Source organism: Pseudomonas sp., from assembly GCF_035554175.1.
Lineage (GTDB): Bacteria > Pseudomonadota > Gammaproteobacteria > Pseudomonadales > Pseudomonadaceae > Aquipseudomonas.
Genome location: NZ_DATMIV010000021.1, coordinates 56,021 through 141,086, shown reverse-complemented (window position 1 = coordinate 141,086; position 85,066 = coordinate 56,021). Strand labels below are relative to the sequence as shown.

Below are 85,066 nucleotides of genomic sequence, written 5' to 3'. Positions count from 1 at the left end.
AGCTGCGGCACGCTGCGATCTTTTGATCTTCAAAATCAAGATCAAAAGATCGCAGCGTGCCGCAGCTCCTACAGGAGTGTTGCGTGATGCTTAAGACAGCTTTTCGAACTTCAGATCCCACACGCCATGGCCGAGGCGTTCGCCGCGGCGTTCGAACTTGGTGATCGGACGTTCGGCCGGACGTGGGACGCATTTGCCGTCTTCGGCGAGGTTGCGGTAGCCCGGGGCGACGTTCATCACTTCCAGCATGTATTCGGCATACGGCTCCCAGTCGGTGGCCATGTGCAGAATGCCGCCGACCTTCAACTTGCTGCGCACCAGTTCGGCAAACGAGGCCTGCACGATGCGACGCTTGTGGTGACGACTCTTGTGCCATGGGTCGGGGAAGAACAGCATCAGGCGATCGAGGCTGTTGTCGGCGATGCACCGGTTGAGCACTTCGATCGCATCGCAATCGTAGACCCGCAGATTGGTCAGGCCCTGCGTCAGCACGCCATTGAGCAACGCGCCGACACCCGGACGATGCACTTCTACACCGATGAAATCCTGCTCCGGGGCCGCAGCGGCCATTTCCAGCAGCGAGTGGCCCATGCCGAAACCGATTTCCAGCGAGCGCGGTGCCGAGCGGCCGAACACCTGGTCGTAATCGACGGGCGCATCGGCCAGCGGCAGCACGTAAAGCGGTGCGCCCTGATCGAGGCCGCGTTGCTGGCCTTCGGTCATGCGCCCGGCGCGCATCACAAAACTCTTGATGCGGCGGTGTTGGCGCTCGTCGCCTTCGTCCGTCTGGACAGGGATGTCGTTCGATTCAGTCATCAATGGCTCTTACTTGATCAGACCATCCAGCGGCGAAGAGGCGCTGGCGTAGAGTTTTTTCTGCATACGGCCGGCGAGGTAGGCCAGGCGGCCGGCGACGATGGCATGGCGCATGGCTTGCGCCATCATTACCGGCTGCTGAGCGTGGGCGATCGCCGAGTTCATCAGCACGGCGTCGCAACCCAGTTCCATGGCGATGGTCGCGTCGGACGCGGTACCGACACCGGCATCCACCAGCACCGGGATTTTGGCTTCTTCGAGGATGATCTGCAGGTTGTATGGATTGCAGATGCCCAGACCGGAGCCGATCAGACCGGCCAGGGGCATCACCGCGATGCAGCCGATTTCCGCCAACTGGCGAGCGATGATCGGGTCATCGCTGGTGTAGACCATCACGTCGAAGCCTTCCTTGACCAGCGTTTCGGCGGCCTTGAGGGTTTCGATCACGTTGGGAAACAGGGTTTTCTGGTCAGCCAGCACTTCCAGCTTCACCAGATTGTGGCCGTCGAGCAGCTCACGCGCCAGGCGGCAGGTGCGCACCGCTTCGATGGCGTCGTAGCAGCCGGCGGTGTTTGGCAGGAAGGTGTAGCGATCCGGCGACAGCACTTCGAGCAGGTTCGGCTCGCCTTCGATCTGGCCCAGGTTGGTTCGGCGCACGGCGAAGGTGACGATCTCGGCACCCGAGGCTTCGATGGCCTGGCGGGTTTCTTCCATGTCACGGTACTTGCCGGTACCGACCAGCAAACGCGACTGGTAAGTACGACCGGCCAGCACAAAAGGCTTGTCGCTACGAACGATGCTCATGGGGAATCCTCTTGAGGGGTGAGGGTCTTGCAAATGCTGCGCGCAGCTGATGAATCAACCGCCGCCGATGGCATGGACCACTTCGACGCTGTCGCCGTCATTCAGTGTGGTATCGGCATGCTGGCTGCGCGGAACGATGTCCAGATTGAGCTCGACCGCCAACCGGCGTCCGGTCAGCTCCAGACGGTTGATCAGGTCCGCAACGGTTTCACCGTCGGGCAATTCAAAGGACTCACCGTTCAACTGAATGCGCATGCACAACGCCGCCATCATTTTTAGGGGCTGGCATTCTAGCCCGATCAGTCAGGCTGACCCAAGCCATTCGTCTTGAAACACGTTCCGTGTAGGAGCTGCCGAAGGCTGCGATCTTTTGATCTTGAAAAACAAAATCAAAAGATCGCAGCCTTCGGCAGCTCCTACAGGAGGGAGCGTCAGATTCAGGATAGGCGCCAGGCGGCGAGGCCGAGGCAAACCCAACCGATGAGAAACGCGAGGCCACCAAACGGGGTAATGATGCCGAGCTTGCTGATGCCAGTGGTGGTCAGGAGATAGAGACTGCCGGAGAACAGCAGGATGCCGACGGTGAAGCAAACACCGGCCCAAGTGATCAGCCGCCCTTGCATTTGCGTGGCCAGCAACGCCACCCCGAACAGCGCAAGAGTGTGCACCAATTGATAGGTGACGCCGGTGTGGAAAATTGTCAGGTATTCGGGCGTCAGACGATTTTTCAGACCGTGGGCAGCAAAAGCGCCCAGCGCAACACCGGTGAATCCGAAAAAAGCGGCCAGCATCAAAAAGCCACGCAGCATGGGGAACTCCAGTCAGACGCGATCGGCAGGGTCTGTATAATGGCCCGCTCCACGGGTTCGGCCAAGCCATCTCTATGCTGCGTTCAATTTTCCGTCGTCTCACGAAGGCCCTGCTCTGGTTCGCTGCAGGCAGTGTGTTGCTGGTGCTGGTGTTTCGCTTCGTGCCGCCGCCGGGTACGGCGCTGATGGTCGAGCGCAAGGTTGAATCATGGATCGATGGCGAGCCGATCGACCTGCAACGCACGTGGAAGCCGTGGGATCAGATCTCCGACGATCTCAAGGTGGCGGTCATGGCGGGTGAAGATCAGAAGTTTCCCGAGCATTGGGGCTTTGATTTCAGCGCTATCCAGGCAGCGTTGGCGCATAACGAACTCGGCGGCTCGATTCGCGGTGCCAGCACCTTGAGCCAGCAAGTCTCGAAAAACCTGTTTCTATGGGCAGGTCGCAGCTATCTGCGCAAAGGCCTGGAGGCCTGGTTCACGACGCTGATCGAGGTGTTCTGGCCCAAGCAGCGGATTCTTGAGGTGTACCTGAACAGTGTCGAGTGGGATGACGGCGTATTTGGTGCCGAGGCCGCAGCCCGCCATCACTTTGGCGTGAGCGCGAAGTCATTGTCGCGCCAGCAGGCGAGTTATCTGGCGGCGGTACTGCCCAATCCGCGGGTGTGGAGTGCGAGTCATCCGACTGGCTATGTATCACGTCGGGCCGGGTGGATTCGGCAGCAGATGAGTCAGTTGGGTGGGACGAGTTATCTGACGGGGCTTAATGATTCGCGACGGGCGCCTTGGGCGGAATGAATCAAAAGCAAAGATCGCAGCCTTCGGCAGCTCCTACAGGTGGAGTGCGATCCCATGTAGGAGCTGCCGAAGGCTGCGATCTTTTGATCTTCCAATCAAAAACGCCCCGATCATCGCTGATCGGGGCGTTTTTTATTGCGGATTCACCGGTTAGGCGGCAATCGACAACTTGAGCTTGTTCATCGCGCTCTTTTCAAGCTGACGGATACGCTCGGCCGACACGTTGTACTTCTGCGCCAGGTCGTGCAGCGTGGCTTTTTCTTCCGCCAGCCAGCGCTGGTAGAGGATGTCACGGCTGCGCTCGTCCAGCACTTCCAGTGCTTCGTGCAGGTTGGTGTTGGAGTTGTCGCTCCAGTCGGCATCTTCCAGCTGACGCGCCGGGTCGTACCGGTGGTCTTCCAGGTAGTTGGCCGGCGACTGGAAAGCGCTGTCGTCGTCGGCTTCGGCAGCCGGGTCGAAGGCCATGTCATGGCCGGTCAGGCGACTTTCCATCTCGCGCACTTCCCGCGGCTCGACGCCGAGGCTTTCCGCCACGCGGTGCACTTCCTCGTTGTTCAACCACGCCAGACGTTTCTTCTGGCTGCGCAGATTGAAGAACAGCTTGCGCTGGGCCTTGGTGGTCGCGACTTTCACAATGCGCCAGTTGCGCAGGATGAACTCGTGGATTTCCGCCTTGATCCAGTGCACGGCGAACGACACCAGACGCACACCCATTTCCGGGTTGAAGCGCTTGACGGCCTTCATCAGGCCGACGTTGCCTTCCTGGATCAGGTCAGCCTGAGCCAGACCGTAGCCGGAATAACTACGGGCAATGTGTACGACAAAACGCAGGTGGGCGAGCACCATCTGCCGAGCCGCCCCCAAATCCTGCTCATAGTAGAGACTCTCGGCCAGTTCACGCTCCTGCTCCGGCGTCAGCAAGGGAATGCTGTTGACGGTGTGCACGTAGGCTTCCAGGTTCGCACCCGGAACCAACGCATACGCAGGTTGCAAAGAATTGGTCATACGAAAAAACCTCCCACTCACATACTCGTGCCTCTCGGCACTGCGAAAAATTGACCGGGAACTCAAGTACAAGTTCCCATAAAAACCGCAAGGTCAATCACGCGCAAAAAAGATTCTACTTCGGCGCCAGCTCCCTGAGATGACGTGCGACTGCAATCCATGCACCGATATAACCCAACAGCACCGCGCCAAGCAAGAGCGACAGACCGTCGGCCACTGGCACGCCGGCCAGGGCGAAATCACTGCCGTACAAGCCGGCCAGTCCAACCACCGCATCGTTCAGCCAGTTCAGGCCGAACGCCAACACACCCCAGGACAACAGCCCCGCACCGAAGCCATACAACGCGCCCATATAAAGGAAAGGGCGGCGCACATAACTGTCAGTGCCGCCGACGAGTTTAATCACTTCTATCTCGGTGCGGCGGTTTTCAATATGAAGACGAATGGTATTGCCTATCACCAAAAGTAATGCAGACACCAACAACACCGTCAGACCGAAGACAAAGCGGTCGCCCAGCTTGAGGATGGCGGCCAGACGCTCGACCCAGACTAGATCAAGTTGCGCCTGTTGTACCTTGGGCAACTCGGAAAGTTTTTGTCTTAATGCTTCGAGTGTCGGCTTGTCGACTTCGTTCGGTGTAACCAAAACCACACCGGGCAACGGGTTCTCGGGCAACTCACGCAGGGCTTCACCCAGACCGGACTGCTGCTGGAACTCCTCCAGCGCCTGATCGCGGCCGACATATTCGGCATCCGCTACGCCGGGCATGCCTTTGATTTGCTCACGCAGCGACTCGCCCTGCTCCGGGCTGGCGTCGAGCTGCAGGTACAGCGAAATCTGCGCCGCGCGCTGCCAGGAACCGCCGAGGCGTTCGACGTTATTGAGCAACAGCGAAAGACCCATCGGCAGGCTCAACGCCACCGCCATCACCATGCAGGTGAAGAAGCTGCCGATCGGCTGTTTGCCGAGACGGCGCAGGCTGTCGAGCAGGCTGGCGCGATGGCTTTCGATCCAGGCACGGAACAGCGTGGCGAAGTCCGGGCCATCATCATCGTCATGTTTTTTCTTCTTCTGCGGTTGCGGGTCGGCGGCCTTCGGGGCCACGCGCTCGGAAACCTTCGGACTACGCGTAGCGCTCATACCCCGGCCTCCCCGTCGCCGATCAATCGACCGCGTTGCAGGGTCAGCATGCGATGACGCATGCGGGCGATCAGCGCCAGGTCGTGGCTGGCGATCAGCACACTGGTGCCCAGACGGTTGATGTCTTCGAACACGCCCATGATTTCGGCGGCCAGACGCGGGTCGAGGTTGCCGGTCGGTTCGTCCGCCAACAACAGCGCCGGGCGATGGACAATGGCGCGGGCGATGCCGACGCGTTGTTGCTGACCGGTGGACAGGTCGCCTGGGTACAGATCGGATTTATCCGACAGCGCCACGCGCTCAAGCGCCGAATCGACGCGTTTGGCGATTTCGACCTTGGACAAACCAAGAATCTGCAGCGGCAACGCGACGTTGTTGAACACCGTGCGATCGAACAGCAACTGGTGATTCTGGAACACCACACCGATCTGTCGGCGCAGAAACGGAATCTGCGCGTTGCTGATGGTGCTCAGGTCCTGCCCGGCGAGCAGCAGTTTGCCGCTGGTCGGGCGCTCCATCGCCAGCAACAGGCGCAACAGCGTGGATTTACCGGCACCGGAGTGGCCGGTGACAAACAAGAATTCGCCACGACGGACTCGAAAGCTCAGCTCATGCAAGCCGACGTGACCGTTCGGGTAGCGTTTACCGACCTGTTCGAAACGAATCATGAACGCTCCCGCTCGGCAAACAGTGCCTGGACAAAGGGTTCGGCTTCAAAGGTACGCAAATCGTCGATGCCCTCTCCGACACCGATGTAGCGGATCGGCAGGCCGAACTGCTTGGCCAGGGCGAAAATCACCCCGCCCTTGGCAGTGCCGTCGAGCTTGGTCAGCGCCAGGCCGGTCAGTTCGACGGTCTGGTTGAACTGCTTGGCCTGGTTGATGGCGTTCTGGCCAGTGCCGGCGTCGAGCACCAGCAGCACTTCGTGCGGCGCATCAGCATCAAGCTTGCCAATCACCCGGCGAACCTTCTTCAGCTCCTCCATCAGATTGTCTTTGGTGTGCAGGCGCCCGGCGGTATCAGCGATCAACACGTCGATGCCCCGGGCCTTGGCGGCCTGCACGGCATCGAAGATCACCGAAGCCGAATCGGCACCGGTGTGCTGGGCGATCACCGGGATCTTGTTGCGCTCACCCCAGACCTGCAATTGCTCCACCGCAGCGGCGCGGAAGGTGTCGCCGGCGGCCAGCATGACTTTCTTGCCTTCCAGCTGCAGCTTCTTCGCCAGTTTGCCGATGGTGGTGGTCTTGCCAGCGCCGTTGACGCCTACCACCAGAATCACGAACGGCTTGTTCTGCGAGGCGATCTTCAGCGGTTGCTCGACCGGCTTGAGCATCGCTGCCAGCTCGGCCTGCAGGGATTTGTACAGCGCGTCGGCGTCGGCCAGCTCCTTGCGCGCAACCTTCTGGGTCAGGCGCTGGATGATCTGGGTGGTGGCTTCGACACCAACGTCAGCGGTGAGCAGACGGGTTTCGAGGTCGTCGAGCAGGTCATCGTCGATAGTCTTGCGGCCGAGGAACAGGCTGGCCATGCCTTCGCCGATGCTGGCGCTGGTCTTCGACAGGCCCTGCTTGAGGCGGGCGAAGAAACCGGCTTTGGTTTCTTCGGTGCGCGGGGTTTCGACTGGCGTTTCTACAGGCGCTTGGACCGGCACGATCGGAGCGACAACTGGCGCAGCGGCAATCGGTGCAGGCTCCGAGGGCGGGACAACCGGGGCGGCGGGTTCAGAAATGACCGGAGCTGGCTCGACAACCGGCTCAGGCACAGGCTGCGCAGCCACCTCGACAACCGGCGCAGGAATCACTGGCGTCACATGTGGCGCCGCTTCTTCAACCAGCGCGACAGGTTCTTCTGCCACCGGCAAGGCCAGCCACGGCTCGGCGGCGGGCGTCAGCGGCAGTTCGGGAGCGGCGGGCACTTGCAGCTCGGCTTCAGCCTCCGGTTGCAGCACCGGTTCGGCGATCGGCAGCACAATCGGCACCGGCTCTTCTTCTATTGCAGGTGCCGGCGCGGGGGCCGGCTCGGGAACCGCGGGCGGCTGTTCGATGACGGGCTCCTGCGGTTTCTTCCGCAGCCATCCGAACAGGCTTTTCTTCTCGCCAGCCGCAGCTGGGCTCTTCTTGTCGTCGTTGGAACCAAACATGGAGGACGGCTATCTCACGGTAGCGACGCGCCAACAGGGCGCCCCGGCAAATAAATATTCGATGCAGAACAGACTGTGTTTCATCCAGCTTGTTCACGGGCAACATTTTGTCGAGGCGCCGCAGGCACCTCAAGGATCGTTTTAACGAAGGGTTAAACCGGTAAAAATCGGCGAAAAAGCGCAGTCTAGTCGATAAACCGCATCATTCTGCCATGAACCCATACAGTCCAATCAGCGTTCGGAGCCTGATAGACGTGGTCGCCGGTAAAACGGATCAGTATCCTAGCACCTCCTCGCCCGCCTAGGCTAAGACCAGGCAGGCAGCCCAACAGGTTGAAAAACGAATGAATGCTCTAGCCCGCCGCGCTGCTGGCCTGCTGCTCAGCGCAGTCTGCCTGCCCCTTTCGGCCCTGGCGGCCGACCCGCAACCGACCCATGAATTCACCCTCGACAACGGCCTCAAGGTCGTTGTGCGCGAAGACCATCGTGCACCTGTCGTTGTTTCGCAGATCTGGTACAAGGTCGGCTCCAGCTACGAAACCCCGGGCCAGACCGGTTTGTCCCACGCGCTCGAACACATGATGTTCAAGGGCAGCGAAAAAGTCGGCCCCGGCGAAGCCTCGCTGATCCTGCGCGACCTCGGCGCCGAAGAGAACGCCTTCACCAGCGATGATTTCACCGCTTATTACCAGGTCCTGGCCCGCGACCGCCTCGGCGTTGCCTTTGAGCTGGAAGCCGATCGCATGGCCAACCTGCGCCTGCCGGCCGACGAGTTCGCCAAGGAAATCGAAGTCATCAAGGAAGAACGCCGCTTGCGCACCGATGACAAGCCGATGTCCAAGGCCTATGAGCGCTACAAGGCCATGGCCTACCCGGCCAGCGGCTACCACACGCCGACCATCGGCTGGATGGCCGACCTGGAACGCATGAAGGTCGAGGAGCTGCGCCACTGGTATCAATCCTGGTATGCGCCGAACAACGCCACGCTGGTGGTAGTCGGTGACGTGACCCCGGACGAAGTGAAAACCCTCGCCCAACGCTATTTCGGCCCGATCGCCAAACGCGACGTGCCACCGGCGAAAAAACCGCTGGAACTGGCCGAGCCCGGCGAACGCCAGATCACCCTGCGCGTGCAGACCCAACTGCCCAGCCTGATGCTCGGTTTCAACGTGCCGAGCATTGCCACGGCCGAGGACAAACGCTCGGTCAATGCCCTGCGCCTGATCTCGGCCCTGCTCGACGGCGGCTACAGCGGGCGCATCCCGACGCAACTTGAGCGCGGCGAAGAACTGGTCTCCGGCGGTTCGTCGGACTATGACGCCTACAGCCGTGGCGACAGCCTGTTTACCCTGTCGGCCACGCCGAACACGCAAAAGAAAAAGACCATCGCTCAGGCTGAAGCCGGGCTGTGGAAACTGCTCGAGCAGCTGAAAACCACCGCACCGTCCACCGAAGAACTGCAGCGCGTGCGCGCACAGGTCATTGCCGGTCTGGTCTACGAGCGTGACTCGATCACCAGTCAGGCCACCACCATCGGGCAACTGGAGACGGTCGGTCTGTCGTGGAAACTGATGGACACCGAACTGGCCGATCTGGAAAGCGTAACCCCGCAAGATATCCAGAACGCCGCGAAAAAGTATTTCACCCGCGAACGTCTCAGCGTCGCCCACGTCCTGCCAATGGAGACGACTCATGAGTGAGCGCAAAACCCCACGCCTGTTGCTGCTCGGCCTGATTGCTGTCGCGGTGATCGGCTCGGCAGTGGTGTATCTGTCGCCAAGCGCTGACAGCAAGGCCAGCGAAGCACTGGATAACGCCAAAACCAGCCAAAAGTTGCAATCGCTGGCCGAACTCGACGGCAAGGCCCCGGCCAGCCGCAAGCTCGACGTGCAGACCTGGAACACCGCCGAAGGCGCCAAAGTGCTGTTTGTCGAAGCCCATGAGCTGCCGATGTTCGACATGCGCCTGATCTTCGCCGCCGGCAGCAGCCAGGACGGCAACGCGCCCGGCCTCGCCGTGCTGACCAACGCCATGCTCAACGAAGGTATTGCCGGCAAAGACGTTGGCGCCATTGCTCAGGGCTTTGAAGGCCTCGGTGCCGATTTCGGCAACGGTGCGTTCAAGGACATGGCGCTGGCCTCGCTGCGCAGCCTGAGCGCACCCGAGCAGCGTGAACCGGCGCTGAAGCTGTTCGCCGAAGTGGTCGGCAAACCAACCTTCCCCGCCGATTCCTTCGCGCGCATCAAGAATCAGTTGCTCGCCGGTTTCGAATACCAGAAACAGAACCCCGGCAAACTCGCCAGCCTCGAGCTGATGAAGCGTCTGTACGGCGATCACCCGTACGCGCATTCCAGCGATGGCACTGCGCAGAGCGTGCCGCAGATCACCCTCGCGCAGTTGCGTGAATTCCACGCCAAAGCCTACGCGGCGGGTAACGCTGTGATTGCGCTGGTCGGTGATTTGTCCCGCGCCGAGGCCGAGGCGATCGCCAACCAGGTTTCCTCTGCCCTGCCCAAAGGCCCGGCACTGGCGAAGATCGCGCCGCCGCAGGAACCGAAAGCCAGCGTAAACCACATCGAGTTCCCATCGAAACAGACCAACCTGATGCTCGCGCAACTGGGCATCGATCGCGACGATCCGGATTACGCCGCGCTGTCGATGGGCAACCAGATCCTCGGTGGCGGTGGTTTCGGTACGCGCCTGATGAGCGAAGTGCGCGAGAAGCGTGGCCTCACGTACGGCGTGTATTCGGCGTTCAGCCCGATGCAGGCCCGCGGCCCGTTCATGATCAACCTGCAGACCCGCGCCGAAATGAGCGAAGGCACCCTGAAACTGGTCCAGGACGTGCTCGCCGACTACCTGAAAACCGGGCCGACGCAGAAAGAGCTCGACGATGCCAAGCGCGAACTGGCCGGCAGCTTCCCGCTGTCTACCGCGAGCAACGCCGACATCGTTGGCCAACTCGGCGCGATGGGCTTCTATAATCTGCCGCTGAGCTATCTGGACGACTTCATGCGTCAGTCGCAGAGCCTGACCGTCGAACAGGTTCGCGAGGCGTTGAACAAACACCTGAGCACGGAGAAGATGGTCATCGTCACCGCTGGCCCGACCGTGCCGCAAAAGCCGTTACCGGCCCCATCTGATAAACCTGCCGAGCAACCGCTCGGGGTTCCGGAGCATTAATGGCGACTCGAGCACCGAAGAAACCTGCGCAGAACGTGCACAACGGCGTGAACCAGCTGCGCATCATTGGTGGCCAGTGGCGCAGCCGCAAGCTGAGCTTCCCTGATGCCCCGGGCTTGCGTCCGACGCCGGATCGCGTGCGTGAAACTCTGTTCAACTGGCTCGCGCCATACGTCGAAGGGGCGAAAGTGCTGGACCCGTTCGCCGGCAGCGGCGCGCTGTTCCTCGAAGCGTTGTCCCGTGGCGCGGCCACCGCTCAGGCACTGGACGCCAGCCACGTTGCGGTTTCCAGTCTGAAGAAACACCTCGGCACCCTGCGCTGCAGCAACGGTCAGGTACAGACCGCCGACGCACTGCGCTATCTGGAAACCCAGACCGCGACCCCCTTCGATCTGGTGTTTCTCGACCCACCGTTCAACCAGAACCTGTTGCCGTCGGTGTGCGCACTGCTGGAGGAACGGCAGTGGCTGGCGCCCGATTCGTGGATCTACACCGAGAGCGAAACGGCGCCATCGACGCTGGGCCTGCCGGGTAACTGGCGCCTGCACCGTGAACAGAAATCCGGTCGCGTGTTTTACGCGTTGTGGCAACGCAGCGCCTGAGTCGTTTGCAGTGCGGTAGATAGTTACCGCACCCTTCTGCCCGAAGTCCGCCACAGTGGTTGTCGCAACCTGCGTTAACCACTGAGGACTTTTCGCGTATGGATACGCTCTGCAGCCGGATGCTGCTTTTTCTTGGCCTGGCGCCGTTCATGACGCTGGCCGCCACGCCACCGCCCACTCATCAATTCACCCTGGACAACGGTCTGCAAGTGTTGATCCGCGAGGATCACCGTGCGCCACTGGTCACCTCGCACCTCTGGTTCAAGGTCGGCTCGGCCGACGAAGCACCTGGGCAGACCGGGCTATCGCACGTTCTTGAACACATGCTTTACAAAGGCAGCGGCAAGACCTGTGCCGATGAGGCCTCACGCATTCTCGAATCGATTGGCGCCGAGGAAAACGCCTTCACCACGCAAGACGTCACCGGATACCACCAGACCCTGGCGCCGCGCTATCTGGGTGTAGTCTTCGAACTGATGGCCGACCTGATGTCGACAGCACGTTTGCATGCCGATGACCTGGCCAGAGAAATAGCGGTGATCCGCGAAGAACGTATTCTGCGCACCGACGACAACGTCGACGCTGCCGCGCTGGAGCACTTCACCGCACTGGCCCACTTCGCCAATAGCTATCGCACTCCCACCATCGGCTGGATGCACGATCTGCAGCGCGTCGACGCCGGCGAGCTACGCCACTGGTATGAAAGCCGTTATGCACCGGGCAATGCCGTGCTGGTGATCGTTGGCGATGTCACGCTTGCGCAGGTCCAGCCGCTGGCCGAGCGCTATTTCGGCGTACTCCAGAAGCGTCCGGTTCCGCGCCTGCTGCGCCCCGTCGAACTGCAACTGCCCGGCGAGCGCCACCTGACCTTGCACCGCGACGTCGCCACACCGCAATTGCTCATGGCTTTCAATCTGCCGGGCCTGGCCACGGCAAAAGATCCGCACACCGTACACGCCCTGCGCCTGCTCAACGCCCTGCTCGGCGGCGCCGACAGTGCGCGCCTGCCGAAGAAACTGGAACTGACCGAGCGCGTACTCAATCACGTCGAAACCCGCTACGACGAGCGGACCCGCGGCGACAGCCTTCTGCTGTTGTCCGCCGAACTGACCGATCCGCCCCAGGCGGATCTCGATGAGGTGCAAGCACGAATCTGGCAGGAAATAGAAGCGTTGCGCAGCACGCCGCCATCGCTGGACGAACTTGAGCGGGCACGTACCCGGCTGATCGCACAGCAGGTGTACGCCCGGGATTCGATTGCAAAGCAGGCCCGCGAGCTCGCCACGTTTCAGACCATCGGCCTGCCTTGGCGCCTGCTCGACGAAGACGCCCGGGCCCTGGCAAAAGTGACTCCACAAGACATTCGCGAGGCGGCATCCACCTGGCTGACCCGCGAGCGGCTGAGCGTCGTTCATGTCCAGAAGGGAGGTGGCCGATGACCCGATTTTCGCGCTTCGTGGGGTTCCTGTTGATGACGGGGCTGACAGCTGCAGCAGCGTGCGCTGATGGTCAGCCCGCGCAAGGACCCGGCTCACGCCTGCAATCACTCGGTGAAGTCGCAGCGGTTGAACTCAAACCGCGCCCATTGCAGATCAAAGGCTGGAAGACCCACTCCGGCACCAAAGTGCTGTTCGTGCGCACGACCGATCTGCCGATGTTCGATATCCACGTCAGCTTTGCCGCGGGCAGCGCCCGGGACGGTCTTCTGCCGGGCCTGGCGGCCACGACCATGTCCCTGCTTAGCGAGGGCATCCCCGGCAAGGACTTGCCCGCCATTACCGAAACGCTGGACGGGCTGGGCGCGCAATTGGAGTTCGACATTGATCATGATCGGGCCTGTTTCTCGTTGCGCAGCCTCAGCGATCCGGCAAAACGTCTGCCGGCTCTGGATCTGCTGACAAGGATTTTAAGCGAGCCGTTGCTCAGCGAAGATCGCCTGCCGCCAGTCAAAGACGAACTGCGCGCCGCCCTCGTCGACCAGCAAGGCGATGCCGGCGATCTGGCCTTGCAGCAAGTCAAGGCACTGCTCGCGCCTGACAACCCTTACAGCCTTCCGGTTTACGGTACAGAGCAGGGTCTGAGCGCGGTGACACGCTCCGCTGTACAAGACTTTCACCGCCGCTACTATGCCGCCCGGCATGCGCAAATCACGCTCGTGGGCGATCTTTCCCTGGAGCAGGCGCAAGCGATGAGTCTGCAAATCAGCAACGCCTTGCCCACGCCACGCGACGGCTACATGGCTTCAGCAACAGCGACCCCTGGAGACGTGCAGACGCGCCACCTCGAATTTGCGCAACAGCAAACCCATATTGTGTTTGCCCAACCCAGCGTACCGCGCCGACACGCCGATCACGCCGCCCTGTATGCCGCCAGCCAGATCCTCGGCGGTGGCAGCAACAGCCGACTGATGAAAGAGCTGCGGCACAAGCGCGGCCTGGTGTACGACGCCTACAGCGCCAACGACAACTGGGCCGGCGGCGCCGGGTTGCTGACCATTGCCCTGCAGGTCGGCAGCCCGCTGCGCGACGCCACCCTCGCGCTGGTGCGCTCCATGCTCGATGACTTTCTCCGGGACGGGCCGACCGCCATGGAGCTCGACCACCTCAAGCGCCGACTGGCCCACCGAAACGTACTGAACAGCGCAAGCAACCGGCAGATACTGGCCAGACTGGTGGAGATCAACCGCTACGATCTGCCACTGGATCTGGATTATGCAATGCAACAGATCCAGCGGTTGACGGTGGAGGACATCAAACACGCCTTGAGTCGTCACTTGTCCGCAGACCGATGGCTGTCGGTCGCGGTCGGCGCCAGTGTCGAGCAGCAGCCACTGCCTGAACCGGTAACGCCGCCGACCGGACAGACCGAGCAGAGCACTTGTCGCGCCGACCCGAGCTTTGTGGCAAGTTAGGTGCTTTCGTTGAAAGCGGCGGACGCCCTGTGCTCCTGCCGCTTTACGCAAGCCCTGTCGAGATTTGCCGTGCAACCACCGTCCCCGCTTCCTGCCTCGCGTTTCACTCCGGCCTTCGGCCTCGGCAATCCGCATCTGCAAACCTTGTGGGGACCGCTGTGGCGCAAGACCGTGCATATTGAACGTGAGCGAGAACGCCTTTGGCTCGAAGACGGTGACTTCCTCGACCTCGACTGGCACGGCCCGCACAGCGCCGAGGCGCCCCTGGTGTTGGTTTTGCACGGTTTGACCGGTTCTTCCAATTCGCCGTACGTGGCGGGGATCCAAAAGGCCCTGGCCGATCGGGGCTGGGCCAGCGTCGCGCTGAACTGGCGCGGCTGCTCCGGCGAGCCGAACCTGCTGCCACGCAGCTACCATTCCGGTGCCAGTGAGGATCTTGTCGAAGCCATCCGACACCTGCGCGCCAAACGCCCGCTGGCGCCGCTGTATGCGGTCGGCTATTCGCTGGGTGGCAATGTGCTGCTCAAACACCTTGGCGAAACCGGCAGCAACAGCGGCGTGCTCGGCGCGGTGGCAGTGTCGGTACCGTTTCGGCTCGACCAGTGTGCCGATCGCATCGGCCAAGGCTTCTCGCGGGTGTATCAGGCGCATTTCATGCGCGAAATGGTCGCCTACATCAAGAACAAGCAACGCCAGTTCCAGCACGACGGACGCGAGGACGGGCTGGCAAAACTGGCGGCGCTCGGCTCGCTGGAAAACATGCGCACGTTCTGGGATTTCGACGGCCGGGTGACTGCGCCACTGCACGGCTTCAACGATGCCGAGGATTACTACCGCCGCGCCTCGAGCCGCTATTATCTCGGCGCGATCCGCACACCGACGCTGATCATTCAGGCAGCGGACGATCCTTTCGTGTTCCCGCACAGCCTGCCGCAAGCCGACGAGTTGTCGGCCAGCACGCAGTTCGAGCTGCAGGCGCGGGGCGGGCATGTCGGTTTCGTCGATGGCTCGGTTCGTCGGCCAGGGTATTACCTGGAGCGGCGCATTCCGCAATGGCTGGCCGCCACCGGTCTGTGAACGCCGCATATCCCGTGCAGGAGCGAGCCTGCTCGCGATGGCGGTGTGTCAGTCTGGAAATTCACTGCCTGACAGGGCGCCTTCGCGAGCAAGCTCGCTCCCACAGGGGGTCTGCGCTTTGATCAAATTTTGCGATGTAATAAAAGACTTTGTGGGAGCGAGCCTGCTCGCGAAGGCGGTGTGTCAGTCAGCATTGAAATCACAGACATATCGCTATCGCGAGCAGGCTCACTCCCACAGGGGGATTTGCGGGGATTATTCGCCGGTGGCAATGCCCCGCGACGGCTCATTGATCCACTCACTCCACGATCCGGCATAAAGCGCCCCCAGCGGATAGCCCGCCAGGCACAGCGCAAACAGGTTGTGGCATGCCGTCACTCCGGAGCCGCAATAGGCGACCAGTTCCGACGGCGAGCGATCGCCCAGTTTCGCGGCAAAGCGCTGCTTGAGCTGCTCCGCCGGCAGAAAGCGCCCGTCACTGCCAAGGTTGTCGGTGAACGCCGCGCATTGCGCTCCGGGAATGTGTCCGGCCACCGGATCGATCGGCTCCACCTCGCCCCTGAAGCGCGGCAAGGCCCGGGCGTCGATCAGGGTCAGCGTTGGCTGGCCGAGACGTTGCTGCAATTGCTCGGCGCTGAGCAGCAGGCTCATGTCCGGCTGACCGTTGAAGTCGCCCGGCGTCACGCTCGGAGGATCCAGGCTCAGCGGCAGACCGGCCGCGTGCCAGGCCTTGAGCCCGCCATCGAGAATGAACACGCCGTCGCGCTTGCCCAGCCATGCAAGCAACCACCACGCCCGCGCCGCATAGGCGCCCGGGCCGTCGTCATACAGAACCACTTCGCTGTCATTGCTGATGCCCCAGGCTTGCAGGCGCTCGATCAATGCCGCCGGCTCGGGCAACGGGTGACGCCCGGTCACGCCCTTCACGACGTTGCCGCTCAGATCACGCTCCAGGTCGGCAAAACTCGCCCCGGCGATGTGCCCTTCGGCGTAGCTGCGCTGGCCATAGTCCGGGTCTTCGAGGGCGAAACGACAATCGAGGATCACCAGCCCCGGCTGCTCTTTGCGAGCGTCCAGTGCCGGTGGGCTGATCAACTGCGCAATCGACATAACGGGCTCCTGTGGATTTCGGCAGAACGGTTTAATTCACGTCTTCGAGGGCCTGGGCCAGCGGTACATAGAATTCGTCGAACAGCGCGTTGACTTCATCCCGCGCCTGATCGGTGACAAATCCCGCCTCCAGTACCAGCACCTGGTAGACCCCACGCTTCACGGCCTGCTCGCTGAGGTGATTGGAATTTTCCCGCGTGGTGCACAGAAACCGTACCCACGAAGTCAGGATGATCCACGCGTTGAGGGTCAGCGATTCGATCTGCACGCGATCCATTTTCAGGATGCCGGCGGCGACAAAACCTTCGTAGATCGCGGCGCCCTGGATCACACAACGCTGGGAAAAACGCCGGTAGCGCGCAGCCAGTTCCGCATCGCTGTCGAGCAGATGTTCGAGGTCGCGGTGCAGAAAACGGTAGCGCCACATGGCCGAGAGCAGTTCCTTCAAATAGAAACGCTTGTCTTCGACGGTCGCCGGGCGTCCCTGGGGCGGGCGCAAAAAGCTGTCCACCAAGGCTTCGTACTCACTGAACAACACGGCGATGATCGCCTGCTTGTTGGGGAAGTGGTAGTACAGGTTGCCCGGAGAAATCTCCATGTGCGCGGCGATGTGGTTGGTGCTGACGCTGCGCTCGCCCTGCTGATTGAACAGCTCCAGGCTGTTCTGAACGATGCGCTCGCTGGTTTTTATTCGTGGGGCCATGGCTTGAGCTTTAATTCAGAGTGCGTTGACGGCGCATCTTACGACCTAACCGGAAATGGATAAAACACTGCCGTGCACGGAAGTCGTTTGACTTTCTAGAGCACGGACTCTAAAAAGTCCTCATTACAATAAAATCCGGAGCCTGCGATGACCGCCGACATTGCCTACCTGAAAACGCTGCAACAGCCACTCGAAACCCTCGATCGGCAGTTCCAGGCACAACGTGCTGCGTATGCCGCCAACCCGATGCCGCCCGCCGCGCAACGTCGCCAGTGGCTCATGGCTTTGCGCGATTTGCTCAGTAATGAGCGCCAGGCATTGATCGATGCGATCAGCGCCGACTTCAGTCACCGCAGCGCCGACGAAACCCTGCTCGCCGAATTGATGCCGAGCCTGCACGGCATCCACTACGCCAGCCGCCACCTGAAAAACTGGATGAAGCCCTCGCGTCGCAAGGTTGGCATGGCGTTCCAGCCCGCCTCGGCGAAAGTGGTCTATCAGCCGCTGGGCGTGGTGGGCGTGATCGTGCCGTGGAACTACCCGCTGTACCTGGCCGTAGGCCCGATGGTCGGCGCCCTGGCAGCGGGCAATCGGGGGATGCTTAAGCTCAGCGAATCGACCCCGGCCACCGGACTGCTGCTCAAGGAACTGTTCTCACGGATCTTTCCCCAAGACCTGGTCTGCGTAGTGCTCGGCGAGGCCGATGTCGGCGTGGCCTTCTCGCGCCTGCCCTTCGATCACCTGCTGTTCACCGGTTCCACCAGCGTCGGCAAACACGTCATGCGCGCTGCGGCAGAGAACCTCACGCCCGTCACGCTGGAGCTGGGCGGCAAGTCGCCGGCCATCGTTTCCAGGGACGTGCCGCTCAAGGACGCCGCCGAACGCATCGCCTTCGGCAAAACCCTTAACGCCGGGCAGACCTGCGTCGCGCCCGACTATGTGCTGGTGCCGGAAAACCGCGTCGGCGCCTTCGTCGAAGCCTATCGCCAGGCCGTGCAGGGCTTTTATCCGAGCCTGGTCGACAATGCTGATTACACCGCCATCATCAACGAGCGCCAATTGGCGCGGCTCAACGGTTACATCAGCGACGCGACCAGCAAAGGCGCGCTGCTGATCCGGTTGTTCGAGCAAGGCCAGGGCCGGCGCATGCCGCACAGCGTGCTGCTCAATGTCAGCGATGAGATGACCGTGATGCAGGACGAAATCTTCGGCCCGCTGTTGCCGATCGTGCCGTATCGCGACCTGGAACAGGCATTTGCCTACATCAATCAGCGGCCACGTCCTCTGGCTCTCTACTACTTCGGCTACGACAAACGCGAACAGAATCGCGTGCTGCACGAGACCCATTCCGGCGGCGTGTGCCTCAACGACACTCTGCTGCACGTCGCCCAGGACGATATGCCGTTCGGTGGCATCGGCCCCTCGGGCATGGGCCATTACCACGGCCACGAAGGTTTCCTGACCTTCAGCAAAGCCAAAGGCGTGCTGAGCAAACAACGCTTCAACGCCGCCCGGCTGATCTACCCGCCGTACGGCACGTCGATTCAGAAACTGATCCAGAAACTGTTCATTCGCTAAACGTTCGTCGACACCGGGTAATAAAAACAATGCACCCAAGCCTGACCGAAACACCCGCCCTCTCGCGCCGCAGCCTGCTGAAATTCAGCCTCGGCGCTACGGCATTTCTCGCCACCGCCGGCCTTGGCGCCTGCCTCACTGGCTGCTCGTCGAGCGTCGCGGCCAGCGGCTTCGCCAGCCTGCGCGACGGCGATCTGCTGTTCCTGCGCGCGCTGATCCCGGTGATGCTCGAAGGTGCCGTGGCCACGGAGAAAATGCCCGCAGCGGTGGACGCTACGCTGAAATCGCTGGACTACAGCCTCAATCACCTGTCGCCGGAAATGCTCAAGCTCACCCGACAACTGTTCGACGTACTCGGCATGGCGGTGACCCGTGGGCCGCTCACCGGTATCTGGGGCAGTTGGGAAAACGCCAGCGCCGAAGCAATGCGGCATTTCCTCGAGCGCTGGGAAAACAGTTCCCTGAACCTGCTGCGCATGGGCCACAGCTCGTTGCAGCAGATGGTGCTGATGGCCTGGTACACCCGCGCCGAATCCTGGGCGCATTGCGGTTATCCCGGCCCGCCGAAAGTCTGATGACCGCGTCGCGCCGTTCGCGAGCAGGCTCGCTCCCACAGGAAAAATGCATTTCAGAATGTGGGAGCGAGCCTGCTCGCGAAGAGGTCATCACGAACAACAAGAACAAGAGAACCTGATCGATGCCCGTACCCGACCCCTTCCGCGAAGGCCTCGCCCGAGGCTGGAAAACCTACAACGGCGCGCAGTTGAGCGACGACCTTACGCTCAAGGCCGATGTCGCCATCATCGGCAGCGGCGCCGGCGGCGGCACCACGGCGGAAATCCTCAGCGCGGCGGGCTACAAGGTTTTGCTGATCGAAGAAGGCCCGCTGAAAACCAGTTCGGACTTCAAGCTGCTCGAAGACGAGGCCTACAGCAGTCTCTATCAGGAAGGCATCGGCCGCATGAGCAAGGATGGCGCGATCACCATCCTGCAGGGTCGCGCGGTGGGCGGCACAACGTTGATCAACTGGACCTCGAGCTTTCGCACGCCCGAGCCAACCCTGGAACACTGGGCCAGCGAACACAACGTCAAAGGCCACAGCCCGGTGGAAATGGCGCCGTGGTTCGCAAAAATGGAGCAGCGCCTCGGTGTAGCCCCATGGATGGTACCGCCCAACGCCAACAACGAGGTGATCCGCAAAGGTTGCGAACAGCTCGGCTACAGCTGGCATGTGATCCCGCGCAATGTGCGAGGCTGCTGGAACCTCGGCTATTGCGGCATGGGCTGCCCGAGCAATGCCAAGCAATCGATGATGGTTACGACGATTCCGGCGACTCTGGAAAAGGGCGGCGAGCTGCTGTACCTGGCGCGAGTGGAAAAGCTGCTGATCACTGGCGACAAAGTAGCGGGTCTGCACTGCGTGGCAATGGACGAACGTTGCGTCGAACCCACCGGGCGCCGCATCACGGTCAAGGCGCGTCACTACGTGCTGGCCGGCGGCGGCATCAACAGCCCGGCGCTGTTGCTGCGTTCCGATGCGCCGGATCCCCATGCCTGTCTGGGCAAGCGCACCTTTCTGCACCCGGTGAACATGTCCGCCGCGCGCTTTGCCGAGGTGGTCAATCCGTTCTACGGCGCGCCGCAATCGATTTACTCCGACCATTTCCAATGGAAGGACGGCATCACCGGGCCGATGGCGTTCAAACTCGAAGTGCCACCGCTGCATCCGGCGCTGGCGGCCACGCTGCTCGGCGGTTTCGGCGAGGAGAGCGCGCGACACATGGCCGACCTGCCGCACACCCACGCGATGCTGGCGCTGCTGCGCGACGGCTTCCATCCGGACAGCAGCGGCGGCTCGGTGGAACTGCGCGGGGACGGTTCGCCGGTACTCGACTATCAAGTCTCGCAGTACGCCTGGGACGGTTTGCGCCGGGCGTTTCACGTCATGGCTGAAATTCAGTTCGCCGGCGGCGCGCAATCGGTGATGCCGATGCATGCCGACGGGCGATATGTGAACACACTGGCTAAAGCGCGCTCGCTGATCGACGGTTTGAGCATGGAGTTATATCGCACTCGTCTGGGCAGCGCGCATGTGATGGGTGGCTGCGCGATGGGGGAGGATCCGAAAAGCGCGGTCGCCGACAGCCTCGGTCGCCATCACCAGTTGAGTAATCTGTCGATTCACGATGGCTCGCTGTTTCCCACCAGCATCGGCGCCAACCCGCAGCTGTCGGTGTATGGCCTGACCGCGCAACTGGCGACGGCGCTCGCCGAGCGGCTGAAAAACCCATGAAAAAGCCGCATATTCCTATCGTCTATAGTGCTTTCTTACCCAACAGGCGACTTGGCCGACCGGGAAGGCTGCGATACCATCCGACTCCCCAACGGACTCCCGCCAGGACGACGCGATGAACCGAGTGTTGTACCCAGGTACCTTCGACCCTATTACCAAGGGCCATGGCGATCTGGTCGAGCGCGCCTCGCGCCTGTTCGATCACGTGATCATTGCGGTCGCCGCCAGCCCGAAAAAGAACCCGCTGTTTGCGCTGGAGCAACGGGTCGAACTGGCTCGCGAGGTCACCAGGCACCTGCCGAACGTGGAAGTGGTCGGTTTTTCGACGCTGCTTGCGCATTTCGCCAAAGAGCAGAACGCCAATGTGTTCCTGCGTGGCCTGCGCGCGGTGTCGGACTTCGAATACGAATTCCAGTTGGCCAACATGAACCGCCAACTGGCGCCGGATGTGGAGAGCCTGTTTCTCACTCCATCCGAGCGCTATTCGTTCATTTCGTCGACATTGGTGCGGGAAATTGCCGCGCTGGGCGGCGATATCAGCAAGTTCGTCCACCCGGCCGTGGCCGACGCGCTGACCCTGCGCTTCAAAAAGTAGGAGCTGCCGAAGGCTGCGATCTTTTCGTTCTCGGATCGCAGCCCACAGTGCCCTTGATCGCCCCCGCGTGCACTGCGCTCGCCAATGCGGCACAATTGCGCGCATTGATTTATAGCGCCCGGGCCTGCCGCCCCGGCTGGAGTTAGCATGTCCCTGATCATCACCGACGATTGCATCAACTGCGACGTCTGCGAACCCGAGTGCCCGAACGCCGCCATTTCCCAAGGCGAAGAGATCTACGTGATCGACCCCAACCTGTGCACTCAGTGCGTCGGCCATTACGACGAGCCGCAGTGCCAGCAGGTTTGCCCGGTGGATTGCATTCCGCTGGACGAAGCCCATCCTGAGACTGAAGAACAGTTGATGGAGAAGTACCGCAAGATCACCGGCAAGGCCTGATTCGCTAAAAAGATCGCAGCCTTCGGCAGCTCCTACATGGATCGCATTCCTCTGTAGGAGCTGCCGAAGGCTGCGATCTTTTGATCTTGCCTTTCACTCGCGCTGCTCAAACCCTTCCCCTATACACCCCAGACACCGCACAAACGCCGCTTTCGCCGGATCGACCACCAGCGCCTGTCCCGCATCGCCCACGTTGCCGCCCAACGCGGTGAACGGCAACGACACCACAAACGCCCCCGCACCGATTACCGTTGCCACCACCAGCAAGGGCCGGGCAATCAGCAGGTCGCCGAGCATGGCGTACGCCGGGGGATTCTGGAGGGTGTAACGCGGATCACCGCTGCCGTTTTCCGAGGCCTGAACAACCGGACTGGAGCACAGCAGCAGGGTGACGAAGAAAACTTGCAGGACTTTCATGGCACGATCCTTCGGGCTGCACAGTGAGACTTCTCACTATAGACCGCAGGTTTTTTTCAGGTCTGGCAGCGTGGACAAAACACGCTGGCGCGTTGTCCCAGCTTCACTTCGCGCAGGCCGGTGCCGCAGATCTTGCAGTGCTGACCGCCTCGCCCGTAGACAAACAATTCCTGCTGGAAATACCCAGGCTGGCCATCGCCACCTATGAAATCGCGCAACGTGGTACCGCCACGCTCGATGGCTGCCGCAAGGATGCGTTTGATCTCGATCGCCAGTGTCAGATAGCGGTTTCTGGAAATGCCCCCGGCTGCGCGACGCGGATCGATGCCGGCGGCGAACAGCGCTTCCGTCGCATAAATATTGCCGACCCCGACCACCACGGCGTTGTCCATGATGAACGGCTTGACCGCCATCGCACGCCCGCGTGACAGCTGGAACAAGCGTTCGCCATCGAACAGATCGGTCAGCGGCTCCGGCCCGAGGCGAATCAGCAGCTCGTGGTTGAGCGGGTCGTTGCTCCACAGCATCGCACCGAAGCGTCGTGGATCGGTGTAGCGCAGGGCCAGTCCCGATTCCAGTTCTATATCGACGTGCTCGTGCTTGAGCGCGGGTAACCCGGCCTCGACCAGACGCAGGTTGCCCGACATGCCCAGATGGCTGATCAGCGTCCCGGCCTCGGCGTTGATCAACAGGTACTTGGCACGCCGCTCGACCAGCACGATGCGCTGTCCGGACAGGCGCACATCGAGGTCTTCCGGGATCGGCCAGCGCAGGCGCCGGTCGCGGACGATGACCCGGCTGACGCGCTGGCCTTCCAGGTGCGGGGCAATCCCGCGACGGGTGGTTTCGACTTCCGGCAGTTCAGGCATGGTGTCCTCGGATCAATGCGCGCCGAGGTCGCGGATCGTTTGTTTGAGCGTTTCGAAGTCGTAATCCGACAGGCCGACGTAATCGAGCACCAACGGCCCGACCGCATTCCACTCGAAATCTTCGGTCTGGTTGCCCAGCACCCGGTAGGAGGCGCAGATGTGCTCGGCCATTTTCAGGATCGCCAGCAGATTCTTCAGTTGGCTGTTCTTCGACGATTCGTCGCTGAAAATGGCCAGCGCATTGTGGTGATTGGCGATCGCGGCACTGACATGCTCCGGCAGGCGCCAGGACTTGGCGGTGTAGTAACCGACCACCGCATGGTTGGTGTTGAAGACACGGTTTTCCGTGTCGACCACACGGCAGTCCGGGCTGGCGCTGGCATAAGCCTCTTCCAGCACAGTCATGTAATCGGGAAAGCGCTGCAGCATCAACGGCACGCCACAATCGTGAAACAGGCCCAGGGCATAGGCTTCGTCACCCGCCTGGGTGCCGACGCGCTTGGCCAGAGTCAGGCAGGTCATCGCCACGTCCTGGGCGGTGTCCCAGAAACGGTTGAGAGTGACAATGGTGTCGTCGTTCATCTCGCCCTTGATCGACTGTGCGTTGATCAGGTTGATGATCGAACGGCTGCCCAGCAGGTTTACCGCACGCTGGATCGAGGTGATCTTGTTGCTCAGGCCGTAATACGGCGAGTTGACGATCTTCAGCAGCGCGCCGGACAGGCCGGGATCCTGGGAGATCAGCCTGGCGATCACCTCCAGATCCGGATCGGGCATGTACTGCTCCATTTGCAGATCCACCATGATCTGCGGTTGCGCCGGCACACTGATGCCTTGCAGCGATTGTTGAATCTGTTCGGTGGTCAGCTCTTGGGACATAAGTACACACTCCGGGGCAGGCGGCGATTCTAACCGCTGAAACAGCGCGACGACACACCGACGGGCACATCGTCGGAACTTTCATCCGGGCGCAGGCTTCGGACTCTGTAGGGCGCACTGGACCGCAGCGATCCAGTGCGAAGGCAAAATCTCCACAGACTCAGGAGCTTACCGATGGCAACTTCCCTCAATGGCAAACGCGTCGCTATTTTGGTTACCGATGGTTTCGAACAGGTCGAGCTGACAGGTCCCAAGGATGCCCTGGAACAGGCCGGCGTGCAGGTCGATATTCTTTCGGCCGAGGCCGGCACGGTCAAAGGCTGGAACCATGACAAACCGGCGGACGATTTTCCCGTCGCCAACACCTTCCAGGCTGTGAGCATCGACCAATATGACGCCGTGCTGCTGCCAGGCGGCGTACAGAACTCGGACACGATTCGCATCGATCAGGACGCTCAACATCTGGTCAAGACCGCCGCCTCGGCGGGCAAGCCGATCGCCGTGATCTGCCACGGCAGCTGGCTGCTGATCTCGGCAGGTCTGGTCAACGGCAAAACCATGACCAGCTACAAAACGGTCAAGGACGATCTGGTCAACGCCGGGGTCAACTGGGTCGATCAGGAAGTGGTCAAGGACGGCAACCTGATCAGCAGCCGCCAGCCGGATGATGTGCCGGCGTTCAGTCAGGCGCTGATTGACGCCCTGGCGGCGTAACCTTCGCATCACTTTCGCGAGCAGGCTCGCTCCCACACTTGAAATGCATTCCCAATGTGGGAGCGAGCCTGCTCGCGAAGGGGCCATCCGCTTTTCATCGCATCCTCAGCCCGGCGCAAACCGCAACACGCTATACTCCCGCTCTTTTTTCCGGAGCGACGTCATGTCCCTGCCTAGCCTGCGCCTCAAAGCCAACGCCGACCGTCGCCTGCGCAACGGCCATTTGTGGGTCTACAGCAACGAAATCGACGTGGCCGCCACGCCTCTGCACGGCTTCAAGGCCGGCGATCAGGCGGTGCTCGAAGCCGCCGGCGGCAAGCCGTTGGGCATCGTCGCCATGAGCCCGAACAACCTGATTTGCGCCCGCCTGCTGTCGCGCGACATCAAACTGGCCCTCGACAAGTCGCTACTGGTGCATCGCCTGAATGTGGCCCTGTCGCTGCGCGAGCGTCTCTTCGACAAGCCGTTCTACCGTCTGGTCTATGGCGACTCCGATCTGCTGCCGGGCCTGGTGGTCGACCGCTTCGGCGACATTCTCGTGGTACAGATCGCCTCCGCAACCATGGAAGCGCATAAAGATGACGTGGTCGCCGCGTTGACCCAAGTGCTCAAGCCAAGCGGCATTCTGTTCAAGAATGACTCCGCCGCCCGCGACGCCGAAGGCCTGAACCGCTATGTCGAAACCGTGTTCGGTCTGGTGCCGGAATGGGTTGCGCTGGAAGAGAACGGTGTGAAGTTCGAAGCGCCGGTCATTCAAGGTCAGAAAACCGGCTGGTTCTACGATCACCGCATGAACCGCGCACGTCTGGCACCCTACGCCAAAGGCAAACGCGTGCTCGACCTGTATAGCTACATCGGTGGCTGGGGCGTGCAGGCCGCTGCGTTCGGCGCCAGCGAAGTGTTTTGCGTCGATGCGTCCGCGTTCGCCCTCGACGGTGTCGAGCGCAACGCCGCATTGAACGGTTTCGCTGAGAAGATGACCTGCATCGAAGGCGATGTGTTCGAAGCGTTGAAGGAACTGAAAGCCAGCGAAGAACGCTTCGATGTGATCGTTGCCGATCCGCCAGCTTTCATCAAACGCAAGAAAGACATGAAAAACGGTGAAGGCGCTTACCGTCGCCTGAACGAGCAGGCCATGCGCCTGCTGACCAAGGACGGCATTCTGGTCAGCGCTTCGTGCTCCATGCATCTACCGGAAGACGACCTGCAAAACATCCTGCTGACCAGCGCCCGTCATCTGGATCGCAACATCCAGATGCTTGAGCGCGGTGGCCAGGGCCCGGATCATCCGGTGCATCCGGCCATCGGCGAAACCCGCTACATCAAGAGCATTACCTGCCGTCTGCTGCCTAACAGCTGACTCCGGCGGAACACGGGGGAGCCTGCCGGCTCCCCTTTTTTTGCGGCACTCTTCCCCGCTTCTTCTCACTCGACATGAGTGTTTTCCCAACCTTCCTACAACAACTTTCCTTCTACCTTGAAGGACGTTTCTCCGCGCACGTTAATTATGGAAAATTAACCTACACATTAAAGACTCGACACAAGATCACTCCGACAAAATTACTGGAATATTCCTACTTAATATCCACTTGCCAATATTCGATTACAAACTATTATGAAGTTGTCGCCACGAAGCGACTTCAACTTTCAATGAACAAGGAGTTCACACCATGAAAATCATTTATCTGGAAACAAACAAAATCGCCAACCTGGCCTTCCTGGTTGCAGCCAAAGCCCGCTAAGTAAGTCAGGACGCCGGAGAGTGCCGGCACTCCGGCGTCCTTTAGACTTTCCCTGAGTGACCTGAATAAATGTATATCAATCCATTTCTATTTATATTGCCGCGCCCACCCGGACAAGTTGTCTGGAACTACAAGGATCATACTCAGCATGAGCTTGACCTTGACTACTCAAATCGCCTCGCCCAACTTATAAGCAACCCGGACCTGTTTGACCCGCACAACATAATAGACATACAACTTCTGGACGCAGGCATTCTAACCATTGCAAAAATAGACAGCCCGGATTGGGGCTGGGATGAACTGTCGAAAATCTATCACATCGGCACACAAAACATTCCTTGCGAATATATGCCGCAGGATATTCACGAGTGGTCAAGGCGATATCTGGCGCATTGCAGCGAGGTGCTGGCAAAGCCGGAACCCGCCACAGGGAGAAAGCTGCAGTCGGTGGAGACGCTGATCTCCCTGCCTGCGCCTGGCGCCATGAATGATGACAGTCTGAGTCAGGCCCTGCTGAAGCGAAAAACCTGCCGATCCTACACCGGTGCAGCGGTGACACTGGAGGAAGCAGGCACACTGCTGTACTTCACGCTCGGCTATCTTCCGCCGCGCGCGAATGCGCACGAAGACCCTGTCGCGCCAGGCCTTCATGCCCGTCGAAGCAGCCCGTCTGGCGGTGGCCTGAACGCGTGTGAAGGCTTTCTTATGGCGCAGAACGTTGTCGGGCTCGAGCCCGGCATCTACGCCTACCACCCCGCCAGACACGCTTTGAGCCGCATCAATCCGTTGCCCGAACCGGCACTGGGCCAACTGCTCGCCGGCCAGCACTTCATCAATAACCTGCCGCTGGGCATCTTCATCACCGCAAGGTTCGATCGACTCTGGTGGAAGTACGAACACTCGCGTGCCTACCGCATGGCGTTCATCGAGGCGGGTCATCTCTCGCAAACCTTCCAACTGGTCGCGACAACGCTGGGACTCAACACCTGGCTGACCGGCGCGTTTGCCGACAGACAGGTGGAAACCCTGCTCGGCCTCGAAGGCAGTGCCGAGCAACCGTTGTTTTTTGTCGGTTGCGGCAAAAGCGATGGCCAGGCGATGTGCCAGGAAATGCGGGATCTGCTGTGCGGGGTGTCGTCATGATTCCCAACAGGATGGATGAGAGCGAGGCCCCGGTGTCATGGTCGCTCAAATTTACCCTTCCCGAGTGGGAAAGCCGCGCCTCGGTACGCAGTAGCACCCATGACTATCGGTTGCCGGGCGATGTCGAGCAGCAGCTGCAGACCCGCTACTGGTTTCCACCGGCCTTTCTGCCCTATCTCGAGCATCCCGCCATTCAGGCCAAGGGGCGCGGAACACTGCACCGCCTCACGGCCAATCATCTGGTGTATTTCCTCGACTACACCACCTTGCTTGAACATCGCATCGTCAACCGCGCAGTGGAAGTCATCGTGCATCGGGAGCTGCCCATCTACATACCTTTGCCGATGAAGCATGCTGCGCTGCAGCTGTACACCGACGAGGGCTATCACGCGCTGTTCTCCAATCAGATTGCCGAGCAGATCGCCGCGCACTACAACATCACCCGACGCCCGGTCATCCCCAGGCGTATCACCCGCATGAACGCCCTGATCGCGCGCACACCGGAGAAGAACCGCGCACTCGCCTGGTTCCTGCTTGGATTTGTCTCGGAAACCATCATTGCCCGTGAGTTGCTGGAGGTATGCCGCGACACGCTGGTTTCCAGCGTGAACGACATGCTGCGCGATCACCTCGCCGACGAAGCTCGGCACAGTCGGTATTTCGCCGAAGCGTTCCATTACTTCTGGATCGCAATGAACAGTCGTCAGCGCCTGTTCGTCAGCAGGACGCTGGTGGAGATCATTTCGATTTTCTTTGAGGCCGACGAGAGCTGGCTGCAACAAAGCCTGCGTTCAGCCGGTATTGCTGACAGCGATGTGATGGAGATTGTCGGCACCATGGTGACGGTGCAGGCCAACCGCGCCCGTGCCCGCGCCGGCTCCAGACCCACCGTGGAGGCCCTGCGCAAGGCCGGTTTTTTTGCGCTGCCTCATAACCAGACACTTTTCGCCAAAGCAGGATTGCTCGATGGATAAACACAGCCGTGTCGTCACCCGCCGCCAACAGCGTGGTGCCGTCAGCCTGTTGCTGGCAATGATCCTGCTTGGCGTGTTCCCGCTGGATGTATTGCTGCCCTCCTTCCCGGCGCTGGCAGCTCACTTTGCTCGATCCCCGAACGACATTGCCCTCTCGATCAGTCTGTTCGCCGTGGGCATTGCGTTTGCGCAGTTATTGATCGGGCCGCTGTCCGATGTGATCGGCCGCAAGGGCCTGCTACTGGCCGGCATGAGCGTGTCGCTGCTCGGCGCGCTTGGCTGTGCGCTCAGCAATGACTTCACGTTGTTCCTGATTTTCCGGGTGATACAGGCGCTCGGATGCGGTTGCTTCGTGCTGTCCCAGGCGCTGGTACAGGATCTGTTCGAAGGCAACGAGCGTGATCGACTGCGGATCCTGATGGTCACCGCGACAGGCATTTTCATTTCGGTGTCACCGCTGGCGGGTACTTTTCTTCAGGCAACGCTTGGCTGGCGCGGAAATTTCTGGGTATTCATTGGCCTGACCGCCGTGGTGCTGATCAAGACCTGGCGATTGCTCGACAACAGCCGTCCCGCTCAAGGCACTGCACACCGGGGCTTCGTACAGTCCTACCGACGGGTGCTGGGCCATTTCGAATTTGTCGGCTACTGGCTGATTTCCGCGTTTGCCTTTGCCTGCCACTTTTCGTTCATCGTCATTTCGCCATTGATCTTCATGGATAAGCTGCAACTGGAGCCCTATGATTTCGCGCTGGTCCTGCTGATCTACGGTGTCGCCTATATCTTCGGCGGCATCCTCGCCAGCGTACTGAACCGGCACATCAGTCCGGGCGGGCAAATATTCACCGGCTTAGGCCTGATTCTGCTTTCGGGGCTGGTCATGTTGTATCTGGCCGCCACTCATGAGTTGTCCTCGGCCACGGTTCTGATTCCGATGCTGATCTGCACGGCCGGCACGACCATCGCTCGGCCGATCGCCAACTCAAGGGCCATGGTCCTGTTCCCCGAACACGCCGGCACATCGGCTTCAGCCGGCAGTACGATCATCTTCATCTGCGGCGGACTGATCAGCGCCCTGGTCAGCCTGAGCCCGGCCAACCTGCAAGTGACACTGGGCTACGGTTTCGTGGTATTGAGCGGCATCGCCCTGGCAATCAACGGCATCATTGGCCGACGCGCGCGAAGTCTGCAGGCCCCCGCGGTAACTCAGTCAGGGGATGGCTGACCCTGCCAGTCGTCATCCCACGCGCTTCATCGGCACGAGAACAACGCTGCGCCATTCCCTCGCGACGCCAGCGGTGTAGAATCGCCTCATTCATCGCCATTCATCCCCGGCGGGTTTATGAGCTCAGGCTGAGACCAGCGGCGATCCCGCAACGTCATCGGCAACTTCCGGACACACGGCCATTTTTCGGGTGTTTCAGAGGTCAATAGAAGCTCACTCCCCTTTTGTATGTGATTAGCCGCCCGGAGTGCTCCATGCCAGATTACCGCTCGAAAACATCCACCCACGGCCGCAACATGGCCGGCGCCCGCGCACTGTGGCGCGCCACCGGGATGAAAGATGACGACTTCAAGAAGCCGATCATCGCCATCGCCAACTCGTTCACCCAGTTCGTCCCGGGGCATGTGCACCTCAAGGACCTGGGTCAACTGGTCGCCCGCGAGATCGAACGTGCCGGTGGAGTGGCCAAGGAATTCAACACCATCGCCGTCGATGACGGCATCGCCATGGGCCACGACGGCATGCTGTATTCGCTGCCAAGCCGCGAGATCATCGCCGACTCCGTCGAGTACATGGTCAACGCCCACTGCGCCGACGCCATCGTCTGCATTTCCAACTGCGACAAGATCACCCCGGGCATGCTGATGGCTGCACTGCGCCTGAACATCCCGGTGATCTTCGTTTCCGGCGGTCCGATGGAAGCCGGCAAGACCAAACTCGCCTCCCACGGTCTCGACCTCGTCGACGCCATGGTGATCGCCGCCGACTCCAGCGCTTCTGACGAGAAAGTCGCCGAGTACGAGCGCAGCGCCTGCCCGACCTGCGGTTCGTGCTCCGGCATGTTCACCGCCAACTCGATGAACTGCCTGACCGAAGCACTGGGTCTGGCCTTGCCGGGCAATGGTTCGACCCTGGCCACCCACAGCGACCGCGAACAGCTGTTCCTCCAGGCCGGCCGCACCATTGTAGAGCTGTGCAAACGCTATTACGGTGAAAACGACGAATCGGTGCTGCCGCGCAATATTGCCAACTTCAAGGCGTTCGAGAACGCGATGATGCTCGACATCGCCATGGGCGGTTCGACCAATACCATCCTGCATTTGCTCGCAGCGGCCCAGGAGGCCGAGATCGACTTCGACCTGCGCGACATCGACCGTCTCTCGCGCAGCGTGCCGCAGCTGTGCAAAGTCGCACCGAACATCCAGAAGTACCACATGGAAGACGTGCACCGCGCTGGCGGCATTTTCAGCATCCTCGGTTCACTGGCCCGTGGCGGCCTGCTGCACACCGACCTGCCGACCGTGCACAGCCGCAGCATGGAAGAAGCCATCGCCAAGTGGGATATCACCCAGACCAGCGACGAAGCCGTGCACCACTTCTTCAAGGCAGGTCCGGCAGGCATCCCGACGCAAACTGCGTTCAGCCAGTCGACCCGTTGGGAAACCCTGGACGACGACCGTGAAAACGGCTGCATTCGCAGCTTCGAGCATGCCTATTCGAAAGAAGGTGGATTGGCCGTGCTGTACGGCAACATCGCGCTGGATGGCTGCGTGGTGAAAACCGCCGGTGTCGATGAGTCCATCCACGTCTTCGAAGGCAACGCGAAAATCTTCGAAAGCCAGGACAGTGCCGTGCGCGGCATCCTCGCCGACGAAGTGAAAGAAGGCGACATCGTCATCATTCGCTACGAAGGCCCGAAAGGCGGCCCGGGCATGCAGGAAATGCTCTACCCGACTTCCTACCTGAAATCCAAAGGCCTGGGCAAAGCCTGTGCGCTGCTCACCGACGGTCGTTTTTCCGGCGGCACTTCCGGCCTGTCGATCGGCCACGCTTCGCCAGAAGCTGCAGCCGGCGGCGCGATCGGTCTGGTGCAGGATGGCGACAAGGTGCTGATCGATATTCCAAACCGCTCGATCAACCTGTTGGTCAGCGACGAAGAACTGGCAGCACGCCGGGTCGAACAGGACAGGAAAGGCTGGAAACCGGTTGAACAGCGTCCGCGTAAAGTGACCACTGCGCTGAAGGCCTACGCCCTGCTCGCGACCAGCGCAGACAAGGGTGCGGTGCGTAACAAAGCGATGCTTGACGGCCTGTAAGCGTCAATCGCCGAAACAAAATGCCCCGCCAAGTGCGGGGCATTTTTTTGTCTGGCAGAAAATTCGAAGTCTCTGAATATCAAACTGTGGGAGCGAGCCTGCTCGCGAATACGGTATGTCAGAAACAGAGATGGCGACTGACACTACGCTTTCGCGAGCAGGCTCGCTCCCACACTGGCCCTGTGTGGGTTACTGAATGTCTTCAGGCTTGACGATCACCCAGTTCTTGTCCGCCGTCACCGGCAACCCTTCTTCAGCCTGCGCCGCTGCATGCCTGGCCATCATGCCGTTGATCTGAGCCATGTACTTGTCCTTGCGGTTGATCCACAAGTGCATCCCGCCCTTGGCCACGTCCACATCATGGAACAGCATGTAACCGTCGCTGCTCGGAGTATCGCCACCGACCAGCACCGGTTTTTTCCACTCATCGATGTAGGTCAGGATTGCTGCGTGCTTGCCGGCCATCCACGTTGCCGGGGTCCACAGGTACGGTGTCAGTTCGAGACCGAGGTTGGCTTTCTCGTCATATTTACCGGCAGTAATCTGTTTGCGCGCGGTGGTCAGCTCGCCAGTCTTGCGATCCTTGAGCAGCAGAGAAACGCCGATGACGTTCTGCGGTTTGACGTTGTAGCCATACTTCGGATCCGCCGCGACCATGCGCACCAGTTCCTCTGAAGCGGCAGTCATCACGTAGACCTCGATGCCGTTCTCCATGAGCTTGTTGTACAGCTCCTGTTGGCCAGTGAAGATTTTCGGCGGCTGAACCTCGAGCGTCTTCACCACATCACCCTCGTAATAAGTCGCCGGCACCGGTTTGCCCGAGGCCATCAGCTCATCGACGTAGCCCTTGAGTTCCTTGAGGGTGAAACCGGAGAACACCTGCGCCACCCACGGGTAGCAGACCATGTCGTCGACTTCGCAGAGGCGGTAGTAATAACTGAACAGGCTCTCCTTGTGCTCGGCGGTGTCCTTGAACGGCATCAGTTTCAGCGAGGGATCGAGTTTTTCGCGGGTGATCAGGCCCTTGTTTTCCATGAATGGCAGCAAGGATTCTTCGAGATCGTAGCGGTAACTGGTGTTGTCCATGTCGAACACCGCGTAATTACCCTTGTTGGCATTGGCCGCGATCATTGCGTCCAGCGCCTTGGCCTGATCTGCCGGCCAGTGCTTGAGGTCAGTGGCAAAGGCCTGACCGGCGAGGCCCGCCGCCAGTGCAACAGCCAACAATGTGCGTGCAATTTTCATCCGCGCTACTCCCCGATCGAAAAGAGTTCGACGCTAACAAATAAGTGTGACAACCCTCGCCTGTCAGCGACCGCATACGTCCCCTGCGCGCCAGCTGCGTTGCCGACAGCGACACGCGCTTATTCCAAAAACGACGGACACCCTGCGATTTCGGTATTAATTCATTGCAAATCAAACTGTTAGGCTTGCCGGTTCGCAGCAGCCCCGGATGGCTGTTGGCAAAGTCTTTTCTGGAGTCCTCATGAATCTACCGCTGATTCTCAACCTGCTGGTGTTCCTCGCCCTGCTCTTGGGTCTGGCGCAAACTCGTCACACCTCGTGGAGCCTGGCGAAAAAAGTCCTGCTCGCACTCGTCCTCGGCGTCGCGTTCGGCGTCGCGCTGCACACGATTTACGGCGCCGGCAACCCGGTGCTGAAAGCCTCGATCGGCTGGTTCGATCTGGTCGGCAATGGTTATGTGCAATTGCTGCAAATGATCGTGATTCCATTGGTGTTCGCGTCGATCCTCAGTGCCGTGGCGCGTCTGCACAATGCCTCGTCGCTGGGCAAGATCAGTTTCCTGACCATCGGCACGCTGCTGTTCACCACCGCCATCGCGGCGTTGATCGGCATCGGCCTGACCAACCTGTTCGGCCTCACCGCTGAAGGCCTGGTCGCCGGCACTCAGGAAATGGCCCGTCTGCAAACCATTCAGAACGACTATGCCGGCAAGGTCGCCGACCTGAATGTGCCGCAACTGCTGCTGTCATTCATCCCGCAGAACCCGTTCGCCGACCTGGCGCGGGCCAAGCCGACTTCGATCATCAGCGTGGTGATTTTTGCGGCATTCCTCGGGGTCGCTGCGTTGCAACTGCTCAAGGACGACGTGGAAAAAGGTCAGAAAGTGATCAACGCCATCGACACCCTGCAGGCCTGGGTGATGCGTCTGGTACGTTTGGTGATGAAGCTGACCCCCTACGGGGTGTTGGCGCTGATGACCAAAGTGGTCGCCGGCTCCAATCTGCAGGACATCATCAAACTCGGCAGTTTCGTAGTGGTGTCGTACATCGGCCTGGGCCTGATGTTTGTGGTGCACGGCGTTCTGGTCTCCGCCGCCGGCATCAACCCTCTGCGTTTCTTCCGCAAGATCTGGCCGGTGTTGACGTTCGCCTTCACCAGCCGCTCCAGCGCAGCGACCATCCCGCTGAGCATCGAGGCGCAGACCCGACGTCTGGGCATTCCGTCGTCGGTCGCCAGTTTCGCCGCGTCGTTCGGTGCGACCATCGGCCAGAACGGTTGCGCCGGCCTGTACCCGGCGATGCTGGCGGTGATGGTCGCGCCAACGGTCGGCATCAACCCGCTGGATCCGCTGTGGATCGCGACGCTGGTGGCGATTGTCACGTTGAGTTCGGCAGGTGTGGCCGGAGTCGGTGGCGGCGCGACGTTTGCCGCACTGATCGTGCTGCCGGCAATGGGCTTGCCGGTGTCACTGGTGGCGTTGCTGATTTCGGTCGAGCCGCTGATCGACATGGGCCGCACGGCATTGAACGTGAGTGGCTCGATCACCGCGGGGGCGATTACCAGTCAGGTGATGCAGCAGACTGATAAAGCGCTGCTGGATGCGGATGAGCATGCAGAGTTGGCGCAGGCTTGATGTAGAGCAAAATCAAAAGATCGCAGGCTTCGCCGGCTCCTACAGGGGGGCATGCGCACACCCTGTAGGAGCTGCCGAAGGCTGCGATCTTTCAGGCTTTTTCCCAGACTTCGAAGTTGTACGCGGGCTTGTCGCCCTCTGCCGGATTCGGCACATCCGACACCAGTTTCCACTGGTTCAGATCAAACTCCGGAAACCACGCATCCCCCTCCGGGCTCAGCGCTACGCGGGTCAGGTACAGACGATCGGCCTGCGCCAGTCCTTGCGCATACAACTGCGCGCCGCCAATCAGCATCAACTCATCGACGCCTTGGGCTTTCGCCCACTCCTCGGCGCGAACCACCGCCGTTTCCAGCGACGGATAGACCTCGGCTCCTTCCAGTATCAGATCAGGCTGACGGCTGACCACGATGTTCAAGCGCCCCGGTAATGGCCGCCCGAGCGAATCCCAGGTCTTGCGGCCCATGATGATCGGCTTGCCGAGGGTGGTTGCCTTGAAGTATTTGAAGTCCCCCGGCAGGTGCCAGGGCATGCTGTTATCGACGCCGATCACGCGGTTTTCACCGAGAGCTGCGATCAGGCTTAAAGGGAGTGATTTAGTCATGCCGGCGAGGATACCAGAGCCGCGCTTACCCCGATAAGCGCCACAGCGGTTATGCTCAGCGCTCGATCAAACGACGGGACGCCGCGTGACTGAATTGACTCCACTGCAAAACCTCTGGCTCACCGAAACCATCCGCCTGCGCGAAGAACACGCAGGTCCCCTGGAGGATCTGGAAGCCAATCGGCTGGCCCGCAGCGCTGGCGGCGATTTGCCGAGCCGCGTTCAGCGCCGGGCGTTATGGCTGTCCGAGCGTGACGGGCTGACGGCCGCTCTCAAGCACTGGCTGCAAGGCGCGCGTCTGGCGCTGATGCTGTTGATGATCTTCGCGGTATTGAGCGGCGCCGGTCTGGCGTTTGCCGCATTGGGGCAGACGCCGGTCAATGTGTTCTGGGCGCTGGGCAGTCTGCTCGGGATCAATCTGCTTCTGCTGTTGAGCTGGGTGCTGGGATTGCTCTTCGCGGGCGAACACGGTGCAACACTGGGGCGCTTATGGCTGTGGCTCAGCGAAAAACTCGCGCGCGATGCCCAGGCCGCACAACTGGCGCCGGCGTTGCTGCTGATGCTGCAGCGCAGGAAACTCAATCGCTGGGCGCTCGGTGCACTGGTCAACGGCCTGTGGCTACTGGCGATGCTCAGCGCGCTGATTCTGCTGCTGACGCTGATGGCCACACGGCGTTACGGCTTTGTCTGGGAAACCACGATCCTTGGCGCCGACACCTTTATCCATGTCACCCAAGCGCTCGGTTATCTGCCTTCACTGCTCGGCTTCAACGTGCCCACTCAAGAGATGATCCGCGCCAGCGGCGACGGTGCTCTCCACATCGAAAGCGCCCGTCAGGCCTGGGCAAGCTGGCTGGTCGGCGTGTTGGTGGTTTACGGCGTGCTGCCGCGGCTGTTGCTGGCGCTGCTGTGTCTGTGGCGCTGGAACGTCGGCAAAGTTGCGCTACGCCTGGACTTGAACCTGCCCGGCTACGCGCAACTGCGTGAACGGCTGATGCCGACCAGCGAACGCCTCGGCGTCAGTGACCCGGAGCCGGCGCAACTGCATCGCGTCGAAAGCAACGTTGGCGAACTTGCCAGTGAAGGCGCGCTGCTGGTGGCCATCGAACTCGACGAACAACGCCCGTGGCCGCCGGCATTGCCGAAAAACGTCAGCAATGCCGGCGTCCTCGACAGCCGCGAATCGCGGCACAAACTGCTCGAACAACTCAGTCGCTTCCCGCCGGCACGCCTGGCCATCGCTTGCGACCCACGGCGCTCGCCGGATCGCGGCAGCCTCGCGCTGATCGCCGAACTGGCGCGCAATGCCGGCGCCACCCGGATCTGGCTGCTGCAAGCACCGCCCGGCGAAGCGCTGGATGGCGAACGCTTGGGCGACTGGCACGTGGCGTTGCAGCAACTGCAATTGCCGTTCGCCGATTGCGCGCCGATGAACTGGCTGGAGAGCGGTCATGACTGATCCACACAAGGCGCCGCTGAAACTCGCAGTGGTCGGCCACACCAACGTCGGCAAGACCTCGCTGCTGCGCACGCTGACCCGCGATGTCGGCTTCGGCGAAGTCTCCCATCGGCCGAGCACCACCCGACATGTCGAAGGCGCGCGCTTGTCGGTGGACGGTGAGCCGTTGCTCGAACTCTACGACACGCCGGGGCTGGAAGATGCCATCGCCCTGCTGGATTTTCTTGAACGTCTGGAACGCCCCGGCGAACGCCTCGACGGTCCGGCGCGGCTGGCAAGGTTTCTCGACGGCAGCGAGGCGCGCCAGCGTTTCGAACAGGAGGCCAAAGTGCTGCGGCAACTGCTCGCCTCAGACGCGGGACTGTATGTGATCGACGCCCGCGAACCGGTGCTGGCCAAATATCGCGACGAACTGCAAGTGCTGGCCAGCTGTGGCAAGCCGCTGCTGCCGGTGCTGAACTTCGTCAGCTGCGCCCACCATCGCGAGCCGGATTGGCGCGAAGCGCTGGCGCGGCTAGGGCTGCATGCACTGGTGCGTTTCGACAGCGTCGCGCCGCCCGAGGATGGCGAGCGCCGCTTGTACGAAAGCCTCGCGCTGCTGCTGGAAAATGCCCGTGCGCAACTGGAGCGATTGATCGCCGATCAACAGGCTCAGCGCCTGGCGCGACAGCACAGTGCGGCGCGTTTGATTGCCGAATTGCTGATTGACTGTGCTGCGTGCCGGCGCAGTGTGGTCAGCGAGGCGGCGCAGGAACAGCAAGCGATCAGCGAGTTGCGCAAAGCCGTGCGTCAGCGCGAACAAAAGTGCGTGGAAGCGTTGCTCAAGCTCTACGCGTTCCGCCCGCAGGATGCAGCGGCGAGTGATTTGCCATTGCTGGACGGGCGTTGGGGCGATGACCTGTTCAACCCGGAAACCTTGAAGCAACTGGGCGTGCGCGTGGGCGGCGGTATTGCTGCCGGTGCGGCGGCCGGGGCTGGCGTGGATCTGCTGGTCGGCGGGATTACCCTCGGCGCGGCGGCGCTGGCGGGGGCGATCGCCGGTGGCGTGCTGCAAACGGCGCGCAGTTATGGCAGTCGCCTGCTCGGCAAAATCAAGGGCCAGCGGGAATTGACAGTCGATGATGGAGTGCTGCGCCTGTTGGCGTTGCGCCAGCGTCAGTTGTTGCTGGCGCTCGACCAGCGTGGGCATGCGGCGATGGAGAGCATTCAGGTGGCCACGCCTGTGGACAAGACCTGGCGCGAAGGCAAGTTGCCCGAAGCCTTGAGCAAGGCCCGCGCCCATCCGCAGTGGTCGTCGCTCAATCCGCATGCGAAGTTGAATCAGGCAGAGCGGCAGGAGCAGATTGAGGCGTTGGCTGAAGATTTGTAGCGCCTGGCCCATTCGCGAGCAGGCTCGCTCCCACATTGGAATGCGGATCCCTGTGGGAGCGAGCCTGCTCGCGAATGCAGCACCTCGGTGCGCAGTCCTAAGCAGCAAGCAGTCGCGCCGCTTTCTCTTTCAATACAGCCAAATCCATCACCGGCACCGCCCGCTCCTTCGCCAACTCATCCCAGCGCCGTATGCGCAGACTCAGCGCACACAACGGATCTGCCGCAAACGCATCTGCCTCAGCCTCGCTCATCACCCCGCCCTGATATTCCAGCGTGCGCCGACTCGCCTCACTCAACTGCGCGTGATACCCCGGCTCACGCAACGTCAGATAACGCTTGGCCTGCACGTGATACTCCACCAGCCGCGCCAGCCGCTCGCTGAAACCCGCCTCACGCAAATAATCCGCGCCCAGCCGCTCATGGCTGACCGCGCCGTATCCGCCCAAGTCGTCCGCGCCCTCGGCACAGAAATGGCCGATGTCATGGAAAAACGCCGCGAGCACCACTTCATCATCACAGCCTTCGGCCATCGCCAGCTCGGCCGTCTGGGACATGTGCTCGATCTGCGATACCGGTTCACCGATGTAATCGCTGGCGCCGAAGCGTTCATACAGGCCGAACACCCGCCCCACCACCTGCTGGTGATTCATGCCTCCTCCAGCAACTGCGCGATGTTGCGCTCGGCCAGCGCCGGGCCGACGCTCATGCCAACGCCGGTGTGCATCAGCGCCACGCTCAATCCCGGCGCCGGGCGCAGGAATGAAAACGGCCCCGGGCCGCGAGCCCCGTAGACGCCCTGCCAACGCTCGACCACTTGTACCTTGCAGCCCAGCGTCTGCTCGGCCAGTTCGAGCATCCAGTGGTCGACCTGCTCGGCGTTGAACGGCGACGCATCGCTGCCGTAATGATGTGAGTCGCCGATGATCAGGTCGCCATAAGGTGTCGGGCTGATCAACAGGTGAATGCCGTTGGCGTGCAGGTGCGGTTGCTCGCGCAGGATCTGCGCCTGCACCGCCGCCGCTTGCGGCAGATCGGCAAAGGCGCCGTAGTGCACGCAACTCAGACCGGTGAGCACGGCGTGTTGCAGGTTCAGCCCGATTTGCGCTCTGGCGCGGAGCATTTGCAGGCGGCAGATCTGCGGTTCGAGCGCGGCAATCGGCTCGGCCAGCAAGGTCTGATAATCGTGACCGGAACAGACGATGATCTGCTTCGCGGTAAAGCGGCCAGCGGTGCTGTGCAGATGGCCCGGCTCAACGTCGCGCACCAGTGCAGAGAAGTGAAACTCGACGCCAAGGTCGCGGCGCAGGTAATCGATCAGCGCTGGAATTGCTTCACGGGAATAGAGTTGTTGATCGTCGATGCCGTGCAACGCAGCGCGGTGATGGCCGAACCGGCCGCTGTACAAATCACCGAGTTTGGCGCCGCGCAGCAGCTCGACGTTGTAGCCATGCTCGATCGCGCGCCCTGCACAGAAGACCTGGAGCAGGTGTTCTTCGGCTTCGTTGCGGGCGAACCAATAGGAGCCGTTGCGCCTGATCTGCAGGCCGGCAAGTTGCGCCCAGTCACCCCAGATTTCACGGCTGGCCCTGGCCAGCTCGAGCATGATGCCGGGTGGCTGGCCGGTGACCAGTGCCTGGCCGAAATTGCGTACCGAGGCGCCCAGGGGCGTGGCAGTGCGTTCGAACACCGCGACCTTGAGGCCACGTTTGGCAGCGGCATAGGCGTGGGACAGGCCGAGGATGCCGGCGCCGACGATGAGCAGGTCTTTGTGTTGGGTCATCTGGATGATGTCCTGCATGAGAGACCGCATTCGCGAGCAGGCTCGCTCCCACAGGGGAATTGTGTTGTGAACACGATCCAATGTGGGAGCGAGCCTGCTCGCGAAGGGGCCTTGTCAGTCGAAAAATTCTTACTTGGCAACCACTTTCTCGGACTTGCCGTCATAGCGCTTGCGCCATTCGGCCAGGATCTCGTCGCGATTCTTCGAGGCCCAGGCAAAGTCGTTCTTGATCAGGCGCTGCTCATAATCGGCTGGCAATTCGGTCTGTGGCTTGGCAATCCCCGGCTGCGCGAGCACGGCGAAGTTCTCCTTGTACAGGTCCATCGCCTCGGCGCTGGCGGAGAAATCGGCCAGTTTCTTCGCTGCCTCTTCATGCGGCGTGCCCTTGATCACCGCTGTCGCTTCGATCTCCCAACCCAGGCCTTCCTTCGGCAGGATGATGTCCAGCGGCGCGCCCTGGCGCTTGAGCTGTACCGCCGGGTATTCAAAGGAAATCCCGATTGGAAATTCGCCCGCCGCTGCGAGTTTGCAAGGCTTGGAGCCGGAGTGAACGTACTGGCCGATGTTCTGGTGCAAGCCATCCATGTAGGCCCAGCCCTGCTTTTCGCCAAAGGTTTGCAGCCAGGCGCTGACGTCGAGGAAACCGGTACCGGACGAAGCCGGGTTGGGCATGACGATCTTGCCCTTGTACTCAGGCCTGGTCAGGTCTTGCCAGCTCAGCGGTTTGCTCAGGCCTTGCTTCTCGGCTTCGACGGTGTTGAAGCAAATGGTTGCAGCCCAGATGTCCATGCCGACCCAGGCGGGCGGGTTGGCGGCGTCGCGGTAGTTCGCGCCGATCTTGCCCAGATCTTTGGGCGCATAGCTGTGCAGCATGCCTTGCTGATCAAGGATCGCCAGGCTGGACGCCGCCAGGCCCCACACCGCGTCCGCCTGCGGCCGGGCTTTTTCGGCGAGCAGTTTGGCGGTGATGATCCCGGTGGAGTCGCGCACCCACTTTATCTCGACGTCCGGGTTGGCCTTTTCGAAGGCTTGCTTATAGGACTTGAGTTGTTCGGCTTCGAGGGCGGTGTAGACCGTCAACTCGGTTTTCGCCGCAACGGCATTCAGGCTGAAAGTCGCGAGCACAGCAGCGGCCAGGGCCATAGGCTTGAACATGATCGGTATCCTGTCTTTTGAGTGGAGGGCAGTTGAAGGTAAGAATCAGTGACCAGGCGCGGTTTGCCGCCAGGCCTGGGAGCGGCGCAGCAAGCCGCGCGAGGCCCACGCCAGCAGCAGCGACACGCCGGCCGAGGTAAACAGAATCAGGGTCGACATCGCTGCCGCTCCGCCGACGTTGCCGGCGTCATCCATGTTCAGCACCGCCACCGCCGCGAGGATGGTGTCGGGGCTGTAGAGGAAGATCGCTGCGGAAACCGTAGTCATCGCCGAGACGAACAGATAGCGCACGATATCCAACAGCGCCGGCAGGCAGATCGGCACGGTCACGCGAAGGTAATGTCGGTACAGCGGCGCCTTGAGCGATAGCGCAGCGGCTTCGAACTCGGCGTCGAGCTGGCGCAGCGCGGTGGTCGCGGTCATTTGTGCGGTGGTCAGATAATGCGCAATGGTGCAGACGATCAGCAGCGTCATCGTCCCGTACAAAACATGCAGCGGGTTGCCGCTGAGGTTGAAGAAAAAGACGTAACCCAGACCGAGCACCAGTCCCGGCACCGCCATCGGCACGAAACTGAGCATGCGCAGGGTCAGGTTCAGCCCGCGCTGGGTGCGGGTTTTCTCCATCAGATAAGCCCCGGTGAAAATCAGCACACTGCCAATCAGTGCCGTGCCCAAAGCCATCTTCAGACTGTTGCCATAGGCCAGCCAGCCTCCGCCGGCGGTGTCGTTGAACTGATAGTGGTTGAGCGACAGCGAGAGGTTGTATGGCCAGAACTTCACCAAGGAGGAGAACACTGCCATACCGAACACCAGCAACAGCGCGGCGCTGATCAGCAGGACAATCGCCAGATAGCAGCCGTCGCGCAGTTTCGACGGTGCAGGTTTGAACACCTGAGCACGCCCGCTCATGGCGTCGCCGTGACGTCGGCGCAGCCAGGCATCGACCCCGAAGCTGAACAGCGCCGGCAGCAACAGCACCATGCCGATCAATGCGCCGCGCCCGAATTGCTGTTGGCCGACCACGGCTTTGTAGGCTTCCAGCGCCAGCACTTGATAATCGCCCCCGACCACCACCGGAACGCCGAAATCGGTGATGGTCAGGGTGAACACCAGACAGAACGCGGCGAACACGGCCTGGCGGGTCGCCGGCCAGGTGATGCTGCGAAACGCTTTGGCCGGGCTGGCGCCCATGCTCGACGCCGCGTCGAACAGACGCGCATCGGCCAGCGACAACGCCGAGAGCAAAATCATCAGCGCATGGGGAAAGGTGTAGATCACCTCGCCCAGCACAATCCCCCAGAACCCGTAGATATTGTCCGAGAGCAACCCGCGCAACATGCCCTGGTTGCCGAACAGATACACCAGGGCAATCCCCGGCAGCATCGACGGCGCCATCAGCGGCAGCAGGGAAATTGCGCGCCACATGCCTTTGGCCGGAATCATTGTGCGTTGCAGGGCGTAGGCAAACAGGTAGGCCAGCGGTACGACGATGGTCGCAACACTGAGGGAAACTTTAAGGCTGTTGCCGAGCAGCCAATGGAAATTGGCACTGGTCAGCAGTTCTTGCGCCGCGCGCCAGCCGCCGCCCTGCCCGGCGTCATTGCTGAAACCGCGCCAGAAGATCGCCAGCAACGGCAGCAGCACCGCGAGGCCGAGCAGCACCAGCAGGAAAACTTTGCCGCCGATCACGAACAGGCGATCGCCGATCTCGGCACGGGAAGTCTGCCTTACCTGCTTGTGCGGTAGCGGCAGCGCGAGGTTGCTGTTCATCACGCGAACACCTGCAAACTGCGCGGCGGCAAGGCGACCATGATCTGCTGAGCGCCGAGGCGCGGCATGGCTTCTGGGGCGAGTTCAGCGAGCAGAGGATGGCCCGGCAATTGATCGAGTTCGAAGCTCATCCGGCAGCGATTGCCGAGGAAAGTGATCTCACGAACCTGGGCGGGAAACAGGTTCTCTTCGTGCACCAGCGGATTGACGCTGATCGCCTCCGGACGACAGAACAGTCGACCCGAGGCGCTCTGCACGCTGCCATCGGCCAGGCGCAGTTGCATCCCGCCAACCTGCGCGTGGCTGGCACTGCTGCGCTGGAACGGCAGCCAGTTGCCCTGGCCGACAAACTCGGCCACGAACGGCGTGGCCGGGCGGTTGTAGATCTCTTGCGGGGTGGCGTACTGCTCGACACGTCCGTTGTTCATCACTGCGATGCGATCGGCCATCAGCATCGCTTCGTCCTGATTGTGGGTGACCATCAGGGTGGTGATGCCGAGGTTGCGCTGTAGCTCGCGCAGCTCGGTGCACAGATGCTCGCGCACCCGAGCGTCGAGGGCCGACATCGGTTCATCCAGCAACAACAGCGACGGTGCCGGCGCCAATGCGCGAGCCAGCGCGACCCGTTGTTGCTGCCCGCCGGACAATTGGCCGGGGTATTTTTTCTCACTGCCGGTGAGCCCGACCAGTTCGAGCATCTGAGCGACGCGGCGGCGCACTTCATCACGCCCACTGCCGGCGAGACCGTAGGCGATGTTCGCTTCCACGGTCAGATTGGGAAACAGCGCGTAGGACTGGAACAGAATGCCGTAATCCCGCGCTTGCGGGGCCAGGTGCGAGACATCGCGCTCACCCAGGTACAACTCGCCGCTGTCCTGCTTCTCCAGCCCGGCGATGCAGCGCAGCAGCGTGGTCTTGCCACAGCCCGACGGGCCGAGCAGACACACCAGCTCACCGGCGGCGACGTCGAGGGAGACGTTATCCAGCGCGGTGAACGCGCCGAAGCGCTTCTGCACGCCGCGCACTTTCATCGGCGCACCGGGATTGGTCAGGGCAGTTGCGATCGCAGGATTCATGGACAGACCTCATCAAACGGATGAGGCCAATCCTAGAGTTGTAATGCGTCCGTCATGTGGCAGTGAGGCCAAAACGGCTGATAGTGGTATTCGGGGATTTTGGTTGGAAGTCAAAAGATCGCAGCCTTCGGCAGCTCCTACATTGGAATGCGTCGACCTGTAGGAGCTGCCGAAGGCTGCGATCTTTTGATCTTCAGGCCGGGGACATTTCCTGTGCGAGCCCCAAAAACGCCGCCGGCAACCGCGCGCCCTTCCTTTCCTTGAGGCAATACAAATATTCGGGGATCTGCGGCGCATTCTCGATGGTCAGCACGCGCAACTGCGGATCGTGCGGCACTTCCTGGCGGGCGATGATGCTGATGCCGATATTACGCAGCACCGCTTCACGAATCGACTCGCGACTGCCGATCTCCAGCAACGGCCCGAAGCTGACTCCGGCACTGGCCAGCAACTCTTCGGTCAACCGCCGCGTGGTTGAGCCCGACTCGCGCATCAACAACGTATGCCCGGCCAGTGCACTCAGCGTCACATGCTCCTGCGCCGCCAACGGATGATTGCGATGCACCGCCAGCACCAGCGGATCGGTGCCGAGCACCCGGCGAATCAAACGCGCGTCGTCGAGCAGTTGCGACGATGCGGCGACGTCAACCCGGTAATCCTCCAGCGCTTCAACAACCTGCTGCGAGTTGCCGATTTCCACTGACACTTCCACCTGCGGTAAACGCTCGCGGAAGGTTTTTACCAAATCGAGAATGTAATACGGCGCGGTGGCGGCAATGCGCAATGTGCCTTGCACCTGACCGCTGTTGCGCAGGAAGAACTCGATGTCGGCCTCTTGCTGCAACAACGCTTTGACCATCGGCAGCAGCCGCGCGCCCTCTTCGCTGACACTCAGGCGGCGGCCGCCGCGGTAGAACAACTCCACTGAATACTGGCTTTCCAGATTACGGATCTGCGTGGTCACGGTCGGTTGGCTCAGGCCAAGCTTTTTCGCCGCCAGCGTAATGCTGCCCAGGCGGGCGACCATGTAAAACGCTTTCAGCTCGGCACTCAGCACAGCCATTCCTCATCGCTATTTGCGCAGCAGGCGCAAACCGTTGAACACCACCAGCAAGCTCACGCCCATGTCGGCGAACACCGCCATCCACATGGTGGCGAGCCCGGCGAAGGTTATCGTAAGAAAGATCGCCTTGATCACCAGCGCCAGGGCGATGTTCTGTTTCAAAATGCTCGCGGTATTGCGCGACAGGCTGATGAACGCTGGGATTTTGCGCAGATCGTCGTCCATCAGGGCGACATCAGCGGTTTCGATCGCCGTGTCGGTACCCGCGGCAGCCATGGCGAAACCGATCTCGGCGCGGGCCAGCGCCGGGGCGTCGTTGATGCCATCGCCGACCATGCCGACCCGGTGACCCTGCGCGTAGAGCGCTTCGATGGCTTGCAGTTTGTCGGTCGGCAGCAAATCGCCGCGCGCCTCGTCAATGCCGACTTGAGCCGCAATCGCCTGGGCGGTGTGGACGTTGTCCCCAGTCAGCATCAGGGTTTTCACACCGAGTTCATGCAATTGGCGAATCGCTTCGCGGCTGGTTTCCTTGACCGTGTCGGCCACGGCAAACAGTGCCAACGGGCCTGAACTGTCGAGCAGCAGCACCACGGATTTGCCCTGTTGCTCCAGGGCAAACAGCTTTTCTTCCAGCTGCGGCGAGCACAGGCCCAACTCTTCGACCAGACGATGATTGCCCAAGTGATAAGTCTGGCCGTTGATCTCGCCTTTGACGCCCCGCCCGCCGAGCGCGGCGAAGTTATCCACAGTCAGCGTGGCAAGGTCTTTATCCACAGCAGCATTGGCGATAGCCAGCGACACCGGGTGATCGGAACGCCCGGCCAGCGCGGCAGCGATTGCCGGCGCACTGGCATCGGCGGTCGGATCGAGCGACAGGTAATCGGTCTGCACCGGTTTGCCGTGGGTGATCGTCCCGGTTTTATCCAGCGCCAGGTAATCGAGCTTGAAACCGCCCTCCAGATACACGCCGCCCTTGACCAGAATACCTTTGCGCGCCGCCGCTGCGAGGCCGCTGACGATGGTCACCGGAGTGGAAATCACCAGCGCACACGGGCAGGCGACCACCAGCAACACCAGCGCACGGTAGATCCAGTCAAACCACGCCGCGCCCATGAACAGCGGCGGAATGACCGCCACGGCCAAGGCAAAGACGAATACCGCCGGGGTGTAGATTTTCGAGAATTGATCGACGAAACGCTGGGTTGGCGCCCGCGCGCCCTGGGCTTGCTCGACGGCGTGGATGATGCGCGCCAAGGTTGAGTTACTCGCCGCTGCGGTCACGGTGTATTCCAGCGAACCCGCCTGGTTGATGGTGCCGGCGAAGACTTTGTCGCCCACGGTTTTCTCTATCGGCAGGCTTTCCCCGGTGATCGGCGCCTGATCGATGGTCGAGCTGCCGCTGAGCACTTCGCCGTCAAGGGCAATGCGCTCACCGGGTTTTACCCGCACGCGGGCACCGAGTTCGACGCTTTTAACCTCTTGTTCGCACCAGTTGCCGTCAGCCTGCAACACCGTGGCCTGCTCTGGGGTCATCTGCATCAGGCCGCTGATCGCATTGCGCGCGCGATCCAGCGAGCGCGCTTCGATCAGCTCGGCGACGGTGAACAGGAACATCACCATCGCCGCTTCCGGCCACTGGCCAATCAGGATCGCGCCGGTAACAGCGATGCTCATCAGCGCATTGATGTTGAGGTTGCGGTTTTTCAGGGCGATCCAGCCCTTTTTATAGGTGCCGAGGCCGCCGCTGAGGATCGACACCAGCGCCACGACTGCCACCACCCAGTCGGGTGCGGCGCTGGTGAAATGGATGACTTCGGCGGCCGCCGCGGTCAGGCCCGACAGCGCCAGTGGCCACCAGTGTTTCTTCACCGGTACCGGCGCTGGCGCATCCATGCCTTCCTTCAGGGGCTCGGCGTGCATGCCAAGGGATTTGATCGCCTCGGTGATTGGCGCTGTGTCCGGCAGATTGTGGGTTACGCCGAGTACGCGGTTGATCAGGTTGAATTCCAGTTGTTGCACGCCGGCGAGTTTGCCGAGCTTGTTCTGGATCAGCGTCTGCTCGGTCGGGCAATCCATCGCCTCGATGCGAAAACTGCTCAGTCGCGCGTCGGCGCTGGTCTTTTCGCTCAATTGCACCCGTGCAGGCGCGGCGGCTTTCGAAGCGCAGCAGGAATCGCCCACGTGGCCGTGTTTATGCACAGGCTGCAATTTATGACTGTGATCGTGCCCGTCGCCAGGCTTGTGAGTGTGCAGGGAATCGCTCATTGGTCGCGTCCATGAAGGTGCCTGTTGCCAAGTAAAGACCCTGTAGCCACTATAGGGTCAAGCACCCTTTTTGGAGATTGCCGTCATGAAGATTGGAGAGCTGGCCAGACTCACCGACTGCGCGGTGGAAACCATCCGCTACTACGAGCGCGAAAACCTGCTGCCGGAACCGGCCCGCAGCGACGGCAACTACCGCGTCTACACCCAGGCCCACGCCGAGCGCCTGACCTTCATCCGCAACTGCCGCACCCTCGACATGACCCTCGAAGAAATCCGCAGCCTGCTCGCCCTGCGCGACAGTCCGCAGGATCAATGCGAGAGCGTCAACGCGCTGATCGATGAGCACATCCAGCATGTGAAGGCGCGGATTGACGGGTTATTGGCCTTGCAGACGCAACTGCTCGACCTGCGCCAACGCTGTGGCGAAGGGCCGGAGGCTGAGCAATGCGGGATCTTGCAGCGGCTGGAAGTGAGTGGCGGGGTTGTGGCGACAGAGGTCGAACACTCCCACGTAGGCCGCAGCCATGGACACTAAGGACACAACAAAACCAAATGTAGGAGCTGCCGAAGGCTGCGATCTTTTGATTTTATAAACAGCAAGATCAAAAGATCGCAGCCTTCGGCAGCTCCTACACAGGGGTTCTGCGTTGTGGCTTAAACCGCCATCGGCGCGGTCATTGGCGGGTGGTGCTCATAGCCTTCCAGCGAAAAATCGCTCGGCTCGACCAACTCCAGCCACTCCGGCTGATACACACCGGTCTTGGCAAACTCCGGCACGCGATCGGAGATCTTCAGTTTCGGCATGGCGAACGGCTCGCGCTTGAGCTGTTCATTGAGCATGTCCAGATGGTTTTCGTAGACGTGGGCATCGCCGATGAAATAGGTGAACCAGCGCGGCGTGTAACCGGTCAGGCGCCCGATCAGGCTCAGCAACGCGGCGCCTTCGGTGAGGTTGAACGGTGTGCCCAGACCCAGATCGTTGGAGCGAATGTACAAGGTCAGGGAGATTTCTCTGGTCTCGACGTTCGGGTGGAACTGGTACAGCAGATGGCACGGCGGCAGGGCCATCTCATCGAGTTGCGCGCAGTTCCAGCCGTGGAACAGGATGCGCCGGCTGCCCGGGTCCTTGATGATCGTGTCGACGCACTGGCGCACCTGATCGATCGCCTTGTACAACACGACGTAGGCCTGACCGTCTTCTTCGCCCTGGGCAATCTGCTTGTAGCCGTTGCTCAAGGTTTGTTCGATGGCTGCAGTGTTGCTCAGCGGGATCTGCTTGTACGCCGGCCATTTGCGCCACTGCACGCCGTAGATTTCGCCGAGGTCGTCGTCGCCCTGACGGAACGGGTTGGCCAGCCACTGGGCGTTTTCGTTGGCGTTCTGGTCCCAGACCTTGCAGCCCAGCGCGCGGAATTCAGCGGCGTTGTTCACGCCACGCAGAAACCCGCACATCTCGCCGATGGCCGATTTGAAGGCCATCTTGCGCGTGGTGATCGCCGGGAAACCTTCCTGCAGATCGAAACGCAGCATCGCTCCCGGGAAACTGATGGTGTTGATACCGGTGCGGTTGGCCTGCTTGGTGCCGTTCTGAATGACGTGCGAGACCAGTTCGAGATATTGCTTCATGAGTTACCTGTGTCCTTTGAGCCCCGGCGTCGCGCGCCGGGGTTCGTAGTTTAAGCCGTCGGCGCGAGCGGCGCTGCCGGGGCGCGACGATAGGCCAGCCAGATCAGCAACAGCCCACCGACGATCATCGGCACGCAGAGCACCTGGCCCATGGTCAGCCAGTTCCAGGCCAGATAGCCCAGTTGCGCATCCGGGACGCGGACGAACTCGACAATGAAACGGAAGATGCCATAGAACAGCGCGAACATGCCGGAGACGGCCATGGTCGGCCGCGGCTTGCGGGAGAAAATCCACAGGATCAGGAACAGCGCCACGCCTTCGAGAGCGAACTGATACAGCTGCGACGGGTGACGCGGCAGTTGCGCCGGATCGCTGAACGGCGGGAACACCATGGCCCACGGCACGTCGGTGGCCTTGCCCCACAACTCGGCGTTGATGAAGTTGCCGATGCGCCCGGCGCCCAGACCGATCGGCACCATCGGCGCGACGAAGTCCATCAGTTGGAAGAACGACTTGCCGTTGCGCTTGCCGAACCACAAGGCCGCGAGCATCACGCCGATGAAACCGCCGTGGAACGACATGCCGCCCTTCCACACTTCAAAAATCAGCGTCGGGTTGGCCAGGTACGCGCTCAGGTCGTAGAACAGCACGTAACCCAGACGGCCGCCGACGATCACGCCCATCGATAGCCAGAACACCAGATCGGAGAGTTTCTCCTTGGTCCAGGTCGGGTCGAAGCGGTTGAGCCGGCGCGACGCCAACAGCCACGCGCCGCCGATGCCGATCAGGTACATCAGACCGTACCAGTGGATTTTCAGCGGACCGATGGCCAGGGCCACCGGGTCGATCTGCGGGTAAGGCAGCATTGCGACTCCTTGTTAGAGTTGAAAGCAGAATTCCCGGGTGACGCTGCCACCTCAGGATTAAGCCAGGATTGCCACGCGATCAGAGCAGAAAGCTCAAACCTACGCAGAACAGCAAAGCGGCGAACAGCCTTTTCAGCAAGCGCGGCGACAACCTGTGCGCCAGGCGCGCGCCAAGGCGGGCGAACACCATGCTGGTCAGGGCGATGCCCAACAACGCCGGCACATACACAAAACCGAGACTATGGGCTGGCAGCAACGGATCGTGCCACCCCAGAATCATGAAACTTGCTGCACTGGCCAACGCAATCGGCAGGCCACAGGCCGACGAGGTGGCCACAGCCTGCTGCATCGGCACGCTGCGCCAGGTCAGAAACGGCACGGTCAGCGAGCCACCGCCAATGCCGAAAATCGCCGAGGCCCAGCCAATCACAGTGCCGGCGACGGTCAGGCCGAGTCCGCCCGGCACCGTTCGACTGGCCTTGGGTTTGACATCCAACGCCAGTTGCACGGCAATCACCAGAGCAAAAACGCCGATGATCTTTTGCAGGTTCGGCCCGGAGATCGCTTCTGCAGTCAAAGCACCGAAACCGGCGCCAAGCAGAATGCCCACGGTCATCCAGCGAAAGATCGCCCAGCGCACCGCGCCACGACGGTGATGTTCACGCACGGCGTTGACCGAAGTGAAAATGATCGTCGCCAGCGACGTGCCCACCGCCAAATGCGTGAGAATCGACGGGTCGAAGCCCTGCAGGGTGAAACTGAACACCAGCACCGGGACGATGATGATCCCGCCGCCCACGCCAAACAGCCCGGCGAGCACACCCGCACAGGCGCCCAGCGCCAGATAGAGCAGAAATTCCATGACCGTCGTCCGCACGCATCGCCAAAAACAGGAGCGGCATGGTAACGGATGCGCAGCCTTCTGCTCCACTGGCGATGGATGCACGGGCGCCGGATGCGTAGAGTGAGCAAAAAACACACAAGGATCACCTTATGTGCCTGATTGTTTTCGCCTGGCGCCCGGGCCATGCCCTGCCGCTGATCGTTGCGGCCAACCGCGATGAATTCTACGCCCGCCCGAGCCTGCCGCTGGCGCCATGGCCCGAGGCGCCGCAGGTGCATGCCGGACGCGATCTTGAAGCCGGCGGCACCTGGCTGGGCATCGGCGCCAATGGACGCTTTGCCGCTCTGACCAATATTCGCGATCCGCAGCAGCCGCCGGCACGAAAGTCCCGGGGTGAGTTGGTGGCGCGGTTTCTCACCGGTGATGCGTCGATTGATGATTATTTGAGCGATGTGGTCGGGCGTGCGCCGGAGTATGCAGGGTTCAATCTGCTGCTGGGCAACAGCCACGAGCTGTGGCATTTCAATGCACGGGCGTCGGAACCGGTGATGCTCCAGCCTGGGGTTTACGGGTTATCCAATGCCGGACTGGATACACCGTGGCCAAAACTGCTCAAGGCCAAGGCTGCGTTGACTGCTGTGCTGGACGATCCGCAGCCTGAGCAACTGCTGGCCTTGTTGAGCGATGCGCAACCCGCGCCGGAGGCCGAGCTGCCAGATACCGGAGTTGGAATGGCGACTGAAGCGCTGCTCTCGAGCGTATTTATTGCCAGCCAGAGTTACGGCACTCGGGCGAGTACAGCGTTGATTGTGCAGGCGGACGGTACGCGGCGGATGGCCGAGCGCAGTTTTGGGCCGTATGGAGGGCATTTGGGCGAGGTGGATATCACTATTTGAGCGACATCAATGTGTGGCGAGGGAGCTTGCTCCCGCTCGGCGGCGAAGCAGCCGTAATCCGACCGACGTGAAATCCGGGGAAGACTCACTGGGCCGATTGGGAGCGCTTCGCACTCCAGCGGGAGCAAGCTCCCCCGCCACAGAACCATCAGCGACTAGAGAGCTTTGTTCACAACCGGCGGATTCATCTTCGCCAACCCGAGATTCTTCAGCGCCAATTGCAGCGAGCTGTGAATAACTTGCGGGTTATCGATCTTCATCAACTCCGCCAGCAGCTCCTGAGCCTTGCTCAGATTCACTTGGCGCAACATCCACTTCACCTTCGGCAGGTTGGTGGCGTTCATCGACAGACTGTCGAATCCCATCGCCATCAACAGCACGGCCGCCGCCGGATCACCGGCCATTTCACCGCAGATGCTCACCGGTTTGCCTTCGGCATGCGCGTCAGTGACCACGGTTTGCAGGGCTTGCAGCACCGCCGGGTGCAGGTAATCGTAGAGGTCGGCCACCCGCGGGTTGTTGCGATCCACCGCCAGCAGGTACTGGGTCAGGTCGTTGGAGCCGACGGAGAGGAAGTCGACCATCCGCGCCAGTTCCTTGGTCTGGTACACCGCAGCCGGGATTTCGATCATCACGCCGATTGGCGGCATCGGCACGTCGGTGCCTTCGTCGCGCACTTCGCCCCAGGCGCGGTGAATCAGGTGCAGGGCTTCTTCGAGCTCGTGAGTGCCGGAGATCATCGGCAGCAGAATCCGCAGGTTGTTCAGGCCTTCACTGGCCTTGAGCATGGCGCGGGTCTGCACCAGGAAGATTTCCGGGTGGTCGAGGGTGACGCGAATGCCGCGCCAGCCGAGGAAGGGGTTGTCTTCCTTGATCGGGAAGTACGACAGCGACTTGTCACCGCCGATGTCGAGGCTGCGCATGGTCACCGGTTGCGGGTGGAACGCGGCGAGCTGCTCGCGGTAGATCGCCAGTTGTTCCTTTTCGCTGGGGAAGCGCTGGTTGATCATGAACGGCACTTCGGTGCGGTACAGACCAACCCCTTCGGCGCCACGCTTCTGCGCCCGCGCCACATCGGCGAGCAGGCCGGTGTTGACCCACAGCGGCATGCGGTGGCCGTCGAGGGTCACGCATGGCAGATCACGCAGGGTGTCGAGCCCCAGGGCCAGCTGTTTCTCTTCTTCCACCACCTCGGCGAACTGCTTGCGCAGCACTTCGCTGGGGTTGGTGTAGACCTCGCCGCGTGTGCCATCGACGATCATTTCAATGCCGTCGACCTTGGCATACGGCAGGTCGACCAGACCCATTACCGTCGGAATACCCATGGCCCGGGCGAGAATCGCAACGTGGGAGTTACCCGAACCGAGCACCGAGACCAGACCGACCAGCGTGCCTTCCGGCACCTCGCCGAGCATCGCCGGCGTCAGTTCTTCGCTGACCAGAATGGTTTTTTCCGGGTAGACCAGGTTCTGCTGGCGCTCTTCCTGCAGATAGGCGAGCAGACGCCGGCCGAGATCCTTGACGTCCGAGGCGCGCTCACGCAGGTAGGCGTCGTCCATCAGTTCGAAACGGTTGACGTGTTCAGTGACCACCTGACGCAGCGCGCCCTGCGCCCACTGGCCGGTCTTGATCACGGTGGTGATTTCACTGCCCAGCGAGGCATCGTCGAGCATCATCAGGTAGACGTCGAACAGCGCGCGTTCTTCCGGGCGCAGCTGGGTCGCGAGCTTGGCGGACAAGGCGCGCATGTCGGCGCGCACGCCTTCGATGGCGGTCTTGAACAAGGCCAGTTCGGCGTTGATGTCAGTGATGGTCTTGTCCGGCACCACGTCCAGATCCGCCGGCGGCAGCATGACCACCGCAGTACCGACCGCAGCCCCGGGTGAACCCGGCACGCCGACGAACTTCGCTTCCTGGATGCCCTTGCCCTGACGACCCAGACCGCGGATCGACCCGGTGGCCTCGGCGTGAGCAATAACGCCGGCGAGCTGCGCGCTCATGGTCACGAGGAAGGCTTCTTCGCCTTCGTCGAACTGACGGCGTTCTTTCTGCTGGATGACCAACACGCCGACGACGCGGCGGTGGTGAATGATCGGCGCCCCGAGGAAAGAGGCATAACGCTCTTCACCGGTTTCGGCGAAATAGCGATAGCGCGGGTGATCCGCAGCGTTTTCGAGGTTCAGGGGTTCTTCACGCGTGCCGACCAGACCGACCAGACCCTCGTTGGGGGCCATGCTGACCTTGCCGATCGAGCGCTTGTTCAAGCCCTCGGTGGCCATCAGGACGAAGCGATTGGTTTCCGGATCAAGCAGGTAGACCGAGCAGACCTGGCTGCCCATGGCCTCTTTGACGCGCAACACAATAATCCCCAACGCCGCCTTGAGATCCTTGGCGGAGTTAACTTCCTGGACGATCTTGCGCAGCGTATTGAGCATGGCTCGGGGTCGAACTCCGTCGTCAGTCGCGCGCTAAAAGGCGCGGGGCAAGCTCTTTGAGAGCGCGTCGATACACCTCGCGCTTGAATGTCACCACCTGGCCCAACGGATACCAATAACTGACCCAGCGCCAGCCATCGAACTCCGGTTTACCGGTCAGATCCATCCGCACCCGCTGCTCGTTGGAGATCAGGCGCAGGAGGAACCATTTCTGTTTCTGGCCGATGCACAGCGGTTGGCTGTGGGTACGTACCAGGCGTTGCGGCAAACGATAGCGCAACCAGCCCCGGGTACAGGCCAGTATTTCTACATCTTCACGTTCCAGGCCAACTTCTTCGTTCAGCTCGCGGTACAAGGCGTCTTCCGGCGTCTCCTCGGGGTTGATCCCCCCTTGCGGAAACTGCCAGGCGTCCTGATTGATACGGCGAGCCCATAGCACCTGGCCGGCGTCATTCGTCAGAATGATCCCGACATTGGGGCGGAAACCATCGGGGTCGATCACGGCAACAACCTCGCAAACGCATGTCGCCGCATTGTTCCACAAAGCTTGATCGGGCGGCAACGAAGGTTCCTACCTTATGTGCACTCTTGTGAAAAGACCGTATTCTTGTCGCCTTTTTACTGACTTTTCAGCGGGTAACTGCAATGCGCCTGGCTCTATTCGATTTGGACAACACCCTACTGGGCGGCGACAGCGATCACGCTTGGGGCGATTATCTGTGCGAGCGTGGCTTCCTCGACCCGATCGCCTACAAGGCGCGCAACGATGAGTTCTATCAGGATTACCTGGCCGGCAAGCTGGACAATGCCGCCTACCTGAACTTCTGCCTGGAAATTCTCGGCCGCACCGAAATGGCCGTGCTCGATGCCTGGCACAGCGATTACATGCGCGACTGCATCGAGCCGATCGTGCTGCCCAAAGCGCTGGAGCTGCTGAAAAAGCACCGCGACGCCGGCGATAAACTGGTGATCATCACCGCCACCAACCGTTTCGTGACGGCACCGATCGCCGTGCGCCTGGGCGTGGAAACCTTGATCGCCACCGAATGCGAAATGATCGACGGCCGCTACAGCGGGCGCAGCACCGACATTCCATGTTTTCGTGAAGGTAAGGTGACGCGTCTGAATCGGTGGCTGGAGGAGACTGGATATTCGCTGGAGGGCAGCTATTTCTATAGCGACTCGATGAATGATCTGCCGTTGCTGGAGCAGGTGGCGAATCCGGTGGCTGTCGATCCGGATCCGAATTTGCGTGCCGAAGCCGAGAAGCGTGGCTGGCCGGTGATTTCGTTGCGCGGCTGATTACGCCTTCGCGAGCAAGCTCGCTCCCACAGGGAATTTGTGAACGACCCAGATCCAATGTGGGAGCGAGCTTGCTCGCGAATGGGTTCGACTCGGTTCCAGGCCTTAAACAGGCTTGGCCCCCATCAACCCGGCAACAGCGAGAAATCCGATGGCGCAGACTATCGCCAGCGCCAGACTGAGTTTCCGGTTGCCGACCCCGGTTGTCCACAGCCGGTTCAGCCGAACGAGCAGCCACACCGCACTGAACGTCGCCACGGCATAGATCACGCTCGATCCCAGAATCCACAACTGCCCCAACGGCCAGCCGACCAGGTGCACCAGCCACCAGCCGGTGAAAGGCATGCTGAACATGGCGATCAGCATCAGACACCAGACAAACAGCCAGGGACGCTGCATCGTACTGGCCGGCCCTTCGCTGCGATTACGCCAGGTCAGCGCGGCGAGCAGCAGCCCGCTCGCGAGGATGACCACGGTCGCCGCGACGTGAAGGATTTTCAGGGTGGTCAGGGTTTCCATGTATTTCTCATCCCTAGGGCGATGCCCATCAGCGTAGTCGCTCAGCCGAGGAACAGCTGATAGGCCGGGTTCTCGCTTTCATCCCAGTACGGGTAACCGATTTCCTCAAGGGCCGCCGGCACCAGATGACGCTCGTCGTGGGGCACCTGCAGGCCCGCGACCACACGGCCATCGGCAGCGCCGTGGTTGCGGTAATGGAACATCGAGATATTCCAGCGCCCACCCAGCTTGTTGAGGAAGTTGAACAGTGCGCCCGGACGTTCCGGAAACTCGAAGCGGAATACCAACTCATCAATCACATGCGCTGCGTGGCCACCGACCATATGGCGGATGTGCAGCTTGGCCAGTTCGTTGTCGGTCAGATCGGTGACCGGGAAACCCTGCTCGGTCAGGCTCGCCAGCAATGCGCTGCGCGGGTCGTTTTCCGGGTGGGTCTGCACACCGACGAAGATGTGCGCTTCGCTGCCAGTGTTGTAGCGGTAGTTGAATTCGGTGATCTGGCGCTTGCCCACTGCCTCGCAGAACGCCTTGAAGCTGCCGGCCTTCTCGGGGATGGTCACGGCGATGATCGCTTCGCGGCCTTCACCCAGTTCGGCGCGCTCGGCGACGTGGCGCAGGCGGTCGAAGTTGACGTTGGCGCCGGAGTCGATGGCGACGAACGTCTGGCCACTGACGCCACGTTGCTCGACGTATTTCTTGATCCCGGCCACACCCAGCGCGCCGGCGGGTTCAGTGATCGAACGCGTGTCGTCGTAGATGTCCTTGATTGCCGCGCAGATCTCGTCGGTGCTGACGGTAATCACTTCATCGACGTAATCCTTGCAGATATCGAAGGTGTGCTGGCCGATCTGCGCCACCGCCACGCCGTCAGCGAAGATGCCCACGGTCGGTAGAACAACGCGTTCGCCCGCTGCCATCGCCGCTTGCAGGCAGTTCGAGTCGTCCGGCTCGACGCCAATCACCTTGATGTCCGGGCGCAAGTATTTTACGTAGGCAGCGATGCCGGCGATCAGCCCGCCGCCGCCGACCGGGACGAAGATCGCGTCCAGCGGCTGCGGGTGCTGGCGAAGAATTTCCATGGCCACGGTGCCCTGCCCGGCAATGGTGTGCGGATCATCGTAGGGGTGGATATAGACGTAGCCTTTTTCGTCGACCAGTTTCAGCGAGTAGGCCAGGGCTTCGGGGAACGAATCACCATGCAGCACCACTTTGCCGCCGCGCGAGCGCACGCCTTCGACCTTGATTTCCGGGGTGGTCTTGGGCATCACGATGGTCGCTTTGACGCCTAGCACTTTCGCCGCCAGGGCCAGACCTTGCGCGTGGTTGCCCGCCGACGCCGTCACCACGCCACGGGCGCGCTCTTCGTCGCTGAGCTGGGTGAGCTTGTTGTAGGCGCCGCGAATCTTGAACGAGAACACCGGCTGCAAGTCTTCGCGCTTGAGCCAGATGTCATTGCCCAACCGCTCGGAAAGCTGGCGAGCGTTGTGCAGCGGGGTTTCTACGGCAACGTCATAAACGCGCGAGGTGAGGATCTTTTTGACGTACTGTTCGAGCATCGGAAAGCATCACTGAGCGGGTTGGGCAGGGCCAAGGAGTCTAACCCGCCTTTCAGCCGGACGACCACACGAATCCAGAGGTTTTAGCCACGCTTGTGGCTATAATGCCGGCCTTTCTGCCCAATCCCTTGCCCGCTTCGGAGCCCGCATGACCCAGGATCAACTCAAACAGGCCGTGGCCCAGGCCGCCGTCGACTTCATCCTGCCGAAACTCAACGACAAGAGCATCGTCGGCGTCGGCACCGGCTCCACGGCCAACTGCTTCATCGACGCTCTGGCCCGACACAAGGGCGCTTTCGATGGCGCGGTTGCCAGCTCCGAAGCCACCGCTGCGCGTCTCAAGGGCCACGGCATTCCGGTGTATGAGCTGAACACCGTCAGCGATCTGGAGTTCTACGTCGACGGCGCCGATGAAAGCGACGCGCACCTGAACCTGATCAAGGGCGGCGGCGCGGCCCTGACCCGCGAGAAGATCGTCGCCGCCGTGGCCAAGACCTTCATCTGCATCGCCGACGCCAGCAAACTGGTGCCGGTGCTTGGTGCTTTCCCGCTGCCGGTGGAAGTGATCCCGATGGCCCGCAGCCACGTCGCTCGGCAACTGGTGAAACTGGGCGGTGACCCGGTGTACCGCGAAGGCGTGCTGACCGATAACGGCAACATCATTCTCGACGTGTTCAACCTGCAGATCACCAACCCGGTAGAGCTGGAAGCGCAGATTAACGCAATCGTCGGTGTGGTCACCAATGGACTGTTCGCGGCACGCCCGGCGGATCTGTTGTTGCTGGGCACCAGCGAAGGCGTGAAGACGCTGAAGGCTGAGTAACAGACTGCCCACTTGCCATGGGCTGATAAATAAACCTGTGGGAGCGAGCTTGCTCGCGAATGCAATCGATCAGTCACTCAAGATGTTGGCTGAACGGGCGCATTCGCGAGCAGGCTCGCTCCCACAGTGTTTTTTGGTGTTTGTCAGTTTGGTGAAGGCTTTTTGAAGACGTAAAACAGGTTCGGCTCGCTCACCAGATACAACGTCCCGTCATCGTCCATGGCAATCCCCTCCGCCTGCGGCACGGTCTTGTGCAGACCCTGACGGCCGCCGCTGATCGACATGGTGCTCAACGGACGCCCGTCGACATCCAGCTCGATAATCAACCGCGACTCGTCCGACAGCGCCAGCAAGTGCCCGCTGCGCTCGTCGTATTGCAGGCTCGACAGATCACGCACGAACATCCCGGCGTCGCGTTTGGGGTTGTTGATTACGTGCACCGCGTAAGTCTTGTCCGGTTTGAAATGCGGAAAGCCGTGGACTTCGTAGATCAGCATCGGGTCGCGTTCTTTCGCCACGAACAGTCGCTTGCCCACCGAATCGTAAGCCAGCCCCTCGAAACCCTTGTTACTGGCCATGTGCACGCCCAAGGTCATTTGCTCGGCATCCTCGGCATCGAGGAACGTGGTGTCGGCGTCGAGGTGGATCTTGATCAGGCGTTGCTGGCGCTCGTCGGTGATCACGTAAGTGTCAGCGCTGATGTACTCGACGGCTTCCGGATCGCCGAAACCGACCAGAGCGATGCGTCGCAGGATCTGCCCTTCCAGCGACAGCTCGATCAGTTCGGAATTCTTGTTGGTGACGGTGAACAGGCTTTTGCGCACCGGATCGTAGGTCAGCGCCGAGACGTCATCGTCGAGCCCGTCGATCGGCCGCGCCTCGATCGTCACCCGATATTGATCCAGACCGATCGCCTCGCTGCTCAGCGGCTGCCACAGCGTGTGCAGATTGAACCACGCGCGCTCGAACAGGCGCAGGTATTGGCCAATCGCAATCAACGCGATCAGGGCGATCACCGAAAAGAGGATGACCAGCGGTTTGGGACGGGCAAGTCGACGCATTCGGGCGGGCTCGGATTCAAAACGGGCCGATGAAATATCACGCCCGTCTGAATTGAAGCTTAATGGCCAGTTGCCTCGGACCACAAGCCAACCCCTGTAGGAGCTGCCGCAGGCTGCGATCTTTTGACTTTGACGTTCAAAAGCAGATCAAAAGATCGCAGCCTTCGGCAGCTCCTACAAGGAATGCATTACCGGTGTTTTTCGAAGCGATAGAACAGGTTCGGTTCACTGACCATGTACAGCGTGCCGTCCTCGTCCATGGTCAGGCCTTCTGCGCGGGGGATGGTGTCTTTCAAGCCGTTGAAGTTGCCGAGCAGGGTCATGAAGCTGACTTGCTCACCGCTCTCGTCCAGTTCCAGCAACAGGTGCGAGTCCGCCGACAACACCAGCAGATGACCAGTGCGCGGATCGACAGCCAGCGCTGAAAGATTGCGAATGTCCAGCTCATCGCTGACCAGCTTCTGCTTGGCGCCGGTCAAGGTCTGGCTGCCATCGCTTTTCCAGGTGAACAATGCCGGTGGCCGCTCCTCGCCCAGCAGCAGTTGATGGTTGCGCGGATCCCAGGTGATGGCTTCGAAGGCCTTGTTCTGGTCTTTCGACGGCCCGAGGTCGTACTTCGGGAAGTCGGCGATGTTCAGCGCCCGAGTACCGGCATCGACTTTGACGATCGACAACGTGTGCTGGCGCTCATCGACAATCGCCATCAGGCCGTTTTCCATGACCGTCAGACCCTCCGGATTGCTCCAGCCCACCAGCGGCATTTTGCGCAGCACGTCACCTTGCAGGGACAGCTCCGCGAGGAACGGATTTTTGCCCATCACTGAAAACAGGGTTTTGGTCTGCGGGTTGTAGGCCAGATCCGAAGCTTCGTCCTTCTCCATGCCCGGTAACGGCTTGGCGTCGATGACCACCTGGTAGTCGGGCAGCCAGACGCTTTCCTTCTGCTCGGCCTTGCTCTCGAAGCGCTCCAGCACCCAAAGCACACCGCGGTCATCCCAATGCATGGCGAACGCCAGCCCGTAGGCCGCCGCGATGACCAGCAACAGCCAGACATACCAGCGCAGGGCGAAGCGGGAACGGAGGGTAGGTTTGTGCTGAGTTCGAGATGCCATCAAGGACGCGTTCCGTAAATTCAGGCCAAGGGTAATAGCATAAACAGGCCGGCTGAGACGCCAGAATGGCGGAAATTATCCAGAGAGGATGTGAAAAAAACGGGAAATGGCGGGATTGGCGTACGCTGTCAGCTCTCTACGGCACGCCACGGAACAATGTGGGAGCGAGCCTGCTCGCGATTGCGCCGGGTCAGACGACATCATCTTCGCCTGACAATCCGACTTCGCGAGCAGGCTCACTCCTACAAGGAGTTTTGCGGTGATGGGTTCAGCGCACGCTGCTGCTGAAGCGGCTCGCGCCCGGCAGTTCGAGGACGATCTCATCGCCGACGTTCAGCGGGCCGACGCCCACCGGCGTACCGGTGAGGATCACGTCGCCGGCCTGCAGCGAAAAGCAGCCGGCCATGTGCTGGATCATCGGCACGATCGGGTTGAGCATCGCGCTGCTGTTGCCGTCCTGGCGCACTTCGCCGTTGATGGTCAGGCGAATGCCGATGTCGGTGAGGTCAGCGAAGGTGCTGCCGACCACGAACGGGGCGATCACCGCCGCGCCGTCGAACGACTTGGCGATTTCCCACGGCAGGCCTTTGGCTTTCAGCTCAGCCTGCTTGTCACGCAGGGTCAGGTCCAGCGCCGGGGCGAAACCAGAGATCGCATCGAGGACTTCTTCGCGGCTCGGTCTGGTCGACAAGGGTTTGCCGATCAACACGGCGATTTCCGCTTCGTAGTGCACCGAACCACGCTCGGTCGGAATGCTGAAACCGCCTTCCAGCGGGACCACGCAACTGCCCGGTTTGATGAACAGCAGCGGCTCGGTCGGCACCGGGTTATCCAGTTCCTTGGCGTGTTCGGCGTAATTGCGGCCAATGCACACGACTTTCCCGATCGGGAAGTGGATGCGCGTGCCGTCGACGTACTGGTGCTGATAGCTCATTTACCGACTCCTGCCTTCATTGATTCAACAGAGATTTGCGATCAAACCGGGAAAATCTTGCCTGGGTTCATGATGCCGTTCGGGTCGAACACCGCTTTGACCGCTCTCATGTACTCGATCTCCGCCGGCGAGCGGCTGTAGGTCAAGTAATCGCGTTTGGTCATGCCCACGCCGTGTTCGGCGGAGATCGAGCCGTTGTACTTCTCGACGGTTTCGAACACCCATTTGTTGACGGTGGCGCATTTGGCGAAGAACTCGTCCTTGCTCAGGTTTTCCGGCTTGAGGATGTTCAGGTGCAGATTGCCGTCGCCGATATGGCCGAACCAGACGATTTCGAAATCCGGGTAATGCTCGCCGACAATCGCGTCGATTTCCCGCAGGAACGCCGGCACTTTCGAAACGGTGACCGAGATGTCGTTCTTGTACGGGGTCCAGTGGGAAATGGTTTCGGAGATGTACTCGCGCAATTTCCACAGATTGTGCAGCTGGGTTTCGCTCTGGCTCATCACGCCGTCGAGCACCCAACCTTGCTCGACACAGTGTTCGAAGGTCTCCAGGGCACTGTTGGCCACTTCTTCGGTGGTCGCTTCGAACTCCAGCAGCGCATAGAACGGGCAATCGGTTTCGAACGGCGCCGGCACATCACCGCGCCCGATGACCTTGGCCAGGGCCTTGTCGGAGAAGAATTCGAATGCAGTCAGGTCAAGCTTGCTCTGGAACGCGTGCAGCACGGGCATGATGGAGTCGAAATCGGCAGTACCGAGAACCATGGCGGTGAGGTTTTTCGGCGCACGATCCAGACGCATTGTGGCTTCGACGACGAAACCGAGGGTGCCTTCGGCGCCGATGAACAGCTGACGCAGGTCGTAACCGGTAGCGTTCTTGATCAAGTCCTTGTTCAGCTCCAGCACATCGCCCTTGCCAGTGACGACTTTCATGCCGGCCACCCAGTTGCGGGTCATGCCGTAGCGAATCACTTTGATCCCACCGGCATTGGTGCCGATATTGCCGCCAATCTGGCTGGAACCCGCCGAAGCGAAGTCGACCGGATAGTACAGGCCGTTTTCTTCGGCGACGTTCTGCAGCTGTTCGGTGACCACGCCCGGCTGGCACACGGCGGTGCGGTCAGTGAGGTTGACGTCGAGAATCTGGTTCATGTAATCGAACGAAACCACCACCTCGCCATTGGCCGCCACCGCAGCGGCAGACAGCCCGGTACGCCCGCCGGACGGCACCAGCGCAACCTTGTGGGTATTGGCCCAGCGCACCACGGCCTGCACTTGTTCGATGGTCTTGGGAAACACGATGGCACTGGGCGCCGGAGCGAAATGCTTGGTCCAATCCTTGCCGTAAGCATTCAGGGAGTCGGCGTCGGTGAGGACTTTGCCAGGCTCAACCAGGGTCTTCAGTTCATCAATCAGCGCAGGATTGGTCATCGACAGAACTCTCGAACAATTCATGGTCATCCTGAGAACGCTTCACGTCGCAGGAATGAGTGTTTAGCGGGGTGGCTATGCTAGCATACCGACCCCGCAGGACAGTGCCCAAGGCCAGATCCGCGGTGACGGCTTTGTTGTCGTCCAGGTCAATCTCTGTTGACCATTTCCTGCCATTTTTCTCCGGGATACAGGTTTACGCAGATGAGCAAGACTTCTCTCGATAAGAGCAAGATCAAGTTCCTTCTTCTCGAAGGCGTCCACCAATCGGCTGTCGACGTCCTCAAGGCGGCGGGCTACACCAGCATCGAATACCTGACTGGCTCCTTGCCCGAAGCCCAGCTCAAGGAAAAGATCGCTGACGCTCACTTCATCGGCATTCGCTCGCGCACGCAACTGACCGAAGAGATCTTCGATCACGCGAAGAAGCTGGTCGCGGTCGGCTGTTTCTGCATCGGCACCAACCAGGTTGACCTCAGCGCGGCCCGCGAGCGCGGTATCGCCGTGTTCAACGCCCCGTACTCCAACACCCGCTCTGTGGCCGAGCTGGTGCTGGCCGAAGCGATCCTGCTGCTGCGCGGCATCCCGGAGAAAAACGCTTCCTGCCACCGTGGCGGCTGGATCAAGTCCGCCGCCAACTCGTTCGAGATCCGTGGCAAGAAGCTGGGCATCGTCGGCTACGGCTCGATCGGCACGCAGCTGTCGGTCCTGGCTGAAGGCTTAGGGATGCAGGTGTTCTTTTACGACACCGTGACCAAGCTGCCGCTGGGCAACGCGACCCAGGTCGGCAACCTGCACGAGCTGCTGGGCATGTCCGACATCGTCACCCTGCACGTGCCGGAAACCGCTGCGACCCAGTGGATGATCGGCGAGAAGGAAATCCGTGCGATCAAGAAGGGCGGCATCCTGATCAACGCCGCTCGAGGCACCGTGGTCGAGCTGGACGCCCTGGCGGACGCGATCAAGGACAAACACCTGATCGGCGCAGCCATCGACGTATTCCCGGTGGAGCCACGCTCCAACGACGAGGAATTCGAAAGCCCGCTGCGTGGCCTCGACAACGTGATCCTGACCCCGCACATCGGAGGCTCGACCGCCGAAGCGCAAGCCAACATCGGTCTGGAAGTGGCGGAAAAACTGGTCAAGTACAGCGACAACGGTACCTCCGTTTCGTCGGTGAACTTCCCGGAAGTGGCCCTGCCGGCTCACCCTGGCAAGCACCGCCTGCTGCACATCCACGAGAACATCCCGGGTGTGATGAGCGAGATCAACAAGGTATTCGCCGAAAACGGCATCAACATCTCCGGTCAGTTCCTGCAGACCAACGAGAAGGTCGGCTACGTGGTGATCGACGTCGACGCCGAATACTCGGAGCTGGCGCAAGAGAAGCTGCAACACGTCAACGGTACTATCCGCAGCCGTGTCCTCTTTTAAGAGCAGCTACAAGCCTCAAGCTACAAGCGGCAAGAGAAAAGCGCTTTTGCTTTTACTTGCCGCTTGCAGCTAGCAACTTGAGGCTGAAATAAAAAAGGGAGCCCCGCAGGGCTCCCTTTTTTTATTTCACGTTTACCGTGATTTTTTCCGAAACGATCGATGGGTCGAACGGCATGTGGCCGCTGTCGCCGAGGATCAGTTGCAAGGTGTGCTTGCCCGGAGCGAGTTTGATCGTGGCTTCGGTCTGCGCCTTGCCGAAATGCATGTGGTGCGCGTCGGTCGGGATCGGCGCGCCTTCGGCCGGCAGGTCGTCGACGTCGATCAGCAGGTGATGGTGGCCGGTGTTTTTGGTGGTGTCACCCGCCGGGGCCAGCGCGATGTTCTTGACGCCGAACTTGACCTTGAATTCCTGGGAGACCGTAGCCCCGTCCTCGGGAGAAACGATGAACACTTCGGCGCCTTTTGGAGCCGGTGTCGCCGCACTGGCCAGCACCGAAACACCCATCAACACACCGGCCAACGCTGCACGTGACATAAAGCTTTTCATTTTCTTCTCCAGTTTTTCCGTAAAATCCGCACGGTCATGACAACTTCATGACCATTCGTTGTCGAAGGCACTCGACAACCATAGCAAAGCGAGCCTGAATCAGAGCGTCGCGATAATGATTTCAAAGGAGTGACCATGCGCTTGCTGCCTGGCCTGATCTGCCTGCTACCCCTTCTGAGCCCGCTGGCTCACGCCGAACTGATTGATGACGTCAACGACCGTGGCGAGTTGCGCATAGCCCTTGAGGCTAATACACCGCCCTTCAATTACAAGGAAGGCGACACACTCACAGGGTTCGAGGTCGAGCTTGGGCAACTTCTGGCCAAGGAGCTGGATGTACGCGCCGACTTCATCGTCACCGATGAGGGCGACCTGCTCCAGGGCGTTGAAAGCGGCAAGTACGACGTCGCGCTCAACCACATAGCACTGACACCCGAACTCAAGGATCGTTTCGACTTCAGCGAACCGTACAGCGAGGTCGACGGGCAACTGCTGGCGAAGAAGGACGATGCGCCCCGGCCGATGGTGCTGGTGCAGGCGTTGACCGAGGAGAAGCCGAAAGCGGCGGCGCCGGTTGAGTTGGCGATCCCGTTTCAGAAGGGTAATCCGGCGTTTCAGGCCAGCCTCAAGAGCGCGCTGGAGCGGATAAAAGATGACGGGCGCCTAGCGGCGCTGACCGAGAAGTGGCTCACCAAACCGTAGGAGCTGCCGAAGGCTGCGATCTTTTGATGTTGATTTTGAAGATCAAAAGATCGCAGCCTCGTTTCACTCGTCAGCTCCTACAGTTGGATTTGTGCTGGAGTTTTAGTCGAGTCGGGTCAGGGCCTGCGCGGCTTGCGGTAGCTCAAGCTCACTGAAAACCTGCACGCCATGACGCTTGAGCAACGCCGCCGTCACCCCTTCGCCACTGACTTTGACCCCGCTGAACGTCCCGTCATAGGTCAGCAGATTCCCGCAGGAAGGGCTGTTGGCCTTGAGCACCGCCACCTGAATGCCGTGCTTGCGCACCAGTTCCAGCGCTTGCCGTGCACCCTCGAGAAATTGCGCGCTGACATCCTCCCCGTCAGTGGTGATCACTGCCGCAACGCCATCAAGCACCGCGCCACCCTGTCCACCGGGAATCTCCGCCGCCGCCCTCGGCGTCGGCAAACCACCGGCCACCTCCGGACACAACGGCACTACCCGCCCTTCTGCGATCCACTGCTCAAGCAGATCAAACGGCCCACTGGCCCCACCGTCATAACGCACGCGATGGCCCAACAGGCAGCGGCTGACCAGAACCTTGTGCATGTTCAGAACGGCTCGTTGCCACGGCGACGGAACCAACCGGTCAGCGACAGCCGCTCGCGATTGGCCGGCATCACTTCGTGGGGGACTTCGCCGGAGAGAAACACCACCAGGCAGCCGCCGGTCGGCTGCACGTCGTGCACGCGCTCATCGTTCAGGTACATGCGCAGTTGCCCGCCGTCCTCCGGCAGCCAGGCATCGTTGAGGTAAATCACCGCCGAAACCATGCGCCGGTCATCGTCGCGAAAGCGGTCGACGTGTTTGCGGTAAAACGCACCGGGCGGGTACAGGGCGAAATGGCATTCGAAGTCTTCGAGACCGAGAAACAAACCGCGATTGAGCGCTTCGCGCAAGCTGTCCATCAGGCTCAGATAACGGTCGGTAGCCTCGGCCTGGCCCGGGTCGATCCACTGGATATGGTCGCCGCGAATACCTTCGCGAATCTCTGAGAACGGCCCGCGCCCGACCGCAGCCGGAGCCAGTTCGCCCTCGGCTTCACGTTTACGGCACTCGGCCGCCAGCGCCCGGGTCAGATCGGGGGGCAGGAAGATGTTCTGCTGCGACCAGCCATGCTCGGCCAGGTCGTCGACGATGCGTAACAGCAGCGGGTGTTCAGAGGATATCGGCATGGCGCGCATAGTATGCCGGCGGCAACAAATCCGACAGAGCCACGCAGCGCCTCGATACGAATTCTCGACAAGTACCGGCACCGCACGGAGAATAGTCGGCTGCTGACAGGAGTCCCTATGCGCCGTTTGCTTTTTTCACTGTTGATGTTCTGCGTATTGCCCGCCTGGGCCGACGGCCACGATCAGCTGTACAAGGTCGCCGGCTGGCCAGAACAACGCGCGCATTTCAACGATGCCCTGAGCGCCGCCCAGCAGCGCTATCAGAACAGCCTGCCGCCCGCGGTGTTTCAAGCGCTGGTCAACAACAGCAACCAGCGCTTCGCCGCGCAGGCCATGGATCAACGCGCCGAGGCGCAACTGCGGCAAAAACTCGCCGACCCGAAACCCGCGCTGAGCTTCTTTCAATCACCGCTGGGCAAGAAAATCGTCGCCGCCGAACTGCTCGCGACCCGTCGCGATCAACTGGCGAAAAACGCTCAGGGTCTGCCGAAGATGCAAGCCAGCGACAGCCGCCTGCTGATCATCGGTCATCTTGCCCAGGCTCTGCCGGCCCGTGAGGCTGGCGCCGAGGTCAGTCTGGCGATTGCCGGCGTGGCGGCGGACAGTTTGAGCTCGATGATCCCGGGACTGCTTGGCGGTGGTCAGGCGCAGGGTATGTTGAACGGTCAGCGCCAGCGCCTGATGGATCAGATCGGCGCCGATCTGAACAACACGCTGCTCTACGTCTATCGCGACTTGTCGGATGAAGAGCTGGAGGAGTTTGCGACGTTTGCCGAGTCGACCGAGGGCAAGGCTTACTATCAAGCGGCGCTGGCGGCGATTCGGGCGGGGTTGGCGGTCGGGCAACCTTAAAAGATCGCAGCCTTCGGCAGCTCCTACATTGAAACGCGTCCCCCTGTAGGAGCTGCCGAAGGCTGCGATGTTTTGATCTTGCCTTACGCTTCAGAGATGCCGGCCCCTGATCCGCTTGCTCAGGAATTCGAAATACTCCTCGCGCATCTCCGCCGTTTCATTGGCCAGATGATGTCGCGCCTCGGCCAGCAGCAGAATTTGCGGCCGGTCGAACTTCCATTTCAGCACCTGCAGATTGTGCTGCCAGTCCACAGTCATGTCCGCCTGCCCCTGAATGATCAGCGGTCGCCGCGGACTTTTTTTCGCGTGCTCGACGCGAATGATCCAGCGCGACAGCGCGCCCACCCACTTCGTCGGCAGGCGCCTTGGTTGTAACGGGTCGGCCTGGAGAAACGGCAGAAAGTCCGGATCGTTGGAATTCTCGCTGAAACGTCGCGCAACGCCGCGGACAAACGGCCGCAGCAGGTAATAACTGAGCTGCGACCAGCCCCACGCCCGTGGTCGCACCAACGGCGCCAGCAGAATCACCTGCCCCTGCGCCGGGCTGTTCTCGCCATGGTTGAGCAGGTGATCGACGACAATCGCGCCACCGGTGCTTTGCCCGCACAAGTGCCAAGGCTGCGGCAGCGAGATCGAATTGGCTTCAGCAAACAGCGCTTGCAGCATGTGCTGATATTCAGCGAAATCGCGGATGCTCGCCCGTGGCCCGCTCGACAGACCATGCCCCGGCAAGTCGCAGGCAATCACGGCGAAATCCTGATCCAGCGCCCATTCGATCACATGCCGGTACAAGCCGATGTGATCGTAGTAACCGTGCAGCAGAAACAGCGTCGCCTTGACCTTCTCCGGCCACCAGCAATGGCTGACCAACTCGTAGCCATCGACCTCAAAACGGCCCATGCCGCGCCAGACATCGCGCTCGGCAAAGTCGGTTTTGTAGAAGCGCTGATAAGCCTTCGCCTCATCCGATAACGGCTGCCACTCGGCCAAGGGCTTGAGGCTGGCGCGTAAATGATCGGGGTCGAAAGTATCAGGCATGCGGACATTCCAAAGCGGTAAACGGACTTTATCGGCCTGCGATATTCATCTGTCGGAGCAAGCATGGCAAGCTAACCGACCTCCGAGGAACCTGATCCATGCGTTCGCCCTACCGCACCGCACTGTTCGCCAGCCTGCTCGCACTGATCTGCGCCGGGGTGCTGTGGGCGGCGTATGACTGGTTTCAGGGCCGCTATCTGCGCGCGTTCAGCGAACACACAGCGGTGTTTTCCGGCGACCCGCTGCGCCTGCCGGACAACCTCGCCGGGCGGGGCAATATTCGTCTGGTGCACTTCTGGGACCCGGCCTGCCCGTGCAATGTCGGCAATCAGCAGCACCTGAGCGAGATGGTCGAACAGTTCGGCCCTCGCGGCGTGGAGTTCTTCGCCGTGCAAAAGCCCGGCAGCCACGGCCAGTTGCCCGCCACCCTCGCCAGCCTGAAAACCATCATCGTCCTGCCCGGTTCCGAACAGATCCCCGCCAGCCCCGCCGTGGCGATCTGGGATCGCAGCGGCAAACTCGCCTACTTCGGCCCGTACAGCGAAGGTCTGACCTGCAACTCCAGCAACAGCTTTATCGAACCGATCCTGCATGCCCTGACGGAAGATCGGCCGGTCAATGCAACGCACACGCTGGCGGTGGGCTGTTATTGCCCGTGGCCGGCGGACGCGAGGTAAGGCATTGCGGACTTTTCAAGGACAGCGCTGCAACGCATACAAGCTCTGTGCTAAATGTTTGCAGCCCGACGGGCGGCCCTCCCGCCTGCACAAGGAGTCACCATGAAGCGTGCGTTGATCATTGTTGCCTTGCTCATCGTTGTCCTGCTCTGCGCCGCCGGCGGCTACGTCTATAGCAAGCAGCCAACGCGAAAGGGCCAGGTCGAGCTGCGCAATCTGCAAGGCTCGGTGACCGTGCGCTATGACGAGCGCGGTGTGCCGCATATTCGCGCCGAGAACGAGACCGACCTGTACCGTGCCCTTGGCTATGTGCACGCTCAGGATCGGCTGTTTCAGATGGAGGCCATGCGCCGCCTCGCCCGGGGTGAACTGGCCGAGGTGCTCGGGGCGAAACTGCTCGACACCGACAAACTGTTCCGCAGCCTGCGCATTCGCGAGCGCGCCGCCAGTTACGTCGCCAGCCTCGACAAGCAGTCACCGGCATGGAAGGGCCTGCAAGCCTATCTGGACGGCATCAACCAATATCAGGAGAGTCACGCCGCGCCGATCGAGTTCGATGTGCTGGGCATCCCCAAGCGGCCGTTCACCGCCGAAGACAGCATCAGCGTCGCCGGTTACATGGCCTACAGCTTTGCCGCTGCGTTTCGCACCGAGCCGCTGCTGACCTACGTGCGCGATCAGCTCGGCGCCAATTACCTGAATGTCTTCGACCTTGATTGGCAGGCCAAAGGCGTGCTCGCCGGCAAACACGACAAGCAGGCGTCAGCTCTTGCCGCTGGCGACTGGCAAGACCTCACTGCCCTCGCCCGTCTCAGCGAGCAGGCGCTGATCGACCAGGGTCTGCCGCAGTTCGAAGGCAGCAACGCCTGGGTCATCGCGGGCAGTCGCAGCCAGAGCGGCAAACCGCTGCTGGCCGGCGATCCGCATATTCGCTTCTCGGTGCCGTCGGTGTGGTATGAGGCGCAGCTCTCGGCGCCGGGTTTCGAGTTGTACGGCCATCATCAGGCGCTGGTGCCATTCGCGTTCCTGGGCCACAACCTCGATTTCGGCTGGAGCCTGACCATGTTCCAGAACGACGATCTGGATCTGATCGCCGAGAAGGTCAACCCGGACAACCCCAATCAGGTCTGGTATCGCGGCCAGTGGACGGACATGCTGGTTACCGAGCAGCAGATCAACGTGAAGGGTCAGGCGCCGGTCACCATCACTTTGCGCCAGTCGCCCCACGGGCCGATCGTCAACGATGCGCTCGGCAGCGCTGCCGGACAAACGCCGATCGCGATGTGGTGGGCCTTCCTCGAAACGCCGAACCCGATCCTCGACGGCTTCTACCAGCTCAACCGCGCCGACACTCTGGCCAAGGCCCGCGCGGCGGCGGCCAAGGTGCAGGCGCCCGGTCTGAATCTGGTGTACGCCAACGCCAAAGGCGATATCGCCTGGTGGGCCTCGGCCTTGCTGCCCAAGCGCCCGGCCGGGGCGAAACCGGGCTTCATTCTCGACGGCAGCACGCCTGAGGCGGACAAGGACGGTTACTACCCGTTCAGCGCCAACCCGCAGGAAGAGAACCCGGCGCGCGGCTATATCGTCTCGGCCAACTTTCAGCCCGTGTCACCGACCGACATGGAGATTCCCGGTTACTACAACCTTGCCGATCGCGGTCAGCAGCTTGATCGTCAGCTCAGCGACAACCGGGTGAAGTGGAGCAACGAAGCCAACCAGAAACTGCAGTTGGACACCGCGACCGGATACGGCCCGCGTCTGTTGGCGCCGCTGTTGCCGGTGTTGCGTGAAGTGGTGAGCGATCCGGCGCAACGCAAACTGATCGAGCAGTTGGCGCAGTGGGCTGGCGACTATCCGCTGAATTCGGTCAGCGCGACAGTGTTCAACCAGTTCCTCTACGACCTTGCCGACGCGGCGATGCGCGATGAGTTGGGCAATGACTTCTTCGAGACATTGCTGTCGACGCGGGTGATCGACGCCGCGTTGCCACGGCTGGCGGCGAATGCTGACTCACCCTGGTGGGACAATCGCAGCACGCCTGCCCGGGAAACCCGCGCCGATGTCGTGGGCACGGCGTGGGCAGCGAGCATGCAGCATCTGAAGCTGACCCTGGGCGACGATGTCGCGGGTTGGCAGTGGGGCGCGGCGCACACTCTGACCCATGGCCATCCGCTGGGGCAGCAGAAGCCGCTGGATCGCCTGTTCAACGTCGGCCCGTTCGCAGCACCGGGCAGCCATGAAGTGCCGAACAACCTCTCGGCGAAGATCGGCCCGGCGCCGTGGCCGGTGACTTACGGGCCGTCGACGCGGCGACTGGTGGATTTCGCTGATCCGGCCCATGGCTTGACGATCAATCCGGTGGGCCAGAGTGGCGTGCCGCTTGACCGTCACTATGACGACCAGGCCGAGGCGTATGTGGAGGGGATTTATGTGCAGGCGCATTTCAGTGAGGAAGAGGTGCTGGCCAATACGCGCAGTACCCTGAAGCTGATGCCGGCGCGGGGTGCGCAATAGATTTATGCAGTCTGCGCCGGCCCCTTCGCGAGCAGGCTCGCTCCCACATTGAAATGCGTTCTCCTGTGGGAGCGAGCCTGCTCGCGAAAGGGCCGTCAGCGACGCCGCAAAACGTCAGACCATCACGGCAAAATTCATCCGAAACTGCTGAGGCGTCACCCCCAGCCGCCGATTGAACACACTGCGCATATGCTGCGCATCACGAAACCCGCACTGATACGCCACAGTCTTCAGCGGCGCCGTGGTGCTTTCGAGCAGCACCCGCGCCGCATCCACCCGCGCGCGCTCGACGAACTCCGCCGGGGTCACCTTGGCTTCTCGGGCGAACACCCGGGAAAAGTTCCGCGCACTCATATTCGCCGCACGGGCCAGATCGGCAATCGTCAGATCCCCGGTGAGATTGGCCAGCACATACAACTGCACCATCGCCACCGCGGACGTCGGTTCGGCATGCGGCGCAAGGAACGGGCTGAACTGCGATTGCCCGCCCGAGCGCTGAGTGAACACCACCAGCCGTTTCGCCACACTCAGCGCCACCTCGGCGCCGTGATCGCGCGCCAGCAGGTACAACGACAGATCGATGCCTGCCGTGACCCCGGCCGAGGTATAAAGCGTACCGTCCTCGACATACAGGCGATCCGCTTCGACCTGCGTCGTCGGGCACAGCCGTGCCAAAGCCTCGGCATCGTTCCAATGGGTGGTGACGGTGCGCCCCTCCAGCAAACCGGCGCGGGCCAGCATGAACGCGCCGTTGCAGATCGAACCGAACCGCCGCGCGCGGTCACAGGCGCCCCGCAGCCAGGCGTCGAACGTCGGGCCGAAATCCATGAACGGCAATTGCGGGCCGCCAGCGACCAGCAACAGGTCGGAGCTATCGGTTGCTTCGCTGAAGTGGCAGTGGGCGTTCAGGCTCATGCCATTGGAACAGGCCATCGGCCCGTGCTCGAGGCCGATCACTTGCAAGCGATAGTGATCCTGCGGCTCAAGGAAGCGGTTGGCTTCGGCGAACACGTCCATGGGGCCGCTGACATCGAGCGACTGCACGCCGGGGAAAACCACGATGGCGACGGATTTGTTCATGGCTCAAACGTCCTCAATACCTGTGACAAACACACCAACCTGTGGGAGCGAGCCTGCTCGCGAAGAGGTCATCACACGCAACATAGCGGCCGAATGACACACCGCCTTCGCGAGCAAGCTCGCTCCCACATGGGCCATGTCCGGCTGGTTGATCGCGCCAACCTTAGCCAAATCCACCCGACAAGCGAGCTTGGCACGATTTGCAGGTGCATTGGCAAGGATCGCAGCCATGACTCGATTGTTCGCTCGCCGCGCCGGGAACAGACTTTCTCCAGCAGCGCCACGACGGCGTTTTCGACGAGGAAACCGTTATGACCAGCACCATCGCCGGCATCAAGATCCCTGACAGCGCCCTCGCCCGGGCCACCACCGAGTACATCCGCGACATCGAATCAGATCTGCTCTATCACCACTCGCGCCGGGTGTTTCTGTTCGGCGCGTTGAGCGGCGAGCGCCGGCAACTGGCCTACAACCCGGAGTTGTTGTACGTCGGCGCGATGTTCCATGACCTGGGTCTGGTCGAAGGCCATCGCAGTGCCGACGAGCGTTTCGAAGTGGACGGCGCGAACGCGGCGGCAGCCTTTCTCAAGCCATACGGACTGAGCGATGACGATATTGAACAAGTGTGGTTGTCGATTGCATTGCACACCACACCAGGCGTACCCAGGCATCTGCGCCCGACGGTGGCGCTGGTGACGGCTGGTGTGGAAATGGACGTGCTGGGTATGGACTACGCGGCGTTTAGCACGGTGCAGCGCGAAGCCGTGGTGCATGCGCATCCACGCGGGGAAGGTTTCAAGGAGTGCATCATCTGCGCCTTTGCCGACGGCCTGCGCCATCGCCCGCAAACCACGTTTGGCAATGTGAAGACCGATGTGCTGAAGGATCAGGAACCGGGGTTCAAGCCGATGAATTTCGTCGAGGTCATCCGCAACTCTCCCTGGACTGCCTGAGCACCGAAAACCTGTGGGAGCGAGCTTGCTCACGAAAGCGGTCTATCAGCCACATGGATATCGACTGACAGATCGCATTCGCGAGCAAGCTCGCTCCCACAGGGTTAATGGGGTGATCAGAGCATCCCGATCAACCCTTTCGGCTCACACGGTCTGTGGCGCAGGCGCCCGACGCGCGTCCGGTTGCTTCCACGAATCCGCGGCGCTTTCTTCGATGGCTTGCTGGATGGCTTTCTTGCGCGCCTCTTCGGCACGGCGGCTGAAGAACCAGACGAGGAAAGTCACCAGCGACACCGCCAGCAGAATCAGGCTGGCCACGGCGTTGATCTCCGGCTTCACGCCCAGACGGACCGCCGAGAACACTTCCATCGGCAGAGTCGTCGAACCCGGCCCGGAGACGAAGCTCGCCAGTACCAGGTCATCCAGCGACAGCGCGAACGACATCATGCCGCCCGCCGCCAGCGACGGCGCGATCATCGGAATGGTGATCAGGAAGAACACTTTCCACGGCCGTGCACCGAGGTCCATCGCAGCTTCCTCGATCGACAGATCCAGCTCACGCAGGCGCGCTGACACCACCACCGCCACGTACGCCGCACAGAACGTGGTGTGCGCGATCCAGATGGTGACGATGCCGCGCTCCTGCGGCCAGCCGATCATCTGCGCCATGGCCACGAACAGCAGCAACAGCGACAGACCGGTGATCACTTCGGGCATCACCAACGGCGCGGTGACCAGGCCGCCAAACAGCGTGCGGCCCTTGAAGCGGGTGATGCGCGTCAGCACAAACGCCGCCAGCGTACCCAGCGCCACCGCGGCGACTGCCGTGTAGCAGGCGATTTCCAGCGAGCGCAGCACCGAGCCCATCAGTTGCGAGTTGTCGAGCAGGCCGACGTACCACTTGATCGACCAGCCGCCCCAGACCGTCACCAGTTTCGAGGCGTTGAACGAGTAAATCACCAGGATCAGCATCGGCAGATAGATGAACAGCAGACCCAGCACCAGCATCAGGCTGGAGAAACGCAAGCGCTTCATTCTTTACCCTCCATTTCCCTGGCCTGACTGCGGTTGAACAGAATGATCGGCACAATCAGGATCGCCAGCATCACCACCGCCAGCGCGGACGCCACCGGCCAGTCGCGGTTGTTGAAGAACTCTTGCCACAGCACCTTACCGATCATCAGGGTTTCCGGGCCGCCGAGCAGTTCCGGGATCACGAACTCACCCACTACCGGGATGAACACCAGCATGCAGCCGGCAATAATCCCGTTCTTGGACAGCGGAATGGTGATTTTCCAGAAGCTGTTGAAGTTGCTCGAACCCAGATCCGACGCGGCTTCCAGCAGACTCTGATCGTGTTTGACCAGGTTGGCGTACAGCGGCAGGATCATGAACGGCAGATAGGAATAAACCACGCCGATATAGACGGCGAGATTGGTGTTGAGGATCTGCAGCGGCTCGTCGATCAGGCCCATGCTCATCAGGAAACCATTGAGCAGGCCGTTGTTGCTGAGGATGCCCATCCACGCGTACACGCGGATCAGGATCGCGGTCCAGGTCGGCATCATGATCAGCAGCACCAGCACCGTTTGCAGCTCCTTGCGGGCACTGGCGATGGCATAGGCCATCGGGTAACCGATCAGCAGGCAGAGCACGGTGCTGATAAAAGCCATTTTCAGCGAACCGAGGTATGCCGCGATGTACAACTCGTCGTCGCCGAGCATCGCGTAGTTGCCCAGGTTCAGCAGCAGTTGCAGCTTCTGCTCGGCGAACGTGTAGATCTCGGTGTACGGCGGGATCGCTACGTCGGCTTCGGCGAAGCTGATCTTCAGGACGATGAAGAACGGCAGCATGAAGAACAGGAACAGCCAGATGAACGGCACCCCGATGACCAGCTGCCGGCCATTGGGGATGATCCGGTTGATGCGGCGTTTGAATTTGCGCATGTTCATGAGCGAAGTACCACGCCGCTGTCATCTTCCCACCACACGTAGACCTGATCGCCCCAGGTCGGACGCGCGCCGCGACGTTCGGCGTTGGCGACGAACGACTGCACCAGTTTGCCGCTCGGCAATTCGACGTAGAACACCGAGTGCCCGCCGAGATAGGCGATGTCATGGACCTTGCCGCTCGACCAGTTGTACTCGCAGGTCGGCATGTCGGCGGTGACCAACAGCTTCTCCGGGCGAATTGCGTAGGTGACCGACTTGTCCTGCACCGAGGTGCTGATGCCGTGGCCGACGTAGATCTGCCGGTCGAGGTCTTTGCAGGTAATGGTCGCGTGACCTTCGGCGTCATCGATCACTTCGCCTTCGAAGATGTTGACGTTGCCGATGAATTCACAGACCAGACGGCTGGTCGGGGTTTCGTAGATGTCGATCGGGCTGCCGATCTGCGCGATCCAGCCCAAGTGCATGATGGCGATGCGCTCGGCCATGGTCATGGCCTCTTCCTGGTCGTGGGTCACCATCACGCAGGTCACGCCGACGCGCTCGATGATTTCCACCAGTTCCAGCTGCATCTGCGAACGCAGTTTCTTGTCCAGTGCGCCCATCGGTTCATCGAGCAGCAGCAGCTTCGGCCGCTTCGCCAGCGAACGCGCCAGGGCCACGCGCTGACGCTGGCCGCCGGAGAGTTGATGCGGCTTGCGCTTGGCGTACTGGCTCATCTGCACCAGCTTGAGCATCTCGGCCACGCGGGCGTCGATCTCGGCCTTGGGGATCTTGTCCTGCTGCAGGCCGAAGGCGATGTTCTGCGCCACGGTCATGTGCGGGAACAGGGCGTAGGACTGAAACATCATGTTGATCGGACGGTCGTACGGCGGCATGTCGGTGATGTCGACGCCGTCGAGGAAAATCCGCCCTTCCGTGGGCCGTTCGAAGCCTGCCAGCATGCGCAGCAACGTGGATTTGCCCGATCCCGAACCGCCGAGCAGGGCGAAGATCTCGCCCTTCTTGATTTCCAGGGACACGTCGTCCACGGCAATCGTCTCGTCGAACTTCTTCGTGACCCGGTCGATTTTGACCAGCACCTGCTTCGGTGTCTGGTCGCCCTCGAGGGCTTTCTTGTAGGCGCCGGAGGCAACTGCCATTTACGAAACTCCCAACAGAATCAGCAGGTCGCCACGCAAGACGAACCCTGGATAGTTTGTGCGTTATTTGCCCGACTTGACCTTGGTCCAGCTGCGGGTCATCAAACGCTGAATATTGGCTGGCAACTCGGTCGACACGTAGGTCTTGTCGAGGACTGCTTGCGGTGGGTAAACCGCTTCATCGGTGCGAATGGATTGTTCCATCAGCTTGTCCGAACCCGGGTTGGGGTTGGCGTAACCGACGTAATCACTGACCTGGGCGATCACCTCAGGTTTCAGCAGATAATTGATGAAGGCGTGAGCTTGCTTGACGTTGGAGGAATCCTTGGGGATCGCCAGCATGTCGAACCACAGCGCGCCGCCCTCTTTGGGGATCGCGTAGGCGATGTTGACGCCCTTCTTGGCTTCCTCGGCACGGTTCTTCGCCTGGAAAATGTCGCCGGAGAAACCGATGGCCACGCAGATATCGCCGTTGGCCAGATCACCGATGTACTTAGAGGAGTGGAAATAGGTCACGTAAGGGCGTACCGCGAGCAGCTTGGCGGTGGCTTTCTCGTAATCCTTGGCGTTGGTGCTGTTGGCGTTCAGGCCCAGGTAATTGAGCATGGTCGGCATCATTTCATCAGCCGAATCGAGGAACGCGACGCCGCAGCTGTGCAGCTTCTTGATGTTTTCCGGTTCGAACAACACGGCCCAGGAATCGATCTTGTCGATACCGAGTACGGCTTTGACTTTATCAACGTTGTAGCCGATGCCGTTGGTGCCCCACAGATACGGTACGGCGTAGAGATTGCCGGGATCGTTCTGTTCCAGGCGCTTGAGCAGCGCCGGGTCGAGGTTGGAATAATTCGGCAACTGCGCCTTGTCGAGCTTCTGGAACGCGCCAGCCTTGATCTGTTTGCCGAGGAAATGGTTGGACGGCACGACCACGTCGTAACCGGTGCGCCCGGCGAGCAGCTTGCCTTCCAGGGTCTCGTTGGAATCGAAGACGTCGTAAACCGGTTTGATCCCGGTCTCTTTCTCGAAGTCGGCCAGGGTCGATTCGCCGATGTAATCGGACCAGTTATAAATATGCACCGTACCGGCGGCCTGGGATCCGACAGCGATTGTCAGGCCGGCAGCGGCCAGCAGGGCTTTGCGCAAAATAGAAAATACAGGCAAGTGGAGGTCCTCTGAATTGATTGGGCCCAAGTTGCCCCGCGCTGCATGACAGCCATGGCTGCCCGACAACAAAACCGGCGCGCAACTTACCCTCGAAAAACCGTTCCAGCAAAACTTTCTGTCATTTAATTATCCCGCTGGCCGCCATCGCACAGACGACGGCCAGTGGTTGTAGCGACAAACCGGCTTATTTGCCCGATTTGATCTTGGTCCAGCTGCGGGTGATCAGACGCAGAGTGGCGGCATCCAGATCGCTGATCGCATAGAGCTGCTTCTTCACTTCAGCCGAAGGATAGATGCTTGCGTCGCTGGTGATGTCCTTGTCCACCAGCGGCGTCGCGGCCTTGTTGCCGTTCGGGAAACGCACGGCGTTGGTAATGCCGGCCATCACTTGCGGCTCGAGCAGGTAGTTCATGAACTTGTAGGCGGCATCGACGTTTTCGGCATCCTTGGGAATGGCGACCATGTCGTAGAAAGTACCGGCGCCTTCCTTTGGAATGGTGTAGGCCAGTTTGACCTTGTCACCGGCTTCCTGAGCGCGGGTCTTGGATTGCTCCAGGTCACCCGAGTAACCGACGGCGACGCAGATGTTGCCATTGGCCAGATCGGAGATGTACTTGGACGAGTGGAAGTAGGCGACCGAAGGACGAATCTTCAGGAACAGGTCTTCAGCGGCTTTCAGGTCAGCCTTGTCCGTGCTGTTGGTCGGTTTGCCCAGATAGTGCAGTGCCGCCGGAATCATTTCGGTCGGGGCATCGAGGAAGCTCACGCCGCAGCTTTTGAGTTTTTCGATGTTTTCAGGCTTGAACACCACATCCCAGGAATCGATCTTGTCGATGCCCAGTGCAGCCTTGACCTTGGCCGGGTTGTAGCCGATGCCGATCGAGCCCCACATGTACGGGAAGGCGTGCTTGTTGCCCTGGTCGCTGGCATCGCCAACGGCCTTGAGCAGGTCTTCGTCGAGGTTTTTCCAGTTCGGCAGCCTGGACTTGTCGAGCTCCTGGTAGACGCCGGCCTTGATCTGCTTGGCGAGAAAGTTGTTGGAAGGCACCACGATGTCGTAACCGGACTTGCCGGCCAGCAGCTTGGCTTCCAGGGTTTCGTTACTGTCGAAGACGTCGTAGACGACTTTGATCCCGGTGGCTTTTTCGAAGTTGGCCACGGTGTCCGGCGCGATGTAATCGGACCAGTTGTAGACGTGCAGTACCTTGTCGTCCGCGTGAACCGCACCCGCCATCATGCCCGCCATGGACAGCGCGAGCAGAGTCTTGCCAGCTAGCTTTTTACCTAATGCCTTCATGCGTCATGCTCCAAATTTTTCTTTTTTGAACCACTTTGTTCAGCGGCCGAACCCGGACAACTGGAACCGCGGCTAGTCTGGCAAGATCCGAGGCGGTCTTTCAAGGAAAGACCAGCCTTTCTGAGAGCTTTGGCGATTACGCCGCAACTCACCGTTCAAAGCCTAGCAGCTAGGCCTGCAGCGCACTGAGGGTCAGGTCCAGACACTTGCGTGCTTTTGTAACCAGCTCATCGATCTCCGCTTTGCTGATCACCAGCGGCGGCGCGATGATCATGGTGTCGCCTACCGCGCGCATGATCAGGCCGTTGTCGAAGCAGAACTGCCGGCAGATCATGCCAACGCCCTTGCCTTCGTAACGCTTGCGCGTGGCCTTGTCCTGCACCAGTTCGATCGCCCCCAGCAGACCGACGCCGCGAACTTCACCTACCAACGGGTGATCGGTCAACTCGCGCAGACGTTTCTGCAAATACGGTGCCGTTTCGTTGTGGGCGTTCTCGATAATTTTTTCTTCGCGCAGGATGCGGATATTTTCCAGGCCCACCGCTGCTGCAACTGGATGCCCGGAGTAAGTGAAGCCGTGGTTGAAATCACCGCCTTCATTAAGCACGGCCACCACCGAATCACGCACGATCAGGCCACCCATAGGGATGTAGCCGGAGGTCAGGCCCTTGGCAATGGTCATCATGTGCGGCTTGAGGTCGTAGAAATCGCTGCCGAACCACTCACCGGTACGGCCGAAACCGCAGATCACTTCGTCGGCGACAAAGAGGATGTCGTACTTGGCGAGGATTTCCTTGATGCGCGGCCAGTAGGTGTCGGGCGGAATGATCACGCCACCGGCACCCTGGATCGGCTCGGCAATAAAGGCACCGACGTTGTCGACGCCGACTTCGAGAATCTTCTCTTCCAGCTGATTGGCCGCCCAGATGCCGAACTCTTCCGGAGTCATGTCGCCACCTTCGGCGAACCAGTACGGCTGCGCGATGTGAACGATGCCCGGAATCGGCAAGTCGCCCTGTTCGTGCATATACGTCATGCCGCCCAGGCTCGCGCCGGCCACGGTGGAACCGTGATAACCGTTCTTGCGGCTGATGATGACTTTCTTGTTCGGCTGGCCCTTGATCGCCCAGTAGTGGCGAACCATGCGCAGCATGGTGTCGTTGCCTTCCGAGCCGGAACCGGTGAAGAACACATGGTTCATGCCTTCTGGCGCCACGTCGGCAATCGACTTGGCCAATTCCAGTGCCGGCGGATGGGCGGTCTGGAAGAACAGGTTGTAGTACGGCAATTCGCGCATCTGCCTGGCGGCGGCATCGGCCAATTCATCGCGGCCGTAACCGATGGCCACGCACCAGAGCCCGGCCATGCCGTCGAGGATCTTGTTGCCTTCGCTGTCCCACAGGTAAACGCCCTTGGCGTTGGTGATGATCCGTGGGCCCTTCTCTTTCAGTTGCTTGAAGTCACTGAACGGGGCCAGGTGGTGATCGCTGCTCAGCGCTTGCCACTCACGGGTTTGCGGGTTGTTGCTGGTCATGCAAATTCTCCTTGTTATCGGTACAGGCGCGACGGCTGACCGTCGCGCCCGGCGTATCAGACGGCGAAAAGCAGGTACTCACGCTCCCACGAACTGATCACGCGCTTGAAGTTTTCATGCTCGGCCCGCTTGACCGCGACGTAGCCCGTGATGAAGTTCTTGCCGAGGTACTTCTCGACAGTCTTGCTGTTTTCCATGCGTTCCAGCGCGTCTTCGATGGTCAGCGGCAGGCGCAGATTGCGCCGCTCGTAACCACGGCCGACGACCGGCGCGCTCGGGTTGAGACCTTCGACCATGCCGATGTAACCGCAGAGCAGGCTTGCGGCAATCGCCAGATAGGGGTTGGCGTCGGCGCCCGGCAGACGGTTTTCCACGCGGCGGTTCTGCGGGCCGGCATCCGGCACGCGCAGGCCCACGGTGCGGTTTTCTTCGCCCCATTCGACGTTCACTGGCGCCGAGGTGTCCGGCAGGAAGCGGCGGAACGAGTTGACGTTCGGCGCGAACAGCGGCAACAGCTCGGGAATCAGTTTCTGCAGGCCACCGATGTGGTGCAGGAACAGCTGGCTCATGGTCCCGTCTTCGTTGGAGAAAACGTTCTTGCCGGTGTTGATGTCGATGATGCTCTGGTGCAAGTGCATGGCACTGCCCGGCTCGCCGGTCATCGGTTTGGCCATGAAGGTCGCAGCCACGTCGTGCTTGAGCGCGGCTTCGCGCATGGTGCGCTTGAACACCAGAATCTGATCGGCCAGCGACAGGGCATCGCCGTGACGGAAGTTGATTTCCATCTGCGCCGTGCCGTCTTCGTGGATCAGCGTGTCGAGATCCAGCTCCTGCAGTTCGCACCAGTCGTAGACGTCTTCGAACAGCGGGTCGAATTCGTTGGCCGCTTCGATGGAGAACGACTGACGACCGATTTCCGGACGGCCCGAACGGCCGATCGGCGGCTGCAGCGGATAGTCGGGGTCATCGCTGCGTTTGGTCAGGTAGAACTCCATCTCCGGTGCCACGATCGGCTGCCAGCCCTTGTCGGCGTAAAGCTTCAAGACTTTCTTGAGCACGTTGCGCGGCGACAGCTCGATCGGGTTGCCTTGCTTGTCGTAGGTGTCGTGGATCACCTGCGCGGTCGGCTCGATGGCCCATGGCACCAGGTACACGGCGTTCTGATCCGGGCGGCAGATCATGTCGATGTCGGCCGGGTCGAGCAGTTCGTAATAGATGTCGTCTTCGACGTAGTCGCCGGTCACGGTCTGCAACAGCACGCTCTCCGGCAGACGCATGCCTTTTTCGGCGATGAACTTGTTGGTCGGTGAGATCTTGCCCCGGGTGATACCGGTCAAGTCGCCGATCATGCATTCGACTTCTGTGATCTTGCGGTCTTTCAACCAATCGGTGAGCTGGTCGAGGTTGTTACTCATAAATGCCTCTGGGCTGAGTCTCCTGACGATGTCAGGCAAGTTTGACGCGTGGAGCGTCGCGTTAAAGGGGGCTTGCTCGCGCAGTGCCGGCTTATGCCTGGCACCGCGCATAGACAATGAAAGAGGAGCTTACCTGCCCTTTACGCTGGTGTTGCATTTCCCGTGCACTTTCGAAACGGGCAGCCATGCGTGCAGAATCATGAGCACGACGCCCGGTGCGGCACGGGCTTTGAGAGGGAAAGAGTTCTATAGTGCAGGGAGACGCCATAAAGCGGATGCTGTGCCCGACGTCCAGAATATCGGACGCTGCCGTTTTGCCGGTTGTTGACGCTGGCATCGTCGACAGGCTGCGCGCCTTGCTGGCTGCGCTACGGACGGATCGATCGCCACTGATGTGATGAGCATGCAGACCGGACTGTAGCGAGCAGCCGGTGATGCCGTTAAACGGCAGGCGAGACATGAAGCACCCCGGTATTATTGCTGTTATGGGTTTGACCGGAGCTTAGCCTTGTTCATTTTTTTACACAACACCCCCGTAAAAAATACAACACGGCCTGCTCAAGCCCGCGGCCGGGCAATGTTCAAGGCATTAAAAAATGCCCCAAAGTGCCCCATAAATGCGCCTGAAGCGCTTTTTCGGGGCAAAAAAGGCCTCGCTTGACTTCGGCAGGCCGTTCGGGTTGACTGAAACCAGAAAAGATCAATGATTGATATTTTTAACAACAAAGGTGTTGCATCATGTCGGTACCCCCGCGTGCCGTTCAGCTTAACGAAGCGAACGCGTTCCTTAAGGAACATCCTGAGGTTCTGTACGTTGACCTTCTGATTGCGGATATGAATGGTGTGGTGCGCGGCAAGCGCATCGAACGCACCAGCCTCCACAAGGTTTACGAGAAAGGCATCAACCTGCCGGCCTCTCTATTTGCTCTGGACATCAACGGCTCCACGGTGGAAAGCACCGGTCTGGGCCTGGACATCGGCGACGCCGATCGAATCTGCTATCCGATTCCCGATACCCTGTGCAACGAGCCATGGCAGAAGCGCCCTACCGCGCAACTGCTGATGACCATGCACGAACTCGAAGGCGACCCGTTCTTCGCCGACCCGCGCGAAGTGCTGCGCCAGGTCGTGACCAAGTTCGACGAGCTTGGCCTGACCATCTGCGCCGCCTTCGAACTCGAGTTCTACCTGATCGACCAGGAAAACGTGAACGGCCGTCCGCAGCCACCACGCTCGCCGATCTCCGGCAAACGTCCGCACTCGACTCAGGTCTACCTGATCGACGACCTCGACGAATATGTCGACTGCCTCCAGGACATTCTCGAGGGCGCCAAAGAGCAAGGCATCCCGGCCGATGCGATCGTCAAGGAAAGTGCTCCGGCGCAGTTCGAAGTGAACCTGCACCACGTCGCCGACCCGATCAAGGCCTGCGACTACGCCGTGTTGCTCAAGCGTCTGATCAAGAACATCGCCTACGACCATGAAATGGACACCACTTTCATGGCCAAGCCGTATCCAGGCCAGGCGGGCAACGGTCTGCACGTACACATTTCGATTCTGGACAAAGCCGGCAAAAACATTTTTGCCAGCGAGGATCCCGAGCAGAACGCCGCGCTGCGTCACGCGATCGGCGGTGTGCTCGAGACCCTGCCGGCGCAGATGGCTTTCCTCTGCCCGAACGTCAACTCCTACCGTCGCTTCGGCGCGCAGTTCTACGTGCCGAACTCGCCGTGCTGGGGCCTGGACAACCGCACCGTGGCGATTCGCGTGCCGACCGGCTCTGCTGACGCGGTACGCATCGAACACCGCGTGGCCGGCGCCGACGCCAACCCGTACCTGCTGATGGCTTCGGTACTGGCCGGCGTACACCACGGTCTGGTCAACAAGATCGAACCGGGCGCGCCTGTCGAGGGCAACAGCTACGAGCAGAACGAACAGAGCCTGCCGAACAACTTGCGCGATGCCCTGCGCGAGCTGGACGACAGCGAGGTGATGGCCAAGTACATCGATCCGAAGTACATCGATATCTTCGTCGCCTGCAAGGAAAGCGAGCTGGAGGAGTTCGAACACTCCATCTCCGACCTTGAGTACAACTGGTATCTGCATACCGTTTAAGCGGATTACAGCACCAGGAAGCGCTGCCGGCTATTTTCAGCCAGCAGCGCTTTTTTTTGCCTGAATGCTTTCCCTTGTGGCGAGGGAGCTTGCTCCCGCCGGGTTGCGAAGCGACCCCGAAATCATTCGTCTCGGTTTGACAGGGAAGACTGCATGGCTGGTCTTGCGACTGCTGCGCAGCCGAGCGAGAGCAAGCTCCCACGCCACAAGCACTGTGTTGCATTCGGGATGGGCGCTCCGCGTACAATGCCCGCTGCCCCGCAGGAGACTTCCATGACGCGTCCCGCCCCCGTTCGCAAACCCCGTGCCCGCAGTCAGGCGCGGATCGATTCGATACTCGACGCCGCACGTACGCTGCTGGCCGCCGAGGGCGTGGCGAGTCTGTCGATCTACAGCGTCGCTGAGCGCGCGCAGATTCCGCCCTCTTCCGTTTACCACTTCTTCGCCAGCGTCCCGGCGCTGCTCCAAGCACTGACCGCCGATGTACACGCGGCATTCCGCGCCTGCCTGCAAGCGCCGATCGATCACGATGCCTTGCGCGATTGGCGTGACCTGTCGCGCCTGGTCGAACAACGCATGCTGG

Annotated in this window: 78 protein-coding genes (1 of these 78 only partly in view); 33 read left to right on the top strand and 45 right to left on the bottom strand. The window is 61.0% G+C overall.

Features of this window, described 5'->3' with window-relative positions:
- Window positions 1–90: 90 nt before the first annotated feature.
- The 4 genes from trmB to VNV36_RS11380 all read right to left on the bottom strand — a co-directional run bounded on the left by trmB (window position 91) and on the right by VNV36_RS11380 (window position 2,429).
- Entirely contained in the window at window positions 91–816 is a 726-nt protein-coding gene (trmB, locus tag VNV36_RS11395; RefSeq protein WP_325717840.1) for a tRNA (guanosine(46)-N7)-methyltransferase TrmB, read from the bottom strand.
- A 9-nt stretch (window positions 817–825) separates the two neighbouring features.
- Complete coding sequence (locus VNV36_RS11390; RefSeq protein WP_325717839.1) at window positions 826–1,620, bottom strand: thiazole synthase; 795 nt, start codon at window positions 1,618–1,620, stop codon at window positions 826–828.
- A gap of 54 nt (window positions 1,621–1,674) precedes the next feature.
- A complete protein-coding gene (gene thiS, locus VNV36_RS11385; RefSeq protein ID WP_325717838.1) occupies window positions 1,675–1,875 on the bottom strand; it encodes a sulfur carrier protein ThiS in 201 nt (66 codons plus the stop codon).
- Between the two features lie 182 nt (window positions 1,876–2,057).
- Entirely contained in the window at window positions 2,058–2,429 is a 372-nt protein-coding gene (locus VNV36_RS11380) for a DUF423 domain-containing protein (protein WP_325717837.1), read from the bottom strand.
- 74 nt (window positions 2,430–2,503) lie between these two features.
- Here VNV36_RS11380 and mtgA point away from each other — a divergent pair, with 74 nt between their 5' ends.
- A complete protein-coding gene (gene mtgA / locus VNV36_RS11375) occupies window positions 2,504–3,226 on the top strand; it encodes a monofunctional biosynthetic peptidoglycan transglycosylase (RefSeq protein WP_325717836.1) in 723 nt (240 codons plus the stop codon).
- Window positions 3,227–3,376: 150 nt separating this feature from the next.
- Here mtgA and rpoH read toward each other — a convergent pair whose 3' ends face one another.
- From rpoH to ftsY, 4 genes are all read right to left on the bottom strand, one after another.
- Window positions 3,377–4,231: an RNA polymerase sigma factor RpoH gene (gene rpoH, locus VNV36_RS11370; protein ID WP_016772717.1), complete on the bottom strand. Its 855-nt coding sequence runs from the start codon at window positions 4,229–4,231 to the stop codon at window positions 3,377–3,379.
- Between the two features lie 115 nt (window positions 4,232–4,346).
- Window positions 4,347–5,372: a permease-like cell division protein FtsX gene (gene ftsX, locus VNV36_RS11365; RefSeq protein ID WP_053124717.1), complete on the bottom strand. Its 1,026-nt coding sequence runs from the start codon at window positions 5,370–5,372 to the stop codon at window positions 4,347–4,349.
- On the bottom strand, window positions 5,369–6,040 hold the full coding sequence (ftsE, locus tag VNV36_RS11360) for a cell division ATP-binding protein FtsE (RefSeq protein ID WP_016772715.1): 672 nt from the start codon (window positions 6,038–6,040) through the stop codon (window positions 5,369–5,371). Before ftsE ends, ftsX begins: the two co-directional genes overlap by 4 nt.
- Window positions 6,037–7,515: a signal recognition particle-docking protein FtsY gene (gene ftsY / locus VNV36_RS11355; RefSeq protein WP_325717835.1), complete on the bottom strand. Its 1,479-nt coding sequence runs from the start codon at window positions 7,513–7,515 to the stop codon at window positions 6,037–6,039. The genes ftsE and ftsY overlap by 4 nt, the downstream gene beginning before the upstream one ends.
- Before the next feature lie 344 nt (window positions 7,516–7,859).
- Between ftsY and VNV36_RS11350 the strand changes: the two genes are divergently transcribed.
- The 6 genes from VNV36_RS11350 (at window position 7,860) to VNV36_RS11325 (ending at window position 15,288) form a co-directional block, all read left to right on the top strand.
- On the top strand, window positions 7,860–9,215 hold the full coding sequence (locus VNV36_RS11350) for a M16 family metallopeptidase (RefSeq protein WP_325717834.1): 1,356 nt from the start codon (window positions 7,860–7,862) through the stop codon (window positions 9,213–9,215).
- A complete protein-coding gene (locus tag VNV36_RS11345; protein ID WP_325717833.1) occupies window positions 9,208–10,698 on the top strand; it encodes a M16 family metallopeptidase in 1,491 nt (496 codons plus the stop codon). Before VNV36_RS11350 ends, VNV36_RS11345 begins: the two co-directional genes overlap by 8 nt.
- Complete coding sequence (gene rsmD, locus VNV36_RS11340) at window positions 10,698–11,300, top strand: 16S rRNA (guanine(966)-N(2))-methyltransferase RsmD (RefSeq protein WP_325717832.1); 603 nt, start codon at window positions 10,698–10,700, stop codon at window positions 11,298–11,300. The genes VNV36_RS11345 and rsmD overlap by 1 nt, the downstream gene beginning before the upstream one ends.
- Before the next feature lie 98 nt (window positions 11,301–11,398).
- Window positions 11,399–12,739: a M16 family metallopeptidase gene (locus tag VNV36_RS11335; protein ID WP_325717831.1), complete on the top strand. Its 1,341-nt coding sequence runs from the start codon at window positions 11,399–11,401 to the stop codon at window positions 12,737–12,739.
- Window positions 12,736–14,211: a M16 family metallopeptidase gene (locus VNV36_RS11330; protein WP_325717830.1), complete on the top strand. Its 1,476-nt coding sequence runs from the start codon at window positions 12,736–12,738 to the stop codon at window positions 14,209–14,211. Before VNV36_RS11335 ends, VNV36_RS11330 begins: the two co-directional genes overlap by 4 nt.
- A 69-nt stretch (window positions 14,212–14,280) precedes the next feature.
- Complete coding sequence (locus VNV36_RS11325) at window positions 14,281–15,288, top strand: hydrolase (RefSeq protein WP_325717829.1); 1,008 nt, start codon at window positions 14,281–14,283, stop codon at window positions 15,286–15,288.
- Window positions 15,289–15,543: 255 nt separating this feature from the next.
- Here the strand turns inward: VNV36_RS11325 and VNV36_RS11320 are convergent, their stop codons facing one another.
- Entirely contained in the window at window positions 15,544–16,398 is an 855-nt protein-coding gene (locus VNV36_RS11320; RefSeq protein ID WP_325717828.1) for a sulfurtransferase, read from the bottom strand.
- Between the two features lie 31 nt (window positions 16,399–16,429).
- Complete coding sequence (locus VNV36_RS11315; protein ID WP_325717827.1) at window positions 16,430–17,101, bottom strand: TetR/AcrR family transcriptional regulator; 672 nt, start codon at window positions 17,099–17,101, stop codon at window positions 16,430–16,432.
- Window positions 17,102–17,248: 147 nt separating this feature from the next.
- Between VNV36_RS11315 and VNV36_RS11310 the strand changes: the two genes are divergently transcribed.
- The 5 genes from VNV36_RS11310 (at window position 17,249) to VNV36_RS11290 (ending at window position 21,966) form a co-directional block, all read left to right on the top strand.
- Entirely contained in the window at window positions 17,249–18,679 is a 1,431-nt protein-coding gene (locus tag VNV36_RS11310; RefSeq protein WP_325717826.1) for a coniferyl aldehyde dehydrogenase, read from the top strand.
- A 29-nt stretch (window positions 18,680–18,708) separates the two neighbouring features.
- Complete coding sequence (locus tag VNV36_RS11305; RefSeq protein ID WP_325717825.1) at window positions 18,709–19,254, top strand: twin-arginine translocation pathway signal protein; 546 nt, start codon at window positions 18,709–18,711, stop codon at window positions 19,252–19,254.
- 122 nt (window positions 19,255–19,376) lie between these two features.
- The gene (locus VNV36_RS11300; protein ID WP_325717824.1) at window positions 19,377–20,972 is read left to right on the top strand and encodes a GMC family oxidoreductase; all 1,596 of its coding nucleotides are present in this window, start codon (window positions 19,377–19,379) and stop codon (window positions 20,970–20,972) included.
- A gap of 115 nt (window positions 20,973–21,087) precedes the next feature.
- Window positions 21,088–21,567 (top strand): pantetheine-phosphate adenylyltransferase, encoded by a 480-nt coding sequence (gene coaD, locus VNV36_RS11295; RefSeq protein WP_325717823.1) that lies wholly within the window; start codon window positions 21,088–21,090, stop codon window positions 21,565–21,567.
- A gap of 147 nt (window positions 21,568–21,714) precedes the next feature.
- A complete protein-coding gene (locus VNV36_RS11290; RefSeq protein WP_003195146.1) occupies window positions 21,715–21,966 on the top strand; it encodes a YfhL family 4Fe-4S dicluster ferredoxin in 252 nt (83 codons plus the stop codon).
- A gap of 93 nt (window positions 21,967–22,059) precedes the next feature.
- On the opposite strand, the gene VNV36_RS11285 is transcribed toward VNV36_RS11290, so the two are convergent.
- Genes VNV36_RS11285 through VNV36_RS11275 form a run of 3 tightly spaced genes read right to left on the bottom strand, consistent with a single transcriptional unit; the run spans window position 22,060 to window position 24,077 of the window.
- Window positions 22,060–22,383, bottom strand: a complete 324-nt coding sequence (locus tag VNV36_RS11285) for a multidrug transporter (protein WP_325717822.1) — start codon at window positions 22,381–22,383, stop codon at window positions 22,060–22,062.
- 56 nt (window positions 22,384–22,439) lie between these two features.
- Window positions 22,440–23,252 (bottom strand): bifunctional DNA-formamidopyrimidine glycosylase/DNA-(apurinic or apyrimidinic site) lyase, encoded by an 813-nt coding sequence (gene mutM, locus VNV36_RS11280; protein WP_325717821.1) that lies wholly within the window; start codon window positions 23,250–23,252, stop codon window positions 22,440–22,442.
- A gap of 12 nt (window positions 23,253–23,264) precedes the next feature.
- On the bottom strand, window positions 23,265–24,077 hold the full coding sequence (locus VNV36_RS11275; protein ID WP_325717846.1) for an HDOD domain-containing protein: 813 nt from the start codon (window positions 24,075–24,077) through the stop codon (window positions 23,265–23,267).
- Between the two features lie 228 nt (window positions 24,078–24,305).
- On the opposite strand from VNV36_RS11275, the gene VNV36_RS11270 reads away from it, so the two are divergent.
- The 6 genes from VNV36_RS11270 to ilvD all read left to right on the top strand — a co-directional run bounded on the left by VNV36_RS11270 (window position 24,306) and on the right by ilvD (window position 32,025).
- The gene (locus VNV36_RS11270; protein ID WP_064364734.1) at window positions 24,306–24,845 is read left to right on the top strand and encodes a type 1 glutamine amidotransferase domain-containing protein; all 540 of its coding nucleotides are present in this window, start codon (window positions 24,306–24,308) and stop codon (window positions 24,843–24,845) included.
- Window positions 24,846–25,008: 163 nt separating this feature from the next.
- The gene (locus VNV36_RS11265) at window positions 25,009–26,205 is read left to right on the top strand and encodes a class I SAM-dependent rRNA methyltransferase (RefSeq protein ID WP_325717820.1); all 1,197 of its coding nucleotides are present in this window, start codon (window positions 25,009–25,011) and stop codon (window positions 26,203–26,205) included.
- Between the two features lie 451 nt (window positions 26,206–26,656).
- Window positions 26,657–27,730 (top strand): SagB family peptide dehydrogenase, encoded by a 1,074-nt coding sequence (locus VNV36_RS11260; protein WP_325717819.1) that lies wholly within the window; start codon window positions 26,657–26,659, stop codon window positions 27,728–27,730.
- Entirely contained in the window at window positions 27,727–28,704 is a 978-nt protein-coding gene (locus VNV36_RS11255; RefSeq protein WP_325717818.1) for a diiron oxygenase, read from the top strand. The genes VNV36_RS11260 and VNV36_RS11255 overlap by 4 nt, the downstream gene beginning before the upstream one ends.
- Window positions 28,697–29,929, top strand: a complete 1,233-nt coding sequence (locus VNV36_RS11250; protein ID WP_325717817.1) for a multidrug effflux MFS transporter — start codon at window positions 28,697–28,699, stop codon at window positions 29,927–29,929. The genes VNV36_RS11255 and VNV36_RS11250 overlap by 8 nt, the downstream gene beginning before the upstream one ends.
- 254 nt (window positions 29,930–30,183) lie before the next feature.
- Window positions 30,184–32,025, top strand: coding sequence for a dihydroxy-acid dehydratase (gene ilvD, locus VNV36_RS11245; protein WP_325717816.1), 1,842 nt, complete (start codon window positions 30,184–30,186; stop codon window positions 32,023–32,025).
- A 189-nt stretch (window positions 32,026–32,214) separates the two neighbouring features.
- Here the strand turns inward: ilvD and VNV36_RS11240 are convergent, their stop codons facing one another.
- Complete coding sequence (locus VNV36_RS11240) at window positions 32,215–33,270, bottom strand: HAD family hydrolase (RefSeq protein WP_325717815.1); 1,056 nt, start codon at window positions 33,268–33,270, stop codon at window positions 32,215–32,217.
- Window positions 33,271–33,511: 241 nt separating this feature from the next.
- Here VNV36_RS11240 and VNV36_RS11235 point away from each other — a divergent pair, with 241 nt between their 5' ends.
- The gene (locus VNV36_RS11235) at window positions 33,512–34,903 is read left to right on the top strand and encodes an L-cystine transporter (protein ID WP_325717814.1); all 1,392 of its coding nucleotides are present in this window, start codon (window positions 33,512–33,514) and stop codon (window positions 34,901–34,903) included.
- 91 nt (window positions 34,904–34,994) lie between these two features.
- On the opposite strand, the gene VNV36_RS11230 is transcribed toward VNV36_RS11235, so the two are convergent.
- Window positions 34,995–35,507 (bottom strand): dihydrofolate reductase, encoded by a 513-nt coding sequence (locus VNV36_RS11230; RefSeq protein ID WP_325717813.1) that lies wholly within the window; start codon window positions 35,505–35,507, stop codon window positions 34,995–34,997.
- A gap of 85 nt (window positions 35,508–35,592) precedes the next feature.
- Here VNV36_RS11230 and VNV36_RS11225 point away from each other — a divergent pair, with 85 nt between their 5' ends.
- Together VNV36_RS11225 and VNV36_RS11220 are read left to right on the top strand one after the other, a co-directional pair.
- Window positions 35,593–36,966, top strand: coding sequence for a DUF2868 domain-containing protein (locus tag VNV36_RS11225; RefSeq protein WP_325717812.1), 1,374 nt, complete (start codon window positions 35,593–35,595; stop codon window positions 36,964–36,966).
- Complete coding sequence (locus tag VNV36_RS11220; protein ID WP_325717811.1) at window positions 36,959–38,335, top strand: GTPase/DUF3482 domain-containing protein; 1,377 nt, start codon at window positions 36,959–36,961, stop codon at window positions 38,333–38,335. The genes VNV36_RS11225 and VNV36_RS11220 overlap by 8 nt, the downstream gene beginning before the upstream one ends.
- 97 nt (window positions 38,336–38,432) lie before the next feature.
- On the opposite strand, the gene VNV36_RS11215 is transcribed toward VNV36_RS11220, so the two are convergent.
- The 7 genes from VNV36_RS11215 to VNV36_RS11185 form a co-directional block, all read right to left on the bottom strand.
- Window positions 38,433–38,987, bottom strand: coding sequence for a phosphonate degradation HD-domain oxygenase (locus VNV36_RS11215; protein ID WP_325717810.1), 555 nt, complete (start codon window positions 38,985–38,987; stop codon window positions 38,433–38,435).
- Window positions 38,984–40,117, bottom strand: a complete 1,134-nt coding sequence (locus VNV36_RS11210; protein WP_325717809.1) for a TIGR03364 family FAD-dependent oxidoreductase — start codon at window positions 40,115–40,117, stop codon at window positions 38,984–38,986. The genes VNV36_RS11215 and VNV36_RS11210 overlap by 4 nt, the downstream gene beginning before the upstream one ends.
- 129 nt (window positions 40,118–40,246) lie before the next feature.
- Window positions 40,247–41,272, bottom strand: coding sequence for a putative 2-aminoethylphosphonate ABC transporter substrate-binding protein (locus VNV36_RS11205; protein WP_325717808.1), 1,026 nt, complete (start codon window positions 41,270–41,272; stop codon window positions 40,247–40,249).
- A 45-nt stretch (window positions 41,273–41,317) separates the two neighbouring features.
- Complete coding sequence (locus VNV36_RS11200; RefSeq protein ID WP_325717807.1) at window positions 41,318–43,042, bottom strand: putative 2-aminoethylphosphonate ABC transporter permease subunit; 1,725 nt, start codon at window positions 43,040–43,042, stop codon at window positions 41,318–41,320.
- Window positions 43,042–44,118, bottom strand: a complete 1,077-nt coding sequence (locus VNV36_RS11195; protein WP_325717806.1) for a putative 2-aminoethylphosphonate ABC transporter ATP-binding protein — start codon at window positions 44,116–44,118, stop codon at window positions 43,042–43,044. The genes VNV36_RS11200 and VNV36_RS11195 overlap by 1 nt, the downstream gene beginning before the upstream one ends.
- A gap of 193 nt (window positions 44,119–44,311) precedes the next feature.
- Complete coding sequence (locus tag VNV36_RS11190) at window positions 44,312–45,175, bottom strand: LysR family transcriptional regulator (RefSeq protein WP_325717845.1); 864 nt, start codon at window positions 45,173–45,175, stop codon at window positions 44,312–44,314.
- A gap of 15 nt (window positions 45,176–45,190) precedes the next feature.
- Complete coding sequence (locus tag VNV36_RS11185; RefSeq protein WP_325717805.1) at window positions 45,191–47,446, bottom strand: heavy metal translocating P-type ATPase; 2,256 nt, start codon at window positions 47,444–47,446, stop codon at window positions 45,191–45,193.
- Between the two features lie 85 nt (window positions 47,447–47,531).
- On the opposite strand from VNV36_RS11185, the gene cadR reads away from it, so the two are divergent.
- Complete coding sequence (gene cadR / locus VNV36_RS11180; protein ID WP_325717804.1) at window positions 47,532–47,981, top strand: Cd(II)/Pb(II)-responsive transcriptional regulator; 450 nt, start codon at window positions 47,532–47,534, stop codon at window positions 47,979–47,981.
- A 119-nt stretch (window positions 47,982–48,100) separates the two neighbouring features.
- On the opposite strand, the gene VNV36_RS11175 is transcribed toward cadR, so the two are convergent.
- From VNV36_RS11175 to VNV36_RS11165, 3 genes are all read right to left on the bottom strand, one after another.
- Window positions 48,101–49,072 (bottom strand): thymidylate synthase, encoded by a 972-nt coding sequence (locus VNV36_RS11175; protein ID WP_325717803.1) that lies wholly within the window; start codon window positions 49,070–49,072, stop codon window positions 48,101–48,103.
- 50 nt (window positions 49,073–49,122) lie between these two features.
- On the bottom strand, window positions 49,123–49,938 hold the full coding sequence (lgt, locus tag VNV36_RS11170) for a prolipoprotein diacylglyceryl transferase (RefSeq protein ID WP_016772683.1): 816 nt from the start codon (window positions 49,936–49,938) through the stop codon (window positions 49,123–49,125).
- A gap of 79 nt (window positions 49,939–50,017) precedes the next feature.
- A complete protein-coding gene (locus VNV36_RS11165) occupies window positions 50,018–50,800 on the bottom strand; it encodes a sulfite exporter TauE/SafE family protein (RefSeq protein ID WP_325717802.1) in 783 nt (260 codons plus the stop codon).
- Window positions 50,801–50,931: 131 nt separating this feature from the next.
- On the opposite strand from VNV36_RS11165, the gene VNV36_RS11160 reads away from it, so the two are divergent.
- Entirely contained in the window at window positions 50,932–51,678 is a 747-nt protein-coding gene (locus VNV36_RS11160; protein WP_325717801.1) for an NRDE family protein, read from the top strand.
- A 155-nt stretch (window positions 51,679–51,833) separates the two neighbouring features.
- On the opposite strand, the gene ptsP is transcribed toward VNV36_RS11160, so the two are convergent.
- Together ptsP and VNV36_RS11150 are read right to left on the bottom strand one after the other, a co-directional pair.
- Window positions 51,834–54,113, bottom strand: a complete 2,280-nt coding sequence (ptsP, locus tag VNV36_RS11155; RefSeq protein WP_325717800.1) for a phosphoenolpyruvate--protein phosphotransferase — start codon at window positions 54,111–54,113, stop codon at window positions 51,834–51,836.
- Between the two features lie 22 nt (window positions 54,114–54,135).
- Window positions 54,136–54,615 carry an RNA pyrophosphohydrolase gene (locus tag VNV36_RS11150; protein WP_003229203.1) on the bottom strand — a complete coding sequence of 160 codons (480 nt, stop codon included), beginning with the start codon at window positions 54,613–54,615 and terminating at the stop codon, window positions 54,136–54,138.
- A 143-nt stretch (window positions 54,616–54,758) separates the two neighbouring features.
- Here VNV36_RS11150 and VNV36_RS11145 point away from each other — a divergent pair, with 143 nt between their 5' ends.
- A complete protein-coding gene (locus VNV36_RS11145) occupies window positions 54,759–55,415 on the top strand; it encodes a histidinol-phosphatase (protein WP_325717799.1) in 657 nt (218 codons plus the stop codon).
- Between the two features lie 105 nt (window positions 55,416–55,520).
- Here the strand turns inward: VNV36_RS11145 and VNV36_RS11140 are convergent, their stop codons facing one another.
- Both VNV36_RS11140 and ilvA read right to left on the bottom strand, forming a co-directional pair.
- Window positions 55,521–55,934, bottom strand: a complete 414-nt coding sequence (locus tag VNV36_RS11140; protein WP_325717798.1) for a DUF2269 family protein — start codon at window positions 55,932–55,934, stop codon at window positions 55,521–55,523.
- A gap of 41 nt (window positions 55,935–55,975) precedes the next feature.
- Window positions 55,976–57,490, bottom strand: coding sequence for a threonine ammonia-lyase, biosynthetic (gene ilvA / locus VNV36_RS11135; RefSeq protein WP_325717797.1), 1,515 nt, complete (start codon window positions 57,488–57,490; stop codon window positions 55,976–55,978).
- A 148-nt stretch (window positions 57,491–57,638) separates the two neighbouring features.
- Here ilvA and rpiA point away from each other — a divergent pair, with 148 nt between their 5' ends.
- Window positions 57,639–58,313, top strand: coding sequence for a ribose-5-phosphate isomerase RpiA (gene rpiA, locus VNV36_RS11130; protein WP_325717796.1), 675 nt, complete (start codon window positions 57,639–57,641; stop codon window positions 58,311–58,313).
- Between the two features lie 143 nt (window positions 58,314–58,456).
- Here rpiA and VNV36_RS11125 read toward each other — a convergent pair whose 3' ends face one another.
- From VNV36_RS11125 to VNV36_RS11110, 4 genes are all read right to left on the bottom strand, one after another.
- Window positions 58,457–59,374, bottom strand: a complete 918-nt coding sequence (locus tag VNV36_RS11125; RefSeq protein ID WP_325717795.1) for an SdiA-regulated domain-containing protein — start codon at window positions 59,372–59,374, stop codon at window positions 58,457–58,459.
- A 188-nt stretch (window positions 59,375–59,562) separates the two neighbouring features.
- The gene (locus tag VNV36_RS11120) at window positions 59,563–60,486 is read right to left on the bottom strand and encodes an SdiA-regulated domain-containing protein (RefSeq protein ID WP_325717794.1); all 924 of its coding nucleotides are present in this window, start codon (window positions 60,484–60,486) and stop codon (window positions 59,563–59,565) included.
- A gap of 268 nt (window positions 60,487–60,754) precedes the next feature.
- Entirely contained in the window at window positions 60,755–61,420 is a 666-nt protein-coding gene (locus VNV36_RS11115) for a fumarylacetoacetate hydrolase family protein (RefSeq protein ID WP_325717793.1), read from the bottom strand.
- A gap of 41 nt (window positions 61,421–61,461) precedes the next feature.
- Complete coding sequence (locus VNV36_RS11110; protein ID WP_325717844.1) at window positions 61,462–62,856, bottom strand: D-2-hydroxyglutarate dehydrogenase; 1,395 nt, start codon at window positions 62,854–62,856, stop codon at window positions 61,462–61,464.
- 204 nt (window positions 62,857–63,060) lie between these two features.
- Between VNV36_RS11110 and serA the strand changes: the two genes are divergently transcribed.
- Entirely contained in the window at window positions 63,061–64,290 is a 1,230-nt protein-coding gene (gene serA, locus VNV36_RS11105) for a phosphoglycerate dehydrogenase (protein ID WP_025112046.1), read from the top strand.
- 121 nt (window positions 64,291–64,411) lie between these two features.
- Here the strand turns inward: serA and VNV36_RS11100 are convergent, their stop codons facing one another.
- On the bottom strand, window positions 64,412–64,837 hold the full coding sequence (locus tag VNV36_RS11100; RefSeq protein WP_325717792.1) for a DUF4399 domain-containing protein: 426 nt from the start codon (window positions 64,835–64,837) through the stop codon (window positions 64,412–64,414).
- A gap of 135 nt (window positions 64,838–64,972) precedes the next feature.
- On the opposite strand from VNV36_RS11100, the gene VNV36_RS11095 reads away from it, so the two are divergent.
- Entirely contained in the window at window positions 64,973–65,539 is a 567-nt protein-coding gene (locus VNV36_RS11095) for a transporter substrate-binding domain-containing protein (RefSeq protein ID WP_325717791.1), read from the top strand.
- Between the two features lie 102 nt (window positions 65,540–65,641).
- Here VNV36_RS11095 and VNV36_RS11090 read toward each other — a convergent pair whose 3' ends face one another.
- Both VNV36_RS11090 and VNV36_RS11085 read right to left on the bottom strand, forming a co-directional pair.
- Window positions 65,642–66,127 (bottom strand): 2-thiouracil desulfurase family protein, encoded by a 486-nt coding sequence (locus tag VNV36_RS11090; RefSeq protein ID WP_325717790.1) that lies wholly within the window; start codon window positions 66,125–66,127, stop codon window positions 65,642–65,644.
- A gap of 2 nt (window positions 66,128–66,129) precedes the next feature.
- Window positions 66,130–66,762: a 2OG-Fe(II) oxygenase gene (locus tag VNV36_RS11085; RefSeq protein ID WP_325717789.1), complete on the bottom strand. Its 633-nt coding sequence runs from the start codon at window positions 66,760–66,762 to the stop codon at window positions 66,130–66,132.
- Between the two features lie 108 nt (window positions 66,763–66,870).
- Between VNV36_RS11085 and VNV36_RS11080 the strand changes: the two genes are divergently transcribed.
- Window positions 66,871–67,605 carry a DUF2059 domain-containing protein gene (locus VNV36_RS11080; RefSeq protein WP_325717788.1) on the top strand — a complete coding sequence of 245 codons (735 nt, stop codon included), beginning with the start codon at window positions 66,871–66,873 and terminating at the stop codon, window positions 67,603–67,605.
- Between the two features lie 90 nt (window positions 67,606–67,695).
- Here VNV36_RS11080 and bipL read toward each other — a convergent pair whose 3' ends face one another.
- Complete coding sequence (gene bipL, locus VNV36_RS11075) at window positions 67,696–68,643, bottom strand: phospholipase BipL (RefSeq protein ID WP_325717787.1); 948 nt, start codon at window positions 68,641–68,643, stop codon at window positions 67,696–67,698.
- Between the two features lie 98 nt (window positions 68,644–68,741).
- On the opposite strand from bipL, the gene VNV36_RS11070 reads away from it, so the two are divergent.
- Together VNV36_RS11070 and VNV36_RS11065 are read left to right on the top strand one after the other, a co-directional pair.
- Window positions 68,742–69,320 (top strand): DUF6436 domain-containing protein, encoded by a 579-nt coding sequence (locus tag VNV36_RS11070; RefSeq protein ID WP_325717786.1) that lies wholly within the window; start codon window positions 68,742–68,744, stop codon window positions 69,318–69,320.
- Window positions 69,321–69,422: 102 nt separating this feature from the next.
- On the top strand, window positions 69,423–71,834 hold the full coding sequence (locus VNV36_RS11065; protein WP_325717785.1) for a penicillin acylase family protein: 2,412 nt from the start codon (window positions 69,423–69,425) through the stop codon (window positions 71,832–71,834).
- Window positions 71,835–71,948: 114 nt separating this feature from the next.
- Here VNV36_RS11065 and VNV36_RS11060 read toward each other — a convergent pair whose 3' ends face one another.
- Window positions 71,949–72,914, bottom strand: coding sequence for a GlxA family transcriptional regulator (locus VNV36_RS11060; RefSeq protein WP_325717784.1), 966 nt, complete (start codon window positions 72,912–72,914; stop codon window positions 71,949–71,951).
- A gap of 311 nt (window positions 72,915–73,225) precedes the next feature.
- Here VNV36_RS11060 and VNV36_RS11055 point away from each other — a divergent pair, with 311 nt between their 5' ends.
- A complete protein-coding gene (locus VNV36_RS11055; RefSeq protein ID WP_325717783.1) occupies window positions 73,226–73,867 on the top strand; it encodes an HD domain-containing protein in 642 nt (213 codons plus the stop codon).
- 144 nt (window positions 73,868–74,011) lie between these two features.
- On the opposite strand, the gene VNV36_RS11050 is transcribed toward VNV36_RS11055, so the two are convergent.
- From VNV36_RS11050 to VNV36_RS11020, 7 genes are all read right to left on the bottom strand, one after another.
- Complete coding sequence (locus tag VNV36_RS11050; protein ID WP_325717782.1) at window positions 74,012–74,902, bottom strand: ABC transporter permease subunit; 891 nt, start codon at window positions 74,900–74,902, stop codon at window positions 74,012–74,014.
- The gene (locus VNV36_RS11045; RefSeq protein ID WP_325717843.1) at window positions 74,899–75,780 is read right to left on the bottom strand and encodes an ABC transporter permease subunit; all 882 of its coding nucleotides are present in this window, start codon (window positions 75,778–75,780) and stop codon (window positions 74,899–74,901) included. The genes VNV36_RS11050 and VNV36_RS11045 overlap by 4 nt, the downstream gene beginning before the upstream one ends.
- A 35-nt stretch (window positions 75,781–75,815) precedes the next feature.
- A complete protein-coding gene (locus VNV36_RS11040) occupies window positions 75,816–76,958 on the bottom strand; it encodes an ABC transporter ATP-binding protein (protein ID WP_016772662.1) in 1,143 nt (380 codons plus the stop codon).
- Window positions 76,959–77,021: 63 nt separating this feature from the next.
- Window positions 77,022–78,119 carry a polyamine ABC transporter substrate-binding protein gene (locus VNV36_RS11035; RefSeq protein ID WP_325717781.1) on the bottom strand — a complete coding sequence of 366 codons (1,098 nt, stop codon included), beginning with the start codon at window positions 78,117–78,119 and terminating at the stop codon, window positions 77,022–77,024.
- 187 nt (window positions 78,120–78,306) lie between these two features.
- Complete coding sequence (locus VNV36_RS11030) at window positions 78,307–79,419, bottom strand: polyamine ABC transporter substrate-binding protein (protein ID WP_325717780.1); 1,113 nt, start codon at window positions 79,417–79,419, stop codon at window positions 78,307–78,309.
- 169 nt (window positions 79,420–79,588) lie between these two features.
- Entirely contained in the window at window positions 79,589–80,953 is a 1,365-nt protein-coding gene (locus VNV36_RS11025) for an aspartate aminotransferase family protein (protein ID WP_325717779.1), read from the bottom strand.
- Window positions 80,954–81,009: 56 nt separating this feature from the next.
- Window positions 81,010–82,368, bottom strand: coding sequence for a glutamine synthetase family protein (locus VNV36_RS11020; protein WP_325717778.1), 1,359 nt, complete (start codon window positions 82,366–82,368; stop codon window positions 81,010–81,012).
- 738 nt (window positions 82,369–83,106) lie between these two features.
- Here VNV36_RS11020 and VNV36_RS11015 point away from each other — a divergent pair.
- Both VNV36_RS11015 and VNV36_RS11010 read left to right on the top strand, forming a co-directional pair.
- Window positions 83,107–84,483 (top strand): glutamine synthetase family protein, encoded by a 1,377-nt coding sequence (locus VNV36_RS11015; protein WP_016772657.1) that lies wholly within the window; start codon window positions 83,107–83,109, stop codon window positions 84,481–84,483.
- Between the two features lie 273 nt (window positions 84,484–84,756).
- Window positions 84,757–85,066 carry the beginning of a TetR/AcrR family transcriptional regulator gene (locus VNV36_RS11010; RefSeq protein WP_325717777.1) on the top strand. Its footprint extends 317 nt past the window's final position, so the window shows 310 of its 627 coding nt (coding positions 1–310); it begins with the start codon at window positions 84,757–84,759; its stop codon lies off the right edge, out of view.

Bases quoted from the DNA above. Each gene is read 5' to 3' on its own strand.
- ilvA (WP_325717797.1), bottom strand. From the start codon at position 57,490: ATGCTCGAACAGTACGTCAAAAAGATCCTCACCTCGCGCGTTTATGAC.
- VNV36_RS11380 (WP_325717837.1), bottom strand. From the start codon at position 2,429: ATGCTGCGTGGCTTTTTGATGCTGGCCGCTTTTTTCGGATTCACCGGT.
- ftsX (WP_053124717.1), bottom strand. From the start codon at position 5,372: ATGAGCGCTACGCGTAGTCCGAAGGTTTCCGAGCGCGTGGCCCCGAAG.
- VNV36_RS11330 (WP_325717830.1), top strand. From the start codon at position 12,736: ATGACCCGATTTTCGCGCTTCGTGGGGTTCCTGTTGATGACGGGGCTG.
- VNV36_RS11255 (WP_325717818.1), top strand. From the start codon at position 27,727: ATGATTCCCAACAGGATGGATGAGAGCGAGGCCCCGGTGTCATGGTCG.
- mutM (WP_325717821.1), bottom strand. From the start codon at position 23,252: ATGCCTGAACTGCCGGAAGTCGAAACCACCCGTCGCGGGATTGCCCCG.
- VNV36_RS11195 (WP_325717806.1), bottom strand. From the start codon at position 44,118: ATGAATCCTGCGATCGCAACTGCCCTGACCAATCCCGGTGCGCCGATG.
- VNV36_RS11175 (WP_325717803.1), bottom strand. From the start codon at position 49,072: ATGAAGCAATATCTCGAACTGGTCTCGCACGTCATTCAGAACGGCACC.
- VNV36_RS11140 (WP_325717798.1), bottom strand. From the start codon at position 55,934: ATGGAAACCCTGACCACCCTGAAAATCCTTCACGTCGCGGCGACCGTG.
- thiS (WP_325717838.1), bottom strand. From the start codon at position 1,875: ATGCGCATTCAGTTGAACGGTGAGTCCTTTGAATTGCCCGACGGTGAA.
- VNV36_RS11390 (WP_325717839.1), bottom strand. From the start codon at position 1,620: ATGAGCATCGTTCGTAGCGACAAGCCTTTTGTGCTGGCCGGTCGTACT.
- VNV36_RS11200 (WP_325717807.1), bottom strand. From the start codon at position 43,042: ATGAACAGCAACCTCGCGCTGCCGCTACCGCACAAGCAGGTAAGGCAG.
- VNV36_RS11145 (WP_325717799.1), top strand. From the start codon at position 54,759: ATGCGCCTGGCTCTATTCGATTTGGACAACACCCTACTGGGCGGCGAC.
- VNV36_RS11085 (WP_325717789.1), bottom strand. From the start codon at position 66,762: ATGCGCGCCATGCCGATATCCTCTGAACACCCGCTGCTGTTACGCATC.
- bipL (WP_325717787.1), bottom strand. From the start codon at position 68,643: ATGCCTGATACTTTCGACCCCGATCATTTACGCGCCAGCCTCAAGCCC.
- VNV36_RS11260 (WP_325717819.1), top strand. From the start codon at position 26,657: ATGTATATCAATCCATTTCTATTTATATTGCCGCGCCCACCCGGACAA.
- rsmD (WP_325717832.1), top strand. From the start codon at position 10,698: ATGGCGACTCGAGCACCGAAGAAACCTGCGCAGAACGTGCACAACGGC.
- rpiA (WP_325717796.1), top strand. From the start codon at position 57,639: ATGACCCAGGATCAACTCAAACAGGCCGTGGCCCAGGCCGCCGTCGAC.
- VNV36_RS11050 (WP_325717782.1), bottom strand. From the start codon at position 74,902: ATGAAGCGCTTGCGTTTCTCCAGCCTGATGCTGGTGCTGGGTCTGCTG.
- VNV36_RS11110 (WP_325717844.1), bottom strand. From the start codon at position 62,856: ATGACCAATCCTGCGCTGATTGATGAACTGAAGACCCTGGTTGAGCCT.
- VNV36_RS11080 (WP_325717788.1), top strand. From the start codon at position 66,871: ATGCGCCGTTTGCTTTTTTCACTGTTGATGTTCTGCGTATTGCCCGCC.
- VNV36_RS11015 (WP_016772657.1), top strand. From the start codon at position 83,107: ATGTCGGTACCCCCGCGTGCCGTTCAGCTTAACGAAGCGAACGCGTTC.
- VNV36_RS11320 (WP_325717828.1), bottom strand. From the start codon at position 16,398: ATGTCGATTGCGCAGTTGATCAGCCCACCGGCACTGGACGCTCGCAAA.
- VNV36_RS11220 (WP_325717811.1), top strand. From the start codon at position 36,959: ATGACTGATCCACACAAGGCGCCGCTGAAACTCGCAGTGGTCGGCCAC.
- ilvD (WP_325717816.1), top strand. From the start codon at position 30,184: ATGCCAGATTACCGCTCGAAAACATCCACCCACGGCCGCAACATGGCC.
- VNV36_RS11055 (WP_325717783.1), top strand. From the start codon at position 73,226: ATGACCAGCACCATCGCCGGCATCAAGATCCCTGACAGCGCCCTCGCC.
- VNV36_RS11230 (WP_325717813.1), bottom strand. From the start codon at position 35,507: ATGACTAAATCACTCCCTTTAAGCCTGATCGCAGCTCTCGGTGAAAAC.
- trmB (WP_325717840.1), bottom strand. From the start codon at position 816: ATGACTGAATCGAACGACATCCCTGTCCAGACGGACGAAGGCGACGAG.
- VNV36_RS11335 (WP_325717831.1), top strand. From the start codon at position 11,399: ATGGATACGCTCTGCAGCCGGATGCTGCTTTTTCTTGGCCTGGCGCCG.
- VNV36_RS11310 (WP_325717826.1), top strand. From the start codon at position 17,249: ATGACCGCCGACATTGCCTACCTGAAAACGCTGCAACAGCCACTCGAA.
- ptsP (WP_325717800.1), bottom strand. From the start codon at position 54,113: ATGCTCAATACGCTGCGCAAGATCGTCCAGGAAGTTAACTCCGCCAAG.
- VNV36_RS11235 (WP_325717814.1), top strand. From the start codon at position 33,512: ATGAATCTACCGCTGATTCTCAACCTGCTGGTGTTCCTCGCCCTGCTC.
- VNV36_RS11120 (WP_325717794.1), bottom strand. From the start codon at position 60,486: ATGGCATCTCGAACTCAGCACAAACCTACCCTCCGTTCCCGCTTCGCC.
- rpoH (WP_016772717.1), bottom strand. From the start codon at position 4,231: ATGACCAATTCTTTGCAACCTGCGTATGCGTTGGTTCCGGGTGCGAAC.
- VNV36_RS11300 (WP_325717824.1), top strand. From the start codon at position 19,377: ATGCCCGTACCCGACCCCTTCCGCGAAGGCCTCGCCCGAGGCTGGAAA.
- VNV36_RS11285 (WP_325717822.1), bottom strand. From the start codon at position 22,383: ATGAAAGTCCTGCAAGTTTTCTTCGTCACCCTGCTGCTGTGCTCCAGT.
- mtgA (WP_325717836.1), top strand. From the start codon at position 2,504: ATGCTGCGTTCAATTTTCCGTCGTCTCACGAAGGCCCTGCTCTGGTTC.
- VNV36_RS11305 (WP_325717825.1), top strand. From the start codon at position 18,709: ATGCACCCAAGCCTGACCGAAACACCCGCCCTCTCGCGCCGCAGCCTG.
- VNV36_RS11240 (WP_325717815.1), bottom strand. From the start codon at position 33,270: ATGAAAATTGCACGCACATTGTTGGCTGTTGCACTGGCGGCGGGCCTC.
- serA (WP_025112046.1), top strand. From the start codon at position 63,061: ATGAGCAAGACTTCTCTCGATAAGAGCAAGATCAAGTTCCTTCTTCTC.
- VNV36_RS11125 (WP_325717795.1), bottom strand. From the start codon at position 59,374: ATGCGTCGACTTGCCCGTCCCAAACCGCTGGTCATCCTCTTTTCGGTG.
- VNV36_RS11160 (WP_325717801.1), top strand. From the start codon at position 50,932: ATGTGCCTGATTGTTTTCGCCTGGCGCCCGGGCCATGCCCTGCCGCTG.
- VNV36_RS11205 (WP_325717808.1), bottom strand. From the start codon at position 41,272: ATGTTCAAGCCTATGGCCCTGGCCGCTGCTGTGCTCGCGACTTTCAGC.
- VNV36_RS11115 (WP_325717793.1), bottom strand. From the start codon at position 61,420: ATGAGCTATCAGCACCAGTACGTCGACGGCACGCGCATCCACTTCCCG.
- VNV36_RS11290 (WP_003195146.1), top strand. From the start codon at position 21,715: ATGTCCCTGATCATCACCGACGATTGCATCAACTGCGACGTCTGCGAA.
- VNV36_RS11065 (WP_325717785.1), top strand. From the start codon at position 69,423: ATGAAGCGTGCGTTGATCATTGTTGCCTTGCTCATCGTTGTCCTGCTC.
- VNV36_RS11185 (WP_325717805.1), bottom strand. From the start codon at position 47,446: ATGAGCGATTCCCTGCACACTCACAAGCCTGGCGACGGGCACGATCAC.
- VNV36_RS11350 (WP_325717834.1), top strand. From the start codon at position 7,860: ATGAATGCTCTAGCCCGCCGCGCTGCTGGCCTGCTGCTCAGCGCAGTC.
- VNV36_RS11270 (WP_064364734.1), top strand. From the start codon at position 24,306: ATGGCAACTTCCCTCAATGGCAAACGCGTCGCTATTTTGGTTACCGAT.
- VNV36_RS11025 (WP_325717779.1), bottom strand. From the start codon at position 80,953: ATGACCAGCAACAACCCGCAAACCCGTGAGTGGCAAGCGCTGAGCAGC.
- ftsE (WP_016772715.1), bottom strand. From the start codon at position 6,040: ATGATTCGTTTCGAACAGGTCGGTAAACGCTACCCGAACGGTCACGTC.
- VNV36_RS11345 (WP_325717833.1), top strand. From the start codon at position 9,208: ATGAGTGAGCGCAAAACCCCACGCCTGTTGCTGCTCGGCCTGATTGCT.
- ftsY (WP_325717835.1), bottom strand. From the start codon at position 7,515: ATGTTTGGTTCCAACGACGACAAGAAGAGCCCAGCTGCGGCTGGCGAG.
- VNV36_RS11020 (WP_325717778.1), bottom strand. From the start codon at position 82,368: ATGAGTAACAACCTCGACCAGCTCACCGATTGGTTGAAAGACCGCAAG.
- VNV36_RS11060 (WP_325717784.1), bottom strand. From the start codon at position 72,914: ATGAACAAATCCGTCGCCATCGTGGTTTTCCCCGGCGTGCAGTCGCTC.
- VNV36_RS11265 (WP_325717820.1), top strand. From the start codon at position 25,009: ATGTCCCTGCCTAGCCTGCGCCTCAAAGCCAACGCCGACCGTCGCCTG.
- VNV36_RS11165 (WP_325717802.1), bottom strand. From the start codon at position 50,800: ATGGAATTTCTGCTCTATCTGGCGCTGGGCGCCTGTGCGGGTGTGCTC.
- VNV36_RS11090 (WP_325717790.1), bottom strand. From the start codon at position 66,127: ATGCACAAGGTTCTGGTCAGCCGCTGCCTGTTGGGCCATCGCGTGCGT.
- VNV36_RS11100 (WP_325717792.1), bottom strand. From the start codon at position 64,837: ATGAAAAGCTTTATGTCACGTGCAGCGTTGGCCGGTGTGTTGATGGGT.
- coaD (WP_325717823.1), top strand. From the start codon at position 21,088: ATGAACCGAGTGTTGTACCCAGGTACCTTCGACCCTATTACCAAGGGC.
- VNV36_RS11215 (WP_325717810.1), bottom strand. From the start codon at position 38,987: ATGAATCACCAGCAGGTGGTGGGGCGGGTGTTCGGCCTGTATGAACGC.
- cadR (WP_325717804.1), top strand. From the start codon at position 47,532: ATGAAGATTGGAGAGCTGGCCAGACTCACCGACTGCGCGGTGGAAACC.
- VNV36_RS11250 (WP_325717817.1), top strand. From the start codon at position 28,697: ATGGATAAACACAGCCGTGTCGTCACCCGCCGCCAACAGCGTGGTGCC.
- VNV36_RS11070 (WP_325717786.1), top strand. From the start codon at position 68,742: ATGCGTTCGCCCTACCGCACCGCACTGTTCGCCAGCCTGCTCGCACTG.
- VNV36_RS11095 (WP_325717791.1), top strand. From the start codon at position 64,973: ATGCGCTTGCTGCCTGGCCTGATCTGCCTGCTACCCCTTCTGAGCCCG.
- VNV36_RS11030 (WP_325717780.1), bottom strand. From the start codon at position 79,419: ATGAAGGCATTAGGTAAAAAGCTAGCTGGCAAGACTCTGCTCGCGCTG.
- VNV36_RS11315 (WP_325717827.1), bottom strand. From the start codon at position 17,101: ATGGCCCCACGAATAAAAACCAGCGAGCGCATCGTTCAGAACAGCCTG.
- VNV36_RS11040 (WP_016772662.1), bottom strand. From the start codon at position 76,958: ATGGCAGTTGCCTCCGGCGCCTACAAGAAAGCCCTCGAGGGCGACCAG.
- VNV36_RS11210 (WP_325717809.1), bottom strand. From the start codon at position 40,117: ATGACCCAACACAAAGACCTGCTCATCGTCGGCGCCGGCATCCTCGGC.
- lgt (WP_016772683.1), bottom strand. From the start codon at position 49,938: ATGCTGCCTTACCCGCAGATCGACCCGGTGGCCCTGGCCATCGGTCCG.